This is a genomic window from Bradyrhizobium sp. Kon58, assembly GCF_055807455.1.
Genome location: NZ_JBVVOT010000006.1, coordinates 1 through 113,498 on the forward strand (window position 1 = coordinate 1; position 113,498 = coordinate 113,498).

Here is a 113,498-nt window from a genome sequence, read left to right on the forward strand (position 1 = left end):
AGACCCGCGACGTTGTTGACGTCGGCATTGGGCAGGCGCTTCTTCATGAAGTCGATATAGGCCGTCATCGCCGGATCGTCCTTCGGCGCCTCGACGAACGGCTTGAGCGAGCCGAGCGAGAGCACGCCCTTGCCGGCATCGAGGCCGGCCGGCACCATCACGGTGGCCTTGTTGGCGCAGCCCGAGGCGAGGAAGCGCGTCGCCTGCCAGCCGACCTCATGCGCCTTCCGGATCGCCTGGGCGCAGGCGCGCGGCGTCACCGAATAGATCATGAAGACGTCGGCCTTGGTGTTGGCGAGCGTCAGCACCTGGGAATCGACGGTGGGGTCGGCGACCTCGAAGCTCGACGCCATCGCGATCGCCTTGTCGGCGTCGGCGCCAAGTGCCTCCTTGACGCCGCGCAGATATTCCTTGCCGGCGTCGTCGTTCTGATAGAGCACCGCGAAGCGCGCATTCGGGTTCTTGGCGCGGGCATAGGCGACGTCGATGGCGGCCTCGCTGGTGTAGTTCGGTGCCCACGGCAGCGCCATCGACCAGGGCATGTTGGCCGGGTCGTTCCACTTCGAGGCCGAGCTGATCAGAAACAGCTGCGGCACCTTGTTGCTGTTGAGATATTTCGCGATCGCCGAGCTCGGCGCGGTGCCCATGGTCGCGAAGATGAAGGCGACGCCGTCGCCCTCGACCAGCCGCCGCGCCGCTTCCATGGTCTTCGGCGGCGAAAAGGCATCGTCGAGCGACAGGAGATTGAGCTTGCGGCCGTTGATCCCGCCCTTCTCGTTGACCTCGTCGAAATAGGCCGAGATCACCCTGCCGGTGATGCCGAGCGGCGAAGCGGGGCCGCTATAGGGCATGGTGTTGCCGATCTTGATCTCGGTGTCGCTGACGCCGGGACCATAGGATTTTTGCGCGGAGACAGGCGTGGACAGGCAGGCAGCCAGCGCTGCAGCCAGGACCAAAGCGGCTTTCATGGTTTCTCCCCGGTGATGATCGCCCCGCACGTCGGAAGGCGCGGCGTGCTGCTTTTTGCCAGCACGTCAGATCAGCGGAGTTCCACAAGGCGGTCTTGCGTCGAGTTGCTGATCAACTGGTGCACAGTGGCCGTCGCGGGCAGCACCATTGACGCCAATCAAGTTCGGATGCGGCGCCTCAGCCGCGCGTCCGCTCCATCTCGAGCTCGGCCTTGAGGTTGTCGAGATCCCTATAAATTGAAGCAATCGCAACGACGCGGCTGCCCTTGCGATACTTCAGCAGGCAGTCCTTGCCGGAAACGCTGCCGTCGATCGCGATGTCGTCAAAACTCTCGGCGTGGCCGACATAGTTGATCGGCACGTCATAGTGCTGCGACCAGAAGAACGGCACGGCCTCGAAACGCTCGCGCTTGCCGAGCATGTTGCGCGCCGCGGTCTGGCCCTGCCGCTCCGCCACCACCCAGTGCTCGACGCGGATGGTTTGCCGGGAATGCGGATCGGGCCAGCGCGCGATGTCACCGGCCGCGAAGATGCCGGCTATGCTGGTCTCCAGATATTCGCTCACGCTGACGCCCCGGTCGGCCGCAAGCCCCGCCTGCTCGGCGAGCGCAAGGCGCGGCTTGACGCCGATGCCGACCACGACCAATTCGGCCTCGATCACGCCGCCGCTCTTCAACGTGGCGCGCGTGCCGTCCAGCTTTTCCACCGTGTCCTCGAGATGGAAGTTGACGCCGTTCTCCTCATGCAGCGCGCGCACGAGGTCGCCCATCTCGGGACCGAGCACCTTCTGCATCGGCCGTTCGTCCGGCGCGACCACGTGGACCTTGATCTTGCGTGCCCGCAAGGAGGCCGCAACTTCGAGGCCGATGAAGCTGGCGCCGATCACCAGCGCACGCTTGGCGCTGCCGGCCGCCTTGATGATGGCGCGGCTGTCGGCGACGGAGCGCAGCGTGTGGACATGAGGCTGGTCGGCACCCGGAATCTGCAATCTGACCGGCTCGGCGCCGGTCGCGAGCAGCAGCCCGTCGAACGGCAGCCTGTCGCCGTTGCCCAGCGTCACGCTGCGCGTCTTCGCCTCGATCGCGGCGACATTCGTGTTGAGCCTGAGATCGATGCCGGCGTCCCGATAATAGTCCTCGCCCCGCAACGGCAGCCAATCCTCCGGCGCGTTGCCCGCGAGATAGTCCTTGGAGAGATTGGGCCGGTCCACCGGCATCGCGCTGTCATTGCTGAGCATGGTGATGGCGCCCGCAAAGCCCTCGCGACGGAGCGTCTGCGCCGCCGCGAAACCCGCCGCGCCACCGCCGATGATGACGAATTTCTCCGGCGTTGGCGCTGTCCGGTGAGGCGCCGGAGGCTTCGGCACCTCGCGCTTGCGCTGAACGACGATCTTGTCCTGATCACGCGAGACCTCCCACACCGCCAGCGCATTCAGCGCTGGCGGACGGGTCGCCTCGCCTGATCGCAAGGAGAAACAGGCGTGATGCCAGGGGCAGCGGATGGTGTCGCCCACCACCAGTCCTTCAGCGAGCGGACCGTGATAATGGCTGCAGGCCGGCTCGATCGCAAAGATCTCGCTGCCGGCCTGCATCAGCAGGACGTCTTCCTCGCCGACATGGCCGAGCAATTTGCCGTCCTTGAATTCGGCGAGCGTCACGCCTCGGCTCAAGTCGGGCCCGCTTGGCTTCTTGTCTTCGGTCATGGCGTTGCCTCCTTGAGCCGTCGCGGATCAATCGTCCGAATTGGCCAGCCCCAGCAGCTCCTGGCGTGTCAGCGCATTGTCGCGGAACACGCCGAGCATGCGGCTGGTGACGAGATCGGTCCCGGGCTTGTGCGCGCCGCGCGTGGTCATGCAGTGATGCGTTGCCTTGATGATGACCCCGACACCTTCGGGCCTCAGCACATCGTTGATCGTGTTGGCGATCTGCGCGGTCATCTTCTCCTGGATCTGAAGCCGCTTGGCGTAGATGTCGACGAGACGCGCGAGCTTGGAGATGCCGACGACGCGCCCTTGCGGGATATAAGCGACCCAGGCGCGGCCGACGATCGGTGCCATGTGGTGCTCGCAATGGCTTTCGAAGCGAACGCCGCGCAGGACGATCATCTCGTCATAGCCTTCGATCTCCTCAAAGGTCTTTTGCAGGATTTCGGTCGGATCCTGGGCATAGCCGGAGAAATACTCCTCGAAGGCGCGCGCGACCCGGTCCGGCGTGTCGCGCAGACCGTCGCGCGCGGGATCGTCGCCGGCCCAGCGGATCATGGTCCGGATCGCCTGCTCGACCTCCGCCCTCTCGGGCCGCTCGGTCGGCGCCTGCGCGACCGCGACACGTTCCAGCCTGCGCGTTTGCGTCTTCATCGAGAACCTCCCCTGCAACGAACCGCATACAGAAGGCGGCCCACAGCTTGGACGGCTGCGATTGGAAAAGGTTCCCGGGATCAGGAAAAATTGGAAGCTGCGAGAGCGGCAAGGCTGTGGGACGGGAAACCCGGCTCTATGAGGCCGCTTTCCGCACGTCGAGCACGGCTTGCGCCCATTCGGCCGGCCGCTCCTGCGGCAAATTGTGGCCGGCCCCTGCAAAGACGCGCCGCTCGAAAAAGCCCTCGAATTTGCGTGCATGGTGCGCGGTGCCGGAATTGACGCCGTCGCTGTCGCCGTCGATTGCGATGGTCGGCACCCGAACCGGCAGCTGCGCGGCGAGCTTCGCCTCGATCGCGGCATAGGCGGGATCGCCCGCGACCAGCGCGTAACGATGTCGGTAGGAGTGGATCACGACATCGACGAAATCAGGATTGTCGAACGAGATTGCGCTGGTCTCGAATGTCGCGCAGTCGAAGGCCCATCTCGGCGACCACATCGACCAGAGCTGGCGCGCAAAACCGCGCCGGTTGCGCTCCAGCGCGCGGCGGCCGCGCTCGTTGTGGAAGAGATATTGATACCAGAGCGCCGCCTCCTCCGGTGGCGAAGCCGGCTCCATCGAACGCGCGATGTTCTGGATGTTGTAGGAATTGCCCGAGACGAGGCCGATCACGCGTTCCGGATGCAGCACCGAGACCACGCAGGCCGCGCGCCCGCCCCAGTCGTAACCGCCGACGACCGCGCGCGATATTCCAAGCGCATCCATGAAGGCCAGCAGATCGGCGCCAAGCGCCGCCTGCTCGCCGGACCGCAACGTCGCAGCGGAGCGAAACCGCGTCGGCCCGTAGCCGCGCAGCCAGGGCACCAGCACGCGCGCGCCCGCTTGCGCAATGATCGGCGCGGTCTCGGCATAGGCGTTCACGTCGTAGGGAAAGCCGTGGCCCATGATGCAGGGCCAACCGTCCGGCGCGCCGTATTCGCGATAGGCGATGTCGAGGATATCGGTAGCGACCGTTTTTTGTTGCATTACGAGGAAAGCTATTTTTGCGGCCCGGACAACGTGATGTCACGCTCGGCGCGGAACACGTTGCTGTAGAGGTTGGCGATCCACTGCCGACCGATCTCGGTCTTGTTGAGGTAGCCGATCTCGGTCTGGATGTGCGGTGCGACGCTATTCCAATAGAACTGCGGATAGCGGTTCACGATGTCGGCCGGCGAATCGTAGCCGAGTTGGCGATTCATACCGACTTCCTCGAATTCGTAATAGAGCGCGTTGGCCTTGCGCAGATAGTTGGGGTCGCCGAGCTGGCCGATGAAATCGGCGGCGCGCAGGATCGAGGCGTCGTCGTCGTATTCCTGCCCTTCGCGGGCCGGGAAGCGGGTTCCCTCGATGGCGCGGGCGACGCGCTCACTGTCTACGCCCCGGATCTGCGGCAGCCGCCGCCGCACAAACAGCTTCGAGCGATCGACGTGATACATCATCAGACTGGCATCCGAAGCGCCACGCGGCAGCGCCACCTTGGTGCCGGAATCATCGATGATGAAGCCGTCTTCGTCATCCTCCGGAAACAGACCGCGGACATAGCCGATGTCATGCGCGAGGCAGGCGATCAGGACGTTGATGTAGTCCTCAGCCGCAAGATGCGTGTGGAGATTACGTCCCATCAGGATCGCCTGAGCGGCCAGCGTCACCAACATCGTATGCTCGATGTTGTGATAGAGTGCGTCGCTGTTGCCGATGCATTCCATCGCCGTGCGGGCCGAGCCTTCCAGCACTCTGGCGTAGGACTCGTCGAACCGACGACGCATGAACGAGCCCAGCAATTTCTCCAGGGTCTCCGCCGCCAGTTTCGGTAACGTGATCATGGATGCAGCCCCGCTTGTCGGTGGTGTTCCACGCCAACTCCCGACGTCTCATTCATGTCCTCGACGCAAAGGCCAGCTTAGCCCATCTTGGGCCGACTGGCCAAACCCGGGAACGAAAATACGGAAATATGTTGCGGTTTGTGCCCCGCGATATCGCGGTTGCGGTGCCGGCCCGACACACCCGGGCTGGGCGTCGCCGGGACGGCAAAACGGCAATCATTCCACCAGCAGCACGTCGACGGCGACGTCGAGCTTCTGCTTCGGCGAGCCGACGATGATGCCGTCGACCGGCGAAACGTCGGAAAAGTCGCGGCCGACCGCGAGCACGATATGGTCGCCAGCGACCATAAGATCGTTGGTCGGATCGAAATCGACCCAGCCAAGCTCCCCCCCGCACCACAGCGACACCCAGGCATGGGTGGCATCGGCGCCCTGCAGGCGCGGCTGGCCCGCCGGCGGAATGGTGCGCAAATATCCGCTGACATAGGCCGCGGGCAGTCCCAGCCCGCGCAAGCCCGCAATCATCACATGGGCAAAATCCTGACAGACGCCATGGCGCTTGACGAAGACCTCGTTGAGCGGCGTCGAGATCACCGTCGCCTTGGGGTCGTAGCGAAATTCGGTGCGGATGCGATGCATCAGATCGACCGCCCCGGCGAGGATCCCCGCGCCGGGCGCGAAGCTTTCCGCCGCATAGGCGCTGACCGGTCCCAGCACCGGCACCAGCGGACTCGCAAAGACATAGCCGACCGGCGAGGACGGCCCGAGGCTCGTCGCCTCGAAGGCGATGTCGCGAATGCTCTCCCAGCCCGGGCTGTCAGCGTCACGCGCCGGCGGCTGGCGCGACACCTTCACGCGAGAGCGGGAATCGATGCGCAGAGTGCGATGCGCGGCCTCGATCACGACACTCTCGGTCAAGGTGCCGAAGAAATCGCGCCGGACGCTACGCTCCGCGGGGCGCGGACGAATCTCGACCTTGTGCGAGATCAGCTCCTGGCCATGGCCGCTCCTCGGCTCCAGCCGCAGCGTGCAGCGGGCGAAGCTGACCGGGCTCTCGTATTCGTAGGTGGTGACGTGACGGATATCGTAGATCACGCCAGCCCCGTCAACTTTTCCGGCCGGCTGGCATTGGGGCCGTGCGGGAAGTAGTGCTGCCCGACCGCCTCGGCGAGGCTGAGCAGATCCTGCTCCAGGGCGAACAGCGTCTTGACCTCGATCCTCTCGGCCTCCGCGGTCGCGAGCATCGCCTGCAGCGCGACCGCAAGCCGCTGCGGCTTCTCGATGAGGCCGTGCTCCTTCAGGCTCGGCAGCGCGGCGATATGCTCGTTCAGCGCCGTCACCTGGAACGCCACCGAACGCGGATTGTAGCTGTCGAGCACGGCGAGGTCGCGCACCGGCGCCAGGATCGGCGCCAGCAGATAACGCGAGCGGTAGGTGATCTGGCAATCCACCAGCGTCAGCAGAATATCGAGATCCTCGTCGCCGGCCTCGTCATAGGCAAACTGCCGGGCAAAACGCGTGGTGTTGATGGCGCGCTCGGTGCGGCGGCCGATATCGAGGAAGCGCCAGCCGGCGGCGCGGTTCATGTTCTCATGCGCAAGGCCGGCAAAGCTCGCGAGCTCCTGCAAGGTCAGCTCGGCAGCGCTCAGCACGCTGTCGTCGTCCTCGACCTCGACGGCCAGCCGCTCGACCATTTCGGTGATGACTTGCCAGGCATCGGGCGACAGCCGCTCGCGCAAGGAGGTCGCCGTGCGCTGGGCCGCGCGAACCAGCGACAGTGCCGAGCCGAAACGCTCCGGGCTCTGCAGCGCCTCGGCAACGATGCGGCCGGGCGCCGCGCGCGAGGTCTGCGAGATCGCGCCCCAGGTCACCAGCAGGCGCTGGATACGCTCCGCCGATTGCAGCGAGGCCGCGGTGCCCTTGTTGGGCCCACTCGGCGAGCCCAGCGCCCGCACCAGCCGCAGCGTCGCCTCGGCGCGTTCGAGATAGCGGCCGAGCCAGAACAGATTGTCGGCGGCGCGGCTCGGCAGCACGCCGGCGATACGGCGGATGCGCACCTTGTCGACCGCAGGCAGCAGCGTCGCGGTCGAGACCTGCTTGTCCGAGACCACCCAGACGTCGGCGGAGCGCGCGCCGTCGCCCATCGACACCGCGCGCGCATCCGGCTGCTCGGCGATCCGGCAGAAGCCGCCGGGCATGATGGCCCAGCCGTCCGGCGTCGCGGCTGCGAACACGCGCAGCACGAAGGGACGCGGCGTGATCTGCCCCTGCTCCCACACCGGCATGGTCGAGAGCCGCACCACCTCCTGGCCGACATAGTCCATGCCGCGCGCAGCGATGGCGTCGCTCAAGCGCCGGCGGCCGGCGGCATCGAGCTCACTCGCGAGCACCGGACCGTTGCTGTCGAAACCGGGAACGCCGCGCCGATAGGCGCCTTCGATCGCGACCTCGTCGAGCCGCGACAACACCTCGTCGCGCGCCGAGCGCTGACCGCACCACCAGGTCGCGATGTGCGGCATCTTCAGCTCTTCGCCGAGCAGGCGGCGGCTGAGCGCCGGCAGGAAGCCGAGCATCGCGCGCGCCTCCAGCACACCCGAGCCCGGCATGTTGGCGACGACGACGCCGTCCTTGCGCAGAACGTCGATCAGGCCGGGGACGCCGAGCCGCGAGGAGGCTTCGAGCTCGAGCGGGTCGAGCGAATTGGAATCGACGCGGCGCAGCAGCACGTCGAGGCGCTTGAGGCCCGCAACCGTGCGGATGTGGATATGGTTGTCGCTGACCGCGAGATCGTCGCCCTCGACCAGCAGGAAGCCGAGATAGCGCGCCAGCGTCGCGTGCTCGAAATAGGTCTCGCTGAAGCTGCCCGGCGTGAGCACGCCGATCCGCGGCTCGTCGCGGTCGGCGCGCGCCCGAAGACTGTCGCGAAAGGCCTCGAAGAACGGCGCGACGCGCGGCACGTTCATCGACTTGTAGAGATCGGAGAAGGCGCGCGAGAGCACCAGGCGGTTCTCCAGCGCGTAGCCCGCGCCCGACGGCGCCTGCGTGCGGTCGCCGAGCACCCACCAGCGGCCGTCGGGCCCGCGGCCGACATCGGCGGCATAAAGCGAGAGATAGCGCCCGCCCGGCGGCGGCACGCCGCAGACGGGGCGGAGATATTCGGGGCTGCCCGCGATCGCGGCCGCCGGCAGCGCGCCTTCGGCGACGAGGCGGCCCTCGCCATAGATGTCGCGCAGCACGAGCTCGAGCAGCTCGGCGCGCTGGGTGATGCCGTCGGACAGCTGCTTCCAGTCGGCTTCGTCGACCAGCAGCGGCAGATGGCTGATCGACCAGGGCCGGTCGGCGCTCTCGCCGGGCGCGCGATAGGTGACGCCGGCCTCGCGGAGATGACGGTCGGCCATGCCGAACCGCCGCTCGACCTCATCGGGCGCAAGCGCGCCGAAGGCATCGAAGAAGCGGCTCCACACCGCGCGGGGCTTGCCGTCCGGGCCGAGAAACTCGTCGGGGATGCCGGGCAGGCGCCTGTAGTCGCGGACCCATTGCGCGAAACGGCGCTGGCCTTCGCGCTGACCTTGGCGTTGACCTTGCGCCTTACCCGCCTTGTCGTCCTCTTCGGCTGCGCCCTCGGCCATGCGCCTCTCCCTGCCCCCGCATCATACTCATTGCAGGAGCGGGGACCGCAAGTCGAGGGTCAGCGGAAACTCATTTGTGCGTTCCTCGGGCGGCGGCTGCATCGGGCCCGGCGTATGGCCGTGGTCCTGGAAGCGCGCCAGCCGCCGCGCCTCGGCCTCGTAGGTGTTGACCGGCTTGGTGTCGTAGCTGCGGCCGCCGGGATGGGCGACGTGATAGACGCAGCCGCCGAGCGAGCGGCCGTTCCAGGTGTCAATGAGATCGAATGTCAGGGGCGCGTGAACGGGAATGGTCGGGTGCAGGCCGGAGGCCGGCTGCCAGGCCTTGAAGCGGACCCCGGCCACGGCTTCGCCGGAGCGGCCGGTGGCGGTCATCGGCAGGCGGCGGCCGTTGCAGGTGATGATATGGCGGCCCTCGACGAAGCCTTCCGCCTTGACCTGGAGCCGCTCGACCGACGAGTCGACATAGCGCACGGTACCGCCGGCCGAGCCCTCCTCGCCGAGCACGTGCCAGGGCTCCAGCGCCTGCCGCAGCTCCAGCGTCACGCCGCCATGATGGATGCGGCCGAAAGCGGGGAAGCGGAATTCGAGCTGGGCCAGATACCATTCAGGCTCGAACGGATAGCCGGACTGCTTCAACTCGGTGAGCACTTCGAGGAAATCCTCCCAGATGAAGTGCGGCAGCATGAAGCGATCATGCAGCGCGGTGCCCCAGCGCACGAACTTGCCTTGTTGCGGCTCGCGCCAGAATTTTGCGATCAGCGCGCGGATCAGCAGCTGCTGCGCCAGCGACATGCGGGGATCCGGCGGCATTTCGAGCGCGCGGAATTCGACCAGGCCGAGGCGGCCGGTCGTGCCGTCCGGTGAATAGAGCTTGTCGATGCAGATCTCGGCGCGATGGGTGTTGCCGGTGATGTCGACGAGGAGATGCCGGAACAAGCGATCCACCAGCCACAGCGGCGCCTGAACGCCCGGCGGCGGCACGTGCGTGAGCGCGACCTCGAGCTCGTAAATGCTGTCGTGACGGGCTTCGTCGATGCGCGGTGCCTGGCTGGTCGGGCCGATGAACAGGCCGGAGAAGAAATAGGATAGCGCCGGATGCCGCTGCCAGTGCAGCACCAGGCTCTTCAACAGATCGGGCCGGCGCAGGAACGGCGAGTCCTCCGGGCTCGAGCCGCCGACCACGACGTGATTGCCGCCGCCGGTGCCGGTGTGGCGGCCGTCGACCAGGAAGCGGTTGGCGCCGAGGCGTGTCTTGCCGGCATCCTCATAGAGCCCGACGGTGATGTCGACCGCCTCGCGCCAGTTCTTTGCCGGCTGGACGTTGACTTCGATCACGCCGGGATCGGGCGTCACCTTGATGACGTCGACACGCGGATCGAACGGCGGCGGATAACCCTCGACATGGACCTGGAGCTGCATCTCCTCGGCCGTGGCTTCGAGCGCCGCGATCATCTCGAGATAATCCTCGATCTGCTCGACCGGAGGCATGAAGGCACAGAGCACGCCGTCGCGGACTTCGACCGACATCGCGGTGCGGACCGGCACGGAGGTGTTGAGCTCTTCGGGCTCGAGCCGCTCCGAGGATTCCGGACGCGCCGGAAGGCTGAACACCGGCAGCTTGCCGCGGGCCTCCATCGGATCCCGCTCGACGATGTAGGGATATTGATCGGGCGCGACATAGCCCAGCGAGTCCAGCGGCAGGCGCAAGCCGAGCGGCGAATCCCCCGGCATCAGGAACAGATGACTGCGCCGGAGCTGCCAGCGCTCGCTGCGCCAGCGCGGCGCCGCATTCCAGCGCTGCACCGGCAGCACGAAGCCGCGAGGGTTGTTGAGCCCCTGCTCGAACACCCGCGCCATCCGCGCGCGGGCCTCCGGATCGGACAATTTGGAATCGGACGGATCGACGTTGACGGGAAGCTCCGATTCCTTCTGCAGCCAGTACGCGGTGTCCTCATAGGCCGGCATGATGTAGCCAGGATCGAGCCCGAGCCGCAGCGCCGTGCCCTCCACGAACGCCTGGACGTCCTTGGCCTGCGCCGGCCGCGGATTTTCGATGCTGGCGATGAGGTCGGCATTCTTCCAGATCGGCACGCCGTCCTTGCGCCAGTACAGGCCAAAGGCCCAGCGCGGCAGGCTTTCGCCCGGATACCATTTGCCCTGACCGAAGTGCAGCAGGCCCCCGGGTCCGAAACGCGCGCGCAGGCGGCGGATCAGATCGTCGGCGAGCCCGCGCTTGGTCGGACCGACGGCGTCCGTGTTCCACTCGGCGCCTTCGAGATCATCGACGGAGACGAAGGTCGGCTCGCCGCCCATGGTCAGACGCACGTCCTGCGCCGCAAGATCGCCGTCGACCTGTTCGCCGAGATCGTTGAGCCGTATCCAGGATTCGTCGGAGAACGGCTTTGTGATGCGCGGCGCCTCGCGAATGCGCTTGACGCTCATGTCGAAGGCGAATTCGACCTCGGCAAAGCCGGCACCGCCGGAGATCGGCGCGGCCGAACGGTAGTGCGGCGTCGCCGCGACAGGGATGTGACCCTCGCCCGCCAGCATGCCCGAGGTCGCGTCGAAGCCGATCCAGCCCGCGCCCGGCAGATAGACCTCGGCCCATGCGTGGAGATCGGTGAAATCGTTCTCGACCTCCGGCGGCCCCTCGATCGGATCGATGTCGGGACGGACCTGGATCAGATAGCCGGAGACGAAACGGGCGGCGAGACCGAGGTGCCGGAAGGTCTGGATCAGGAGCCAGGCGGAGTCGCGGCACGAGCCGGCCGCGGAGGAGAGCGTCTCCTCCGGCGTCTGCACGCCCGCTTCCATGCGGATGACGTAGCCGATCCTTTTCTGCAGCTCCCTGTTGAGATCGACCAGGAAGTTGACGGTGTTCGGGGCTTCGTGCGGGATCGTGTCGAGATATTTCGCGAACAGCCGATCGGGCTTGACGGTCTCGAGATAAGGCGCGAGCTCCGTCTTGAGATCTTGCGTATATTCGAACGGAAAGCTGTCGGCATAGGGCTCGACGAAGAAGTCGAACGGATTGACCGTGGTCATCTGCGCCGTGAAATCGACCTCGATCTTGAGCTCGGTCGTCTTCTCCGGGAAGACGTAACGGGCGATCCAATTGCCCAGCGGATCCTGCTGCCAGTTCACGAAATGATTGGCCGGCGTGACCTTGAGCGAATAGCTCAGGATCGGCGTGCGGGTATGCGGCGCCGGCCGCAGACGGATGGTCTGCGGGCCGAGATCGATCGGGCGGTCGTATTTGTAGTGCGTGACGTGGTGTAATGCGACGTAGATCGACACGGGGTGCGGTACTCCAGCAGCTTTTTTGAGCAGAACACCGCTGGTGACCTCGATCAAGCACTAACAACGGGCAAAGGGTGCCTACGCAAGGTGCGGGCGGTCGCTTTCTTCCCTCTCCCCTTGCGGGAGAAGGTGGCGCGAAGCGCCGGACGAGGGGTATGTCTCCGCGAATTCCAGCGTGAGAGGTGCGCGCGGAGAGAGACCCCTCACCCGTCTCGCCGCAAACGCGGCGAGCCACCCTCTCCCACAAGGGGAGAGGGGAAGAATGCGCGTCCTCTCCGCGATGTCCTACGCCGCTGACGTCAGCCGTTGCAGGAATTGCGTCACCTCGCGCCGGAGCGTCTCGACCTCCCCATGGACGCGTTCGGAGGCGCTATTGACGCGGCTCGCCACACGGCCGGTGTCGGCGGCGGCTTCGCTGATGCCGGTGACGTTGGAGGACATTTGCGAGGTGCCGGCCGAGGCTTCCTGAACGTTGCGGGCGATCTCCCGGGTGGCGAGTCCCTGCTGCTCGATCGAGGTCGCGATCGAGGCGGTGATGGCGTTGATCTCGGTGATGGTCTGCGCGATCGCCTCGACGGCAGCGACCGAATTGGTGGTCGATTGCTGCATCTCGCCGACCTTGGCGCTGATCTCCTCGGTCGCCTTCGCGGTCTGGTTGGCGAGGCTCTTGACCTCGGATGCGACCACGGCGAAGCCGCGACCGGCCTCGCCTGCCCGCGCGGCCTCGATGGTGGCGTTGAGCGCCAAGAGATTGGTCTGCTCGGCAATCGCGCTGATCAGCTTGACCACGTCGCCGATCCGCATCGCCGCGTCCGCGAGCGTGCGGATCTCGCTGCCGGCACGATTGGCTTCGTTCACCGCCCGCCCCGTGCTCGTGCTCGAGCCCGCCACCTGGCGGCTGATCTCGGCGATCGATGATGCGAGCTGCTCCGCGGCGCTGGCGACGGTGGCGACGTTGCGCGAGGCCTGGTCGGACGCACTGAGCACGCCGGAGGTCTGCCGGCTGGTCTTCTCGGCCGCCGCCGCCATCTGGCCGGCGTCGGATTCGAGATCGGTCGCCGCGCCCATCAGAGTGCCGGCGACCTGGTCCAGATGCGTGCCGAACTGCTTTGCCAGGTCCGCGATCTCGACCACGCGACGGCCGAGGCTGTCGGTGCCGGAATTGATGACGGTGGCTGAACGGCGGAACGAGCCAGGTAATCCGCGCGCGAGAATCTTGCGGAAATATTTGCCGCGGCTCGCATAGTCCATCGACGCCGAGGCTTCCCGCAAATAGGCATCGGTGATGTCGAGCATGTCGTTGACCGACTTCTGAATGGCGCCGATCCGTCCGGCCTGGCGGATGCTGAGGATGCGCGCCTCGAGGTCGCCACGTGCGGCGTCGCGGCACACGTCTGCCACCTCGTCGACGGCCACCGCCGTGCGGTGCTGGCACCAGACGGCATATCCGAGCAGCACGACCGTGACGCCCAACAACGCCGTGCCGGAAATTCCGGTCGCCCCAGTCAGCGAGAGCACGAACGCAACGACGGCAAGAACGGATGCGAGCGCGGTCGCTCCCTGCGCCTTAGAGAGAGAGCACAAATTCATCGTAACCGACACCCCGTTGCTTGAGCAGCCCGACCATCGCCTCGAAGCTCGCATGCATGCCGTCCTTGGCATTGGCATGCCGCGCCTCTTCCGCGCACAGCGTCTTGTAGATCGGCTTGATACGCTCGAGCTGCGCGGGATCGGGCTTGCGACGGTTGGAGTGATAGCCGACGATATTGCCACGCTCGTCGAATGTCGGCGTGACGTGGGCGAACACCCAGTAATGACTGCCGTCCTTCGCGAGGTTGACGACGTAGGCGAAGATCTCCTGCCTGGATTGAAGCGTGTCCCACAACAGCTTGAAGACGGAGCGTGGCATCTCGGGGTGGCGGATCAGGCTGTGGGGCGCACCCATCAGCTCCTCCCAGGAGTACTTCGCCATGCGGATGAAGACATCGTTGGCGTAGGTGATGCGGCCCTTGAGATCGGTCTTCGACACGATCAGCTCCTCCTCACCGAGGAGATGTTCCACGCCGGTCGGCCGTATCGCACGCGTCATCGTCGACGAATCCTCACGAAGGGCGAATGCCCCACATGAGTGGAGCTCGCATCCTCCCAAGGGATTACGGCAGAAGATGTTAATCAGGTGTGACCGCGGGAACCCCCGTGATCACGTGACGGCTCCGTATCATTACTTAGGAGCGTCGCTTGCCGTGCAGGGTTACCGCCGACGCGCAACGAGGGGATTACATCGTCGCGCCCAGCACCCAGGGCGCGAACTCGGCGCCGCCGAAATCAAAACTCTCGCTCTTGGTCGGCTGTCCGGACGCGGTCTTGAGGATGAGATCGAAAATGCGCTGGCCGCACTGCTGGACGCTCTCCTCGCCTTCGAGAATGGTGCCGCAATTGACGTCCATGTCCTCTTCCATGCGCTTGTACATGGGCGTGTTGGTGGCGAGCTTGATCGAGGGCGCCGGCTTGCAGCCGAACACGCTGCCGCGGCCCGTGGTGAAGCAGACCAGATTGGCGCCGCCGGCGACCTGTCCGGTCGCGGCGACGGGATCGTAGCCAGGCGTGTCCATGAACACGAAACCCTTCTTGGTGATGGGTTCGGCGTAGCGCAGCACCTCGACGAGGTTGGTGGTGCCGGCCTTCGCCATCGCGCCGAGCGACTTCTCCAAAATGGTAGTGAGACCGCCGGCCTTGTTGCCCGGGCTCGGATTGGCGTTCATCTCGGCGCCTTCGCGCGTCGTGTATTCGTCCCACCAGCGCATGAGATCGACCAGCTTCTCGCCGACCTCGCGGCTGACGGCGCGGCGCGTGAGCAGATGCTCGGCGCCATAAGTCTCCGGCGTCTCCGACAGGATCACGGTGCCGCCGTGACGCACGATGAGATCGCTGGCCGCGCCCAGCGCCGGATTGGCGGAGACACCGGAATAGCCATCCGAACCGCCGCATTGCAGCGCCACGGTCAATTCGCTGACCGGTACGGACTCGCGCTTGACCTTGTTGGACTCCGCGAGTGCCTCGCGCACGAAGGCGATGCCGGCTTCCACCGTCTTGCGGGTGCCGCCGACCTCCTGGATGTCCATCGCGCGCAGGCGGCCGGCGAGCTTCTGCTCTTCCATCAGGCCGCCGATCTGGTTCACCTCGCAGCCGAGGCCGAGCACGATGACGTGGGAGAAGTTCACGTGCCGCGCATAGCCACCGAGCGTGCGGCGGAGCAGAGCCAGGGGCTCGTTCTGCGTCATGCCGCAGCCGGTCTTGTGGGTCAGCGCAACCACGCCATCGACATTGGGGAAGTCGGCCAGCGGATTGTCGCCGGTGAACGGATTCTTCTTGAAGACGTCGGCGACGAGGCTTGCGACATGCGCGCTACAATTCACCGAGGTGAGGATGCCGATATAGTTGCGCGTGGCGACGCGGCCGTCCGGGCGGCGGATGCCTTCGAAACTCGCCGGCAGATCGAAATTCGGCGTCGGCTTGACGTCGGCGCAATAGGCATAGTCCTTGGCGAAATCGCCCATGCCGCAATTCTGCACGTGCACGTGCTGGCCCGGCGCGATCGGCACCGTCGCAAAGCCGATGATCTGGCCGTAGCGGATCACCGGCTCGCCCAATGCGATCGGCTTGACCGCGACCTTGTGGCCGGAAGGAATGCGCTCGACCGTCGTCACGCCGTCGGCCACCAATGTTCCCGGCGGCAAGCTCGCGCGCGCGATCAGCACGCCATCATCGGGATGCAGGCGAATGACGGGGCTGATGGTCATGGGAGGTCTCCTTGGTCTTCTTTTCTTCACCTCTCCCCGTTCTTACGGGGAGAGGTCGGATCGCGCCCGGCGATGCATCGTCCGGGGCGATCCGGGTGAGGGGCAAGCGGCGCGCTCGATCGTTAGATTAGATCGTGTTGAGAGAGCCCCTCACCCTACCCTTCTCCCCGTAAGAACGGGGAGAAGGAAAAGGGAAGAGCTCAGGCCTTGCCGCCCGCATCCTTCCGGGTCGCGCTGACCTGCATCTTGGCGTAGGTCGTCATCAGACCGACCTCGTTCGAGAGCGTCACCAGCTTGAAGCCCATGTTGATGGCGCGCGCGGCACCTTCGGCGCCGCTGCAATGGATGCCGGGGTTGAGGCCGCGCTTGCCGCACTCCTTGATGATCTTCTCGTAGATCGCGAGGATTTCGGGCTCGGTGCGATCGAGCTTCGGCTCGAGGCCGTAAGAGAAGCCGAGGTCGGACGGGCCGATATAGACGCCGTCGATGCCTTCGACGTCGAAGATCGCTTCCATGTTCTCGACCGCGGTCTTGGTCTCCATCATCGGCAGCAGCACGATGTCGTCGTTGGCCGTCTTCTGGTAGGAGCCCGCGGTGCCGTACATGCCGGCGCGGATCGGGCCGTTGGAGCGCACGCCCTTCGGCGGGTACTTGGCATAGGAGACGAGGTTCCTGGCTTCCTGCGGCGTGTTGACCATCGGGCAGATCACGCCATAGGCGCCGCCATCGAGCACCTTGCCGATGATGCCGGGCTCGTTCCAGGGCACGCGGACCATCGGCGTGATCGGGTGCTTGTCCATTGCCTGGAAGCACTGCACCATCGACAGATAATCCTGCACCCCATGCTGCATGTCGACGGTGACGCTGTCGAAGCCGCATTGCGCGATCATCTCGGCCGAGAAGCCGGAGGGAATCGCGAGCCACGCGTTGACCACGGCCTTGCCCGACTTCCAGATTTCCTTGACCTTGTTCGCCACGTTGCCTTCCTTCTTGTTTTGGACCGTTATTGTTTAAGCCGTCGTTATTTGGACCTTCGTCACCATGACGAGCGTCGCGACAGCACAGCCCCGCTGTTACCGCGAACTGGCGCGCCGCGCTACGCTCGCAATGACGCAAGACCTATGCGGTCGCCCTCTGGATGCTCACTTCGCTGACGCCGACCTCGCGGGCCGTATTCACTATTGCCGCCCAGGTGTCATCCGGCAAGGGGACGCCGTTCTGGGTCCGCTCAGCCCTGGTTTTCCGCTCGGGATCGCCGGGAATCAGCACCTGATCGACCCCGGCCACCGGCTTGGTGGCACGGATGAAGTCCGCATAGCGCGACACCTCTGCGTCGAAGACATGGGAGGTATCGACCACTTTCGGATCGATGTAGAAGGCCAGCATGCCGTTGGCGAAGCGCCGACCGCCGGACGTGGCCCCGGTTCCGGTCAACGCCCCGCCGAGCAGCTCGCACATGAAGGCAAGGCCCGAGCCCTTGTGCTCGCCGAACGCTCGGATCGCGCCCGTTCCCTTGGTGTGGTCGCGCGGCCCGTCCGGCGTGTAGGGGCCGTAAAGCACGGCCGGCTCCTCGCTCAGTCTGCCGTCGGCATCGACCAGCGCGCCCTTCGGCAGCTTCTTGCCGCCGCGGCTCGCGACCAGCACCTTGCCCTCGGCCACGACCGAGGTTGCGAAGTCCAGCACGATCGGGTCTTGGCCCTCGCGCGGAATGCCGACGCAATAAGGCGCGGTGGAGAGCCGTTTCTCGACGCCGCCGAACGGCGCCACCAGCAGCGAGCCCGCGGCATTGACGAAATGCACCGAGATCAGCCCTTCTGCGGCGGCCATCTCGGCCCAATCGCCGACGCGGCCGATATGGCCCGCATTGCGTAGCGCGACTGCGGCAAGTCCCGCCTTCCTGCACTTCTCGATGCCGATCCGGACCGCTTGCGGCGTCACGGTCTGGCCGTAGCCGAACTTGCCGTCGATCACCGCGAGCGAAGGCGTGTCGAGTACCAATTCGGCGTTCTGGTTGGGCACGACCGCGCCGGACTTCTGCCAGCGAATATAGACGGGGACGCGGATCACGCCGTGGCTGTCATGGCCGGTCAGATTCGCCGTGGTTAGATAAGTGGCGATGCGCCGGGCTTCGTCGGGCGACGACTGCGCATGCGCGAAGACCTCGGTGACGAAGTCGATCAGCTTCTGAACCTGGATGGTGACCATGAGGGTCTGTTTGCCTCTACCTCGGCGCCGATTTTGCAGTGATCGGCTTGAGCGGCACTTGAGCGAAAAAGCGCGTCAATGTCCATTGCCGTCGCTACGCGCTTGCGCATATCTGCTTTCACTCCTCGGCACTTGCTTCCTCGCCCGCGCCAAGCCCTGCGAGACTTTGTTCGAGCTCGCCGAGCATCTCCTGCAACTCGACGAGCTTGCGTGCGCCAAAGCGTCGCGTGATCTCCGCATAGATCGCTTCGGAGGACGGCGCCACGGAGGCCATCAGCTTCACGCCCTTTTCCGAGATCGAGACCATGCTGCGGCGCTGGTCCGCCTTCGCGGTCTTGCGCTCGATCAAATTGCGCGCCTCCAGATCACGCAGGATGCGCGACAGGCTCGGTCCGAGCAGGAACGCGGTGCGCGCCAGTTCCGTGACCTCGACCGTGTCGATCGCCGCGAGCGCGCGCAGAATGCGCCATTGCTGCTCGGTCAGGCCATGCTCGCGCAACGAGGGACGGAATTGCCGCATCACCGCTTCGCGTGCCCGCAGCAACGACATCGGCAGCGAACGCGAGAAGTCGCGCATCGGCACCTGCCGCACGGCGGGCTCGCTTCCGTTCGCAGGATCAGCCGGTCTCTTCGTCATGACGCCCTTTCAAGCCGCGAAACGTTTGCAGTGCAGCAAGCCAATTTGCGATTGACGCATTCACTTAACATGTTAAGTATCTTCCCGCACCCCGATTTGTAAGATCACAAATGGCGCTTTCCAACGACGATATCCGAGCTTGCGCGAACCGTCTGCACCAGGCGGAAAAGACCCGTACGCAGATCCGGCAGCTCTCGCAGGACTTTCCCGACATCAGCATCGCTGACGCCTACGCGATTCAGAAGGCCTGGGTCGACGTCAAGCTCGCCGAGGGGCGCATCGTCAGGGGACACAAGATCGGCCTGACCTCGAAGGCGATGCAGAGCGCGCTCGGCATCAACGAGCCGGATTCCGGCGTGTTGCTCGACGACATGTTCTTTGCCGATGGTGGCCTCGTCCCGACCGAGCGCTTCATAGCGACGCGCGTGGAAGCCGAGCTCGCCTTCGTCATGAGCAAGCGCCTCGCGGGCCCCGACTGCACGCTGTTCGACGTGCTCAACGCCACCGACTTCGTGGTTCCGGCGCTGGAGATTCTGGACACGCGGATCGAGCGCGTCGATCCCCGGACCAAGGCGACGCGAAAGATCTTCGATACCATTGCCGATAACGCGGCCAATGCGGGCATCGTGCTCGGCGGACGGCCGATCCGCCCGCTGGATGCCGATCTGCGTTGGATCGGTGCGTTATGTTTCAAGAACGGCCAGCTCGAAGAGACCGGCCTTGCCGCCGGCGTGCTCAATCATCCCGCCACGGCCGTTGCCTGGCTCGCCAACAAGATCGCGCCGCTCGGCCTTGCGCTCGAGTCTGGGCAGATCGTGCTCGCCGGCTCCTTCATCCGTCCGATCGAGACCCGCAAGGGCGACACAATTCAAGCCGATTATGGCGCCTACGGCTCGGTGAGCTGCTACTTCGCCTAGACGAACAAGAAGACAGGGAGTGAAACCGCGATGCCGCATTTCACGATCGAATATTCAGCCAATCTCGACGACCGCCTCGACATCGGCGCGGCGTGCGAGGTCGTGCGCAAGGCGGCGGTCGAGACCGGCATCTTCCCGCTCGGCGGCATCCGCGTTCGCGCCGTCAGATGCGAGCATTATGCGATTGCGGACGCGCGGCAAGACTACGGCTTTCTCGACATGGTGCTGCGCATCGGCGAAGGCCGCGATCTGCCAACCCGCAAGCAGGCCGGCGAGCATGTCTTCCAGGCGCTCTCCCGGCATCTCGATCCCGTCTTCGCAAGCTCGAAATTCGCGCTCTCGTTCGACATGCAGATCAACGACAAGGACACGAGCTGGAAGCGCAACAACATCCACGACGCCCTGAAAGTGGAGGCCGCCCATGGATAAGCCCACGCCGAAAACCGATGTTTTCCAGGCCAATCGCGACCGCATCGTACCGCTGCTGAAGACGCTACGGGCCGACGGCATCGGCCACATGATCGACGGCAAGATCGTGCCGTCGATTTCAGGCGAGACCTTCGAGACCAAGTCGCCGGTCGACGGCGCGACACTCGCAAGCGTCGCCCGCGGCAATTCCGAGGATATCGATCGCGCCGCCACCGCTGCTTCGCTGGCCTTCAAATCCTGGCGCGACATGGGCCCAGCGATGCGGAAGAAGCTGCTGCATCGCGTCGCCGACGCCATCGAGGACAATGCCGAGGACATCGCGGTGCTCGAATGCATCGACACCGGCCAGGCCTATCGCTTCATGGCCAAGGCCGCGATTCGCGCCGCAGAGAATTTCCGCTTCTTTGCCGACAGATGCGGAGAGGCGCGCGACGGCCAGAACACGCCGAGCGACGAGCATTGGAACGTCTCGACCCGCGTGCCGATCGGCCCGGTCGGCGTGATCACGCCGTGGAATACGCCGTTCATGCTTTCGACCTGGAAGATCGCCCCTGCCCTCGCTGCCGGCTGCACCGTCGTGCACAAGCCGGCGGAATGGTCGCCGGTCACGGCGGCCATTCTTGCAAAGCTCGTCAAGGAAGCCGGCGTGCCTGACGGCGTGCTCAACACCGTCCACGGCTTTGGCGAAGAGGCCGGCAAGGCATTGACCGAGCATCCCGCCATCAAGGCGATCGGCTTTGTCGGCGAAAGCTCGACCGGCTCGGCGATCATGATTCAGGGCGCGCCCACGCTGAAGCGCGTGCATTTCGAGCTCGGCGGCAAGAACCCGGTGATCGTGTTCGACGACGCCGATCTCGACCGCGCACTCGATGCGGTCGTGTTCATGATCTACTCGCTCAACGGCGAGCGCTGCACGTCGTCGAGCCGCCTGCTGATCCAGGCCGGCATCGCCGAGAAATTCATCGAGAAACTCACGGCGCGCGTAAAAGCCCTGAAGGTCGGCCATCCCCTCGATCCCGCCACCGAGATCGGGCCGCTGATCCACGAGCGTCATCTGGCGAAGGTGTGCTCCTATTTCGACGTCGCCCGCCAGGACGGCGCGACGATCGCGGTCGGCGGCAAGGCCTATGATGGCCCCGGCGGCGGCCATTATGTCGAGCCGACCCTGGTGACCGGCGCTCATGGCAAGATGCGCGTGGCGCAGGAAGAGGTGTTCGGCCCTTTCCTCACGGTGCTGCCCTTCAAGGACGAAGCAGACGCGATCGAGATCGCCAACGACATTCGCTATGGCCTGACCGGCTATGTCTGGACCAACGACCTTGGCCGCGCATTGCGTGTCGCGGATGCGCTGGAGGCCGGCATGATCTGGCTGAACTCGGAAAACGTCCGCCATCTGCCGACGCCGTTCGGCGGCATGAAGGCATCAGGCATCGGCCGCGATGGCGGCGATTACTCGTTCGATTTCTACATGGAAACCAAGCACGTCTCGCTGGCGCGGGGCACGCACAAGATTCAGAAGCTGGGAATCTAACGCTCGCGGTTCCTCGGCGCGCGAAGCGCCAACGGGGAATGACCAGGTCTGGAGAGGGGAAACGCAATGCCCGTACCGCAACATATCTTCGAGCCGCCGTTCAACATCATCCGCTCCAGCCACGCCGTGCTGGACGTGACCGATCTGAAGCTCAGCCGTGAGTTCTATGAAAGCGTTGTCGGCCTGCATGTCGAGGACGCCGACGACAAGGTCGTCTATTTGCGCGCCGCAGAGGAGCATCAGCATCACTCGCTGGTGTTGCGCAAGGCGGCGGCGCCTGCCTGCAACCGCCTGGGCTTCAAGGTCGGCAACGAGAAGGATCTCGACAAGGCTGCCGCGTTCCTGTCCGAGAACGGCCTGGGCTACGCCTTCGTCGATCAGCCGTTCCAGGGCCGCACGCTGCAGTTCGCCGATCCCTTCGGCTTCCAGATCGAGCTGTATGCGTCGATGGACCGGCGGCCGCATCTGCTGCGCCGCTATGACCTCTACAGGGGCTGCCATCCGCAGCGGCTTGACCATTTCAACGTGTTCGCCGCCGAGGTGCAGGACACCGTCGAATTCTATGCCCGGCTCGGCTTTCGCCTCACCGAATACGCCGAGGAGGACGGACCGAACGGGCGCATCGCCGCTGCCTGGATGCATCGCAAGGGCAATGTCCACGATTTCGCCATCACCAACGGCAAGGGCCCGCGGCTGCACCACTTCGCCTACTGGACGCCGACGGCGATGAACATCATCCATCTCTGCGACGTGATGGCCTCGCAAGGCTTCGTCAAGAACATCGAGCGTGGTCCCGGCCGCCACGGCATCTCGAATGCGTTTTTCCTCTACGTCCGCGACCCCGACGGACACCGGCTCGAGCTCTACACCAGCGACTATTTCACCGGCGATCACGATCACGAGCCGCTGCGCTGGTCGTTGCGCGATCCGCGCCGCCAGACGTTGTGGGGCGCGCCTGCCCCGCGCTCCTGGTTCGAGCAGGGCTCGCCGTTCTCCGGGCAAGCCGTGCGTGAGCCGAAGTTCGTGGCCGACGTGCTGGTGGCGGATTAAGCAATGAACCTCCCTCGCCTCGCCACCTATTCCGTCAAGGGTGCCATCAGCTACGGCGCCGTCGTGGACGGCGGCATTGTCGACCTCTCCGCGCGCCACGCAAAAGACTATCCGACGCTGCGCGAGGTGATCGCGGCGGGAAAGCTCGCGAGCCTCGCCGAGGAGGCCGCCGGCCGCACGCCCGATCACGCGCTCGGTGAGATCATCTGGCTGCCGCCGGTGCCCGCGCCGGAAAAGATCATCTGCATCGGCGTCAACTATCCCGACCGCAATGCCGAGTACAAGGACGGTCAGGACGCGCCGAAATATCCGAGCATGTTCATGCGCTCACCGCGCTCCTTCGTCGGCCACGACACGCCGCTGGTGCGCCCGCGCGCCTCAGCGCAGCTCGACTATGAGGGCGAGATCGTGCTGGTGATCGGCAAGCAAGGCCGGCACATTCCGGAAAGTTCTGCGCTTGAGCACATCGCCGCGCTGACGCTCTGCAACGAAGGCTCGGTGCGCGACTGGCTGCGCCATGCCAAGTTCAATGTCACGCAGGGCAAGAACTTCGATTCCAGCGGCAGTCTCGGCCCGTGGCTGGTGCCCTACACCCAGGAATCGCAGATCGCCGACATCCGCCTCACCACACATGTCAACGGCGAGCTGCGGCAGGACGACCGCACCAGCCGATTGATGTTCCCGTTCCGCTATCTCATCAGCTATATCTCGACCTTCGCAACGCTCGTTCCCGGCGACGTCATCGTCACGGGCACACCAACCGGCGCCGGTGCGCGGTTCGATCCGCCGCGCTATCTGAAGCCCGGCGATGTTATCGAAGTCGCGGCCGAGGGCATCGGATCTTTACGCAACGGCGTCGTCGACGAAGCCTGAACACCGATTGAAATGGAATAATGCCATGACCACCCTCACCGGCGGCGAAGCGATCGTAAGCGGCCTTGTCGCCCACGGCGTCGACACCGTGTTCGGCCTGCCCGGCGCGCAGGTCTACGGCCTGTTCGATGCCTTCCACCAGGCTCAGCTCAAGGTGATCGGCGCGCGGCACGAGCAGGCCTGCGGCTACATGGCGTTCGGCTACGCGCGTTCCAGCGGCAGGCCCGGCGTGTTCAGCGTGGTACCCGGCCCCGGCGTGCTCAACGCCAGCGCAGCACTGCTCACCGCCTTCGGCTGCAACGAGCCGGTGCTGTGCGTCACCGGTCAGGTGCCGACGCAGTTTCTGGGCAAGGGCCGCGGCCATCTGCACGAGATGCCGGACCAGCTCGCGACCTTGCGCACCTATGTGAAATGGGCGGATCGGATCGAATATCCCGGCAACGCGCCGACCACCGTCGCGCGCGCCTTCCAGGAGATGACGTCGGGACGACGCGGCCCCGCCTCGGTCGAGATGCCCTGGGACGTCTTCACCCAGCGCGCGGATACGGCCGCCGCAAAGGTGCTGGAGCCCTTGCCCGCGCCGCAGCCCGACCCTGATATGATCAAGCAGGCGGCCGCGCTGATCAGGAACAGCAAGGCGCCGATGATCTTCGTCGGCAGCGGCGCAATCGAGGCGCGCGAGGAGATTCTCGAACTGGCCGAGATGATCGACGCGCCCGTCGTCGCCTTCCGCAGCGGCCGCGGCATCGTCTCCAATGCACATGAGCTCGGCCTGACCATGGCGGCAGCTTACAAGCTGTGGCCGACAACCGATTTGATGATCGCAATCGGCACGCGCGCCGAGCTGCCGGCGTCGGGCTTCCGCTGGCCGTATCAGCCGAAGGGGCTGAAATCCATTCGTGTCGATATCGATCCGGCCGAGATGCGCCGGCTCGCTTCCGATGTCGCTATCGTCGCCGACGCCAAAGCCGGCACGGCCGATCTCGTCGCAGCCGTGAAGAAGGCCGGCTATGCCAGGACCAGCGGCCGGCGGGGAGAGATCCGCGAGGCCACTGCGAGCGCGCAAGCCGAGATCCAGCGCATCCAGCCGCAGATGGCCTATCTCAACATCCTGCGCGAAGTGCTGCCGGCGAACGCGATCGTGACCGATGAATTGTCGCAGTTCGGCTTCGCCTCCTGGTACGGTTTTCCGATCTACGAGCCGCGCACCTTCATCACGTCAGGCTATCAGGGCACGCTCGGCTCGGGCTTCCCGACCGCGCTCGGCGCCAAGGTCGCCAACCCCGACAAGCCGGTGGTGGCGATCACCGGCGACGGCGGCTTCATGTTCGGCGTGCAGGAGCTTGCCACCGCCGTGCAGTTCAACATCGCCGTGGTGACGCTGGTGTTCAACAACAACGCCTACGGCAATGTCCGCCGCGACCAGCGCGAGCGTTTTGACGGCCGCGTGGTGGCGTCGGACCTGGTCAACCCGGATTTCGTCAAGCTCGCGGAGTCCTTTGGCGTCGCGGCTGCGCGCGTCACCGCGCCGGATCAGTTCAAGGCGGCGATGGAGAAGGCGCTGGCACATGGCGGGCCGTATCTGATCTCGGTGGAAGTGACGCGCGACTCAGAAGTCAGCCCGTGGGCGTTCATTCACCCGCCGAAGCCTTGACGTGAACGCCGCCCTGTAGCCGCGCTGCCGCGATAACCAGCAAGCCCGCGCCTGCGACCGCCCAGCAGGCGACCGGGGTCCAGTGCAATAGCGGCGCGTAGTCAGGCATTTTCTGCAAGCCGCCGCCGACCGCCGCCATTCGCGCGAAGGTCCCGAGTGCGAGCGCCGAGAAGACGAGGCCGGTCACCTTTCCTTCCGCGCCGGTCGAGCCGATGGCCAACGCAGCCGAGATCGCGCTCATCAGCATGCAGCCCCACGCCGCTCCGGCGAGAAACTGCGCGACGATCAGCGTGTTGAGGCTGCCGGCGAATTCGGCCGCAGCAATCGCGACGGCTCCAAGCAGTCCGGCCGCGCCCATCACGATCACGCCGCCACGATGCTTGACGACGAGGCTTGCCGGAAACATCGCAATGTTGAAACCGATCCAGAACACCGGCATCAGCCATTGCAGCTCATCCGGCTTGGCAAAGCGCAGATAGAACGGCGCGCTGTTCAGAGCGAAGTGCAGCTGATAGCCGAGCGCCAGCGCGACCATCGCGACGATGAAAATAATGGACGTCATGCCGAGCGGCTTTGCCGCCTCGGCCGGCAGGGGCGGCGACGTGTCCCGCACAACATCGTGTTCGATCCGAGACAGTCCCAACGCCGTGAGCAGCAGCACGACGCTGGAGATCACGAACGGCAGCCGCGCATCATGCTCGCGCATCACCACACCGAGATAGGGCGAGACTGCGCCGGCGACGCCATAGCCGAGCATCGCGAGCGCGGCGAGGAACGGCACCTGCGGCCGGGCGCGGTATTTGCCGAGCAGGGTCAGCGGCGGCGCGCGCAGTGCGGACGAGGCGATCGACCAGACCACGATCAGGGCAATGAACCACCCCTGCGCGGCCACGCCGCGTCCTGCGACGAAGGGCAGCGCGACGAACGCGCCGCAGGAGATCGCGGCCAGGAGCCCGACGAACAGGCCAAGCCTGCCGAGATGGGGCGCGATCTTGTCGGCGGCGATCCCCATCGCGGTGTCGGCAATGGTGAAGATCGCCTGGTCCAGCATCAGGATGAGGATGACGGCCGATGGCGCGATGCCGACTTCAGCCGCGAGCTTTGGCAGATAGATGACGTAGGTGGTCCAGCCAAGCGTGAACGCCAGTTGCAGCACGGCCAGATACAAGCCGGTACGGTTGGCCGCGCCAGTGCCGGCCGAGAGCTGTGTGGTCGCCATATCGCCGTCTCCCCCGCCGGAAGCTTAGACGAGCGGCGGCTGCGAGGAAACGCGTCAGCGGACCTTTCGGAACGTCAAATTAATCCGCTTCCGCCCCAGCAGCGCGTGCTCGCCGTCTGCGAGCGGCGCGACGCCGTGATAGGCGAGCCTGCTGGGCCCGCCCCAAACTACGACATCCCCATGCACCAAGCGGAAGCGGCGCGGCTTGTCGCTGCGTGCCAGGCCACCGAACAGGAAAGTCGCAGGCAGGCCGAGCGAGACCGAGACGATCGGGGCCGAATAATCCAGCTCGTCCTTGTCCTGATGCAGCGACAGTCGTGTGCCGGGCTCGTAGCGGTTGACGAGGCAGGCATCGGGCGCAAAGCCTGTAAAGCCGCCCTGCTCCGCGGCGCGCAACGCCAGATCGCGGAGCACCGGCGGCATCGCCGGCCACGGCGCCCCGGTTCGCGGGTCGATGGGATCATAGCGATAGCCGGTATGATCGGTGATCCAGCCGCGCTCGCCGCAATTGGTCATGGCGACCGACATCAGATGCCCGCCGGGCGTGGTCATGCGCCGGAACGGCGACTGCGCCACGATGGCGCGCACGGCTTCGATCAACTCGCTCTCGATCGGCTTGACGAAGCCGCGCAACAGCACAGCGCCGTCGGCGATCTGCTCGCGCGACGGCTGGGCTTCGGCAACGCTATCGAACAAATCCGCCATCAGCGGCAGCGTTTATTTCGCATCGTGGAAGATCACACCCAGCGTGTGGCGCTGGCCAGAGCGAATCCGGCTGACGCCATGGCGGAGATTAACGCGGTAGGTGCCGCGTGTCCCCTGGACCGGACGGTGATGCACAGCGAAGGCCACGGCGTCGCCCTGCGCGAGCGGAACCACCTCGGCACGCGACTGCATGCGCGGGCGCTGCTCGGTCAGCACGAACTCGCCACCGGTGAAATCGCGGCCGGGCTCGGACAAGAGGATCGCGACTTGGAGCGGGAACACGTGCTCGCCATAGAGATCCTGATGCAGGCAGTTGAAATCGCCCGCCTCGTATTGCAGCAGCAGCGGCGTCGGCCGCGCCTGCCCGGCCTGGTGGCAGCGCTGCAGAAACGCCGCGTGTTCGGCGGGATAGCGGATGTCGATCCCCATCGCCTCGTTCCAGCGATTGGCGATGCCCTGGAGATGCGCGTAGAGCGCCGGGCGCAATTGCGCGATCAGATCGGGCAGCGGGTAGGAGAAATATTTGTACTCGCCGCGGCCAAAGCCGTGGCGGCCCATGACGATGCGGCTGCGGAAGTTGGCGTCGCCGGGATAGAGCGCAGCGACGGCGCGGCATTGGTCCGGCGTGAGCAGGCCCTTCAGGAGCGCGCAGCCGTGGGTGTCGAGTTCGGCGGTGATCTGGGGCCAGTCCAGGGTATCGACATGGGCGGCGAGGTCGGCTGTCGGGGATTGAGGCGATTTGCGTGCTGTTGCTGTCATGGTTCTGACCTTCGCAGGACCGCCCCGTCCTCTACCACCCGATTTCCGTCTCTCTCTCCCCGTCATTGCGAGGAGCTCTTGCGACGAAGCAATCCAGACTGCCACCGCGGAACCAATCTGGATTGCTTCGCTTCGCTCGCGATGACGGTGCGGAGGCGTATCAGCCCCTCACCGGCAACGTCACCACGTCGTACCCATGCTTGATCGTGCGCTTCAGCACGGGGTCTTCCAGCTCGAAATCGAAACGGTCGGCGGGGCGGATACCGCCTTTCGCCGCAAACGTGCCGCCGAACATGGCGCAGCCGTCGGGAAATTTCCCTCCCTCGAAGCCACGCGCGATCAAGTCAGCGACCGGCAGCATCGCGTCGAGCGTGCCCTCCTGGTAGAGCACGCGCTCGCCCTTGATGGTGGCCCAGGAGCGCAGGATCATCCTGTCCCAATGGCCGATGACGTCCTCGAGCTCCCACAGCGTGGATGCGACCGGCTTGTCGCACATCTGCTTGGACACCGTGACGTTGTAGGCCTCGACCTTGCGGTCTGTGTGGTCGGAGCCGCAGCCGACGAAAATACGCCCCTGCCAGCCGATCAGCACGAATTCGACCTCGCCGCTGGAATCGCCGCCGGCGCACTCGATGCTGTCTTCCATCGTCAGGCGCCGTGCCGAGGCGCGGTAGTAGATCGGCGTCGACGCCGGCGGGGCGATACCCATCTCCTGCAGCTCGGCAATGTGCTTGTCGCGCGCGACCGGATCGCGGCCGGTCCAGCCGGCGATGACCATCTGGTCGATCGCCAGCGTCAGCGGCGTGGTGGTGTCCTGGGCGTCGACGGTGAAAGTCAGGTCAAACACGAATTACAGCCTCCATGCCGGCAGCAAGCTCGAAGATACGGCGGTCCGATCCGCCCGCGCCCGCCAGCATCAGGCCGACGGGAATCTCGCCCTCGCGATGCGCAGGCAGCGAGATGGCGCAACCGTCGATCATGTTGATCAGGGTGCAGTTGCGGAGCGCCCGCAGGTTTTCCCTGGTGAATGCCTTGTCGTCGGCAAGGTCCGAAATTTTCGGAGGCGTGTTGGCGGTGGTCGGCAGCACCAGCGCGTCATAGGGCGCGATGCGCGCATTGACGCGGGCGATCAGCGAGCGGCGCTCGTGGAGAAGATCGATGTAGTCCGCCGCGCTCTGCGCCTCGCCACGCATGATGCGCACGGAGACTCTGGGATCGTAGACGTCGCCCTTGGACGTGAGGAGATAGCGATGCCAGGCGTAGCTTTCGGAAGCCGCAAAGCCGCCCTTGGCGTTCATCGGTCCGATGTCGTGGAATTCGGCCATCTCGATGCGCTCGATGATCGCACCGTGATCGGCAAGGCTCTTGAGCGCCCGCTCGAATGTCCCGGCCACAGCCGCGTCGAGGTCGTCGAGCGCGATCGTGGTCGGCACCGCCAGCCGCATGCCCTTGACCGGGCGCGGCTTCAGCGGGGCGATCGGCTCGTTCGCGAGCACCGCATCGAGAATGGCACAGCAACTGACCGATCGTGCCAGTGGCCCGATGCTGTCGAGCGAGAACGACAGCGGCACAGCCCCGTCGAGCGGCACGCGCCGCTGTGTCGGCTTGTAGCCGACGATGCCGTTATAGGCCGCCGGAATCCGGCAGGAGCCGCCGGTATCGGTGCCGAGCGCGCCATGCGCCATGCCGTCGAGCACGGAGACCGCGGCGCCCGAGGACGAGCCGCCGGGCACGTGGCCCTCGGCCCGGTTCCAGGCGCCCTTCGGCGTGCCGTAATGCGGATTGATACCGATGCCGGAATAGGCGAACTCGGTCATGTTGGTGCGCCCGATCACGACGAAGCCGGCCTTGCGCAGCCGCGCAACCGTGGGGGCATCCTGTTCGGCCGGCGAGGAATCATCCAGCGCGCGGGAGCCGGCGCGCGTCACTTGCCCCTTGATGTCGAAGAGATCCTTGATCGAGACCGGGATACCGGCATAGCGCGACGGCGCCGCCTTCACCTTGCGCAAACCGTCCATCGCATCCGCCGCCACAAGCGCGGCGTCCTTGTCGACATGGATGAAGGCGCGCTGCCCCTCGCCGGCCGGATCGGCGATTTTGGCGATGCAAGCCTCGACCAGCTTGCGGGAGCTGGTGCGGCCGCTTTCGAGGTCTTCGGCGAGCTTCGTCAGTGTCGAAAAATCAGGCATGTCTGTCTCACGGAATATTTGCGCGCAATGTATAGCGCTGCCTCAGTTCGACACAAGCATTGTGCGCATGATGGCATGCATGCGCATTGCTGGACCGTTGACGCGCCATGGTCGATTGTCGCATCAAGATCGCAACAGCCGGGCTAAGCTTGGCCTTGGGAGGACCTGCCGAGATGGCCGAACCGCAGCGCGCGCGACCGAAACCGACGCCCGAGACCCAGCATTTCTGGGACGGCACCAAGGCGGGCGAGTTGCGCCTGCAGCGCTGCGACGCCTGCGCGCATGTCTATTTCCCGCCGCGCCCGTTCTGCCCGTCCTGCGCCTCGCGCAAGGTCAGCGTCTTCAAGGCGAGCGGCAAAGGCTTTCTCTACAGCTACGTGATCAACCACCGTCCCGCCGCGCCCGGCTTCACGCCGCCTTACGCCATCGCCGTAGTCGAGCTCGACGAGGGGCCGCGGATGATGAGCAACATCATCGACTGTCCGCAGACACCGGAGGCGCTCGAGCTCGACATGAAGCTCGAGGTCGCCTTCGAGGCGCTCGACGACAAGATCACCCTCCCCGTATTCCGTCCGGCGAAGGGGTAAGCCCATGCGCAGCAATCAGGTCGCCGTCGTCGGCGCGGCCGAGACCACCGAGCTCGGTGTCATCCCCAACGCCTCGCAGCTCCAGCTTCACGCGGATGCGGCACTCAATGCCATCGCCGATGCCGGACTGAAGCTGTCGGACATCGACGGCTTCGCCACCGCGGTCGAGACACCGCAGCAGGTCTGCCACTATCTCGGCATCAAACCGACTTGGGTGGACGGCACCTCGGTCGGCGGCTGCTCCTTCATGCTGCACGTCCGCCATGCCGCCGCGGCGATCGAGGCCGGCCTGTGCAAGACCGTGCTGATCACCCATGCCGAGAGCGGCAAGTCGATGATCGGCAAGGCGCCGCGCTCGATTCCCGCCGACAGCCTGCAAGGCCAGTTCGAGGCGCCGTTCGGCGTCTACGGCCCGCCCAGCATGTTCCCGATCCCCGTGCTGCGCTTCATGAAGACCTATGGCATCACGCACGAGCAGCTCGCCTCGGTCGCGGTGGTGCAGCGGGAATGGGCGGCGAAGAATCCGCGCGCGATGATGAAGGATCCCATCACGGTCGCAGACGTCCTCAACTCGCGCATGATCGCCTACCCGTTCCGCCTGCTGCAATGCTGCCTCGTCACCGACGGCGGGGGCGCGCTGATCCTGACCTCGGCGGACCGTGCCAAGGATTTTCCGCGCAAGCCGGTCTACATCATGGGCACCGGCGAGAGCGTGGAGACGCCGATGGTCAGCCAGATGGAGACGTTCAACTCCTCTCGCGCGTTCAAGACCGCGGGACCGCTGGCGTTCAGGGAGGCCGGTATCGCGCACAAGGACGTCGACCATCTCATGATCTACGACGCGTTTGCGCATCTGCCGCTGTTCGGCCTCGGCGATCTCGGCTTCATGCCGCACGAGGAGACCGGAAAGTTCATCGCCGACGGCAACACGCGGCCTGGGTCCAAGCTTCCGCTCAACACCAATGGCGGCGGATTGAGCTACATGCATTCGGGCATGTACGGCATGTATGCGCTTCAGGAGAGCGTGCGGCAGATGCGCGGCATTGCGCCGGCGCAGGTGGCGAATGCGAAGATTTCGGTGTGCCACGGCGTCGGCGGCATGTTCGCCGCGTCGGGCACGATCGTGTTTACGAACGAGAGGTAATGAGCTGCTCGCCTCTCCCTCTCCCAGTTCTTACGGGGAGAGGGTTGGGGTGAGGGGCTGCTTCCACACACTCGGACTCGCGGAGAGTCCCCCCTCACCCGGATCGCATCTTCGATGCGATCCGACCTCTCCCCGCAAGCGGGGCGAGGTAAGACAACAGGAGAATCCACATGACGAAATCACTGCAAGACAAGGTCATCATCGTCACCGGCGCAGGCCGCGGCATCGGGCGGGAGATCGCGCTGCTCTGCGCTGGCGAGGGTGCCAAGGTCGTCGTCAACGATCCCGGCGTCGCCGCTGACGGCGCCGGCACCAGCGCCGCGCCCGCCGAGGAAGTGGTCGAGGAGATCAAGAAGCGCGGGGGCACCGCCGTCGCCAATTTCGAGTCGGTGGCCGAAGCGATCCCGGCGAGCAAGATCGTGAAGACCGCGACCGATCATTTCGGCCGGCTCGACGGCGTGGTCAACAATGCCGGCATCCTTCGCGACATGATCTTCCACAAGATGAGCGTGGAAGCGTTCGAGGCCGTCATCAAGGTGCATTTGATGGGCTCGTTCTACGTCAGCCACGCCGCGGCGCGGATCTTCCGCGAGCAGGAGAGCGGCTCCTTCGTGCACTTCACGTCGACCTCCGGCCTGATCGGCAATTTTGGGCAAGCCAATTACGCCGCCGCCAAGCTCGGCATCGTCGGCCTGTCGAAGTCGATTGCGCTCGACATGGGCCGCTTCAACGTCCGTTCCAACTGCGTCTCGCCGTTCGCCTGGACCCGCATGATCGGCACCATCCCGACCGAGACCGAAGCCGAGAAGGCGCGCGTCGAGAAGATCAAGCAGATGGGCCCGGAGAAGATCGCGCCGGTCTGCGCCTATCTGCTCTCCGATGCCGCCAAGGACGTCTCCGGGCAGATCTTTGGCGCACGCATGAACGAGCTGTTCCTGTTCAGCCAGAACCGTCCGCTGCGCTCGGTCCATCGCAGCGAAGGCTGGACGCCGCAATCGATCGCGGAACACGGCATGCCGGCGCTGAAGGGCTCGTTCTACAAGCTCGACCGCTCCGCCGATATCTTCCCGTGGGATCCCGTGTAAGGATCTCGCCTGGCCGCATTTCCGGCATTTCTGCCCTGCGATCTCCGGTTATCTGAGTCCGGAGATCGCTCCGCTTTACGCCCGATTGCTGACGGATCATTTCCTCCCAACACAACTCTGGGAGGAAACCATGACAAGAATACTGACCAACTCCGACGACACGACTGCAAGCAGCGGCCTCGCCCGCCGTGCGCTGCTCAAGGGCGCCGCGACCGTCGCCGCATCCGCCCTGCTCGCCTCACGCGCGGACGCCCGCGACTTCGGCGCCAGCGCCGAGCCGCAGCGCTATCCCGACCCTGACATCATCGCCATCGATCCCCAGCGCTTCAAGGCCAAGGTCGGCAACACCGCAATCAAGCGGCTCTATACCGGCTGCCTGTGGGCGGAAGGGCCGGCGTGGAATGCGCAAGGGCAATATCTGGTCTGGAGCGACATCCCGGCCAACCGGCAGCTGCGCTACCTCGACGACGACGGCCACATCTCCGAGCAGTTCCACAAGCCGTCGAACGAGGCCAATGGCAATTCGTTCGACACCGAGGGGCGCCAGCTCAGCGCCGAGCGCACCCGGCTCGTCCGCTACGAGCACGACGGTTCGGTGACGACGCTGGCCGAGCAGGCCGGCGGCAAGCCACTCAACGGTCCCAACGACATGGTGGTGCATCCCAACGACAAGGCGATCTGGTTCACCGATCCCGGCTACGGCGCGATCAGTATCTACGAGGGCAAGCTTGCCAATACCGGCTCGCTGCAGCCGCATCAGAAGGAAGCGGTTTATCGCATTGATCCGCAGAGCGGCCAGGTCGCGAAGGTGGCCGACGAGCCGTTCAAGCCGAACGGAATCGCTTTCAGTCACGACTACAAGAAGCTCTATGTCTGCGACACCGGCATCACGCATTATCCTGAAGCCAAGAACGTGGTGTGGTCGTACGACATCGATGGGGCGAAGCTGTCGAACCCGAAGAAGCTGATCGACATGACGCTCGACGGCAAGTCAGGCTTCCCCGACGGGCTGCGCGTCGACACCGAGGGCAACATCTGGGTCGGCGCCGGCTGGGTCGGACCCGGCTATGACGGCGTGCAGGTGTTCGCGCCGAACGACGGCGCGCGCATCGGGCAGATCCTGTTGCCCGAGACCTGCGCCAATGTCTGCTTCGGCGGCAAGAAGCGCAACCGCCTGTTCATGACCGCGAGCCAGTCGCTCTATGCGGTGTATGTGGAAACGCAGGGCGCGCATTTCTGTTGAGGGGACACCGCCCTCTCCACTCGTCATGGCCGGGCTTGTCCCGGCCATCCACGACTTGACGCGCGGCACTGAGAACGTGGATGCCCGGGACAAGCCCGGGCATGACGACTGAGGATGTGGCCGCCGTGAACTACCCCGTGTTCCTCAGCCCCGCCGAGATCCCGTTGATCGTCAGCTGAATCCCGCGCAGCACCTGCTCATCCGGGTTCTGCGCGCGATGCTCTTTCAGCAGCTCGACCTGCACGTGGTTGAGCGGGTCGAGATAGGGGAAGCGGTGACGCACCGAGCGCTCCAGCAGCGGGTTGCCTTGCAGCAGCCGGTCCTGGCCCATGATGTCCAGCAGCGTCTCGATGCAGGAATGCCATTCGCGGCGGATGCGGCCGAAGATTTTTTCGCGGAGCGCCTCGTCGGGCACGAGCTCGGCATAGCGCGAGGCGATCGCGATCGAGCTTTTCGCCAGCACCATGTCCATGTTCGACAAGAGCATGCGGAAGAACGGCCATTCCTTGTAGAGCTCTTTGAGGAACGGCATGCCCTTGTCGGGATGCTCCGCGATCCATTGCTCGACGGCGCTGCCAAAGCCGTACCAGCCGGGCAGCATCAGGCGGCATTGCGCCCAGGAGAACACCCAGGGGATCGCCCGCAAATCCTCGATCGCGCGGGTCTTCTTGCGCGAGGCCGGACGGCTGCCGATGTTGAGCGTCGCGATCTCGTTGATGACGGTGGACGCCCAGAAATAATCGACGAAGCCGTCGGTCTCGTAGACGAGGCCGCGGTAGGCCTTGAAGGCGAGACTTGAAAGCTCGTCCATCGCGGTCAGATATTCGCGACGCGGCGCGCTCTGGCGCGGATGCAACAGGCTCGCCTCCAGAGTCGCGGCGGCAAGGATCTCCAGATTGTTGCGGCCAACTTCGGCGTTGGAATATTTCGACGAGATGATCTCGCCCTGCTCGGTGATGCGGATCTGGCCGTTCACCGCACCACCTGGCTGGGCGACGATGGCATCGTAGCTCGGGCCGCCGCCGCGGCCGACCGAACCGCCGCGGCCATGGAACAGACGCAGGCGCACGCCGTGGCGCTCGAACACATCGACGAGGCCGATCTCAGCCTTGTAGAGCTCCCAGCCCGAAGTGACGAAGCCGCCGTCCTTGTTCGAGTCGGAATAGCCCAGCATGACCTCCTGCACGCTGCCGCGGCTGTCGACCAGCCGGCGGTAATCGTGCAGCGAGAGCATGCGGTCCATGATGGTGGAAGACGCCTGCAAATCCTCGATGGTTTCGAACAGCGGCACGATGTTGATGGCGCTGCGCCCGGAGGGATGCACCAGCCCCACCTCCTTCAGCAGCACCGCGACCTCGAGCATGTCGGACATGCTCTTGCACATCGAGATGATGCATTGGGGGATGGCATCCGAGCCGAACTTCGCGTGCGCCTCCGCGGCCGCATGGAAGACATTGAGCTCGCCCATGGTCTCGTCGCTGTATTTGACGAATGGCGACACCAGCGAGCGCGTCGAGCGCAGCTCGTTGGTGAGCAGCGAGATGCGCGCGTCCTCGCCGAGCGCGAGATAGGACATGCCGGGGTTGGCGGCGTCCATCAGCTCGGCAATGGTGCGCTCGTGCACCGCCGAATTCTGCCGGATATCGAGCCGGGCCAGATGGAATCCGAAGCAGTCCACCGCACGGCGCAGCCGCCGCAGCCGGCCGCGGGCGATGACGCCGGCGTTGTTGGAGATCAGCGAGCGGTGCAGCACGTCGAGATCGGCCTTGAACTCCCCGACGCTGTCATACGGCGCGCCCTTGCCGACCGGCCGGCGCGTGATCTCGACCTGAAGCATTTCGGCCGTTGCGGTCAGGCGCGCATAGATGCCAGAGACCGCGAGGCGATACGGCTCGCCGCTCCGGTGCGGCGAGGTATCGGGCGAGCGCTCCGCCAGCGTGCGCAGCTCCTCGGAGACGTCGGCGAGATGCGCTGCGATCGACAGCTCGGAGCCGAGCACATGCAGCTCATTGAGATAGAATTGCATCACCCGGCTCGACTGCAGCCGCAGCGTGCCGCGCATCACGTCGGCGGTGACGAAGGGATTGCCGTCGCGGTCGCCGCCGATCCAGCTGCCCATGCGCAGGAACGAGGCGAGCTCGCCGGCCGCCTGCTCGCCGCCCTCCTCCAGCCGGTCCTCGAGCGTGTTGACCAGCCGCGGCACCTCGCGCAGAAACGTGTAATCGTAGAACGACAGGCCGTTGGCGACCTCGTCGAGCACGGTGAGCTTGGTCCGGCGCAGCAGGTTGGTCTGCCACAGCGTCAGCACCTCGCGGCGGAGCTGCTCGTCGCTGGCGGCGGCCTCCTCCGCCGTCAGCGCGACGCGCTCGCGACGATCGAGCAGGGCGGCGACCTCCATCTCGCGGTCCATCGTGCTCTTGCGGCGGACCTCGGTCGGATGCGCGGTCAGGACCGGGCTGACCAGCGCGCTCTTGAAGAAATTGCGCAGGGCATCGGCGCCGATGCCCGCCGCCCTGGCATGGGCAAGCGTCTCGGCCAGCACGCCGGAGCCGCCGCCTTTGTTGGCGCGCATCTGACGGATGTTGTTCTGATCCTCGGCGATGTTGGCGAGGTGGGAGAAATAGCTGAAGGCGCGGACGATCCGCACGGTCTCCGAAGTCGACATGCTGTCGAGGATCTGTTCGAGCTCGCGACGGGCGAGCCGGTCCTCATCGCGGTGGAATCGGATCGAGGTCTGCCGGATGCGCTCGACCAGATCGAACAATTCAGGCCCCTCCTGGTCGCGCACGGTGTCGCCGAGGATGCGCCCGAGCAGGCGGATATCGTCTCGCAGCCGCGCATCTGCCTCCAGCGCCAGGACGTCCTCGGGGCGGTTGGGGCGCTGATCGGCGCTGTCGGATGATATGGTCTGGAGGGACATTGGCTCGCTCCCCTTGTCGAGCTCACTTGATTGCCCGGCTCAGCCGAGTGTGCAAGTTTTTTGCCGCAGCGCAAGATGAAGTTGGGGGCGGCGCGGCAACATCACCGATCATGGGTGGGAATGCGCCTTGCTGACGGGCGCAGACATACATTCGCGGTCTCGCGGCGCGAGCGCCCGAGTTTTGCTGTCCGTTTCGCCCTCATCGCAAAGGAAGGGCGCAGGGAAGGCCGGGCGCCGGCTGGCACCCAGGGTCCGCACGCGAAAAACGCACGCGGGGGTGACCACAGGTGATGCCGGAACATCCGGCCTTCCCTGCGCAATGGTTTTACGGCTTATGGCGCGCTCTCCCCGGGGAGCGATGCACTATTGCCCCCGTCGCCTTGCGGATGAACGATGCGCGCACCCGGTCGGGCCGCACATCACCGCAAGCCTTGACGCACAGACCCCGGGCGTCAGGACCACACGCTTTTGCCGTCCGCGGACGTCCCTCCCCGGACCTCCGGAAGCTTGCGCGTGCTCGCTCCCGAAGCCGAAAAGAACCGCTGTGACCGCGCCGGGTCGTTCGCGCGGATCGCGATGGCTCACGGGGGTCGCCCGCCCTGCCACCTCGTCACGCGCCGGCGCTGCCGCGTCCATCGCGTCCCGGCTCACGTATCGTGACGATCGCGAAACGCCCTTTTTAGCGGGCCGGGATGCTTTGCGGTTTACCCGAAGAGATGAATTCGGTCAATCAGAATATTAGACGGTCTTGTGCTTGACGTGCATGTGGCGTGTTTTGCCCGTCAGGCAACGCGAGGGATGGTGGACGCGGTGCCTGAGCGTGTGTCGGCTCTGGTACTGTGAAGCTGCAATCTCCCACTCTGCCATTTCCAAGCGGCCCGTCCCCCACGGATTTGCTTGAATCGCGCATTTTGATAAGCACTCAGCATGGGAACGCTGACAGTCGAGAACCGAACTGTGAAATATCGATGGGCGAGCGATGTCGACTTTGACGGCATTCGTATGGAAATCCTTTCGGACGACGGGGGTGTGCTCTTTGATGTTAGCGTGCCCGATGACGGTCCAATCACCATCAACACGTTCGGCAAGGAAGTTGCAGCATCTCTGATCGATACAGCAATCCAAGTCGCGCGTCGTTCAAGGTAGAACGTTCTCGCATGCGCTCTACCCGTCCTACGAGCTGAGCAAGCGCCTCGTCCTTCGAGACGACCGCTTCGCGGTCTCCTCAGGATGAGGCTGAGCCACGTCGGGTTTCGTTGAAATTGCAGCGCGTAGGGTGGGTTGAGCCGTTACGAAACCCATCATGCCCCGTCATCGGCGGACGGATTGATGAGTTTCGCTCACGCTCTATCCTTCCTACGAACTGACAGTGTGCTTATCGCCTTCCCGTCAAATCATGCTCGCCATGCCGAGCGCGCGAAGGAGATCGTTCTGGATCGGGGCGACGGCCTCGTTCAGGCGCTCGACGCCGAAATCCATGCCTTCGGGCATCACGACCGTCCGCAGAGGCCGCCGTTCCGTGGCCTCGACCAGCTGCGCGATTGCATTCGCGACGCGCTGGGGCTGTGGCGGATTCTGCGGATCGTTTCCATCGTTGGAGTGCTGCTTGATCTGACCTGGGATCGCGGCAACACCGCCATAGGTTTTCAGCACGGCCTGGTCGGATGCTTCCGGGCTGGACGGAAGAAGGTTGCTCGGGAACGGGCCTGGCTGGACGATGACCGAATCGACGCCGAAGCTCGAAAGCTCGTAGCGATAGGCTTCCGCAAGCGCTTCGAGCGCGAACTTGCTGGCGGAATAGACACCGAAGAACGGGAAGACCACCCGACCCATGAGCGACGTGACATGGACGAGGACGCCGCTGCCGGCGGCCCGCATGTGCGGCAGAACGGCACGATCGGTGCGAACGGCGCCGAAGAAGTTCACGGCGAACTGCGCTTCGATATCCTTGACGGTATAGGCTTCCGTGACGCCGACGGGCATCATTCCGGCGTTGTTGACCAGGGCATCGACCCTGCCGTGCTGCCGGATGACATCCGCGGTCGCGGCGTTGACGGATTGTTCGTCGGCGACGTCCATCTCGAGGACCTGGAGCGCACGCCCTTCAGCCTTTGCCACTTCGACAAGCACGTCGCGAACACGGCTATTTCTTCCTGCGACATCGCGCATGGTAGCAACCACCGTGTGCCCCCGCCTTGCGAGTTCCAAGGCGGTGAGTTTTCCAAAACCACTGCTCGCACCCGTCACAACCACAACTTTTCCGCTCATCTCATGATCTTTCTCTGAAATCCAAGGGACGACGGGTGTATAGACAGACCTGTATGTCTTTGCAATCTCTAAGTTGACAGAATAGTCTGTCCAGTGACGCAAACGGCTGGGTTAAGGACGATCGATGGGCACGGTGCTTGATTTCGTGGACGTGGATATTCAACCGCTCGATGCGCTCGCCCCGCGCGAGCGCATTTTGAAGACGGCGTCCGACCTGTTTTACCGGTTCAGCATCAACTCTGTCGGAATCGACCGGATCATCGCCGAAAGCGGCGTGGCCAAGATGACGTTCTACAAGCACTTTCCCTCGAAGGCCGACCTCATCGCCACCTACCTGCGCTACAAGAGCGCCGTTTGGTTTCAGATGCTTTCGACCTCCACCGAGCGAGCCGGTCTCACGCCAGTGGAGCGCGTTCTCGCTGTTTTCGATGCACTCGAACAACCGCTCCTTGCGCCTTCGTTCCGCGGCTGTCCGTTCGCGAAAGGCATGGCCGAATTCGGCCCGGAGGCAAACTCGCCGGGCGTAGAGGCGACCATCGCAGCGTATTTTTTGAAGTTGCACGACTTCGTTGCGTTACTCATTGAGCCCTTGTCATTGAGCAAACCCGAAAGGGCCGTGATCCAGATCCTGTCGCTGTTCGAAGGCTCGCTCGTGATCGCACAGTCAACGCGTGATCCCGCCATCGTCGAGGCTAACCGCGAGGCAGCCAGAGTGTTGTTGGAACAAGGGATCGCATCGTCGTCTTAATCTGGAGCCCTTGCGAAACCCATCATGCTTCGACATCGGCAAACGGACTGATGGGTTTCGCTGACGCTCTACCCATCCTGCGAGCTTAGTTGGTGATCAAGCTCCCGGATGTGCTTCGCGGTCCGAATTAAACGTGATCACCAACTCCGATCTCGGGACAAAACTGACGCTTACCAGTGGTGATGGTGCCGCCAGCCATAATGATGGCCTCGGCCTCTGCCCCAGCCGTAATGATGACCACGGCCGCCGCGATGACCCCACCCGTGGCCACCGCCATGTCCGTGGCCGCCCTTGACCTCGATGGTGTCAGTCTGAGACGCGCCCAGTGCGCCCGGCTTGGCAACAGGCATCGCCGAAACAGAAGGTGAGGGTATCAAAGCAACGGCTCCCGCCACAACGCCGACCAAGCAAAGCCACTTCATGCAATCGCCTCCCGATAAGAATGAGATCAAGGGCCAGCCAGTCGCGGCACATTGCGGCCGCGTCCGCCCCCGTTCTTCAACAATGAGGTCGGGAAAAAGTTGCAATGAAATTTGACGCATTGCGGTTTCGCTGGCGCTCTACCCATCCCACGGCCCGAGCAAGCGCCTCGTCCTTCGAGACGACCGCTTCGCGGTCTCCTCAGGATGAGGCTGAACTGCGTCGGGATTAGTTGCAGGTGCAGCCACCCGTTCCGCCCTCATCCTGAGGGCCCGCCAGCGGCGGGCGTCTCGAAGGATGTGCCGCGGGGACGCTTACGAACTCCCCTAAGCCGGCACGATCACCTTGCCGATCGGCCAGAGCGCGATACCGGCGAGCTTGAGGTGGGCCCAGGCGAAGGGGATGCCGATGATGGTGATCGCGAGGGCCAGGGCGGTGAGCAGATGGCCGAGCGCCAGCCACCAGCCGGCCAGCACGAACCAGATGATGTTGCCGATCACCCCGAGCGGGCCGGTGCCGATATCGCTCATGCCGGTGACCTCATAGCGGCTGACCGCCCGCGAGCCGAACGGCATCAGCGTGTAGACCGCGATGTTGAACGCCGCCCGCGCCCAGGGCAGGCCGATGATCGTGACCGCCATGATGACCGCGGCGACCAGCCAGCCGAGCGCCATCCAGGCGCCGCCGATGAGGATCCAGAGCAGGTTGAGCAGGATGGAAACGGGAGCCATGGGATGATCCAGAGGTCGATGATCCCGTCTATATAGCACGATGAGCGAGGTTGCGGTCCATGAAGCCGCTCACGTATTCGCGGGCTCGTGTAGCCCGGATGAGCGAAGCGACATCCGGGTCTTATTATCCCAGGTATCGCTTCGCTCACCCGGGCTACGCACTACGCACCGTCAGATCTTCCGCCCCGCCTGCTCCCAATAGGGATCGCGCAGGCGGCGCTTGAAGATCTTGCCGGAATCTTCGCGCGGCAGCCCGGCGCGGATCTCGATGTGCTTTGGGACCTTGTAGTCGGCGAGCGAGGTCTTCAGCCGCGCGCGGATATCGCCGGCGTCGAGCGCGATGCCCGGCTGCGGCTCGACCACGGCCATCAGCGCCTCACCGAACTCGGCATCGGGGATGCCGAACACCGCGCAATCATGCACGCCGGGGACGGCATGCAGCACCGATTCGATCTCGGCCGGATAGATGTTGACGCCGCCCGAGATCACCATGTCGCGCTTGCGGTCGCAGATGAAGACGTAGCCCTCTTCGTCGATATAGCCGACGTCGCCCGAGGTGATGAAGCCGTCGCGATCGATCTCGGCGCGCTTCTCCGGCTTGTTGTGATAGGTGAAATCGGCCATCCCGACCATGCGCGAGTAGATCTCGCCGATCTCGCCCACGCCCAGCACGCGTCCGTCATCGCCGACGAAGCGCAGCTCGGCGCCGGGCGATATTTTGCCGACGGTGCCGGGCTTCCTCAGCGCGTCCTCGGAGGTCGCGAAGGTGACGGCGCTGGATTCGGTCGAGCCGTAGAATTCGTAGATCACCGGCCCCCACCATTCGATCATGGCGCGCTTGACGTCCGCCGGACAGGGTGCTGCGGCATGGATGATATGGCGCAGCGAGGAGACGTCATATCGCTTGCGCACGTTCTCCGGCAGCTTCATCAGGCGGATGAACATGGTCGGCACCATGAAGATGGTGTCGATCTTGTAGCGCTCGATCAGCTCGAGAAATTCCTCGGGCTCGAAGCGGGGCATCAGCACCAGTGCGCCGCCGAGTTTTCCGGCGCGGATGCCGAACGAGTTCGGCGCGGAGTGATAGAGCGGACCCGGCAGGATCGTGCGGGCGCCGGGCTTCAGCCCGTAGATCATCGCGCGCATGCGCTCGCCGGCAGCCGCCTGTTCCGGCGTCGGCGCATTGCGCCGTACGCCCTTGGGATGGCCTGTCGTGCCCGAGGTGTAGATCATGTTCATGGGCTGCGGCACGATCGGACCGTCATAGGGCTGGTGCTGCGCAAGCCAGGATTCGAAATCGATCGCGAAATCCGGCGTCTTCAGATGATCGGGATCGATCTTGTAGCTGGACAGGATCTCCGGCGGCGTCGGCACGCTGAGCACGGTGACGCCTTTCGGGATCGCATCGCGCAAGGCATGCAGCATGTCGGCATGCCCGATCAGCACGGATGTGCCGGTGTCGTTCAGGATGTAATTGATCTCCTCCGGCTTGAAGTGCCAGTTGATCGGCACGCCATAGGCGCCCAGCCGCATCGCGGCGTAAGCGGCTTCGATGAAGGCGATGTCGTTGCGCATCAGCATGCAGACGCAATCGCCCTGCCTGACGCCGATCTGGCTGAGACCGCTCGCGATGCGGTCGGCGCGATCAGCGACCTCGGCATGGGAGCGGCTGCGCTCGCCGGAGACGACGCCGAGGAAATTTGACGTTTCGCTCATTGTTGTTTTTCTTTGTTCTTCGAAGTTGCCCCTCATGGTGAGGCGGCGTGCAGCGCCATCTCGAACCATGAGAGCCCGTGGCCCATCCCTCGAGACGCCGCTTCGCGGCTCCTCGGGATGAGGTCTGAGTCAGTCCGCAAACCTCGGCGCGCGCTTCTCCAGATTGGCACGCACCGCCTCTGTCTGGTTCGCGCTGCCGATCAGCTTCTGCTGCTCGACGGACTCGGCGAGCAGCGCCGGGCCCGGATCGACCGAGAGATTGTTGAGCATGCGTTTCGCGGCGCGGATCGCATCGGGGCTTTTTCCCGCGATCTCGCGCGCGACTTCGAGGGCGCTCGCGTGCGGGTCGTCGCAGATGCGCGTGGCGAGACCGTAAGCCATCGCCTCCTGCGCCGAGAAGATGCGGCCGGTGTAGGTGAGATCGCGCAAGACGTCGTCGCGCACGAGCGAGGCCAGGATCGGCGTGCCCGCCATGTCGGGCACCAGACCCCATTTGATTTCCATCACCGACATCCGCGCATCGGGCGTGAGGAAGCGCATGTCGGCGCCGAGCGCGAGCTGGAAGCCGCCGCCGAAGGCGACGCCCTGGATCGCGGCGATCACCGGCACGGGAAGCTGTCGCCAGCCCCACACCGCTTGTTGCGCAAAATTTGCCTGGCCGTGCGTGCGTTTGGTGAGGTCGCGATTTTCGCCACCCGGAATTCCGTTGCCGCCCTTCTCCTTCATGGCGGCAAAACGCCCCATGTCGAGACCGGCGCAGAAGGCGCGGCCCTCGCCGGACAGCACCACGACGCGCACGCCTTTTTCCTTCGAAAGCCGATCCGTTGCGGCAACAAGCGCCTCGAACATGGCCTGATCCAGCGCATTCATCTTGTCCGCGCGCACCAGCCGAACATCGGCGACGCCTTCCGAGATCGAGATCGAGACGCGCTCTTCCATGGATGAATTCTCCCCTGGTTCCCTGCTGTTCTTGTTCGGTGCCGCTTTACAGGACGACGGCGTCCGGATTTAGTCAATTGATCAATTAACCGACAATCGCGACAGGGGAAACAGCCATGTTCAAGGAAAATCTTCTGGCGGGACGACGCATCCTCGTGACCGGCGGCGGCACCGGGCTCGGCAAGTCGATGGCGGCGCGCTTTCTGCAGCTCGGAGCGGAGGTGCACATCTGCGGCCGGCGCAAGATCGTCTGCGACGAAACCGCGACCGAGCTGATGGCCGAGTATGGCGGCCGCGTGACCAGCCACGGCGTCGATATCCGCAACGCGCTCGCGGTCGAGGAGATGATCGAGACCATCTTTCGCGACGGCCCCCTCACCGACCTCATCAACAACGCCGCCGGGAATTTCATCTCGCGCAGCGAGGAGCTGTCGCCGCGCGGCTTCGACGCGGTCGCCAACATCGTCATGCACGGTACGTTCTACGTGACGCAGGCGGTCGGCAAGCGCTGGATCGCGTTGAAGCAGCCCGGCAACGTCGTCTCGATCACCACGACCTGGGTGCGCAACGGCTCGCCTTACGTGGTGCCGTCGGCGATGAGCAAGTCGGCGATCCATGCCATGACGATGTCGCTCGCCACCGAGTGGGGCCGCTACGGCATCCGGCTGAACACGATCGCGCCGGGCGAGATCCCGACCGAGGGCATGAGCAAGCGCATCAAGCCCGGTGACGAAGCCGGCGCGCGCACCAAGGCGATGAACCCGATGGGCCGCGTCGGCACCATGGAGGAATTGCAGAACGTCGCGGTGTTCCTGATCTCCGGCGGCTGCGACTGGATCTCCGGCGAGACCATCGCCATGGACGGCGCGCAGGCGCTCGCCATGGGCGGCAATTTCTACCAGCTCCGCGACTGGAGCGACGACGACTGGAAAACCGCGCGCGAGAGCATCATGGCGCAGAACGAAAAGGATCGGGCGAAGCGGGGGTGAGGCTCTCTCCGTAGTCGTCCTGGCGAAAGCCAGGACCCATTACCACCGAATGTTTTTTGGCGAAGATTGGTCATGGCCAGTCTTCGCCAAATTGCGTTTTGTGGCTATGGGTCCTGGCTTTCGCCAGGACGACTGCGTTGAAGCCATGGCGTACCTTCCCCCGTCTTGTCATCGCCCGCGGATGACGCCACACTCCGCACCATAAAAACAAGACGTCACGGGAGAGACATGTCCACCACACAGCCATTGGCCAATCTCGCCGACATGGTGCGCGAGCGCGCGACGAGCCGCGGTGACGCCATCGCCTTCGAGTTCGAGGGGCGCGCCACCAGCTTTGCCGAATTCGACGTCAAGACGAATAAAGTGGCCAATGCGCTGATCGCAATGGGTGTGAACAAGGGCGAGCGCATCGCCTACCTCGGCAAGAACAGCGATGTCTATTTCGAGCTGCTGATGGGCGCCATGAAGGCCGGCGTGGTGATGGCGCCGGTGAACTGGCGGCTCGCGGGGCCCGAGGTCGCCTTCATCGTGAGCGACTGCAACGCGCCGGTGCTGTTCGTGGGACCTGAGTTCATCACCCAGGTCCGCCAGATCAAGGAGCAGTTGCCGGGCGTGCGCAGCGTCATCACCACCGAAGGCGGCGCGCCGGAATGGCCTGACTTTGCGGCGTGGCGCGATGCACAGAGTGGCGACGATCCCAAGGTGCCGATCGCGACTCGAGATATCGCGATCCAGCTCTACACGTCGGGTACGACGGGCAAGCCGAAGGGCGCGATGCTGTCGCATGCGAACTTCCTCAACCTCGTGCAGACCGGCAATGCCGAGGACAAGCCCGAGTGGAACCGGTGGTCGACCGACGATGTGTCGCTGGTCGCGATGCCGATCTTCCACATCGGCGGCTCCGGCTGGGGCGTGATGGGACTCTACCACGGCGCCCGCGGCGTGATCGCGCGCGAGTTCGATCCGACCAAGGTGCTGGATTTCTTCGAGCTATCAGGCATCACAAAGCTGTTCATGGTGCCCGCCGCGATGCAGTTCGTCGTGCGGCAGCCGCGAGCCAAGACGGTGGACTTCTCGCGATTGAAGTACATGCTGTACGGCGCCTCGCCGATCCCAGCGGCGCTGCTGAAGGAATGCATCGAGATCTTCAAATGCGGTTTTGTGCAGATGTACGGCATGACGGAGACGACAGGCACGATCGTCGCGTTGCCGCCGGAAGATCATGTCGAGGGGCTGGAGCGGATGCGCTCGGCCGGCAAGGCGCTGCCGGGCGTCGAGATCGCGATCCTCGATGTCGACGGCAAGCCGCTGCCGCCGCGCGAGGTCGGTGAGATCGCGACGCGCTCGGGCTCCAACATGGCCGGCTACTGGAACCTGCCGGAAGCGACCGCCGCGACGCTGCGCGGCGACGGCTGGCTGCGCACGGGTGATGCCGGCTACATGGACGAAGACGGCTATCTCTACATCCACGACCGCATCAAGGACATGATCATCTCTGGCGGCGAGAACATCTACCCGGCCGAGGTCGAGAGCGCGCTGTACGATCATCCCGACGTCGCGGAAGCTGCCGTGATCGGCATCCCCGACGACAAATGGGGCGAGGCGGTGAAGGCCGTCGTGGTGATGAAGCCCGGCAAGCAGGCGACCGCCACCGACATCATCAACTTCACCCGCGAGCGCATCGCGGGATTCAAAACGCCGAAGAGCGTGGAGTTCCTACCTGCGCTGCCGCGCAATCCGTCAGGCAAGATTTTGCGGCGGCAGTTGCGCGAGCCGTACTGGGCGGGGAAGGATAGAAGGGTGAATTAGGCCCGCTATATCCACATCGTCGTCCCGGCGAAGGCCGGGACCCATAACCACCGAACGCAGTTTGGCGAAGGCTCACGATTACCGGCTCACCCCAAACCCCTCCCTGGCTTATGGGTCCCGGCCTTCGCCGGGACGACTCCGGGGGAGAGACCTCGCGATAACTGCTAATGCTTCCCCGGCCCCATATAGCCGAACAAAAATCCCGCCACCTTGCGGATCTGGATCTCCTCGCTGCCCTCGGTGATGCGGTAGCGGCGGTGGTGGCGGTAGATGTGCTCGAACGGCTTGTGGCGTGAGTAGCCCATGCCGCCGTGGACCTGCATCGCGCGGTCGGCGGATTCGCAACACAGGCGGTTTGCCCAATAGTTGCACATCGAGACGCGGTCGGAGAGCGTGCGCTCGATCTGCTCCTCGGTGAGCTTGTCCATCTCCCAGGCGGTCTTGCGGATCAACAGGCGCAGCATCTCGGCCTGGGTCGCCAGCTCGACCAGCGGGAACTGGATCGCCTGGTTCTCGGCCAGCGCCTTGCCGAACGGTTTTCGCTCGCGCGCATACTTCACGCTCTCGTTGATGCAGTAGACCGCTGCCCCCAACGAACTCGCCGCCTGCCGAATGCGGTTCTGATGGACAAAACATTGCGCCAGCGACAGGCCGCGGCCGACCTCGCCGAACAGCGCGTCCTCGGGAACGAACACGTCGGTGAAGCTGACGCGGGGATGATCGGTCGGCATGTTGAAGGTCCACATATACTCTTCGATCTTGACGCCGTTGCTCTTGGCCGGGACCAGGAAGCAGGTGATGCCGCGCGCGTCGCCGTCATTGCCGCCAGTGCGCGCGAACAGCGCGCAATGCGTGGCGACGTGCATGCCGGTGGTCCACATCTTCTCGCCGTTGATGATCCAGCCCTTGACGTTGTCGCGGGTCGCCGGCACCGCGCGCGTTTCCATGTGGGTGGCGTCAGAACCGTGGTTTGGCTCGGTCAGGCCGAAGGTGATGCGGTACTTGCCCTTGATCGAGCCGTCGATCATCGCCTTCTGGTCGTCGCGGCCGTAGCGATCCAGCATGGTGGCGACGGGAAAGTTGCCGACGATGGAGTGCTCGTTCTGGAGATCGTTGTGCAGACCGAGCCCCTTGGCGGCAAAGTGCTCGCGGATCACCGCCATCCAGAGGTTGGAGCCATCCTTACCGCCATATTGCTTCGGCACCGCAAAGCGCAAATGACCGGCGGCATCGGCAAGATCCTTCGCCTTGCGCAGCAGCGCTTCCCATTCGTGCCGCGGCAGCCCGCCATTTTCGAAATCGGTGCGGGCCCATTCGCGACGATGATCGAAGAAGCGGATATTATCATCGGCCTCTTCCAGCGGCTTGACCTCGCGTTCGATGAAACGGTCGAGCTCCGCGAGATAGGCGACGAGATCGGCAGGCAATGAGAAATCCACGGCTCTCTCCCGGGTGTTTTTTCGTTTTGTGTTAAGGCGCTGGGCGCAGCTTTGCTTCGCACGATTAAGGTGAGAAGAGCGCGCGCAAGTCAAGCAATGGGAGGCGTGCCGAATGCGCAAGGCGCATTGCGCAATTCGATGGTGCCCTAGCGCGGAGGCGCGGTAGTATTCCGGCAATATTCCTTCACGAGAAACTGCGGGAGCGCGCGATGGAGCTGGAATTTTCCAAGGTGGAACGTAAGGGGCCGATCACGATCGTGACGCTGTCGCGGCCCGAGGTCTACAACGCGCTGCACACCGACGCGCATTTCGAGCTGCAAAAGGTATTTGACGATTTCTCCGCCGATCCCGAGCAGTGGATCGCGATCGTCACGGGTAGCGGCGACAAGGCGTTCTGCGCCGGCAACGATCTGAAATGGCAGGCGGCCGGCGGCAAGCGCGGCTGGGACAAGGGCGGCTTTGCCGGCCTCACCGCGCGCTTCGACTGCGACAAGCCGATCATCGCCGCGGTCAACGGCGTCGCCATGGGCGGCGGTTTCGAGATTGCGCTCGCCTGCGACCTCATCATTGCCTCGGAGAACGCGACCTTCGCGCTGCCCGAGCCGCGCGTGGGGCTGGCCGCACTCGCCGGCGGCCTGCACCGGCTGCCGCGGCAGATCGGGTTGAAGCGCGCCATGGGCATGATCCTGACCGCGCGCCATGTCAGCGCCAAGGAGGGCCTCGAACTCGGCTTCGTCAACGAGGTGGTGCCGCAGGGCGAGGCGCTCACGGCCGCGATGCGCTGGGCCGAGATGATCACCAAGAATTCGCCGATGTCGATCCGCGGCTCGAAGCAGGCGATCCAGAAGGGCCTCGGCGTGTCGCTGGAGCAGGCGATCGAGGAGCAGCGGGAGTATCCGGCGGTGAAGGCGATGGCGGCCTCGCAGGACTACATCGAGGGACCGAAGGCGTTTGCGGAGAAGCGGCCGCCGAAATGGGTGGGGAAGTAGGGCGGTCTCTCTCCTCGTCATTGCGAGCGCAGCGAAGCAATCCAGACTGTCTCCGCGGAACGACTCTGGATTGCTTCGCTGCGCTCGCAATGACGGAGGATGGGGCTGCGCCCTACCCGTCTCTTGAAAGCTCGCGCTTGTACGATGCATAATTCGGCTGGTCGACTGCAAGCTTGTCCATCGTCGTCTGCCACAGATGCTCGGCAAGGCCCGGCGTTGCCAGATCGACCTCGCCTTTGGCGATTCGCTCGGCGAGTGCGCGGTTCAGGTCGGTGACCGAACCGTCCATGCCGAGCAACCCTCGCAGCCGCTCCACCTCTTTCGCCTCGCCCCCCTCGTCCCGCGTCAACTGCCGTGTGACGAGATCGAGGATGTTGATGGCGACGCGCAGCTTGAAGGCCTGGTGGCCGGAGATCAGCGGCGTGATGTCGTTGCGGAGGAAATCGGCGACTGACTTGGTCAGCTCGATCGGGGTCGGCTCGTCCTGCATGGTCAACTCCCCCGCGGCGCCAGCAGCCGCAACAGATCGATCTCGGTCTCCGAAGCGCGACGGCCGATCATGGCGCGTTCCATCGAATGGTCCGGACTTTCGCGAAAGCGCTGCATCATGCCGCCGCACATGATGCCCCAGCGCAGCGTGCCCATCACTTCCCAGAATTTGACACGCGATGAATCGACCTTGCGCCCAGCCGCCTCATAGCCGGCGAACAGCTCCTCACGCGAGCCAAAGCCGCCGACTGGCTTGTCGATCTCGCCAAAGCGCCAGGAGTTCACGCAGACCCAGCCGAGATCCTCCATGGGATCGCCGAGATGGGCGAGCTCCCAGTCCAGCACCGCGCGCACGCCGTCGGCACCGATGATGAGATTGCCGTTGCGGAAATCGCCATGCACCAGCGTGGTCTCGGCCGACGGGCCCGGATCGTGGTCGCGCAGCCAGCGCAGCGCCAATTCGAACACCGGCTTGGGCCAGTCCAGACTGCGATAGTCGCGCTCGAACTCGGCGATCTCCGCCGTCGCGGACCGGCTGCGCAGCTCGGGCAATTTGTCCCGCGGCAGCCTGTGCAGCTTCGCGAGTACGCCGCCGATCTGCCTTGCGAGAAGCGGCCGCGCCGCCGCGAACTCGTCGTCGCGCAGGATCTTGCGCGCGATGGTTTCGCCCTCGACGCGCTGCATGATGAAGCCGGTACCGAGATCGTCGTCTGGCGTCAGCACATGCATCACGCGCGGCGACGGCACGCCGGCCTCGAATGCGAGCTGCATCAGCTGCGCTTCGGCGGCAAGACCCGCCGCGCGCGTCGGCGCCGCGCCATAGCCTTTCGGCGAGCGGCGCAAGATCGCACCGATCGGCCCGTCGGGATGCACGATGTCGAAGCGCCAGGTCTCCTGGCTGGCGCCGCCGGACAGCTTGGCCGCGCCGGTCACGCCGGTCGCCCCCTCGCACCAGCGCGCAACGCTGCGGGAAAGCTCAGCCTCGATCATTTGCCTTTGAACTGCGCAGGGCGCTTCTCCAGGAACGCGCCGACGCCTTCGCGGAAATCATCCGTGTCGCCGGCACGGAGCTGGCACTGGAATTCGAGATTGAGCTGATCCTCGAAGGAATTCTCCGGGCTGTCCCAGTACAGCTTGCGGATCAGCGACAGCGCGATCGTCGGGCCGCTGGCGAGGTCGCGCGCAAGCTTCATCGCCTCCTCCATCAGCACGCCGTCATCATAGACGCGGTTGACGAGGCCCCATTCCAGCGCCTTCTCGGCGGGAAGTCGCTCGCCCATCAGCGACAATTCGATCGAGCGCGCCTTGCCGATCAGCCGCGGCAAGAGCCAGGTCGAGCCGCAATCCGGCACGAGGCCGATACGGCGGAAGGCTTGCAGGAAATAGGACGAGCGCGCGCATAAAATCATGTCGCCGAGCAACGCGAAGCTCATGCCGGCGCCGGCCGCCGGACCGTTGACCGCAGTCACGATCGGGCAATGCAGATTGCGGATGCGGCGCAGGAAGGGATGAAAGCCGGTCTCGAGCGTCAGGCCGGCCTTGGTCTTCTTCGACTGGTTGTTGCGGCCCTGCAAATTGGCGCCGGTGCAGAACGCCCGCCCCGCGCCCGTCAGCACGACGCAGCGCACCTCGTCCTTCTTCTCCTCGACCGCGTCGAGCGCTTCCGCGAGACCGCCCAGCATGTCCACGGAGACCGCGTTCATCACCTCCTGATGGTCGAGCTTGAGGATCGCGACCGAACCATCGAGATCGAGCGTGACGTGTTTGAACTGCATGGTTTCCTCGTGAGTTGCGGCCTGTGTCAGTTTCGTAGACCGGAATTGCTTTTGCCGGGGCGCATATTTGATTTTTGGCGCGGTCTTGTCCATGGTGATCGGAGCATAGCAAGCAATCTTGCGCGCAGCGGCTGATGCGCGCCAAGCAAAAACAAGGAAACGCGCCATGAACCTTTTCGACCTTTCAGGCCGGGTCGCCGTGATCACCGGCGGCAATGGCGGCATCGGGCTCGGCATCGCACACGCGCTCGCCGGCCAGGGCTGCAATGTCTCGATCTGGGGTCGCAATCCTGACAAGAACAAGGCCGCTGCCGCGAGCCTGGCGGGGTTATCAGGCAAGGTCGACGCGCGGGTCTGCGACGTCACCGACCCGGCCTCGGTCAATGCCGCGATGAAGGCCACGCTCGACACATTCGGCCGGGTCGACGGCTGCTTCGCCAATGCCGGTATCGGCGGCGGCGGCCGTCGCTCCTTCATCGAGCGCACCGAGGACGAATGGCGCACGATGTTTGCGACCAATCTCGACGGCGTGTTCCACGCGTTCCAGGCGGCCGCAAAACACATGACCCAGCGCGCCGAGGCGGGCGATCCCTTCGGCCGGCTGGTGGCGACCTCGAGCCTCGCCTCGATCTTCGGCACCGCGCGCAACGAGCACTATGCCGCGACCAAGGCCGCAATCAACGCGCTGGTCCGCGCGCTCGGCGTCGAGCTGGCGCGCCACGGCGTCACCGCGAATGCGATCCTGCCCGGCTGGATCAAGAGCGACATGACCTCGGGCCTGATGGCCAACGAGAAGTTCGTGGCCAACGTGATGCCGCGCATTCCGGTGCGGCGTTTCGGAGAGGCCAGCGATTTCGGCGGCATCGCGGTATATCTGATGAGCAAGGCGTCGTCGTACCACACCGCGGATACGTTCGTGATCGACGGCGGCTATACGGCGTTTTGAGTCTCGTAGCCCGGATGGAGCGCAGCGCAATTCGGGATTTTCAAAAGTAAGCAAGACTCGGATTACGCTTCGCTCCATCCGGGCTACAAACTCTGAGGGGAATGGGCAATGTTCTCGCACATCATGATCGGCACCAACGACCTCGACAAGGCCAAGGCGTTCTACGACAATTTGCTGTCCACGCTCGAAGTGCGGCCGGCGCGCGTCGATGGCCACCGCATCTTCTACATCACCAAGACCGGCGTGTTCTCAGTGACGAAGCCGATCAACGGCGAAGCGGCGACGCCTGCGAATGGCGGCACCATCGGCTTTGCCGCCAACTCGCCGGAGCAGGTCAATGCATGGCATACGGCCGGCATCGCCGCTGGCGGCGTTCCTTGCGAAGATCCTCCCGGCATTCGCCAGGGCCCGGGCGTCAACCTCTATATTGCCTATTTGCGCGACCTCGACGGCAACAAGATCTGCGCGATGCATCGGATGGCGAACTGAGCCGACACGCACGGTCGTAGCCCGGATGGAGCGCAGCGTAATCCGGGGTTGCGCAACGCTCGCTCTGTCCCGGATTGCGCTGCGCTCCATCCGGGCTACGGCTCCTCAACAGCCCCATTCAAACAACATTTCAAACGCCCTCGCGATATTCCATCACGTGGCATGGCTCGCGTTGGAAAAATGCGCGCTCGCGCTTTGGCCGCGCTGCGACTATTCTCCGGCTCAACGCGATCTCAGCGCCCCCGGGAGGAACAATGACAAAACACACCTATATTCCCCGCACCACCAACTACACCCTCAATCCCGGCGACGAGCTCAACGACCTCAGGATGTCGGACCAGGTGCGGCCGCTCTACGATCACGTCAGGAAGTTCATCCGCGACACCGTCGAGCCGATGTCGATCGAGTTCGCCAAGGCCGGCGAAGGCAAAGAGGATCGCTGGAGCTTCACTCCGAAGCAGCTCGAGGTGCTGGAGAAGGCCAAGAACAAGGCCAAGCAGGAAGGCCTCTGGAACTTCTTCCTGCCCGACGACGAGACCGGCCAGGGCCTGAAGAATCTCGACTACGCCTATATCGCATCCGAGCTCGGCAAGAGTCCGCTCGCCTCGGAGAGCATGAACTGCTCGGCGCCTGATACCGGCAACATGGAGGTGCTGGAGCGCGTCGGCACCAAGGAGCAGAAGGAGAAGTGGCTGAAGCCGCTGATGAACGGCGAGATCCGCTCGGCCTATGTCATGACCGAGCCGAACGTCGCCTCCTCCGATGCCAAGAACATCTCGACCACCGCCAAACTCGTCGGCGACGAATGGGTCATCAACGGCGAGAAATACTACATCTCCGGTGTCGGCGATCCCCGCTGCAAGATCCTCATCGTGATGGTGAAGACCAATCCGGATGCGGCGCCGAGCAAGCAGCAGTCGCAGATCCTGGTGCCGCGCGACACGCCCGGCGTCGAGGTGCTCGGCCCCATGTACGTGTTCGGCCAGGACCACGCGCCGCGCGGCCACATGCACATGCGCTTCAACAATGTGCGCGTGCCCAAGGAGAACATCCTGCTCGGCGAAGGCCGCGGCTTCGAGATCTCGCAGCTTCGGCTAGGGCCGGGCCGCATCCATCACTGCATGCGCACCATCGGCAAGGCCGAGAAGGCGCTCGATTTGATGGTGCAGCGTGGCCTCACCCGTGAAGCCTTCGGCAAGAAGATCGCCCATCTCGGCGGCAACATGCAGATCATCGCGCAGGCGCGCTGCGAGATCGAGGCGATGCGGCTGATGGTGCTGAAGGCCGCCAAGGCCATGGACGTGCTCGGCAACAAGGAGGCTCGCGTCTGGGTCTCCATGGTCAAGGCCATGGTGCCGGAGCGCGCCTGCAAGATCATCGACCAGTCGATCCAGATGCACGGCGCCACCGGCATCTCGCACTGGACCCCGCTCGCCGAAATGTACCAGGACGTCCGCCATCTCCGCTTCGCGGATGGTCCGGACGAGGTGCACTGGATGGTGGTGGGACGCCATGAGCTGAGCATGGCGTGATCTTTCTTCCCCTTCTCCCCGCTTGCGGGGAGAAGGTTGGGATGAGGGGGAGTCTCCGCGAGGATGCTGTCAGTCGGACTCGCGGAGAGTCCCCCTCACCCGGAATTTGCTTGCGCAAATTCCGGCCTCTCCCCGCACGCGGGGAGAGGCGAAGGGACTACGACGCGGCAGCCTCGCCGATCTTGTCCTGCGTCCTGGTGTCGAAATCGCCGGCATCATGCCGCTCGTGGAGCTGGCTGGCGGGGTCGCCGGAAACGCGGTTGACCATGCGGCCGCGCTTGACGGCGGGGCGCTTGGCGATCTGGTCGGTCCAGCGCTGCACGTGCTTGTAGTCCTGCACCGAGAGGAATTCGCCGGCGCCATAGACCAGCCCCTTGGCGAGCGCGCCGTACCACGGCCATACCGCCATGTCGGCGATGGTGTATTCGCTGCCGGCGAGATATTCGTTGTCGGCGAGCCGGCGGTCGAGCACGTCGAGCTGGCGCTTGGTCTCCATTGCGAAACGGTCGATGGCGTATTCGATCTTGGTCGGCGCGTAGGCGTAGAAATGGCCGAAGCCACCGCCGAGATAGGGCGCGCTGCCCATCTGCCAGAACAGCCACGACATCGCTTCAGTGCGGCTCTTGATGTCCTTCGGCAGGAAGGCGCCGAACTTTTCCGCGAGGTAGAAGAGGATCGAGCCGGACTCGAAGACCCGGATCGGCTCCGGTCCGGAGCGGTCCATCAGCGCCGGGATCTTGGAATTCGGATTGATGTCGACAAAGCCGCTGCCGAACTGGTCGCCGTTGCCGATCTTGATGAGCCAGGCGTCATACTCCGCGCCCTTGTGGCCGAGCGCCAGAAGCTCCTCCAGCATGACCGTGACCTTCACCCCGTTCGGCGTCGCCAGCGAATAGAGCTGGAAGGGATGCTTGCCGACCGGCAGCTCCTTGTCATGGGTGGGACCGGCAATGGGACGGTTGATGCTGGCGAACTGTCCGCCGTTCTCCTTGTTCCAGGTCCAGACTTTCGGCGGCACGTAGGCGGGGGTGTCGGTCATGTGAGGGCTCCGGCGAAAAAGATGCGCTTGCATTAATTAGCCCACGGACGGCCGATGGCAAGCCCTGCCGGCCCTGCGTCCGGCGCGGGCCTCGCGACCGCGTCATGCATTCGACATCGCCGAGGACGACCTGCACCAGAGCCCGCATCTGTCGAGCCAGGCGTACGGCTTCGCGCAACACGGCGTGTGCACGCAAGATGCGACGCCAAATCCGGATTGGCATGGCGCGAGACGATGGTCTAGCGTCGATGAGCCTTCGCTCAAGATTGCAATGACAGCAACGCGAGGCCGCCGGGAGAGAACGATGAAATCGCCGATCTGCGACATGCTGGGCATCGATTTCCCGCTGCTCGCCTTCAGCCATTGCCGCGATGTCGTCGCCGCCGTCAGCCGCGCCGGCGGGTTTGGCGTGTTGGGTGCGACCGTGCACACGCCGGATACGCTGGAGCGCGAGCTGAAATGGATCGACGAGCACGTCGACGGCAAGCCTTACGGCATCGACGTTCTGATCCCCGAAAACATCTCGACTGCGGGCGAGAAGAACGTCACCTGGAAGAGCCTTGAAGCACGCGTGCCACAGGAGCACCGCAACTACACGCGCGATCTCCTGAAGAAATACGACATCGAACTCACGACCACCGAGGTCGCTGACAACCAGCCGCAGCCGTTCGATGGCAGGACCGCGCTGGAGCTGCTGGAGGTCTCGTTCAAGCACCCGATCCGCCTGATCGCCAATGCTCTCGGCGTGCCGCCGAAGGCCATGATCGAGATGGGCAGAAAGCACGGCGTGCCGGTCGCGGCGCTGATCGGCGCCAAGGAGCACGCGCTGCGCCAGGTCGCGGCCGGCGTCGATATCCTCGTGGTCCAGGGCACCGAGGCCGGCGGCCATTGCGGCGAGGTCTCGACCATGGTGCTGGTGCCCGAGGTGATCAAGGCGATCAAGAAGATCCGCGACGTGCCGGTGCTGGCGGCCGGCGGCATCATGACGGGACGGCAGATGGCGGCCTGCATGGCGATGGGTGCCGCGGGCGCCTGGACCGGCTCGGTGTGGCTTGCCACCGTCGAGTCGGAAACCACGGAGATCTTTCGCGAGAAGATGATCGCGGCATCGTCGCGCGATGCGGTGCGCTCGAAGGGCCGTACCGGAAAGCCGGCACGGCAGCTTCGTTCGGTGTGGACCGACGCCTGGGACCGCGCAGCCGAGAGCCCCGGCGCATTGCCGATGCCGCTGCAAAGCATCGTCAGCCGCGACGCCTTCCACGCGATCGATCGCGCGGCGGCGGGCGGCAACACGAAAGCGCGCGATCTCGTGAGTTACTTCGTCGGCCAGGGCGTCGGGCTGATCGACAGCGTGAAATCGGCCGGCGCGGTGGTGCAGGAGTTCAAGGAAGAGTTTGCCGAAGCCGTCGAGCACATGAATGCGCTGGTGGCGGAGTGATTGCCACACACCGTCATTGCGAGCGCAGCGAAGCAATCCAGACTATCACCGCCGGTAGATTTCTGGATTGCTTCGCTACGCTCGCAATGACGAAACAACTGGTATCGTGAATTGAGGCCATGACCGACAAGACCAATATCCCCGAAGATCGCATCCCCGTTATCGTCGGCATCGGCGAGATCGTCGACCGCCCAAAGGAGATCACCGAGGGCCTCGAGCCGCTCGACCTGCTCGAACAGGCGCTGCTGCGCGCGGAAGCTGATGCCGGCGCAAAGCTGCTCGGCGAGGTGCAGTCGCTCGACGTCGTAAACTTCCTGAGCTGGCGATATCGCGATCCCGAGCAGCTGCTGGCGCAACGGCTTGGCATCACGCCTGCGCATTGCTATTACGGCCCGGTCGGCGGCGAGAGCCCGATCCGCTACGTCCACGAGGCAGCAAAGCGCATTGCGCGAGGGGAATGTAGTGTTGCCGCGGTGTGCGGCGCGGAGGCACAGTCGACGGCGACCAAGGCGGAGCGCGCCGGCACGAAGCTGCCATGGACGCCGTTCGCCCATGACGTCGAGGAGCCGAAACGCGGCGCGGCGTTCCAGAAACCGCTGGCCGTGAAGCTCGGCGTGTTCCGGCCCGTGACCGTCTATCCGTTCTATGAAGCGGCATCGTCCGCCCATTGGGGCCAGACGCCGCGCGAGGCGATGGCGGAGTCAGGCGTGCTGTGGTCGCGCTATTCGGAAGCTGCCGCGCAAAATCCCAGTGCCTGGTTGAAGCGGCGCTATGCGCCGGACGAGATCACGACGCCGACCGCGGACAACCGCCTGATCGCGTGGCCCTACAACAAGCTCATGGTTGCCAACCCGAGCGTGAACATGGGGGGCGCACTGCTGCTCACCAGCCTCGCCAGGGCGCGCGCGGCCGGCATCGCCGAGGACAAGCTCGTCTACCCGCTCGGCGGCGCCTCGGCCGAGGAGCCGCGCGACTATCTCTTGCGCGACCAGTTTTACGAGAGCCATTCGCAGAATGCCGTCTTGAAGGCCGTGATGGATCTCGCCGGCGGCGACGGCAAGACGTTCGACGCGATCGAGCTCTATAGCTGCTTTCCGTGCGTGCCCAAGATGGCGCGGCGGACGCTGGGCCTGGGTGCGGACGTGCAGCCGACCGTGACCGGCGGCCTCACCTTCTTCGGCGCGCCGCTCAACACTTACATGACGCATGCAGCCTGCGCGATGGTGCGGCGGGTGCGCGACGGCGCAAAGCTCGGCCTGCTCTACGGCCAGGGCGGCTTCGTCACCAAGCATCATGCGCTGGTGGTGTCGAAGGTGCCGCCGCGCGAAGCATTGGCACAGGAAACGAGCGTGCAGGCTTCGGCGGACAGCAACAAGCGCGCGGTGCCGGAGTTCGTCACGGATGTCTCGGGCAAAGGCAAGGTCGAGAGCCTTACGGTGCTCTACGGCCGCGGCGGCGATGTCGAGCACGGCGTGGTGATGCTGCGGACGGAAGATGACAGGCGCACGCTGGCGCGGATACCGGCGAGCGACGCGGCGACACTGGCGCATGTGCTGAACATGGACCGCACGCCGGTGGGCTCGCTCGGCGAGATCGCGATGGCCGCGGATGGCGTGCCGGAGTGGCGGGTGGCGTAGGGGTCTCCCTCGCCCCGCTTGCGGGGAGAGGGTGGGGGTGAGGGGGAGTCTCCGCGAGGACGGTAAGAGTTGGACTCGCGGAGAGTCCCCCTCACCCGATCGCTTCGCGATCGACCTCTCCCCGCAAGCGGGGCGAGGTAAATGAGGCTACCCCTTCGGCGCCTGCTGCTCCGACGCGGTCGCCGGCTTGCCCTTGGCACCGGCGCCGGTGACGCGGACCTGGTCGCCGTCGGAAAGGCCGTCCGGTGGTGCGGTGATGACGCGATCATCCGCTGCAATTCCCGAGGCAAGCTCGATCTCGCGGCCGAGATCGCGCGCGATGGTCACCGGCTTGAACAGCACCTTGTCGTCCGGACCGACGGTTGCGACGCGCAGGCCGCTGCCGTTGAAGATCAGCGCGCTGGCGGGAATGCTGAGCGGCGCGGCGTCGCGCTGCAGGCTGAGCTTCACGCTGGCGTAGCCGCCGGGCATCAGCTCGCCCGAGGAATTGTCGAGACCGAGTTGCATGCGCGTCGTGCCGGAGGCGACATCAACCGCCTGCGAGGAGGCCTCCACCGTCGCCTGGAAGGTCCGGTTCGGATACTCCGGCAGCACGATGGCGGCCTTGGCGCCGATCTTGATCGCGGGCACGTAGTTCTGGGGCACGTTGATGTAGACGCGCAGCTTGGTGATGTCGGAGACCACGAACATCGCCGGGCCCGAGCCGCCGCCTGAATTGATCAGCGCACCGACGTCGGTGTCGCGTGCCGTGACCACACCGTCAAACGGAGCGGTGATCTTCTTGTAACCGGCCAGCGCTTCGAGGCGCTCGACATTGGCCTGGCCCGAACGAACCGCCGCGTTCTTGTTGGAGAGATCGGCGGTACGCTCGTCGATCTCCTGCGCGGAGACGAAGTTGGAGGCGACCAGCGTCTTGCGGCGGTTGAGGGTGGCTTCCGACAGCCTGGCGCTGGACTGCTGGCTGGCGAGGTCGGCGCGGGCCTGAAGCAGTTGCTGGTCGAGGTCGGGCGCCTCGATCTCGGCGATCACCTGACCGGCCTTCACCCGCGCACCGATGTCGGCGCTCCAGCTTTTGAGATAGCCGGGAACGCGGGCAAAGATCGGCGCGCGATAATAGGCTTCGAGACGGCCCGGCAAGTCGATGGTCGCATTGAGAGCCTTGGCATTGGGCAGCGTCACCGCGACGCTGGGAACGGCCTGGTCATCGGTCCAGGCCTTCAGCTTGGAGCCCTGCTCCTCGCGGGCACGGATGCCGGTGCCCACGACCAGGCCCGCCGCGATCAGCGCCACCACGCCGAAGATGCCCAGTTTCCGGTGCGACACCGGGGAGCGGGGTTCAGTGGGCGACATGCGGGGTCTCCAGGGAGGCGGCGGCTTTGGCGCCTTGCTTCTTGTGTACCATGCTGAACACCACGGGAACAAACATCAGCGTGGCGAAGGTTGCAAAGATCAGGCCGCCGATCACGGCGCGGCCGAGCGGCGCATTCTGCTCGCCGCCCTCGCCGAGTCCGAGGGCCATGGGCGCCATGCCGATGATCATGGCGAGCGCGGTCATCAACACCGGGCGGAACCGGACGAAGCCGGCTTCCAGCGCCGCGGCGATGGGATCACCGAGCTCTTCGTAGCGCTCGCGCGCGAACGAGATCACGAGCACGCTGTTGGCGGTGGCAACGCCCATGCACATGATGGCGCCGGTCAGTGCCGGCACCGACAGCGTCGTCTCGGTGGCGAACAGCATCCAGACGATGCCGGCGAGTGCTGCCGGCAGCGCCGTGATGATCACGAAGGGATCGGACCAGGACTGGAAGTTCACGACGATCAGGAAATAGATCAGGACGACCGCGCCGAGCAGGCCGAACAGCAGGCCCGTGAAGGCGCTGTTCATGGTCTGCACCTGGCCGAGCAGCACCACGGAAGAGCCTTTCGGCACCTCTTTGGCGGTGTCGGCGATCACCTGGCGGATGTCGGTCGCGACCGCGCCGAGATCGCGGCCCGAGGTCGTGGCGAAGATCTGCACCATCGACTGGATGTCGTATTGCGAGACCACCGCGCTCGAGGTCGAGCGCTTGATGTCCGCGATGCCGCCGAGGATCGGCGACTGCGAATTGCCGGCCGCCGTGATCGGCAGCGTCTGAAGCGCGCTGAGCGAATCCATCTGGTATTGCGGCGTCTGCATCACGATCGAATAGGACACGCCGTTATCCGGATTGAGGTAGTAGGTCGGCGCCACCTGCGAGGAGCCGGCAAGGTTGACCACGAGACTGTTGGTGACGTCGCGCTCGGTCAGTCCGACATATTGCGCGCGGGTGCGGTCCACATCGATGTTGAAGGTCGGATTGTTCGGCGATTGCTGGATGCGCGCATCCGCGACGCCGGGAATCCTGCGGACCTTGGCCAGCAGATTGTTGGCATAAGCGAAGTTGGCGCTGATATTGGCGCCGCGGATCTGCAGGTCGATCGGTGCCGGCGCGCCGAAGTTCAGGATCTGGCTGACGATGTCCGCCGGCAGGAAGGCGAAGCTGACGCCGGGGAACAGCCGCGGCAGTTGCTCTCGCAGCACGCGCACATGCTCCTCGGTCGGCTTGTGGCCTTCCTTCAGCTTGATCTGGATGTCGCCATCCTGCGGGCCGATCACGCCGGTGTTGTTGTAGGTCATGTTGATGCCGGAGATCGGCATGCCGATGTTGTCGGTCAGCGTTTCGATCTCGCCCGGGATCAGCTTGCGGATCGCCTTCTGCACGTCGGCGAGCTGGTTCGCGGTCTCCTCGACGCGGGTGCCGACCTGGGTGCGGACGTGCATCAGGATGTTGCCAGCATCGACCGCGGGGAAGAAGTTGCGCCCGAGGAACGGCACCAGCGCGAAGGACGCGCCGACCACGCAGAGGAAGCCGATCACGAACACCGGACGGTGCGCGAGCGCGAGTCCGAGGAAATTGTGGTAGCCGCCGCGAATACGCTCGAAGCGAGCCTCGAAACCGCGCTGGAACCACACCAGGGGATTGCGCGACTTCGGCGGACCGTCCTCGTGATGGACATGCGGTTGCAGCAGGTAATTGGCCATGGTCGGCACCAGCGTGCGCGACAGCAGGAACGACCAGATCATCGCGAACATCACCGCTTCCGCCATCGGCACGAACAGGAAGCGCGCCACGCCGGTGAGGAAGAACATCGGCACGAACACGATGCAGATGCAGAGCAGCGAGACGAAGGCCGGCGTCACGATCTGGTTGGCGCCGTCGAGGATCGACTGCTCGACCGGCTTGCCCTGCTCCAGATGGTAGTTGATGTTCTCGATCGTGACGGTGGCGTCGTCGACGAGGATGCCGACCGCGAGCGCGAGACCGCCGAGCGTCATGATGTTCAGCGTCTCGCCGATCGCCGACAGCATGATGATGGCGCCGAGCACGGAGAGCGGGATCGAGACCGCGATGATCACGGTCGAGCGCCAGCTGCCGAGGAACAGCAGGATCATGACGCTGGTGAGCAGCGCCGCGATCACGCCTTCGATGGCGACGCCTTCGATGGCGCCGCGGACGAACACCGACTGATCGCCGATGAAGCCGATCTTGAGCGCGTCCGGCAGCTGGTCCTTGACGTCGATCACCTTCTGCTTGATGCCCGCGATAATGTCGAGCGTCGAGGTCGCGCCGGCCTTCAGCACCATCATCAGCACCGAGCGGTTGCCGTCGACATGGACGATGTTGGTCTGCGGCGGGTTGCCGTCGCGCACGGTCGCGACGTCGCGCACATAGACCATCGCGCCGTTGACCGTCTTGATCGGCAGATTGCCGAGCTCCTCGATCTTGAGCGGCGAGTTGTTGAGCTGGATGTTGTATTCGAACTGCCCGATCTTCTGGGTGCCGACCGGCGTGATCAGGTTCTGGGCCGCGAGCGCGTTGGCGACGTCCTGGCCGGACAGGCCCCTCGCCTGGAGCGCGGTCGGGTCGAGATCGATCTGGACCTGGCGCTGCTTGCCGCCGAATGGATACGGGATCGCAGCACCCGGCACGGTGACCAGCGGCGTACGCAGCTGGTTGATGCCGATATCGGCGAGGTTCTGCTCGGTCAGGCCGTCACCCGACAGCGCCACCTGGACGATCGGCACGGTGGAGGCGGAGTAGTTCAGGATCAGAGGCGGCGTCGCGCCCGGCGGCATCTGCTTGATCAGCGTCTGCGAGATCGCGGTGACCTGCGCATTGGCGGTGCGGATGTCGACGTTCGGCTGGAAGAAGATCTTGATGATGCCAAAGCCGTTATAGGAATTGGCGGTGATGTGCTCGATGTCGTTGACCGTCGTGGTCAGCGCGCGCTGGAACGGCGTGGTGATGCGGCCCGACATCTGGTCGGGCGGCAGGCCGGTGTATTGCCAGACCACCCCGATCACGGGGATGCGGATGTCCGGGAAGATGTCGGTCGGCGTCCGCAGCGCCGCCAGCGGTCCGATGATCAGAAGCAGGAGCGCGAGCACGACAAACGTGTAGGGCCGGCTCAGGGCAATACGGACCAGAGCAATCATTCGTTGGGCAATTCCAGATCAGGGACCGGAAACACCGCCCCCGCGGGTTCCTCGGCTGATTTACCTGAAGACCGCACAAATGGCCAACGACGCTGCGGCACCTGCGGTAACTTCCCTGCTATCGCACTGCGAAATCGCATTCCAGATATGCAGCTCAGGCCCGAAAGATGACAGAAGCCGCTGTTCCCCGCGTAAAAAAAGCGGCGCCCGCGGACGCCGCTTTCAGGAATTCCGTGCCTGCCAGCCTAGGCCGCGCGGACGTTGGTCAGGAACTTGCTGACTTCGGTCTTGAGCCGGTTCGAGTCGTTCGACAGCATCTGCGCCGCCGACAGCACCTGCGAGGAGGCCGTGCCGGTCTCGGTCGCGCCGCGCTGCACGTCGGTGATGTTGGAGGAGACCTGCTGGGTGCCCTGCGCCGCCTGCTGTACGTTGCGGGCGATCTCCTGGGTCGCCGCGCCCTGCTCTTCCACGGCCGCCGCGATCGCCGATGAGATCTCCGACAGACGCTCGATGGTCGACGAGATCTCCTTGATGGCGCCGACCGAGTCGTTGGTCGCCGCCTGGATGCCGGAAATCTGCTGGCCGATCTCACCGGTCGCCTTCGCGGTCTGCTCGGCGAGCGCCTTCACCTCGGAGGCGACGACCGCAAAGCCGCGGCCGGCTTCGCCGGCGCGTGCGGCTTCGATGGTCGCGTTCAGCGCCAGAAGGTTGGTCTGGCCGGCGATGGTGTTGATGAGCTCGACGACGTCGCCGATGCGCGAGGCTGCCTTGGAGAGTTCGCTGACGCGTTCGGTGGTGGTGCGCGCCTGGCCGACGGCGTCGCCCGCCATCCGCGCAGATTCCTGCACCTGACGGCTGATCTCGCCGACCGATGAGGCCATCTCCTCGGTGGCCGAGGCCACCGACTGCACGTTGGTCGAGGCCTCCTCCGACGCTCCGGCAACCGTGGTCGCCAGCCGCTGGGAGCGGTCGGCGGTCGAGGTCAGCGTCGAGGCGGAGGCCTCCAACTGGGTCGAGGCCGACGACACGGTCTGGACGATCTCGCCGATCATCGTTTCGAATTCGCGGGTGATGTTGTCGACGCGGCGGCCGCGCTCGATCTTGGCTTCGGCATCGGCGGCGGCAGCCTCGTCGGCGGCCTTCTTGGCGATCAGCGCGTCCTTGAAGATCTGGAGCACGTCGGCCATGGCGCCGATCTCGGTCTTCTCACCACGGTGCGGAACCTCGGCGGAAAGGTCGCCCTTGCCGAGTGCCTGCATCGGCTGGGTAATCGAGTTGATGCCGTTCGAGACGTCCTGCACCAGGTAGAAGCCAACGCCGGAGCCGACAAGGACGGCGGCGCCGAGAATGATCGCGACCAGCATGAAGGCATAATAGTAGCTGTTGGCGGCATCCTGCGCGGCCTGGTCGCCACCCTTGGTGTTGAGCTCGATGTCCTTGCGCAGAACCTCGTCGGCCTGAAGCCCGATCTTGTTGACCGTCTTGGTGTTCAGCTCATGCGCCTCGTGCGGGACCTTGCCGGCCTCCTTGCGCGACAGCGCCATGACCTCCTGGGTGCCCTTCTTGTAATCGTCCCAGAACCTGGACCATTCACCGTAGAGTGCCCGTTCTTCAGGCGAGGTAATCATGTCCTCGTAAGTTTTGCGGAATTTGGTGTTGGCCTCGATCACGGTCGCAAGCGTCTTCTCTGCCGCGAGCTTCTCGTCCAGCGTTTCCGACAGCATGTGCTCTCGGATGACGTTGCGGTAAGTGATGACGCCGGCACGCAGGTCGCCGAGCACGCGCACGCTGGGCATCCAGCTCGTGGTGATGTCGACGGTGTTGGCATTCATCGACCGCATCTTCATGACGGCGAGCAGGCCCATGCCGGCCATCGCGACCAGCAGGAACGCCACGACACTGATGATCTTGGCGCGGATGGAAATGGTGGCGAGCATATGGAGTCTCTTTGTGCTGGCGCGGCGGCGCGTCCGGAAATCTACGAATCAACCTAAGGGAGCAGCACCGACATCCAACACCAGAGCACCTGAGCAGACGTTAACGACGACTCCGTACGAGTACGGAAGCCTGAAACAAGTGAACACGACACTAAAAATGCCCTGCGCTCAGCGCATGAGCCTAAGCGCATCGGAGAAAAACTCGGGCCCGCCGAAATTTCCGGACTTCAAGGCAAGCAACATGTCGCTTTTCTCAGCACCGACCGCGCGCAGCACCGGGACGCCCGCCGCAATCTCTACTCCGACGAGAAATCCGGGGATCTTCAGGCGGTCGACCACGGCACCGGATGTCTCCCCGCCGGCAACGACCAGGCGCTTGACGCCGGCCTGCACCAGACCCTCGGCGATGTCGGCCATCGCCTGCTCGATGGCGTGACCGGCCGCGTCGCGACCGTGGCGCGCCTGGAGCGCTGCGACCTGATCCGGCGTCGAGCTCGATGCGATCAGGACCGGACCGTCCGCCAGTCGCGGCTTCGCCCAGGCCAGCGCGCGCTGCGCCTCGTCCTCGCCCGTAGTTATACGGTCCGGATCGAGATGCAGCACCGGCATGACACGCTCGGCATTGGCGATCTGCTGGAGCGTCGCCTGCGAGCAGCTTCCGGCAAGGCACGCCGCCGGTCCGCCGACCGCTGCCCCCGCCTCGCTGCTCGCCGCGCTCGATGCGATCTTGCCCGTCGACACCAGCGCCCGCGCCAGCCCAAGACCCATGCCGGAAGCGCCGACCGACAGCCGATGCTGGACAGCGACGAGGCCGATGGTCTCGAGGTCGCGATCGAAGACGGCGTCGATGATCGCCGCGCCAATGCCCTTGCCGGCGAGTTCGGCCAGCCGCGTCCGCACGGCATCCGCGCCGCGCGTGACGGTAGCGAGATCGACCAGGCCGATTTGCGTCTTGCTCTGGCGCGCCAGGACGCGGACCAGGTTGGAATCGTGCATCGGGTTGAGCGGATGGTCCTTCAGCGGGCTCTCGTTCAACGGCACGGCGCCGACGAACAGATTGCCCTGATAGACGGTGCGGCCGGTCTCCGGAAACGCCGGCGTCACCAGCACGGCCGCCTCGCCGCAATCGGCGCGCAGCGCGTCCATCACCGGGCCGATATTGCCGGCATCGGTGGAATCGAAGGTGGAGCAGATCTTGAACAGCACGTGGCTTGCGCCGCGGCCGCGTAGCCATGTCTCGGCCGCGCGCGAGCGCGACACGGCGATGCCGGCCTCGATCGAGCGGCTCTTTAAGGACACCACGACGGCGTCGACCTCGGGCAGCGCGAGATCGTCCGCGGGTACGCCGATGGTCTGCACCGTGCGCAGGCCCGCGCGCGTCAGCGTGTTGGCGAGGTCGGAGGCGCCGGTGTAGTCGTCGGCGATGCAGCCAAGAGATATTTTCGCTGCAACTGTCACGGCTTCACTCCCGCATAAGGCTTGAACCAGGCGAGGCCGTCGGTGGTCTTGCCGCGCGGATTATATTCGCAGCCGACGAAGCCGGCATAACCGAGCCGGTCGAGCTCGGCGAACAGGAACGGATAGTTCAGCTCTTCGCCGTCGGGCTCGTTGCGCGAGGGAATGCTGGCGATCTGGATGTGGCCGATCAGCGGCATCATCTCGCGCAGCCGCATCGTGACGTCGCCATGGATGATCTGGCAGTGATAGATGTCGAACTGGAGCTTCAGGTTCGGAAGCCTCAGCTCCTGGATCAGGTCGCGCGCGAAGCCGAAATCGTTGAGGAAATAGCCGGGCACATTGCGCGCATTGATCGGCTCGAGCACGATGTCGATGCCGTGCGGCGCGAAGAACTCGGCGGCCCACGCCACGGATTTGTAGAACGCCTCGATGGCAACCCGCTCGCCGCGGTTGGCGATGCCCGCCATCAAATGCAGCCGCTTGACGCCGGTCGCCTTGGCGTAGGGCAGCGCGGTCTCCAGGCTCGCCTTCAGCTCGGCGAAGCGCGACGGGAGCGCCGCAAAGCCCTTCTCGCCGGCATTCCAGTCGCCCGGCGGCAGATTGAATAACGCCTGGGTCAAGGCGTTGCGCTTGAGCCGCTCGCCGACCGCTTCGGCCGGATGCTCATAGGGAAAGAGAAACTCGACGGCAGTGAAGCCAGCTGCCGCAGCGGCATCGAAGCGATCGAGGAACGGCACCTCGGTGAACATCATCGAGAGATTGGCGGCGAAATGGGGCATGGGAATCCTCTTGTCTACTTGTCGCCGGGAAGCTTGACGCCGGTGACCTGCGCATACATCCGCGCCACCGAGGCATCGTCGTCGCGGCCCATGCCGGCTGCTGATGTCATCAAGAACATCTGGAGCGCCGCGGCGGACACCGGAACCGGGAATCTGGCACTGCGTGCCATGTCCTGGATGATGCCGAGGTCCTTGACGAAGATCTCGACCGCACTCCTCGGCGTGTAATCGCCGTCGAGCACGTGCGGCATGCGGTTCTCGAACATCCAGGAGTTTCCGGCGGAGGCCGTGATCACCTCGTAGACCTTGCGGATATCGAGACCCTGCTTGGCCGCGAACGCGATCGCTTCGCTGGCAGCGGCGATATGCACGCCGGCGAGCAACTGGTTGATCATCTTGAAGGCGGCGCCCTGGCCTGCGGCATCGCCAAGCTCGTAGAGCTTTGCGGCCATGGCATCGAGCGCGGGCCGTGCTTTCTCGAACGCAACCGGACTGCCGGAGGCGAGGATCGTCAGTTCGCCCTGCGCTGCGCGCTGCGCCCCGCCGGAGATCGGCGCATCCAGATAGTGCCGGCCGGTCGCCTCCAACTGCTTGGCGAGACGCCGCGCCACGTCGGGATCCATGGTCGCCGACGACAGGAAGACGCTGTCCTTGGCCATGGTTTCCGCGACGCCATCCTTGCCGAACAGGATGGTCTCGGTCTGCGCGGCATTGACGACGACGCTGACGACGATGTCGGCGCCCTTGGCGGCTTCAGCCGGCGTCTTGGCGCCGGCGCCGCCCTCCGTCACGAAACGCGCGACCGCATCAGCCGAGACGTCGCAGCCGGTAACGACATGACCGGCGCGCTTCAGCGAGGTCGCCATGCCAAACCCCATCGAGCCGAGCCCGATGACGGCGATGCGCTGATTCTGTGACGTGGAGGCGGACATACATCTGATCCTTGCGACGTTTCCCTGACGGCCGCCCTTTGCGGCAGCTTGGCAACCGAATAACACGGCTTGGCCGCGCTGCCAAAGCGTGAGACAAACGGACATGACGGCCATGAGCAACGAGACGCGGCTGCGCGAAGACATTTGCCGCTTCGGACGGTCCCTGTTCGAGCGTGGGCTGACGCCCGGCTCCTCCGGCAATATCAGCGTCAGGCTGGACGGCGGCGGCTGGCTGGTGACGCCGACCAATGCCTCGCTCGGCTTCCTCGATCCCGCAAAACTGTCGCGGCTGGACGATCAGGGCCAACTGGTTTCGGGCGATGCGCCGACCAAGGAAGTTCCGCTGCACAATGCACTCTACGCCACGCGCGGGAGCGCAAGGGCGATTGTGCATCTGCACTCCACCCATTCGGTTGCGCTGTCGATGCTGCCGGAGATCGACCCGCGCGCCGCGCTGCCGCCGATGACGGCCTATTATCTGATGAAATGCGGCGCCACCGCGCTCGTGCCCTATTACCGCCCCGGCGATCCCGCGGTCGCCGATGCGATCAAGGGGCTGGCGGGAAAATACTCATCCGTGCTGCTCGCCAATCACGGTCCGGTCGTCGCCGGGGACACGCTGGAAGCAGCGGTGTTCGCGACCGAGGAGCTGGAGGAGACGGCGAAGCTGTATCTCCTGCTGCGCGGGATGAACCCGCGCTATCTCTCGCCGGAGCAGGTGAATGATCTAGCGAAGGTGTTTGGGGTATCGCTGCCGGGGCATGGGCACGAGGAATGAGCGATCCAGCACGGCCTACACCGCTTGAGATAGTGGCGGCGGCCCGCGTTCTCCACGAAATTGGCTTACACCATCACTGGTGGTCTCCCTATACGAAGACATACGATGAACTGACCGCAACTGATCCGATCGGAAAGGAAGAGTTCGACGCAATCGTCGAAGCGGTGTTGCTGGCGGCGGCTAAAGCAAGGCATGGTCAGCGATCGTAGCCCGCATGAGCGAAGCGACATGCGGGACCACTTGCCCCGGATATCGCTTCGCTCATCCGGGCTACGGCAGTGTGCTTGTAGCTACAGCCCCAGATAGGCCTTGCGCACGTCCGGATTGCCCTTGATCTCGCTTGCCGCACCCTGCATCAGCACGCGGCCGGTTTGCAGGATGTAGGCGCGGTCGGCGATCTCGAGACATTCCGCCATGCGCTGCTCGACGATCAAGACGGTCATGCCGGCGTCACGGATGCGCTTGACGGCCTGGAAGATCTCGTCGACGAGCTTCGGCATGATGCCCTGCGAGGGCTCGTCCAGCATCAATAGCCGCGGGCGCGTCATCAGCGCGCGGCCGATCGCGAGCATCTGTTGCTCGCCGCCGCTTAGCGTCTCGGCGCGCTGCTCCAGGCGCTCGGCGAGACGCGGGAACAGCTGGAACACGAGATCGAGCGGGCTCTCACGATCGGGCTCGCCGCGGTAGAGATAGCTGCCGAGCCGCAGATTGTCGCGCACGGAGAGGCGCGGAAACAGGCGGCGGTTCTCCGGCACATAGGCGATGCCGGTGGCTGTGATGTGGTGCTGCGCCATGCCGTCGAGGCGCTTGCCGTCGAACGTCACCGTGCCCGAACGCGGGCGCTCGGCGCCGGCGATGGATTTCAGCAGCGTCGACTTGCCCGCGCCGTTGGCGCCGGCGACGCAGACGATCTCGCCCTTGGCGACTTCAATGCTGACCGCGGAGATCGCGACCAGGCCCTGATAGGCGGTCGTGACTTCACGCACCGACAGCATGACGATCTCCCAGATATGCGCTGATCACCTTGGGATCGCGGACGATTTCAGTGGGCTTGCCCTCGACCAGCACCTTGCCGAGGTCGAGCACGATGGCACGATCGACCAGCGGCATCACGATCTCCATTACGTGCTCTACCATCAGCACGGTAATGCCGGCGTCACGCACCTTGCGCACCAGCGCGACGCCGGTCTGCGCCTCGGTCGGCGTAAGACCAGTGAGGACTTCGTCGAGCAGCAGCAGCTTTGGTTCGGTCGCAAGCGCGCGCGCGACTTCGAGGCGGCGCTTTTCGGCGGGGACGAGGTCGCTCGCGAGCACGTTGGCGCGCGCGGCAAGGCCGGTGAACTCCAACACCTCATGCGCCTTGCGGCGTGCCTCGCGCATCACGGTGTTGCGCACGAGAGCCCCGACGATGACGTTGTCGATAACGGTCATGGTCTCGAAGCTCTTGACGACCTGGAAGGTGCGCCCGACGCCGCGCTGGCAGCGCTCGGCGGCCGGCATGCTGGTGACATCCTCGCCATCGAACCAGATCGAGCCTTGCGTCGGCGGCAGCACCCCGGCGATGAGATTGAACAGCGTCGACTTGCCGGCCCCGTTCGGCCCGATCAGGCCGACGATCTCGCCGCGGCCGACCGAGATCGAGACGTCGCTGTTGGCGACGAGGCCGCCGAAGCGCTGCCAGACGCCGCGGGTTTCAAGCAGCGGGGTCATCGCGTGGCTCCCTTCCGCTTCGCACGAGAGAACAGGCTCACCAGACCCTGTGGCAGGGCGAGCGAAATCAGCACGATCAGCGTGCCGTAGACGATGAGGTCGACGCCGCGGCCGGAGCCGCCGATATAGGAGCGCGTCAGCTCCGTCATCGGGATCAGGATGGCCGCCCCTAACACGGGGCCCCAGAGGGTGCCGATGCCGCCAAGCACGGCCGGCAACGCCATCAGCAGCGAGAACTGGAAGCCCATGACGCTTTCAGGATCGATATAGGCCAGAAACTGCGCATAGAAGGCGCCGCCAATGGCAACGAGGAAAGCGGAGACGGCGGCCGCGCCCATCTTGGAGTTGAACACGACGACGCCGAGGCTCTCGGCCGCTTCCGGATTGTCCTTCACCGCGCGCCACCAGAAGCCCCATTTGGAATCCTCCAGCCACCAGGTGACGAACCAGGCGAGGCTACACAGCACCAGTGCGAAATAGAAGTACGGCAGCTTGCTGCGCATGAACTGGAATTTCAGCCAGCTGTCGCCGCGCACCGGAATGGTGATTCCCATCGCGGCCCCCGCCCATTCCCAGTTCTGGAACAGCAGCAGGCCGATCTCGGCGATGACGATGGTCGCGATCACGAAATAATGGCCGCGCAACCGAAAGAAGGGATAGCCGAGTCCCATCGCGATCGCGGCCGCGACTGCGCCGCCGGCGAGCATGCCGAACCATGGCAGCACGCCGAACTTGGTGAACAGCAGCTCGGTGGTGTAGGCGCCGATGCCGAAATAGAGCGCATGTCCCAGCGAGATCTGCCCGCAATAGCCGGAGAGAATATTCCAGCTTTGCGAAAGCGCCGCATACATCAAGGTCAGGATCAGGATATTCTGGACGTAGACGTCCTTGATGAACAGCGGCGCGAGCGCCGCCAGGGCGGTCAGCACCGCGGCGATGATGAGGTCGCGGCGGCGCCGCGCGGCAAAATCCTTGTCCATCACATCGATCCGAACAGGCCGCGCGGCCGGATGAAGACGACCAGCAGGTAGACGGCGTAAATGCCGACCGATTTCAGCGACGGCGGCAGCACCAGCGCGGTGGTGGCCTCGACGAGGCCGACGATGATCCCGCCGGCGAAAGCGCCGAACACGCTACCGAAGCCGCCGAGCGCGACCGTGACATAGGCGATCAACGCAAAGGACGCGCCGACGTCGGGATAGATATAGAAGAAGCTCGCCATGATCGCTCCGGCGAGGCCGACCAGCGCGGCACCAAGCCCCCAGCCGAGCGCGAACACGCGGTTCTTGTCGATGCCGACGAGGGCCACCGCGCCGGGATCTTCACGGGTGGCCTCCAGCGCGCGACCGAAATCGGTGCGATGGATGAAGAAGTAGAGGCCGGCAAAGGCCAGGATCGAAACCAGCGCACCCATGAGCTGCGGCTCCGGCAGGAAGACGCCGGCGATCGAGATCGTCTTGCCGCCGAGCCAGGACTGCGGAACGCTGCGATAATCCGGCGTGAAGAAGAATTGCGCGAGGCCGCGCATCACGATGGCGAGGCCAAAGGTGGAGAAGATCTGCACCATGCCGGCATTGGCCTTGGCCCGCATGGCGAAACGCACGATCAACAAATAGACGACCGCTCCGAACACGAACAGCGCGGCGGCCACCAGCGGCGCCGACAGCAAGGGGTCGATGGCGAAGAACGTGAACAGGAAGAAGCTCACATACATCGCGATCATCAGGAACTCGCCATGGGCGAAGTTCACGACGTCCATCAGGCCGAAGATCAGCGCGAGGCCGACGGCGATCAGTCCGTAGAGCAGGCCCATGAGAAGGCCGCTCGCGAGACTTTGGATAATGGTTTGGGCTGTCACCGGTGGTCCCCCGCTCGAAATATCATCGTTTGCTCCGTCATTGCGAGCGAAGCGAAGCAATCCAGAATCTCGTCGCGGAGACAGTCTGGATTGCTTCGTCGCTTCGCTCCTCGCAATGACGAGGCACTTGCGACGATCTCGATTTGCTTCCCTGCTCCCGCAGCGCTTACTTCATCGGCCAGATCGCCTCGGCGATCGCGGCCTGCGGCGGGAAGATGGTGACGAACTTGCCGCCGACATATTGCAGCAGCACCGGGTCGGCATCGTTGTTCTGGCCCATCTCGTCGAACTTGACGCGCTTCCAGGGCATGATGGTCTGCTCGCCCGGGATGTCGGTGGCGGCGAGCGCGTCGCGGATCTTCTCGCCGTCGGTCGACTTGGCGCGGCTAATGGCGTCGGCGAGGATGATCAGGCCCATGAACTGACGCGAGGTGAGATCGTTGAAATCCTTGCCCGACCGCGTCTTGAACATCTCGTTGATCTTGCCGACCATCGGGCGCTTCTGCGCGAGGTCGAGCGAGAAGGTGCCGCGCGAGATCACGCCTTCGAGCTTGTCGCCGACGGCGTCGTAGAGCGCCTTCTCGGAGAAGCCGGCGTCCTGCGCCACGATCGCGTTCGGCTTGTAGCCGAGCTCCCCCATGGTCTTCACCAGCAGGATGCCGTCGGTGGTGTAGCTCGAGGGCATCAGCACGTCGGCGTTCGCGCTCTTGAGCTGCTGCACCTCGGCCGAGAGCGAGGGCGAGTTGGCGCGATACTTGATGTCCGCGACGATCTTGTAGCCGCGCTCGCCGGCGATCTTGGCCTGGGCATTGGCGGAATCGGTGCCGAAGATGGTGTCTTCGTGGAACAGCGACAGCGTCTCGATTTTGGTGCCCTTCTTCTTCAAGGCATCGAAGAAGTCGAACATCGCGGCCGAGTACATCTCGTCGTGCGGGGAGGCGCGGAAGTAATATTTGAGGCCGCGGCGATGCAGGCTCGGCGAGGAGTTGTCGGCGGAGACGAACGGGATCTGGTAGCGCTCGCAGATCTGGCTGACGGTGACGGCGACCGCGCTCTGATAGGTGCCGATGATGGCGCAGACCTTCTCCTGCGTGATCAGGCGCTCGGCTTCAGCACGGCCCTTCTGTGGATCGGCCTGATGGTCGGCGAACACGAGGCGAACTTTTGCGCCGCCGAGGCCCGGCAGGCCCTCGCCCTTCGCCAGCGGCAGATCGAAATCCGTGGCCTTGTTGATGACCTCGAGCGCGGTCTCATAGGCCTTCTGCGCGTCGACGCCCTGCTGCGCGCTGCCGCCGGAGAACGGATAGATCACGCCGATAACGACTTCCGAAGTCTGTGCGCGCGCTGCCAGCGGCACCAGCGCGGCCGTAGCGGTGGCTCCCAACAATACGTCGCGGCGAGTGATCGTCATGGCAAAGTCCCCTGTTACTGAATTTCGGCTGATCGAATGAAGCGATTGATGGATGCGGTAAAGCTCGAAGAAGCAGCAAACGCTGCCCGCTAAATCACGGCCATGGTCCTGTTCTTGAGATCCGTCACCAGCATCAGGCCCGGCGAATGCGTGATCGCGAACGGCAGCTTTGCAGCATTGATGACCGATTGCGGCGTCACGCCGCAGGCCCAGAACACCGGGATCTCGTCGTCGGCGACCGGCACGGGATCGCCGTAATCGGGCTTGGCGATGTCCTTGATGCCGATCAGATGCGGATGGCCGAGATGCACGGGCGCGCCGTGCACGGCCGGATAGCGCGAGGTGATCTGCACCGCGCGGATCGCATCCGCCGGCTTGAACGGACGCATCGACACCACCATGGGGCCGGCGAAAGGACCGGACTCGCCGCAGGCGATGTTGGTGCGATACATCGGCACGCGCACATTGTGCTCGATGTGGCGGATCGGCATGCCCTCGTCTAGCAGCGCCTCTTCGAACGAGAACGAGCAGCCGAGCACGAAGGTCACGAGATCGTCGCGCCAATGCTTTGTCACATCGGTCGGCTCGTCCACGACCTCGCCGTCGCGCCAGACGCGGTAGCGCGGCACGTCGGTGCGGATGTCGAGATCGGCGCCCAGCGCCGGGATGTGCGGACTGCCGACATCGGACATGCCGATAATCGGGCACGGCTTGGGATTGAGCTGGCAGAAGCGGTGAAAGGCGCCCGCATGTTCCGCCGGCAGGATCGCCAGATTGCCCTGGACGAAGCCGGGGGCGACGCCGGCGGTGGAGGCGACCAACCCCTCGCGGTAGGCAAGCCGCGCCTTGCGGCTCGGGAGCGTGTCGGGTGTTTCAGTTTGCTGCACTGCCACCAAAACAGTCATGGGATCGACCTGCCTATAAACTCGACAAAGACAAGCCAACACCACGCGTGCTATAAAGTCTAATCTTCCTTTCTAATCAATATCGATAAATTTTGTTTATCGGGCGGGAAAATCCTTCCAATGCTGGACTTCAGATCGATCGAGACGTTCCTTTGGGTTGTGAAGCTCGGCAGCTTTCGCGGCGCCGCAGCACGCCTCAACACGACCCAGCCGGCGATCTCACAGCGCATCGCCCAGCTCGAGCGCGAGATGGGGGTGAAGCTCCTGAACCGCGACCACCGCGTGGCCTCGCCGACGCCGAGCGGCCGGCAGATGATGGTCTACGCGGAGAAGCTGATCGGCCTGCGCGCCGCGATGATCGCCGAGATCGGCGATCGCTCCGCGATGCGCGGCGTGATGCGGCTCGGCGTCGCCGAAACCATCGTGCACACCTGGCTGCCGCGGCTGGTGAAGAGCATGAACCAAGTCTACCCGAACCTGTCGCTGGAGATCGAGGTCGACATCACGCCGAACCTGACCGCGCGCCTGCTCGCGCAGGAGATCGAGCTTGCTTTCGTCGTCGGTCCGCTCTCGGCTTCCGGGGTGCACAACCGCGTCCTCGCCGACTATCCGATCGGCTTTCTCGCCAGCCCCTCGCTCGGCCTCGGCCATGGACCGGTCACGCGGGCCGAGCTCGCGCGGTTTCCGATCATTACATTTCCGCGGAAGACGCGGCCCTACGAGGTCGTGCGCGAAGTGTTCGACCGGCCGGAGCTGCCACCGATCCGGCTGCATGCCTCCGCCTCGCTTGCGACCGTGATCCACATGGCGGTCGAGGGCCTCGGCATCGCCGTGATCCCCGACGCGATCGTCGAGAACGAGCTTGCAGACGGGCGGCTGCAACTGCTCGACACCGATCTCAAAATCGCGCCGCTGACATTCACCGCCAGCTGGCTCGCCTCGCCCGACGTCGTGGCGGTGGAGCGGGTCGCAGAGCTTGCATGTCAGATTGCGCAGGGCAGCCTTACAGTTGACGCGCCCGCGCCGGCGCGTCATTGAAACAGGCGCCGGACAATTGAGAGACTGACCGCATGAGCCGAGCCGCCACCAATTTGCAAATCGATTCCGCCCGCCTCTGGGGCTCCATCCACGAGACCGCGCAGTTCGGCGCGACGGCCAAGGGCGGCGTGCGGCGGCTGACGCTGAGCGCGGAGGACAAGCAGGTGCGCGACTGGTTCCGCAAGGCCTGCGAGGACGCCGGCTTAGAGGTGCACACCGATGCGCTCGGTTCGCAGTTCGGCCTGCGCAAGGGTCGCGACATGTCGAAGCCGCCTGTCGGCATCGGCTCGCATCTCGACACGCAACCTACCGGCGGCAAGTATGACGGCATTCTGGGAACGCTCGGTGCGCTCGAAGTGATCCGCACGCTGAACGACGCCGGGATCGAGACCGAGGCACCGATCTGCGTCGTCAACTGGACCAACGAAGAGGGCTCGCGCTTCGCTCCCGCGATGATGGCCTCCGCCGCTTACGTCGGCGACTTCACCACCGACGACATTCTGTCGCGCAAGGACGCCGACGGCACCACCGTCGGCCAGGCGCTCGACGGCATCGGCTATCGCGGCGACAAGCCGGTCGGTTTCCAGAAGCTCGGCTGTTTCGTCGAGCTGCACATCGAGCAGGGTCCGATCCTGGAGGCCGAAGGCAAGACCATCGGCGTCGTCGATTCCGGCCAGGGCGTACTCTGGTACGACGGCAAGATTTCCGGCTTCGAGAGCCATGCCGGGTCGACGCCGATGCCGCTGCGGCGCGATGCGCTGGCGACGCTGTCCGAGATCGTGCTGGCGATGGAGGCCATTGCGAGCAAGCACGGGCCGAAGGCAGTCGGCACCATCGGCGAGGCCGTGATCGCAAACCCGTCGCGCAACGTCATTCCCGGCGAGATCGCTTTCACGATGGATTGCCGCAGTGCGGATGGCGCGATCATGGATGCGCTCGATCGCGATCTGCGCGGCGCGATTGCCGAGATCGCCGCACGCCGCAAGGTCGAGGTGAAGATCGACCTGGTCTGGCGCAAGCCGCCGACGCATTTCGATCCCAAGTTGATTGCTGCCGTCGAGAACGCGGCGAAGACGCTCGGCTACTCCTCTCGCCGCATCACCTCCGGCGCCGGCCACGACGCCTGCAATCTCAACACAGTCATGCCGGCCGCAATGGTGTTCGTGCCCTGCAAGGACGGCATCAGCCACAATGAGCTGGAAGACGCCACGCAGCCCGATTGCGCCGCGGGCACCAATGTCCTCATGCACACGGTGCTGGCGATCGCCGGCGTCGCATCCTGACCGGAGAGAGAGTCATGCGCGGAGTTTTCGTCGACGCCAACGAAGCCCTGGCCGTGATCATGGAGCGGCTGGAGCTATCAGGCGATCCCAAGGTGCGGATCCACAGGGATCCCGACATCAAGCCCGAGCAATATCCTGAAATCCTCGACGGCGCCGAGATCGCGATCGTCGACCACACCGCGCTGCCGACCGATGTCGCAAAGAAGTGCGCAGGGTTGAAGCATGTCGTGTTCCTCGGCACCGGCGCGCGCAGCTACATGAACCCGGAGGAGCTCGCCGAGCTCGGCATCTCCGTGCACCTGATCAAGGGCTATGGCGACACGGCGGTCGCGGAATGCGCGATCGCGCTGATGTGGGCTTCGGCCCGCGTCATCGCGATGATGGACCGGGAGATGCGCGGCGGAAACTGGCTGCGCGAAGACGGCATGCAGCTCACCGGCAAGACGCTCGGCCTGATCGGCTTCGGCGGTATTGCCGCGGAGGTCGCGCGCATTGCCTCGGGCAGCGGCATGAAGGTCATCGCCTGGAACCGCTCGCCGAAGAGCTATCCGGGCGTTGAATTCGTCGATCTCGATTCGGTGTTGGTGAGAGCAGACGTCGTATCGCTGCATCTGCTGCTCAACGACGAGACGCGCGGCATGATCACCCGCGAGATGATCGCGAAGATGAAGCCGGGCGTCATCCTCATCAACACCGCTCGCGCGGCCGTGGTCGATGAGGCCGCCATGATCGATGCGCTGAAGTCAGGCCACATCCGCCACGCCGGCCTCGACGTCTTCAACATCGAGCCCCTACCCGGCGATCATCCGCTGACAAAACTGCCGAACGTGACGTTGTCGGCGCATTCGGCGTTCCGGACCCCGGAGGCGAGTGAGAACCTCATTCATGCGGCGTGGGAGCACTGCCGCAGAATCGTAAAGGGATAAGAGCACCAGCAATGGCCGACTATCGCACCATCAAGGCACAGCCGCTCATCGAAGCCATCAGAGCCATCGTCAAGGCCGGCGGCTCCACGGACCGCGAGGCCGAGCTCGTGTCCACCAATCTGGTCGAGGCCAACCTCAAGGGACACGACTCCCACGGCGTCGGCATGATCCCGCGCTATGTCCAGAGCGTCACCACGGGCGGCCTCGCCGTGAACCAGCACGTCAAGATCGTGCTCGACACCGGTCCGCTTCTCACCCTCGACGGCCTCACCGGCTACGGCCAGGTGATCGGCCATGAAGCGATGGAGCTGGCGGCCGAGCGCGCCAAGCGCAACGGCGTGTGCCTCGTCGGCCTCTCAAACTCGCACCATATCGGGCGCATCGGCCACTGGGCCGAGCAGTGCATCGACCACGGACTGGTCTCGATCCACTTCGTCAACGTGATCTCGCGCCCGATTGTTGCGCCCTGGGGCGGCAGCGATGGGCGCCACGGCACCAACCCGTTCTGCGTCGGCATCCCGCGGGCAGGCAAGGACCCCATCGTGCTCGACTTCGCCACCAGCAGGATCGCACAGGGCAAGACCCGCGTCGCCCACAACAAGGGCGTCGAGCTCGAGCCCGGCACCATCATCGACAACGAGGGCAAGCCGACCACCAACCCGCGCTACACCGTGATCCCGCCGCACGGCGCCATCCTGCCGTTCGGCGAGCACAAGGGGTCGGGGCTCGCGCTGGTGTGCGAAATCCTCGGCGGCGCGCTCTCCGGCGGGCAGGTGGTCAAGGGCCCGTCCGATGGCAAGTACAACGTCCTCAACGGCATGCTCTCGATCATCATCGACCCCGGCAAGCTCGGCACCGGTGACAATCTCGCGCGCGAAGTCGAGAGCTTCGTCGCCTGGCACACCGGCTCACCGCCCGCCGTCGGCGTCGACAAGGTGAAGATCGCCGGCGAGCCCGAGCGCGAGACGAAGCAGAAGCGGCTCGCGGAAGGCATCCCGGTCGATCCGACTACGTGGCGGGAGATCTTGGAGGCCGGGAAGAAGTTCGGGCTGGATCAGGCGGCGATCGAGAAGATCGCGGGATAGCTGGAGGCGAACGACGCTGCTCTTCCCTTCTCCCCTTGTGGGAGAAGGTGGCGCGAAGCGCCGGATGAGGGGTCTCTGTCCACGAAGAGAAATGCACAATTGAGAGGTCTGTCTCCGCGGAGACAACCCCTCACCCGTCTTCGATGCTTCGCATCGAAGCCACCCTCCCCCACAAGGGGGGAGGGAAAGCAGTCCTCTAATCCACCATATCCGCAACCGCCTTGCCGCAAGCCGTGGTGTCGGCGTTGCCGCCGAGATCCTTGGTGCGCAGCGTGCGCTCCGCCAGCGTACGCTCGATCGCATCGACGATCGACTTGCCGGCTTCCTTCTCGCCGAGATGTTCGAGCATCATCGCGCCGGACCAGATTGCGCCGATCGGATTGGCGATGCCCTGCCCCGCGATGTCGGGCGCCGAGCCGTGCACCGGCTCGAACACCGACGGGAAATTGCCCTGGGGGTTGATGTTGCCCGACGGCGCGATGCCGATGGTGCCGGTGCAGGCCGGGCCGAGGTCGGACAGGATGTCGCCGAACAAGTTGGAGCCGACCACGACGTCGAACCAATCCGGGTGCAGCACGAAGTTCGCGGTCAGGATGTCGATGTGGTACTTGTCCCACTTCACATTTGGATACTTCTTCGCCATCGCCTCCACGCGCTCGTCCCAATAGGGCATGGTGATGGAGATGCCGTTCGACTTGGTCGCCGAGGTCAGGTGCTTCTTCGGCCGCGACTGCGCGAGTTCGAACGCGAACTTCAGGATGCGATCGACGCCGATGCGGGTCATCACCGTCTGCTGCGTCACGAACTCACGGTCGGTCTCCGGGAACATGCGGCCGCCGACGGAGGAATATTCGCCTTCGGTGTTCTCGCGCACCACCCAGAAATCGATGTCGCCGGGCTTGCGGTTGGCCAGCGGCGACGGCACGCCCGGCATCAGCCGCACCGGGCGCAGATTCACATACTGATCGAACTCGCGGCGGAACTTGATCAGCGAACCCCAAAGCGAGACGTGATCCGGAATCTTGGCCGGCCAGCCGACCGCGCCGAAATAGATGGCATCGTGCTTGCCGATCTTATCCTTCCAATCGTCCGGCATCATCTGGCCGTGCTTCTCGTAATAGTCCCAGGACGAGAAGTCGAAATGATCGAAATGAAGCGACACCCCGTGCTTCTTCGCCGCGGTCTCCAGAACGCGCAGACCCTCGGGCATCACTTCCTTGCCGATGCCGTCGCCGGGAATGACCGCGATCCGGTATTGTTTCTTGCTCATCGAGAACGTCCTTGATTGCTCCGGCAGCCGCCGCCTTTTTGACCGCACTGCAATGGACCAAACGCGGCGGCAGTGCAACGCTGCACTGCAATGTTGACCATGGCGCGGCCGACCGCCTACTGATTTATTCCCGTTCCTCTCCTGCGAGTAACTCCCATGGATCTGCATCTGCGTGGCAAGCGCGTCCTGATCACGGGCGCGTCCAAGGGCATCGGCGCAGCTGCCGCCGAGGCCTTTGCCGAGGAAGGCTGCCATCTCCTCCTCGCCGCCCGCAACGGCGATCAGCTCAAGGCTCTGGCCGAGCACTTGCGCTCGGCGCACCAGATCGATGCCGCCACGAGCATCGTCGATTTGCGCAAGAACGAGGATTTGACGCGGCTCGCCAAGGAAGCCGTCGACATCGACGTCCTCGTCAATAATGCCGGCGACATTCCCGGCGGCTCCATCGACAAGATCGACGAGGCGACCTGGCGCCACGCCTGGGAATTGAAAGTGTTCGGCTACATCAACCTCACGCGCATGATCTATGGGCAGATGAAGGCGAAGGGCGGCGGCGTGATCGTCAACGATATCGGCGCGGCCGGCGAGAAATTCGACGCCAACTACATTTGCGGCAGCGCCGGCAATGCCGCGCTGATGGCCTTCACCCGCGCGCTCGGGGGCAAGAGCCTCGGCGACAACATCCGCGTGGTCGGCATCAATCCCGGCCCTGTGGGCACCGACCGTCACGTCACCTTGCTGAAGACCCGGGCAAAGCACCAGTTCGGCGACGAAAGCCGCTACAGGGAGTTCCAGAAGAGCTTGCCTTTAGGCAGGCCTGCGCATGCGCGCGAGATCGGCGACCTCATGGCGTTCCTGGCGTCGGATCGCGCCGGCTATACGTCAGGGGTGATCTATACGGTGGATGGCGGAATCAGCGCAGGATGGGGTTAACTCTATCCTCGCCATTGCGAGCGAAGCGATGCAATCCAGAACTGTATCTGCGGCAACAGTCTGGATTGCTTCGTCGCTTCGCTCCTCGCAATGACGGAGCCTAGAACAAGCACAGGAGTAAAATAGTTGTCTCAAGACCTGATCCGCGAAACCGCTTGCGCCGTCGTCGACAAGCTGCGGTCCGGCGACGTCTCGCCGCTGGAGCTCTTGGATGTGCTGGAGAAGCGCATCGGTGAAGTCGATGGCAAGGTCAACGCGCTGCCGACGCTGTGCTTCGATCGCGCGCGGGATAACGCAAAGGCGCTGATGCGGAAGCCGGCCGGTGCGCGCGGGCTGCTCGCAGGCCTGCCGGTGCCGATCAAGGACCTGACCGATGTTGCTGGCGTGCTGAACACCCAGGGCTCGCCGATCTTCAAGGACAACATCCCGGCGACGTCCGACATCCTGGTCGAAAATCTCGAGGCCAACGGCGCGGTCGTCTACGCCAAATCCAACACGCCCGAATTCGGTGCGGGCGCCAACACCTTCAACGAGGTGTTCGGCGCAACGCTCAATCCCTGGGATACGTCCAAGTCGGCAGCCGGCTCGTCAGGCGGCGCGGCCGTTGCGCTCGCCACCGGTATGGCCTGGCTCGCGCAAGGCTCCGACATGGGCGGCAGTCTGCGCAGTCCGGCAGCTTTCTGCGGCGTCGTGGGCATGCGCCCGAGCATCGGCCGGGTCGCGCATACTCCAAAATCAGCCGTCGATCGTAACCTCGGCGTCGTCGGTCCGATGGCACGCAACGTCGAGGATCTCGCGCTGCTACTCGATGCCATGAGTGGCGACTATGCAGCCGATCCATTGTCGCTTCCCGCGCCTGCGACCTCATTCCTGTCAACGGCACAATCAGGCAAGAAACCGAAGCGCATCGCCTACTCGCCCGATCTCGGCATCACGCCGGTCGATCCCGAAGTCAAAGCGATCACACGCAAGGCGGCTGAACGCTTCGCCGAAGCCGGCGCCATCGTCGAGGAGGCGCACCCGGACTGGCGCGAGGCGCACGAATGCTTCCACGCATTGCGCGCCTTCGATTTCGCGATCAGCAAGGCCAATCTGTTGCGCACCAAGCGCGACCAGCTCAAGCCCGAGGTGATCTGGAACATCGAGGAAGGCCTCAAGCTCACGATCGAGCAACTCGAACGCGCCGAGGCGCAGCGCGTCGGCATGACCGCGCGTGCGGTCGAGTTCTTCAAGAGCTACGATCTGCTGCTGGTACCGACCACGATCGTGCCGCCCTTTCCGATCGAGCACCGCTATGTCGCCGAATGCGCCGGGAAGAAGTTCGACAACTACGTCGAGTGGCTCGGCATTGTCTACGCCATCACGCTCGCCTGCTGTCCCGCGCTGTCGCTGCCGTGCGGCTTCACCGCATCGGGACTTCCGGTCGGCCTGCAGGTCGTCGGGGCTCCGCGCGCCGATGCGCATGTGATCGCCGGCGCTAAGGTGCTGGAGGATATTTTGGGCGTGCGCGGCACGACGCCGATTGATCCGCGGGTGAAGAACTAGCCTCTCGTGTCCCGGACGCGGCGCAGCGCTTCTTCAGCGGTGTGCTGCAGCGCCGGGATAAGAGAGATAATCACCTTCCGCTCGTCGCCTCCAGGCTGCGGCTATACCGCGACATCGCGAAGCAGAAGACAAAATAGATCGCGGCAACGAAGATGTAGACTTCGACGGAGAATTGCTGCCACGCCGGATCGATGATCGCGGTCTTGGCCGTCGTCAGCAAGTCGAAGATACCGATGATCAGGACGAGGCTGGTGTCCTTGAAGAAGGCGATGAAGGTGTTGACCAGCGGCGGGATGACGTGGCGGATCGCCTGCGGCAGGACGATCAGCCGGTTCTTGCGCCAGTAGGACAGGCCGAGCGCGTCGGCGGCCTCGTATTGCCCGCGGGGCACGGCCTGGAGGCCGCCGCGAATGACTTCGGCAAGATAGGCACCCGCGAACAGGATGATCGCGACCTGCGCGCGCAGGAGCTTGTCGATGTTGAATCCGTTCGGCATGAACAGCGGAAACATTACGCTCGCCATGAACAGCAGACTGACCAGCGGCACGCCGCGGATCAGCTCAACATAAAGCACGCTGAGCGAGCGGATCGCCGGCAGTTTTGAGCGCCGGCCAAGCGCGACCAGGATGCCGAGCGGGAAGCCGAAAGCCAGACCAAAGGTCGCCAGGATCAGCGTCACGGGCAAACCGCCCCAGCGGTCTTGCGAGACGAACGACAGGCCGAGTATGCCGCCCCACATCAGCACGCTGATCAGCGCGAGCGCTCCGATCCAGAGATAAGCCAGTTCGCGCCGCCATAAGGCGCGGCGGCTGGAGAGATAGAACAGGGCGATGAACAGCAGCACCGCCAGCGCCGGCCGCCACTGCTCGTCGAACGGATAGGTGCCGAACAGGATGAAGCGGTATTTTTCCGGGATGATCGCCCAGCATGCACCGACGCCGCGTACCGCGCGGCATGCGCTGGAATCGTTCGCCGGGGTGAGCCAGACCGCATTGGCGATGCCCCATTGCACGAAGCTGAAAAGGCCCTTTGCGAGCACTGCCAGCAACACGACCGAAAGGATGCCGTTCGGGATCGACGAGAACAAATTGGTGCGCAGCCAGCGTAGCACCGGATTGCCGATCTGCGGGCGGCGGGCGGCGCGCGGTACTTCCGGAATGTCGGCGATCGCCGTCATGGTCAGCGCTCCACCAGCGCGATGCGCGAATTGTACCAGTTCATGAAAAAGCTGATGCCGAGGCTGATGGTCAGAAACACCGCCATGATCAAGGCAATGGCCTCGATCGCCTGACCGGTTTGGTTCAGCGTCGTGTTGGCGATCGAGACCACGTCCTGATAACCGATCGCGACCGCGAGCGAAGAGTTCTTGGTCAGGTTGAGGTACTGGCTCGTCATCGGTGGCACGATCACGCGTAGCGCCTGTGGCAGGATGATCTGCCGCAGCATGAAGCTGCGGCGCAGTCCGAGCGCATTGGCGGCATCCCACTGGCCGCGCGGCACCGACTGGATGCCGCTGCGCACGATCTCGGCGATGAAGGCCGAGGTGTAGGTGACGAGCGCGATCAGCAGCGCGAAATATTCCGGCGCGAGCGTCAGCCCGCCGACGAAGTTGAAGCCGCGCAACTCCGGCCATTCGATCGTCCAGGATACGCCGAGCAGCACGGACACCGCCGCAGGCAGCCCAACGAGCAACCCGAGTCCAAACGGCCAGGCCGGCCGCGGCTTGCCGTCGCGCATTTGCTGCGCGATGAGCCGCCGCTGGATGACATAGAACACGACAAGCCCGAGCACTGCCGTGCCGAGCACCCAAAGCTGCGGCATCCCGATCGGAATCGCCGGCAGGATCAATCCGCGATTGGACAGGAACACGCCCTCGATCGGCCGCCATGCCGCGCGCGCGGCCGGCAGCGCCTGCATCAGCACGTACCAGAACAGGAGCTGGAGCAGCAGCGGGATGTCGCGGAGCATTTCGACATACACCGCGGCGAGCCGCGACAGCAGCCAGTTGGCCGACAGCCGCGAGATGCCGATCACCGTGCCCAGGATGGTTGCAAGCACGATTCCGATCACGGCGACGCGCAGCGTGTTGGCGATGCCGACGACGAAGGCCCAGAGATATGAGTCTCTCGGATTGTAGGTGAGCAGGCTGTCGGCGATGGGCATGCCGGCCTCACGGCCGAGGAAGGCAAAACCGGTCGTGATGCGGCGCGCGGAGAGATTGGTGACCGTGTTGGACCAGAGGAAGACGATGATCGCGACTGCGATCCCGACCACCAGGGCCTGCCAGAACAGGCCCTTCAGCTCGCGTCGTCCGAAAGCGCCGAAGAAGCGGCGGCGCGGCGGCGGTCTCGGAGCGTCTGACGTCACAGCACAAAAATCCTTCTCAAGACGGCGATTTCCGGCGGCGTACGTCAACTGTTGCACTAAACTCTACTTCGTGCAACAAATGTTTCATGGCCGAGCCCGCCAAATCCTCGCCGCTGAGCGAACTGCGCATTGCATTGCCATCGCTTCCGATGCGATTGCAGGAGGTCGGGCGTTTCGTCGCGGCCAACGATTACGACGCCACCACGCGTTCGATGCGCGATCTCGCAGCCGTTGCCGGCGCCGATCCCGCCGCCTTCACGCGGCTTGCCAAGGCGATCGGCTATTCGGGCTGGGACGAATTGCGCGCGGCACTGACGGAGGCGCGGCGGCCCTCGCAGATAGCGCCCTTCTCCGGCCGCGCCAGGAGCCGCCGTCACGGCCCGAACGCCGATGTCGCCCTCGTCACCGAAAAGCTCGAGGCCGAGGCCGCCGGACTTCCGCGCATCCCGGCGCAACCGATTGCGGAGGCGGCGCGCGCGCTCCACGACGCCAAACGGATCTGGATCACCGGTTACCGAAGCTGCCGCAGCGTCGCGGAGCTGCTCAACTACGAGCTCCGGCTGTTTCGTCCTGAACAGGTGCAACTCGTCGGTACGTCCGGCCCCGACGATCTCGACCTCGGCGCGTTCCGGCCCGGCGAAGCCGTCATCGTCATCGGTTTCATGCCGTACACTCATGCGAGCGTCCGCGTCGCGCAGGCCGCGTATCGTGCCGGCGCGGCCCTGATCGCGATCGCCGATAGCCCTTCGGCGCCGATGGCCGAGGGCGCGGACCACGTACTGCTGTTCGAGGCGGCCTCCTCTCCCGGCTTTTTCCCCAGTCTCACCGGCGCCATTGCGATCGCGCAATCGCTCGCCGCCGTGACGTTTTCGCTCGGCGGCACGGCCGCCAAGAAGCGCCTGGAAAATACCGAGGCGCGGATGGCTGCGGCCTCAACTTACGTTTCAGAGAAAGGTTGACCTATGGCCGCTCGCACCAGCCGCGTGCTGCATCGCTCGCTGCGCGAAACGCCGCCCAAGGCGATCGGCGGCGAAGGCGTCTATCTCTTCGCTGAGGACGGGCGCCGCATCATCGACGCCTCCGGCGGAGCTGCGGTCTCCTGTCTCGGCCACCAGCATCCGCGCGTGATCGCGGCGATCACCAAGCAGGCTTCGACCCTCGCTTATGCCCACACATCCTTCTTCTCGTCCGAGCCGGCGGAGGCGCTGGCGGAGAGGCTGGTCGGCCACGAGCCCGGCGGCCTCGCCTACGCCTATTTCGTCAGCGGCGGGTCGGAGGCGATTGAAGCCAGCATCAAGCTCGCGCGGCAATATTTCATCGAGCGCGGCGAACCGCAGCGGCAGCACTTCATCGCGCGGCGGCAGAGCTATCACGGCAATACGCTCGGCGCGCTCGCGGCGGGCGGCAATGCCTGGCGCCGGGCGCCCTACGCGCCGCTGCTCTCCGACGCCTTCAGCCACGTGACGCCGGCCTTCGCCTATCACGAGAAGCACGATGGCGAATCCGATGCGCAATTCGTTGTCCGGCTCGCGGCCGAGCTCGAAGCCGAGTTTCAGCGCCTCGGTCCCAATACGGTCGCGGCGTTTCTCGCAGAGCCCGTCGTCGGCGCCACCGCAGGTGCCGTGACGGCGCCGGACGGCTACTTCAAGGCCGTGCGAGAGATCTGCGACCGCCATGGCGCGCTGCTCATTCTCGACGAGGTCATGAGCGGCATGGGCCGCACCGGCACCACGCACGCCTGGGAGCAGGAAGGCGTGGCGCCCGACATCCAGGCGATCGCCAAGGGTCTCGGCGGCGGCTACCAGCCGATCGGCGCGATGCTGGCAAGCGGCAGGATCATCGACACAATCCGCTCAGGTTCGGGCGCCTTCCTGCACGGCCACACCTATCTGGCGCACCCTCTCGCTTGCGCCGCCGCGCTCGCGGTGCAGGACGTGATCCGCGAGGACGGCCTGCTCGACCGGGTCAAGGAGCGCGGCAAGCAGCTCGAGCAGCGGCTCATCGAGCGCTTCGGCAATCACCGCCATGTCGGCGACATCAGGGGCCGCGGCCTGTTCTGGGCGATCGAGCTTGTCGCCGATCGCGCCGGCCGGACCTCGTTCGATCCCGCGCTGAAGCTGAACCAGAAGATCAAGGCGGAGGCCTTCGCCAACGGTCTCGGCTGCTATCCCGGCGGCGGCACCGTGGACGGCGTCCGTGGCGACCACGTGCTGCTGGCGCCACCCTATATCACCTCCGAGGAGGAGATCGATCTGATCGTCGACAAGCTCGGCACGGCTGTCGACAACGTATTGCGTCGTGTCAATCGGTGAGGGGAGAATAGCATGATGAGGAAAGTGGTTATCGTAGCCGGCTTGCTCGCGGCATCGACGGTGGTCGCGTCGGCGGCAACGCTCGACACGGTGAAGAGCCGCGGCACGCTGATATGCGGCGTCAGCGCCGGTTTTGCCGGCTTCTCCGCGCCGGATTCGCAAGGCAATTACAAGGGTCTTGACGTCGATTATTGCCGCGCGCTCGCCGCCGGCGTGCTCGGCGACGCCAGCAAGGTGCGTTACGTCTCGCTGACCGCGCAGAACCGCTTCACCGCGCTCCAGTCCGGCGAGATCGACGTGCTCTACCGCAACTCGACGCAGACCTATCTGCGCGGCGTGACACTCGGCCTGCGGCAGGGACCGGTCAACTTCTACGACGGCCAGGGCTTTGTCGTGAAGAAGGACCTCGGCGTGAAGGAGATCAAGGATCTCAAGGGCGCCACCGTCTGTGTCGCGCAGGGCACCACGCATGAGGTCACGCTCGGCGATTACGGCCGCGCCAATGGCATCGACTGGAAGCCGCTGGTGTTCGACCGCGTCGACACCATGTACCAGACCTTCTTCGGCGGCCGTTGCGATGCCATGACCCAGGACGCTTCCGCGCTTGCCGGCGCCGTGACGACCGCGGCGCCGAACGCGGCCGACTACGTCGTGCTGCCGCAGACCATCAGCAAGGAGCCGCTCGGCCCCTTCACCCGCAATGGCGACGAGGTCTGGAGCGACATCATCACCTGGCTGCATTACGGCTTGATCGAGGCCGAAGAGCTCGGCGTCACACAAGGTAATGTCGACGAGATGGCGAAGTCGCAGACGCCCGCGATCCAGCGCCTGCTCGGCGCCTCCGGCGATCTCGGCTCGCGGCTCGGGCTCGACAACAAATGGCTGGTCACGGCCATCAAGGCCACCGGCAATTACGGCGAGATCTACGAGCGCAATGTCGGCAAGGCGAGCCCGCTCAAGCTCGAGCGCGGCCTCAACGGCCTCTGGAGCAAGGGCGGTTTGATGTACGCGGTGCCATTCAAGTAAACGTCTCTCGTGTCCCGGACGCGCGGCAGCGTGCAACGCTGCTGCGCAGAGCCGGGACCCAGCGGCCACAATGGGCCCCGGCTCTGCGGCGCAATACTGCGCATTGCGCCGCGTCCGGGGCACGAGACCTACCAGGTAGCAACGTTCAATGCCGACGTCTCCTCGCATCGCCCTCATCCACGCCCTCAAGCATTCCATCGCTCCGATCGAAGCTGCGTTCGCGAAGGCGTGGCCGGAAGCGCGGCTGATGAACCTGCTCGATGACAGCCTGTCGTCGGATCTGGCGCGTGACGGCAAGCTCAATGATGCCATGACCGAACGCTTTCTTGCGCTCGGTCGCTACGCCGCGGCGACGGACGCGGATGCGATCCTGTTCACCTGCTCGGCGTTCGGTCCCTGCATCGAAGCGGTCGCGCGCGCGCATGCGCCGATGCCGGTGCTGAAGCCGAACGAAGCCATGATCGAACGGGCGGTGACGATGGGCCGGCGCATCGGCCTGCTCTCGACCTTCGCGCCGACGCTGGCCTCGATGCCGCCGGAGTTTCCTTCCTCCGTCCAGGTCGTGCCGAAACTAGCCGAAGGCGCGCTTGCCGCGCTGGACCGCGGCGACCGCGCTACGCATGACCGGCTGATCGTGGAAGCCTCACGCGATTTGCGCGATTGCGACGTCATCGCGCTCGCGCAGTTCAGCATCGCGGCAACGGCGCCCGTCGTGGGAGAAGCTACCGGCCGCCCCGTCGTGACCACGCCTGACAGCGCCGTCGAGAAGCTGAGGAAGCTGTTGGCGGCAAAGGCTTAAGCGCCGGCCCTTTTCCGGTGCCGCGCGCCCTTGATCGCCGCCGCAAGCGCCGCCTTGGTTTCGCTGACAAAGTCCTCGACCAGGTCTTCGCGCGTGGCATGGGCCGCCTCGCCGGTGAACAGTCCCTGCTCAGCCAGCATCACCACGCCGTGCACCGCCGCCCAGATCTTGAGCGCCTGCCGCTCGCGCAAGTAATCAACTGCCGGAGCTTCCAGCGCCTCGATCACGAGCGCAAAGGTTTCGCGGGTCGCTTCATGCAGCTCGCTGCCTTTCGCCGCACACGACACCGTGCGCGAGGCGAACATCAAGCGATAGACACCGTTGCGACGTAAGCCGAAATCCAGCGTTGCCTGCGCCAGCAGCGACAGCTTCGACCGCTTCGACGGCCTTGCCATCGCCGCCCGCAAGATCCCGCTGAGCTGCCGAAACGCCTCCGCCGTCACCGCCGCAAGCAGCGCCTCGCGATCGGCAAAATGCCGGTAGGGCGCCGGCTGCGAGACGCCGAGCTGCTTTGCCAGCGCCTTGATGCTGATCGCCTCCGTCCCGCCTTGCTCGGCTTCGCGCAGCGCGGCCTTGATCAAGGCGTCGCGGAGATCGCCATGGTGGTAGGTATTCTCGGGCTTGCGGGAAAGTTGTGAACGCATGTTGCGCGGAGCCTATAAGTTTGCGCTTGACAGGGGAAGCCCGCCGCGAATGTAATATCCTATAACTTGAATAAGAACTCAGATGGGAGCGCGCGCCGCCTTCAGGCCGGAGCGCATACGACCGAGGAAGCCGCCATGACAGAGCGACTGAGGGTTCGCGTCGATCCGGACAAATGCCAAGGGCACGCGCGCTGCAAGGCGCTTGCGCCGGAGCTGTTCGAGCTGGACGAATACGGCAACGCCCACGAAGCCGGCGACGGCACCGTCCCATCCGGCCTCGAAGACAAGGCCTGGCTTGCCAAATCCAATTGTCCGGAAATCGCGATCGACGTGATCGAGGAGTAGCGCGCCCCGCTTCTGCCCGCGTGCCTTCCGCGACCACGAGCCCCCAAGGAATTTCGAGATGTCCGACGTCAGCCAGCCCACTGCCCATCCGCCCGTGACCGACTGGGTCCATGATTTCGACCACACCGATCCGCGATGGACGGAAGATCCCTTCCCGATCTGGGACGAGCTGCGCGCCGCAAGCCCGGTCGTGCATACCGAGCGCTTCCTCGGCTGCTACCTGCCGACGACCTATGAAGCGGTGCGCGAGATCGCCAACGACAGCGAGCATTTCTCCTCGCGTCGCATCATCGTCCGTGACGTTCGGCCGGAGATCACCAGCAGAAACTCCGCCCCGCCGATCACGTCCGATCCGCCGGTGCACAAGCCAGCCAAGCAATTGCTGCTGCCGCCGTTCACGCCGGACGCGATGAAGAAGCTGGAGCCGCGGGTACGCGCGATCTGCAACGAGTTGATCGACGGTTTTATCACTGAAGGCCGACTGGACGCGGCAGAGCGCTACACCAAGCACATTCCGGTTCGCGCGATCGCCCACATGCTCGGCATCCCCGAGACAGACAGCGATCTCTTCATCCGCTGGATCCACATGATCCTGGAACTTGGCATCAAGGACGAAAACACGCTGCTCCAGGCGGTGCAGGAGATGACCGTCTATTTCAGCGGCCATATCGAGGCGCGCAAGAGCAAGCCGACCGACGACCTCATTTCCTATCTGATGAATGCAAGGGACAAGGACGGCAATCCACTCGAGGATTCGCACGTGCTGGGCTCGCTGCGCCTGCTCCTGATTGCCGGCATCGACACCACCTGGAGCGCGATCGGCTCCTCGCTCTGGCACCTCGCCCGGACGCCCGCCGACCGCGAGCGCCTGATTGCCGAGCCTGGGCTGATCCCGACCGCGGTGGAAGAGCTGCTGCGCGCCTATTCGCCGGTGACGATGGCGCGCGAAGTGGTCAAGGAGACCACGATTTCGGGCTGCCCGGTCAAGGCAGGCAACATGGTTCTGCTGTCCTTCCCGGCCGCCAACCGTGACCCGAAAATGTTTCCGGATGCTGACAAGGTCGTGATTGACCGCCGCGAGAACCGCCATGCCGCCTTCGGCCTCGGCATCCACCGCTGCGTCGGCTCGAACCTTGCGCGCATGGAGATGCAGGTTGCGCTGGAGGAATGGCTGAAGCGGATTCCGGACTTCGCCCTCGATCCGGCAGGCACGGTGACCTGGTCCCAGGGAACCGTCAGAGGCCCCCGCCAGTTGCCATTTTTGCTCGGAAAGGCGATGTAGACCTCTCCAAACAGCGATACGGAGAGGCCGGACGTGACTGAGCAACTAACCCAACCGGCCTCCGACCACATTGACGTCGCCGACGCCAAGCGCCGGATCAAGGCGATCTTCATCGGCTCGATCGGCAATCTCGTCGAGTGGTACGACTTCTACGCCTACACCGCGTTTGCGCTCTATTTCGCTCCCGCCTTCTTTCCCGGCAACGATCCCGTCGTGCAGCAATTGAATGTCGCCGTCGTATTCGCGGCGACCTTCCTGATGCGCCCCCTGGGCGGCTGGCTGTTCGGCTATATCGCCGATCATTACGGGCGGCGCATCTCGCTGACGCTGTCGGTCGTCTTCATGTGCTTCGGCTCGCTGATCATCGCGTTGACGCCGACCTACGCCACGATCGGCTTCGCCGCGCCGGTGATCCTGGCACTCGCCCGCGTCATCGAAGGCTTGAGTCTCGGCGGCGAATACGGCGCCAGCGCCACCTATCTCAGCGAGGTCGCCGACCCCAAGCACCGCGGCTTCTATTCGAGCTTCCAATACGTCACCCTGATCGGCGGCCAGCTCACCGCGATCATCGTCCTTCTGCTTCTGCAAAAGATCTTCCTCACGCCGGAGGAACTGAGAGCCTGGGGCTGGCGCATCCCGTTTGCGATCGGTGCGGCGCTCGCGATCTTTGCTGCGGTGATGCGGCGCGGCTTGCACGAGACCGAGGCCTTCGAAGAAGCCAGAAAGGTGGTGAAGCCGACCGGCTCGCTCACCAATTTGCTGCGCTATCCCCGCGAGTTGCTCCTGGTGGTCGGCCTGACCGCGGGCGGCACTGCGGCGTTCTACACCTTCACCACCTATATGCAGACCTTCGTCAAGCTTTCGGTGGGGTTGACCGAGGACCAGACCACGTTCGTGATCTTCGGCACGCTGATCTTCGCGACCATCCTGCAGCCGATCTATGGCGCCATCTCCGACAAGATCGGCCGCAAGCCGCTGCTGATCTTCTTCGGCGTCGCCGGCACGCTCGCAACCGTGCCCCTGCTGATGACGCTGAAGGAGACCAAGTCGCCCTTCATCGCGTTCATCCTGATCTGCTGCGCCTGGCTGTTCGTCGCCGGATACACCTCGATCAACGCCGTGGTGAAGGCCGAGCTGTTCCCGACCAATGTCCGCGCCCTCGGCGTCGGCCTGCCCTATGCGATCACCGTCTCGCTGTTCGGCGGCACGGCGCCGGCGATCGCGCTCTATTTCAAGAGCATCGGGCATGAGGAGTGGTTCTACTACTATCTCGCCGGCATCATCTGCCTGTCACTGATCATCTATTCCACCATGCGCGACACCAAGCACGCCTCCGCGATGCACCGACACGAGTAGCCGATGGCCGAAGACAACGAGCGCCCCGACAGCAAGCTGACGCGCACCAAGGAGAAATGGGCGCGCGAAGGCCGCTTTTTGACCGGCAAGATCACGCGCCCGGAAGATCAGCGCCTGCCGCCCGGCCAGCATCTGACAAAAGACTGGCCGGTGCTCGATCTCGGCGTCGTGCCGCCGGTTTCGCGCGAGCGCTGGCGGCTCGACGTCTACGGTGCAATCGAAACCCCCGTGTTCTGGACCTTTGCCGAGTTCGCCGCCCAGAAACAGGCGCGGTTCACCTCCGACATCCACTGCGTCACCACCTGGTCGCGCTACGACAATGAGTGGGAGGGGCTCGCTACACGCGAGCTGCTCGCGGCCTGCCAGCCGCGCGAGGACGCGCGCTTCGTCGTGCTGCATTCCCATGACGGCTACACCACCAACCTCGCGCTGGACGACTTTGCCGCCGAGGATGCATTGCTCGCCCATAGCTGGTCCGGTGAGCCATTGTCGGACGAACATGGCGGCCCGGTGCGGCTGGTGGTGCCACATCTGTATTTCTGGAAGAGCGCCAAATGGCTCCAGGCCATCGAGTTCCTGACCGAGGACGCGCCGGGCTTCTGGGAAGTCCGCGGCTACCATAACCGCGGCGATCCCTGGGCCGAGCAGCGCTATTCGGGCGATTAGGTTTAAGCAAGGACGGGGGGATGCCCATGCCGACGGAACGCTTTCAATTCACCGGCGAAGGCGGCCATCAGCTTTCGGCCGCGCTCGAACTGCCGGACGGCGAGCCTGCCGCCTTCGCGCTGTTCGCGCATTGCTTCACCTGCGGCAAGGACACTCTGGCCGCCAAACGCATCTCGGTCGCGCTCGCCGCCAAGGGCATCGCGGTGCTGCGCTTCGACTTCACCGGGCTCGGCTCCAGTGAAGGAGATTTCGCCAATTCGACGTTTTCCTCCAACGTGGCCGATCTCGTGCGCGCCGCCGATCATCTGCGTAGCGTCCGCAAGGCGCCGTCCATCCTGATCGGTCACAGCCTCGGCGGCGCCGCGATCCTCGCGGCGGCCGGACGCATCCCGGAGGCCAAGGCGGTTGTGACCATTGCGGCACCATCCGATCCCGCCCACGTCACCGGCCTGTTCAAAGAGCATCTCGACGACATTCGCACCCAAGGTGAGGTCGAAGTCTCGCTTGCCGGACGCCCGTTCCGGATCAAGCGCGAATTCCTCGACGATATCGCCGAGCACGAGCTGATGAAGGACGTCACCGGCCTGCACAAGGCGCTGTTGGTAATGCATTCTCCAGTTGACGATACCGTCGGCATCGACAATGCGACCAAGCTCTTCGTCTCCGCTAGGCATCCCAAGAGCTTCGTCTCGCTCGATCATGCCGATCATCTGCTGACCAAGCCGGCCGATGCGCTCTACGCAGCCGACATGATCGCGGCCTGGGCAAGCCGGTACATCGACACAGCCAAACCCGCGAAGGCAATGGATCTCCCGGAGGCGCCGCGCCGGGTCGTGGTGCAGGAGACCCGCAAGAGCAAGTTCAACCAGGTCATCTCTGTCGGTCCGCATCGCCTGATCGCGGATGAACCGGTCGCCGCCGGCGGCGAGGATGCCGGCCCTGGTCCTTATGATCTTCTGCTCGCCGGCCTCGGGGCCTGCACCTCGATGACCATGCGCCTCTATGCCGACCGCAAGTCGCTGCCGCTCGATCGTGTCACCGTCTCGCTGAAGCATTCCAAGATCTATGCAAAAGACTGCGCGGAATGCGAGACGCGCGACGGCATGCTCGACCAAATCGAGCGCGACATCGCGATGGACGGCGCGCTCGATCCCGAGCAGCGCAAGAAATTGATGGAGATCGCCGACAAATGCCCGGTGCACCGGACGTTGACCTCGGAAATCCGGATCGTGACCAGGGCCGTGGATTAGCGCGCTTGCGCTAGAAGCAGGACGCCATCGTCCGCAACGCCGCGGTGATCTCGCTCTCGCGCCAGGCCGCGAAGCCGAGCAGCAGGCCGTGATCGCGCGGCCTGCCCAGTGCCAAGCCGGACAGGGCGCGCGTTTCAACGCCCGCTTCGACCAGCCGCTTGACGGCCGCCCGATCGGCGCGACCGCGCTTGAGACGCGCGACGAGCTGAAGGCCGCCCGGGGGCACTTCGGCAGAGAGTACCTCGTCGAGATGACGCTCGAGTCCGTCGACGAGGTGATCGCGACGAGCGTGATAGATCCGGCGCATCCGGCGCAGATGCGCCAGGAAATGCCCGTCGGCAATGAACTCGGCCAGCGCGCCCCTGGACGTGGCTCGGGGCGATCAGCCCGATGTGCCGCTGTACGATCTCGAGAGTGTTGACCAGTGCCGGCGGAACGACGAGATAGCCGAGCCGGATGTCTGAGGTCATGGCCTTGGAAAACGTGCCGACATAGAACACGCGGCCATGGGCATCGAGTCCCTGCAAGGCCGGCACCGGCCGGCTGTCATAGTGGAATTCGCCGTCGTAATCGTCCTCTACGATCCAGGTCTTGCCGGGCCTGCTCAGGCCAAGAAACTCCGTGCGGCGCGAGAGCGACATCAGGCGGCCGGTCGGGTGCTGGTGCGATGGCGTCATGAAGATCAAGGTCGGGGCCGCCAGTCCCGGAATCCGCTGCATGCCCTGCTCGTCCAGTCTCATCCCGATCACGTTCGCACCGGACGCGCGGAAGGCGGCCGCGGCACCGGGATAGCCGGGATCCTCGACCCAGACGTCGTCACCGGGCGTGATGACGGCGGCCGCAATCAAGGTCAGCGCAGCCTGCGCGCTCGGCAGAATCAGGATCTGATCCGCCGTCGCGCGCACGCCCCTGCTGGTCGCGAGATAATGCGCCAGCGCCTCGCGCAGGCGCGTCCGGTTGACCGGTCCAAGCTCGCGCTTGGCCGCGCGCACGGCGCTGCGGCGCAGGCAGCGCGCCCAGACCTCGTTCGGAAACTCCCGGAAATCGCCGTGCCCGGGACGCAAGGGTCTTAGTCGCGCCTGATAAGACATCGGCCAGTCGGTCTGCGTGAGGCTCGAAGCCCAAGGCGAAAGCCGCGGCTTGCCAGGGCGTACGCGAGATGCGACGGCGCCCGCCTCTGCGATGCGCTCGCCGCCCTCGACCGTGACCATCGGACGGCGGCCGTGCGAGGCCTCGAGATATCCCTCGGCGGCGAGTTGCTCGAACGTATAGGTGACGGTGTTGCGCGAGACGCCGAGATCGCTCGCAAGCCGGCGGCTCGACGGCAGCGTGCGGCCTTTGCCGAGACGGCCGGTCGCGATCAGGCTTCGGAGCTGGCTCGTCAGTTGAGCCACCAGCCCCTCGTCGTCGGCCCGGTTCAGGTCGATCAGGGCGGAGATCATGCTTTCCGGAACTGGCACCTTGATCCTTTCCGATCTGGCACTTTTTCAGGTGCCAGTCGGAATGCTATCCGCCGGATAGAACTGCTTCAAGGATTTTGCGATGAACTCCCTCTCGCCCCGCGCGGCCGTCGGCCTATTCCTCATCGTCGTGCTGGCCTGGGGCGTGAACTGGTCGGTGACGAAGCAACTCGTGCAATTCCTTCCGCCGCTCTGGACCTCGGCGATCCGCAGCTGGATCGCTTTGGCAGCATTGTTCGTGATCCTGGGGCTCAGCAACAATCTGGTGATCCCCAAGCGGCGCGACATTCCGGTGGTCCTGAGTGTTGCGCTGCTGCACATGACAATATTCTCTGTCCTGGTGGCGGCCGGTGTGCGCTTCCTGCCCGCGAGCAAGGCCATTGTGCTCGGCTACACCACGCCGCTCTGGGTCGCGATCGCAGCGCCCCTGCTGGGGCAGGATACGCTGACTGCGCCAAAACTTGCCGGCGCCCTGCTCGGGCTGATTGGTCTTGCCGTTATCCTGAACCCCACGTCGATCGACTGGACCAACACCAACGTCGTGCTCGGCGCAGGCATGATCATCCTGGCCGCGATTTCATGGGCCGCGAACATCATCTATATCCGCGCGCATCGCTGGATCGCGTCCCCGCTCCAGCTCTTGATCTGGCAGGTGCTCGTGGCGACGGTCGTGCTGACGGGATCGGCGGCCGTCACGCACGGCCTGCCGCACGCGGAATGGTCGTGGAGGCTCGTGCTGCTGTTCCTGTATTCCGGCTTGATCGGGACGGCGCTGGCCTATTGGGCGATGTCGATGGTCAACAAGAGCATCTCAGCGCTGACGACGTCACTCGGCACCACCGGGACGCCACTCGTCGGTATCGCCACCGCCGCGATCCTGCTGGGTGAACCCATCGACATGAGCCTTGTCATCGCAGCCGCGCTGATCGTCATGGGCATCGGCCTCGCGACGCTGGGCGACCGGTTGCTCCGCCGTCAGGCTACGGCCAGCGGCTGAACACGCAGGCTTCCGCGCAGGCCAGCCGTCGTGCCGAGCAGGATGCCGGCGACGGCGACGAAGGAGCCCAGCGCGAGCGTCGACACGCCTGTGAGCCCTTGCCCGATCGAACAGCCGAACGCCATCACGCCGCCGATGCCCATCAGCGCGGCGCCACCCGCCGATCGCAGCATGTGGCGTGGCGAGGAATAGCCTTCGAGGTGGAAACGGCCCGTAGCAAGCGCGGTGGCCATACTGCCAGCGAAGACGCCGGCAACTGTCGCAATGCCGAAATTCGGCGTCAGACCAGTCGAGAGCATGGCATATTGCAGGCTGTCCGCGATTGGCGCGACGAAGGTGAGCGAAGTCACTGGGACGGGGTTGAAATCGTCCGCGCCGAGATAGCCAGTGACGAGCCAGCCGCCGGCGACGAGGAGACCGACGATGACACCGGCCGCAATCTGGCCGGGGGAACGCCGGAACGCCGGGTGCGCGAAAGCAAACAGGATCAGCGCAACGACGACGACAGCAGCAGCCATCACGCGCGAAACCGCTTCAGCCGGACCGAACGTCGCCAACAGCGACGGCAGCGAATTCACGTTGACTGTGGTTTGCGAGGCCTGGACAAGCGCGATGCGCGCTGGCGCGATCAGGCCCTTGAGCGTCATCTGCGCGGCGATGGCGAGCACGACCACCACGACGAAGGAGCGGAGATTGCCGCGACCGAGCAGCACCAGGGCGCGCGAACCGCAGCCGTTCGACAGAACCATGCCGTATCCAAACAGAAGTCCGCCGAGAAACAGCACTGGCACCGAAAAGGACTGTTGCAGGTAGATCGACTTGCCGAGATCGACCATGCCGTTGCCGGCGAGGAATTGGCTCGCTGCGACCGCAACCGCGATCGCCAACGCGTAGGTGCGCACCAGCCGCCCATCCCCCTTCGCCAGCCAGCCGCGCATGCTGCTCATCAGGCAGAAGCCGCTGAGCAGGCCGACGGCGCCGTAAACCAGGCCGATGACGAGACCCGCGAGGATGACAAGCTGGGTGGACGATTCCATGATCAAGGCTTCAGGATCACGCGATCCCGCGACGAGCCTGCAACGGCGACATAGGCCTCCTTCGCGCGTTCGAGCGGATAGACGGCGTTCGCCTTGATCGCGAACGGTTTCAGGTGCCCGCTCGCGAAGCCCGGGCCGAGGTCACGCAGCACAGCGCCTGTCGCGATCGACGAGAGGCCGAGCGTGTCGATGCCGACATAGGTGTGTTGCCCGCGGTAGAATTCGAGGATGTTGAACTGCACGATGCGGTCGATCGCGGCGATCAGGATCTGGCGGCCGCGAAGCGCGAGCGACTTGTGCGCCGCCTGGAAATAGGGATCGCCGACCGTGTTGAAGACGATGTCGGCACCTTTACTCCCGGTCAACTCGCGCACGCGTGTGGCGACGTCGGTCGCGGAAGCGTCGATCACCTCGATGGCCGCGTTGGTATGGCCCTCATAAGCTTCCGCCTTCCGCACCACGCCGATGACACGCGCGCCCTGCCAGGTCGCGATCTGCACCGCCGCCTGACCGACCTTGCCGTTGACGCCGAATACCAGCACCGATTCCCCGGGCTTTGGAATGCCGGCGCGGCGAAAGCCCTCCATGGCGGTGACGAAGGGCACGCCGATGCCGGCGGCCTCCTCCCAGGATACGGTTTTCGGCTTGTCGACAACCGCGTCAGATTCAACGACGAGATGGCTGGCGTGGGTGCCGTCGCGACGGATGCCGAGATCGCCGGAGGAGCCGAACACTTCGCGGCCGATCATACCGGCCGGCCCGTCAATCACTACACCCGCGTAATCGCGACCCGGCGTGCGCGGGAAGACGGCATAGGGCATCAGCCCGGTCGCGGCCTTGACATCGGACGGATTGACGGCGGCGGCCTTCACCTCGATCAGCAGATCGTTAGGGCCGCGAACAAGCGCGTGAGGCTCAACCACCGGCGCAACCGCAGCCGCGTTCTCGGCCTTCGCGGTGAGGCGCACACAGCGCGCATCGACGGCTTTGGGATCGGCTATTGACATGGAAAGACCCGCGATTTCTCGCCGGCCTTGTCGCCCTTGGAGAGACCCAAGTCAACCTGCCTCCCCTCATCCCGAGGAGCCGCGCCAGCAGCGTCTCAAAGGATGAAGGCCCGCGTTGCAGCATCCTGGCCTGCATGGTTCGAGACGGCGCTACGCGCCCCCTCACCATGAGGGGACCTAATCCTTGGGCCGCTTGTCGTAGAGGCGCTTGGCCTTGCCGAGCGAGCGTTCCAGCGTGGCCGGCGCAACCACGCTCACCCTGGAGCTGATGCCGATGGTGTTCTTGATGTGCGTCGAGATCCGGCTCGCATGATCGAGAAGGCCCCGGCCGTCCCAGCTCTCCGGCCGCGCCTCGGCAATGATGGTCAACTCGTCCATGCGGCCTTCGCGGGTCAGTTCCAGAATGAAATGCCCTCCGCACCAGTCGGTGGCGAGCAGAACCTCCTCGATCTGGGTCGGGAACAGGTTGACGCCGCGCAGGATGATCATGTCGTCCGAGCGCCCCGTCACTTTCTCCATCCGTCGCATGCCGGGCCGCGCCGTGCCCGGCAGAAGCCGCGTCAGGTCGCGGGTGCGATAGCGGATCACCGGAAAGGCTTCCTTGGTGAGCGAGGTAAACACCAGTTCGCCCTTCTCCCCGTCAGGCAGCACCGCACCGGTGTCGGGGTCGATCACTTCAGGATAGAAATGGTCTTCCCAGATGTGCAGGCCGTCCTTGCTCTCGATACATTCCTGCGCAACGCCGGGCCCGATCACCTCGGAAAGACCGTAGATGTCGGTCGCATCCATGTCGAAGGCGTCCTCGATCTCGCCGCGCATCGCATTGGTCCAGGGCTCCGCGCCGAAGATGCCGACCTTGAGCGAGCATTGACGCGGATCGAGCTTCTGGCGCTTGAACTCGTCGAGGATCGCCAGCATGTAGCTCGGCGTCACCGTGATGATGTCGGGCCGGAAGTCGTTGATGAGCTGCACCTGCCGCTCGGTCATGCCCCCGGAGATCGGCACCACGGTGCAGCCGAGTTTTTCGGCGCCATAGTGCACCCCTAACCCGCCGGTGAAGAGACCGTAGCCATAGGCATTGTGGATGATCATGCCAGTTCGACCGCCGGCGGCGCGGATCGAGCGCGCCATCACGTCCGACCATGTGTCGATGTCGCGTTGTGTATAGCCGACCACGATCGGCTTGCCCGTCGTGCCGGAGGACGCGTGCACGCGCACCAACTTTTCACGGGGCACGGCAAACATGTTGAAGGGATAATTGTCGCGCAGGTCCGTCTTCACGGTGAACGGAAATTTCGCAAGGTCCGAGAGCTCTCGAAAGTCGGACGGGTGCACGCCGGCCGCGTCGAAGGCGTTGCGATAGTGCGCGACGTTGTCGTAGGCGTGCTTCAACGACCAGGCCAGCCGCTCCGTCTGGAGCGCCTTGATCTCGTCGCGCGATGCGCGCTCATGCGCATCCATTTCGGCGCGATAGGTGTTACCACCTTCCTTGAGCCTCGTCAGAGCCATCCTCGTTTCCCCGCATCATTGCTTTTCTTTATTGATCCTGCGCCGGCAGCCAATTGCCGGGAATGACCCGCGAATGCCCGCGAAATTCGGCGATGACTGTATCGCCGGCGGTGACGCGCACGTCATAGATGCCGGAGCGGCCGCCGCGCGTGATCTCGCGCGCTCTTGCGACGAGGCGATCGCCGAGCTTGCCCGGCTTGATGAAGGTGATCTGGCCCTGCGCCGCCACGACGCGGTCGTTGTGCGAGTTGCACGCGAAAGCGAAGGCGGAATCTGCCAACGTGAAGATGAAACCGCCATGGGCGATGCGCTGACCGTTGACCATGTCCGGCCGCACGTTCATCGCCAGCGTCGCATAGCCCGGTCCGATCTCGACAATCTCCATGCCGAGTCCCTTGGAGGCATCGTCCTCCGCCCACATCGCATCGGCGCAGGCGCGGGCAACATCCTCGGGCGACAAGGCGGCTTTGACGTTCACGCGCTTCTCCTGTCCGATTGTTTGGACACGATGTTCTGCTGCCTGGCTAAAACTGTCAAACGTGATCGTAATCGACCACAACCCGCTCCGTCGATGGCTTGGCCTGACAGGTCAGGACAAAGCCAGCCTTCAACTCCCAGGGTTCCAGCGAGTAGTTGATGTCCATCGGCGCCTCACCCTCCACCAGTTTTGCACGGCAGGTCGAGCACATGCCACCCTTGCAGGCGAAGGGCAGATCGACACCGGCGCGTAGTGCAGCATCGAGGATCGCCTCGTCCTCGGCCACCGGCACGTCGCGGCGCTTGCCGTCGATGATCAGCGACGCGATCGCTTTCGGCGGCGCGTCCGGCGCAACCATCTTCTTCGGCCGCGGCTTGCCACCGAACTCGGAGACGAAGCGCTCGACATGGATACGCTCTTCCGCGATGCCGAGCCCTCGGCAAGTCGCCTCGATGTCCTCGCTCATGCCGGACGGACCGCAGATGAAGACGTGATCGACGCTTTCCGCCGGTACCAGCGAGCGCAGCAGCACCCTCACCTTGTCGCCGTCGAGCCGGCCGTGCAGGATCGGAATGTCCTGCTCCTCGCCGGAGATGACGTGGAAGATCGAGAGCCGGTCGATGAAGCGATCCTTGAGCTCTTCGAGCGCCTCGAGGAACATGATGTTGTCGGTCGTGCGATTGCCGTAGAACAGGAAGAACTGGCTGTCCGGCTCGCGCGCAAGCGTGCTCTTGACGATCGACAGGATCGGCGTGATGCCGGAGCCGGCGGCAAAGCCGACATGGATGCGGCCGGCGCCGGCCGGCGGGATCACGCCGAAGCGTCCCGTGGGCGTCATCACGTCCAGCGCGTCGCCACACTTCAGATCCTCCGCTGCCCAGCTCGAAAACGCGCCACCATCGATCTTCTTTACTGCGATGCGTATCTCGCCGTCGTCGGGGCCAGAGCAGATCGAATAGGAGCGGCGCACTTCCTCGCCATCCAGCGTGGTGCGGAGCGTGAGGTATTGGCCGGGGGTGAAGGCGTAGTCGGTCGCAAGCTCCGCCGGGATGGCGAATGTCAGCGATACGGCGTCCGACGCTTCGCGGCGGAGGTCGTTGACGGCCAGGCGATGAAAGCGCGGTGCGGCTGCTGACATGGTCAATGACACTTGAAATAATCGAAGGGTTCGCGGCAGGCCCTGCAGCGCCAGAGCGCCTTGCAGGAGGTGGAGCCGAATTCGGACAGCAACTCGGTATTCGCCGAGCCGCATTGCGGGCACATAACGGCTTGCTCGCCGAACAGCGCGCGGCGTGAATTCGAATCCTGCGGCGGCGCGATCCCGTAGGCGTGAAGCTTCCGGCGGCCCTCTTCGCTCATCCAGTCGGTGGTCCAGGCCGGCGAGAGCACAGTGCGGACCTTTGGACTGCGGAAACCGGCGCGCTCCAGCGCGACCTCGATTTCCAGCGCGATCATGTTCATGGCCGGGCAGCCCGAATAGGTCGGGGTGATCGCGACCTCGACATGATCACCATCGAGGATGACATCACGGAGCACGCCAAGATCGGCGATGGTCAAAACCGGGATTTCGGGATCGACCACGCTCGCCGCGGCATCCCAGGCCCGTTGGCGCAGTTCGCTATCGGGCTCCAGCACCGTTACCATGTCTGCCCCGGGAAAGTGCGCTGCATCGATTGCAGCTCTGCGAGAAGATGGCCGAGGTGCTCGCTGTGCCGGCCCATGCGGCCGCCCTGCTGCATCCAGTCGTTCTGCGGCAGCTTGAGCGTGGCTTCGCCGATCACATCCGAGAGTGTCGTCAGCCAGCGACCCCGCAAGGTCCCTGGGTCTACGGCGATACCGGCATGGATCAAGGCGCGCTCGCCATCGTCGACGGCAAACATCTCGCCGGTGAACGCCCAGAGATGATTGATCGCGGCCTGCGCGCGGGCATGGCTTTCGTCGGTGCCGTCGCCGAGCCGGATGATCCACTCCGAGGAATGCCGCAAATGATAGGCACTCTCCTTCTCCGACTTCGCGGCAATCGCAGCGAGCGTCGTATCGCGCGAGGTCATCATGGCGTGCCAGTAGAGATCAGCGAAGGCGGAATAGAAGAACTGCCGCACCAGCGTCTGGGCGAAATCTCCATTGGGCTGCTCGACCAGCAGCAAATTACGGTACTGCCTGACGTCGCGCAGATAGGCGAGCTTGTCCTCGTCGTTGTCCTTGCCTTCGGCCTTGGCTGCGTAGGTGTAGAGTTCGCGGGCCTGGCCGATGAGGTCGAGCGCGATGTTGGAGAGCGCCATGTCCTCTTCCAGCATCGGCGCATGTCCGCACCATTCCGACAGCCTGTGGCCGAGGATCAGCGCATCGTCGGCGCGGCGCAATGCGTAGAGCACCAGCGGCGTTTCGGAGACCTGGGTGTTGGCGCTCGCCATCACATGTGCCCCACTTCTTCAGGCACCTCGTAAAACGTCGGGTGCCGGTAGATCTTCGATTCCGCCGGCTCGAACATCATGCCCTTCTCCGCGGGATCACTTGCGGTGATCGCCGTCGACGGCACGACCCAGATCGAAAGACCCTCGCCGCGACGGGTGTAGATATCGCGGGCGGCCTGCAGGGCCATCGTGGCGTCGCTCGCATGCAGCGATCCGACATGCTTGTGCGCGAGCCCGTTGCGGCTGCGAATGAAGACTTCCCACAGCGGCGTGTTCGGCGTGGCCATCGTGATCTCCCTACTCTGCCGCTTGTGCAGTTCGACGCTGCGCGCGCTTGGCGGCATAGCTAGCTGCCGCCTCGCGTACCCAGGCGCCCTCGTCGTGCGCCTTGCGGCGCGCGGCCATCCGGTCACGGTTGCACGGGCCGTTGCCGGCGAGCACCTGCTTGAACTCGGTCCAGTCGATCTCGCTGTAACGCCAGTGCCCGTCCGCATCCTGAATCATGCCGGCATCGGGAATGGCGAGGCCGAGATATTGCGCCTGCGGCACGGTGGCATCGACGAACTTCTGGCGCAGCTCGTCATTGGAGAAGCGCTTGATCTTCCATTTCGTCGAGGTGTCGCTGTGCTGGCTGGTGGCATCGGGCGGGCCGAACATCATCAGCACCGGCCACCACCACCTATTCAGGGCATCCTGCGCCATCGCCTTCTGCTCGTCCGAGCCGCGGCACAGCGTCAGCATGATCTCATAGCCCTGGCGCTGGTGGAACGATTCCTCCTTGCAGACGCGGATCATCGCGCGCGCGTAAGGACCGTAGGAGCAGCGGCACAGCGGGATCTGGTTCATGATCGCGGCGCCGTCGACCAGCCAGCCGATGGTGCCGATGTCGGCCCAGGTCAACGTCGGGTAGTTGAAGATCGAGGAATATTTGGCTTTGCCCGCGAGCATGGCATCGACCAGCTCTTCGCGCGAAGTGCCGAGCGTCTCGGCGGCGGCATAGAGGTAGAGCCCGTGGCCGCACTCGTCCTGCACCTTGGCGAGCAGCGCGGCCTTGCGGCGCAACGACGGTGCGCGCGTGATCCAGTTGCCTTCGGGCAGCATGCCGACGATTTCGGAATGAGCGTGCTGGGAGATCTGGCGCGTCAGCGTCTTGCGATAGGCCGCCGGCATCCAGTCGTTCGGCTCGATGCGCTCCTCGGCATCGATGCGGGCCTGAAACTGCGCCGCCTTAGCTGTGTCCTCGAGGCTGCGGTCATCCGCCTCGGTCGTGTTCAGCGCCTGGGTATACATGCGCATCCTCCCATTTTATTGAGAGGCAATATATAACAAGAATTATCTCATGCAAGATATTTCTGTAACATAACGATCAGGCCTCGAATCTCCGTTCCAGGAGTTTTCGCGCCGGCGGCAATGGGCCCTTTTCATTGGTTCCATGGCCATCAAGCCATTGTTCCGATGGGGCAAGCAGCGCGCGATAGATGTCGCCGCACAGCGCGCGGGCGGCCTTGCCCGGCCAGTTCGCCGGAAGCAGGCTTTCGGGCAGCAGCGGATCGCGCAGCACGACGCGACGGTAATGGTGGATCAGGAGGATGCGCGCCGTGAAGGCGTCTGCTTCGGATAAGCCCGTGCCGCGCGCGATCGCGGTGCGCAGCGGCTCGAACGTCTTCATGAACTTGAGATAGGCGTCCGCGGTACGATCCAGCGGCCAGCTCGCACTGAGCAGCCGGCGACCGCTGTCATCCTCGGCCGAGACTTCCAGACGGATGGCGCCCGCGGCCTCGTCCGGCACTGGCACGCCTGACGGCGCGACCCACACGCCCGGCAGCGGGCTGCCGAAGCCGGCATTGCGGAGCGCCTCGCGCGAGACGTCGCGATCCTCGCCATTGCCGATCAGAAGCAGTTCGAAGCGGCCGGTCCAGTCGGATGGCGGCGGATCGTAGATATGGCGTGTCGCGGCCTCGAAGATCTGGCGGCCCTTGTCGGCCAGGCGATAAAAGCTGTTGCGGCCGACCTTTTCGCGCGTCAGCCAGCCATCGGCGGCAAGCCGGGACATCGCGGTACGCACCACGCCGCTGTCGATGTCCAGGCTCTCGAAGAATTCCAGCAGCGTGCCGAGCCATACCGAGCCGCCACGCGGCACGATCGCATCGCCGAACACCGTGATGACGATGGAGCCGGTGCGCGACGGCTCGCGTTTGAGCTGCTCGATGATGCGGGACAACGGATGCGCCATGCGCGAGGCATAGCGCGTTTGGTGCGGGCGCGACAATGGACGGGTGCGACGGTCTTGCTTCTCCCTCTCCCCGTCCTTACGGGGAGAGGGTTGGGGTGAGGGGCTGCTTCCTCAGAAACGGTGGGAGTTGGACTCGCGGAGAGTCCCCCTCACCCGGATCGCATCTCCGATGCGATCCGACCTCTCCCCGCAAGCGGGGCGAGGTGAAGAAGAGCCCTACCGATGCGGATCGGGATAGACCACGCTGCGCCAGCCGCTGCGGTCGAAGGGCCGCCAGCTGCCTTCCTTCTGCGCAAGGCGATCAGCCACCGCGAACACAGCGGCGGGATGATGGCCCATGCCGCAATGGCTGCTCTCGATCTCGATGCTCTCGGTCTGCGTGCCCGTCTTCTCCATACAGCCCTGCCAGGCGCAGACGCCGTCGGTGCGGCTGAAGATCGCCGTGGTCGGCACCGGCGGCGGAACGGCGAGATCGCCGCCGAACTGGGGATCGACCTCGTCGGACTTCCGCCCGCTTGCCCATTCATAGACGCGCCAGGCATTGGTCGAATGCGGATCGCCGGCAAACGGGCTGCCGAGCGTGATCACCTGGCGTACGCGGTCGGGCATCATCTTGGCGAGCTGGCGCGCATAGAGACCGCCGAGGCTCCAGCCGACCAGGCTGATCTTGCGGCTGTGCCTGTCGCTGAGCTCCTGAACCAGATCCACCATCGCGTGCTGCACGCCCTCGCGCAGGCCGTAATTGCGGCCCTGGCGCCAGCCGCTCACCGCATAGCCCTTGCCTGACAGAAACGTGCGCAACGCGCGCGTGGACCCGTCGGAGGCCACGAGGCCCGGCAGCACCAGCACTGGATGCCCATCACCGCGCGGCGCGAGGCTGAGCAGCGGCAGCGCGCCAAGGAATGCGCCGAACTCGTGGATCGCGCGCCCTTCCAGCAACATCAGAGTACGGGACGGCGGGCTCAGCGTCTGGGCAGTAGCGGTCATCAATGGATCCCTCGGAAGAAATGCTGAAAAGATCACCGGCTGCGAGGCCGGCAAATAGGTATGAATTCCAACACGCCAGCTTTTCGAACGTTCCGCAGCGCACCATGAATCAGCTAGGACGCCGGTTCCCGACATTCAAGCGGGTGAAACCCGAGGCCACAATAGGCCCCCGCGTTAATGCGGACGTCCGTGACGCAAAAGTCACAACAATCGAAGCAGGAATTCTACGGAGTAAAGCGCAAGGCCCGCGAGCCCGCCGATCAGCGAGCCGTTGAAACGGATGTATTGCAGGTCGCGGCCAATGTTGATTTCGATCAGCGAAATCAGCTGCGCCATGTCCCACGATTTGACCTGGTCGGAAATGAAGGTCGAAACGCCGCTCTTCTGGTCCGCGACGAAACTGCGCAGCACCGCGACCAGACCCTTGTTGATCTCGCCGCGCAGCTCGGCATCGCCGGCAAGCGCTTCGCCCGCCGCGACACACATTCCGGCGAGATGATGCTGCAGCACCTGCGTCTCGCCGCTTGCACTACGTTCGATGAAGGACCGTGTGTTGTCCCAGACGGTACGGGCGAGATCGGCGAGTTCGGGACGCGCGAGCAGATCGCGCTTCAAACCGTCGATGCGGTCGATATAGGCCTGGTCGGTGCCGAGCCGGTCGACGAAGCTCAGCACCATGCGGTCGAACTCACCGCGGAACGGATGCTTGGGATCGCTGCGCACCTCATTGAAGAAAGCGGTGGCGGAGGCCACGATCTTGTTGACCAGAAATTTGTCGGCCCGGTAGAGCCTGAGCAGGGTCGGCAACTCCGCACGCACCTTCTCGCGGATCATCGCCATCGTCTCGGTCTGGTTCAGCGTCTCGTGCATCACGCGCAGGAGATCGTCGAACAGGATCTGGTGACGCCCCTCGGAAACGAAGCCGCGCAATGTGCCAGCCGCGAGCGGCGCGAGGTCGATCGCCTGGAGCTGCGAGGACATGCGGCGAAGGATGAAGGTCATCAGGCCCGAGCTTTCCGTCGCGGAGACGGCCTCCGGCAGCAGGCGCAACGCAAAGCGCGCAAGGTCGTCACTACGCTTGCGGTCGCGCAGCCAGTCGGCGACGAAGGAGCCGAAATCGATCTCGTTCAGCTTGGCCTCGACCGGACCAGCCTCGAGGAAATGGACCTGAATGAACTCGCCAAGTTTGTCGGCGATGCGGGCCTGATTGCTCTGGATGATCGCGGTGTGCGGGATTGGGAGGCCGAGCGGACGCTTGAACAGCGCGACCACCGCATACCAGTCAGCGAGCCCGCCGATGGTCGCGGCTTCGGCGAAGGCCGCGATGAAACCGAACACCGGATGCACGGGCAGCAGCCATTTCGCGACGACGAACAGGACGAGCGTCGAGGCCAGCACCAGCGTCGCCAGCGCTTTCACGCGGCGCAATTCGGCCGCGCGTTCTGCGTCGCCAGGAGTGTCGAAAGAGAAGGCGCCTGATGGAGTCATCACAGCATCACCCTATCCGTCATTGCGAGCGAAGCGAAGCAATCCAGAGTCTTTCCAAGGAGGCAGACTGGATTGCTTCGCGGAGCCTGTCATCGGGCCGCGCTTCGCGCGGACCCGTTGGCTCGCAAGGACAGCTACGGCGGAAAAACAAAAGGCCCGCCGAAGCGGGCCTCAAATTCAGTTTGTACCCAGGACGCCGTATCAGGCGGTCTTGTTGTAGACCTTGGCAAAATTGTCCTGAGCGGACTTCGCACCGTTGGCGGCGAGCTTGCCGAAATAGTCGGTGGTCGCCTTGGCGCGCGAGACGAACGCTTCGCCGCGGGCGCGGAGCAGGCCGGACTGGATCTCGACAGCTTCGCTGAACGACTTGGCGGACGCGAGCTTGTCGATACCCGCGAAGAATGCCTCGGCGTCCTCGTAGATCGCCTGCTGGATGTTGCGGCTGATCTTGCCGGCTTCTGTGACGGACTCGGTCACCGCGTTCTCGACGGCGGCGGTCACGCGCTCGGAGCCAGCGAACACTTCGGCAGCACGGTCCTTGGCGGTATTGGCGGACTTCTTGACGAACTCGCGGGCGGCCTCGGGAACTTCCAGGTTCTGGATGTTCTTGAACGCGTCCTTGAAGCCTTCGAAAGCGGTGTTGGTTTCGGTGGTCATTGGGGTCTCTCCATCCTCATTGGGTTGAGCTATGGGCTCACCCCGTCCGGTTTTGGCCCGGGGCAGGGCTTATATGGCATAGTTAATTGTGCGATGCAACATCCATATTGCAGTGCGATATCACGAAATCGTGAACAGCCTTAATGAGAGGCAATCTGGCGCCTCCCTGACCACCCGGTTCCCAGACACCCGCTCAGAGGTTCTCAGGGCTGGACGGCGCCGGGCAGCCCGTAGGCCTCCATCTGCGCCTGGACCTGCGCGATGTTGTGCCCGAGCACGACGATATCGTGGGTCTTGCCGTCGACGTCGCGGACATGATCGCGCAGCAGTGCCTCGGCCTTGAAGCCGAGGCTCTCGAACAACGTGATCGCCGCCTGCTGATCGACCGTCATCTGAACCGAGAGCTTCTCGAGGCCGGCGCCGAGCGCGAGTGCGAAGGTCTCCTGCGACAGCGTCCGACCCACCCCCTTTCCGCGCACATCGAGCGAAACCACCATCCGGATCTCGCCGACATGGGGCGACCAGGAGTGCGGGTCACGCACCAGCGTGCCGCAGCCGACCACCGTGCCGTCCCTGACCGCGAGCAGGCTCGTGATCGCGCCGCGCTCGATCTCCTTGACCCAGGCGGAGAGCACCTTCGGCTCACTGATGTTGCGCGGCAGGAACAACAGGTCGTGGGTCGGCAGCCCCTTGCCGAAGGCGAGCACCGCGGCTTCGTCCGCAGGCGACATCAGGCGGATCTCGATATCGCCCGCGTCCGTCTTCACATGACGCGGATAGGAACGCTGCTCACTCATGTCGATCTCTTCCCCAGCCAGGAATCCAGTTTCGGCCATAGCCGCTTCACCGCATTGGCGCCGGCGACCAGCGAGACGTGACCGCCCTTCAGCATCACCTCCTCCTTGTCCTCCGATCCGATCTTGGCGATCAGGTGCTTTGCCGCCTCATAAGGCACGATGTGATCATGCTCCGCCACCGCATGCAGGAACGGCACCTTGATGTCCTCGAGCTTCGCAGCACGGCCGCCGACCGACATGGTATCGTTGAACAGCTTGTTGTCCCACATCAGGTCCTTGGTGATGGTGCGGAAATATTCGCCGGCCAGCGGCAGCGTGTCGGTCGCCCAGCGGTCGAACATCCGGTAGGATTTGACGAACTCGTCGTTCCAGATGTTTTCCCAGAGTTGGATCTGGCTGACGGTGCGCGAGGCCGGGCGCAGCATCTCGAACGACGACAGGATCATCTCGGGCGGCACGTTGCCGACGCTGTCGACGAGGCGATCGACGTCGAAGTAGCGACGGTCGGAGAAGTTCGAGAACAATTTCATCTCGCGAAAGTCGATCGGCGTGGTGAAGCAGATCAAATTCTTCATCGGCCCGTCCCTGTGGATCGAGCCGTAGAGCAGCGACAGCACGCCGCCGAAGCAATAGCCGATGACGGAGACGTCCTGTTCGCCGGAATCCTGCTGCACGCGGCGGATGCAATCCGGGATGAAGTCGAGGACATAGTCCTCCATGCGGAGGCTCTTCTCCTCCGGCCGCGGCGCGCTCCAGTCGAGCATGTAGACGTCGTAACCGCGCTTCAACAGGAACTCGATGAAACTCTGGCCGGGCACGAGGTCGAGAATGTAACCGCGGTTGGTGGTCGCCATCACGATCAAGATCGGAATTCGGTAGATCTCGTCGGACATCGGACGATAGTGGTAGAGGCTCATCGTGCCGCGCGAATGCAGCACGTCCTTCGGGGTCGAGCCGAGCGTGGGACCCGACGTCGAGAAATATTCGACGCCTTTGATGCTGCGCTGGATGGCGCGCTGCACCTCGGACTGGATGCGCTCCGGGATCCCTGCGAAATCTAATCCGGCGGGTGCATTCATGTCTGCTCTCCGCCTTCAGACGGCGGGCGCTTGGTGCGCGGCGGGCGCAATGCAGTGTCGGAGCCCTGAGAAATGCCGGAACTCGCCGCCATCTGGCTCAGCATCGACTTGATCTCACCGATCTGTCCTTCGATGGACTGCAGCCGTTCCGCAAGGCCGGTGACCTGGTCCCGGCTCGGCAGATTCATGGAGACCAGATATTTTTCCATGAGGTCGCCGAGCTGCTTCTGAGCACCTGCAGCAACACCGCCGGCCCGGTTCACGGCTTGTGAAAACTCGGGCGACGACATGGCCTGATTGGCGAAGGAATTGAACCCCTTCTCCATCTCGCCAACCATCTTCTGCCACATGGCAATGGGGTCGTTGCTCTTGTCGGTCATCGGCGTCCTCCTGAACTCGAGAGCTTCGATGCCCTTCCTTTTTTGCCATACCACACCGTTGCGCGGTGCCGGTCAACCGGCAAGCAGCGGGTCCGGTGTCGCGGACGCGGCTTCATTGCGAGGCGAAACCGTGCGATACAGCATTGATCAAAAGCCGAAGGGAACGCAGCCGTGAGCGCCTATCATCCGCCGCAAACCGTCCACGCCAACGGCATCGACATCTGTTACGAGACTTTCGGCAACGACAATGCCGAGCCGCTGCTGCTGATCATGGGGTTAGGCGCCCAGATGATCCACTGGGACGATGCGTTCTGCGAGCAGCTCGCCGCGCACGGCTTTCGCGTCGTTCGGTTCGACAATCGCGACATCGGCAAGTCGAGCCATCTCACCGGCGGCAAGCGTCTGACGCCGCTCGAGTTGTTGAAGCTTCGGTTTCTCAGGATTCCCGTGGCCGCGACCTACAAGCTGATCGACATGGCGAAAGACACGGTCGGGCTGATGGACGCACTCGGCATCAAGTCGGCGCATCTGGTCGGGGCGTCCATGGGCGGCATGATTGCGCAGGAAGTGACGTTGTCGTTTCCCGAGCGCGTGCGCTCACTCACCTCGATCATGTCGACGACCGGCAATCCGCGCGTGCCGCCCCCGACACGTGAGGCCGCCGCGATGCTGATGGCTCCGCCGCCGCGCAGCAAGGAGGAGTTCATCGTCCGCTACGGCCAGACCTGGAACGTGTTGCGGGCCGGGTCCTTTCCGGAGGAAGAGGCGCTCGATCCCGGTCGTGCCGAGCGCGTGTTCGCGCGCGGGCTCAATCCGGCCGGCGTCGGCCGGCAGCTCAGGGCGGTGCTCGCCTCCGGCAGCCGCAAGGAGCGACTGTACGGCGTCAAGACACCGACGCTGGTCATCCATGGCACCGTCGATCCGCTGGTCCGCCCCGAGGGCGGCAGGGACACGGCACAGTCAATTCCCGGCGCAAAGCTGCTGATGATCGAAGGCATGGGCCACGCGCTGCCGATGCGGTTCTGGCCGGAGATCATCGGCGCCATCGCCCAGCACGCACATGGCGCGGCGGCGCGTGCGGCGTAAACCGACCCAGAAGGTCTCCTCACGGTGACCATGTGAGCTGCCGGTTACTCTCTTAACGCAAGCCGGCACGGAAGCTATACAGCCTTTCCTCGATTGCCAAGAACCTCAATCCGCAAGAAAGAGGCTGCGGCCTCTCGGAGTTCACATGCATCTCATCGTCCGGTCGGCCGCAATCGTCGCTGCTTCAGTCCTCACGCTGTCCCTCGCCAGCGGCGCCGCGATGGCGGGTAGCGCGCAAGAAGAAGCCAATCGCAAGACTGTCCTTGCGTTCTACGAGAAGGGGCTCAACCAAAAGGACGCCGATGCAGCCCTCGCCCATGTCGGCGACCGCTACGTCCAGCACAATCCTAACGCGGCCGATGGTCCGGACGGCTTCCGAAAGTTCATCGGCTTCCTCCGCGATAAGTTCCCGAACTCGCACAGCGAGATCAAGCGCAGCTTCGTGGATGGCGACTACGTCATCCTGCACGTTCACGCGGTTCGCGAGCCCGGCAGCAGGGGCAACGCGATCGTCGACATCTTCAAGCTGGAGAACGGCAAGGTGGTCGAACACTGGGACGTGGTGCAACCAATCCCGGAAAATCCGGCGAACAACAACACGATGTTCTAGCTCGGAGCCGTAGCCCGGATGGAACGCAGCGCAATCGGGGTTCTTGCGCGGATCGCCCGTCCCGGATTTCGCTGCGCTCATCCGGGCTACAAATAGCCGCCTAGCTCTTCCTGGCCAGCCAGATCACGTGGCGCGCGCCACCGCCTCTTCCGGTGGCGCGAATGTTGACTTCGTTGACGTCGAAGCCAGCAGTCCCGAGCCGCTTGGTGAAGGCCGGGTTGGGTCCCGAGGACCAGACCGCGAGCACGCCTCCCGGCCGCAGCGCCGTCTTCGCCGCCTTCAACCCGCTCGCATTGTAGAGCGCATCATTGCCCTTCCGGGTCAGCCCTTCGGGCCCGTTGTCGACGTCGAGGAGAATGGCATCGAAGGCCGACGGCTGCGCCCGGATGGTTTCGCCGACGTCGGTTTC

Annotated in this window: 103 protein-coding genes and 1 pseudogene (1 of these 104 running past the window's edge); 40 read left to right on the forward strand and 64 right to left on the reverse strand. The window is 64.7% G+C overall.

Annotation, left to right across the window (positions count from 1 at the left end):
* The 14 genes from AC0L20_RS12965 to hpaR all read right to left on the reverse strand — a co-directional run.
* The coding region (locus AC0L20_RS12965) for an ABC transporter substrate-binding protein (protein WP_473288835.1) at window positions 1–968 on the reverse strand (968 nt) is incomplete at its 3' end.
* A gap of 178 nt (window positions 969–1,146) precedes the next feature.
* Entirely contained in the window at window positions 1,147–2,670 is a 1,524-nt protein-coding gene (locus AC0L20_RS12970) for an FAD-dependent oxidoreductase (protein WP_473288836.1), read from the reverse strand.
* A gap of 27 nt (window positions 2,671–2,697) precedes the next feature.
* A complete protein-coding gene (gene folE, locus AC0L20_RS12975) occupies window positions 2,698–3,324 on the reverse strand; it encodes a GTP cyclohydrolase I FolE (protein ID WP_007608055.1) in 627 nt (208 codons plus the stop codon).
* A gap of 136 nt (window positions 3,325–3,460) precedes the next feature.
* Complete coding sequence (locus AC0L20_RS12980; protein ID WP_473288837.1) at window positions 3,461–4,351, reverse strand: alpha/beta fold hydrolase; 891 nt, start codon at window positions 4,349–4,351, stop codon at window positions 3,461–3,463.
* An 11-nt stretch (window positions 4,352–4,362) separates the two neighbouring features.
* Window positions 4,363–5,190, reverse strand: a complete 828-nt coding sequence (locus tag AC0L20_RS12985) for a metal-dependent phosphohydrolase (RefSeq protein WP_473288838.1) — start codon at window positions 5,188–5,190, stop codon at window positions 4,363–4,365.
* Between the two features lie 216 nt (window positions 5,191–5,406).
* Complete coding sequence (locus AC0L20_RS12990; RefSeq protein WP_473288839.1) at window positions 5,407–6,285, reverse strand: transglutaminase family protein; 879 nt, start codon at window positions 6,283–6,285, stop codon at window positions 5,407–5,409.
* Entirely contained in the window at window positions 6,282–8,819 is a 2,538-nt protein-coding gene (locus AC0L20_RS12995; RefSeq protein WP_473288840.1) for a circularly permuted type 2 ATP-grasp protein, read from the reverse strand. The genes AC0L20_RS12990 and AC0L20_RS12995 overlap by 4 nt, the downstream gene beginning before the upstream one ends.
* Before the next feature lie 27 nt (window positions 8,820–8,846).
* Window positions 8,847–12,116, reverse strand: coding sequence for a transglutaminase family protein (locus tag AC0L20_RS13000; protein WP_473288841.1), 3,270 nt, complete (start codon window positions 12,114–12,116; stop codon window positions 8,847–8,849).
* Window positions 12,117–12,404: 288 nt separating this feature from the next.
* Window positions 12,405–13,709 (reverse strand): methyl-accepting chemotaxis protein, encoded by a 1,305-nt coding sequence (locus AC0L20_RS13005; RefSeq protein WP_473288842.1) that lies wholly within the window; start codon window positions 13,707–13,709, stop codon window positions 12,405–12,407.
* Window positions 13,687–14,208 carry a PAS domain-containing protein gene (locus AC0L20_RS13010; RefSeq protein ID WP_473288843.1) on the reverse strand — a complete coding sequence of 174 codons (522 nt, stop codon included), beginning with the start codon at window positions 14,206–14,208 and terminating at the stop codon, window positions 13,687–13,689. The genes AC0L20_RS13005 and AC0L20_RS13010 overlap by 23 nt, the downstream gene beginning before the upstream one ends.
* Before the next feature lie 187 nt (window positions 14,209–14,395).
* Complete coding sequence (locus AC0L20_RS13015; RefSeq protein WP_473288844.1) at window positions 14,396–15,919, reverse strand: UxaA family hydrolase; 1,524 nt, start codon at window positions 15,917–15,919, stop codon at window positions 14,396–14,398.
* A gap of 200 nt (window positions 15,920–16,119) precedes the next feature.
* Complete coding sequence (locus AC0L20_RS13020; protein ID WP_473288845.1) at window positions 16,120–16,896, reverse strand: HpcH/HpaI aldolase family protein; 777 nt, start codon at window positions 16,894–16,896, stop codon at window positions 16,120–16,122.
* Window positions 16,897–17,038: 142 nt separating this feature from the next.
* Window positions 17,039–18,124: a malate/lactate/ureidoglycolate dehydrogenase gene (locus AC0L20_RS13025; protein ID WP_247359937.1), complete on the reverse strand. Its 1,086-nt coding sequence runs from the start codon at window positions 18,122–18,124 to the stop codon at window positions 17,039–17,041.
* A 118-nt stretch (window positions 18,125–18,242) separates the two neighbouring features.
* Complete coding sequence (gene hpaR / locus AC0L20_RS13030; protein WP_473288846.1) at window positions 18,243–18,761, reverse strand: homoprotocatechuate degradation operon regulator HpaR; 519 nt, start codon at window positions 18,759–18,761, stop codon at window positions 18,243–18,245.
* A 110-nt stretch (window positions 18,762–18,871) separates the two neighbouring features.
* On the opposite strand from hpaR, the gene hpaH reads away from it, so the two are divergent.
* The 6 genes from hpaH to AC0L20_RS13060 all read left to right on the forward strand — a co-directional run bounded on the left by hpaH (window position 18,872) and on the right by AC0L20_RS13060 (window position 25,215).
* Window positions 18,872–19,678, forward strand: a complete 807-nt coding sequence (gene hpaH / locus AC0L20_RS13035) for a 2-oxo-hept-4-ene-1,7-dioate hydratase (protein ID WP_473288847.1) — start codon at window positions 18,872–18,874, stop codon at window positions 19,676–19,678.
* Window positions 19,679–19,708: 30 nt separating this feature from the next.
* Window positions 19,709–20,107 carry a 5-carboxymethyl-2-hydroxymuconate isomerase gene (locus AC0L20_RS13040; RefSeq protein ID WP_473288848.1) on the forward strand — a complete coding sequence of 133 codons (399 nt, stop codon included), beginning with the start codon at window positions 19,709–19,711 and terminating at the stop codon, window positions 20,105–20,107.
* Window positions 20,100–21,638, forward strand: coding sequence for a 5-carboxymethyl-2-hydroxymuconate semialdehyde dehydrogenase (gene hpaE, locus AC0L20_RS13045; protein ID WP_473288849.1), 1,539 nt, complete (start codon window positions 20,100–20,102; stop codon window positions 21,636–21,638). The genes AC0L20_RS13040 and hpaE overlap by 8 nt, the downstream gene beginning before the upstream one ends.
* A 66-nt stretch (window positions 21,639–21,704) precedes the next feature.
* Window positions 21,705–22,688 (forward strand): 3,4-dihydroxyphenylacetate 2,3-dioxygenase, encoded by a 984-nt coding sequence (hpaD, locus tag AC0L20_RS13050; RefSeq protein WP_473288850.1) that lies wholly within the window; start codon window positions 21,705–21,707, stop codon window positions 22,686–22,688.
* A 3-nt stretch (window positions 22,689–22,691) separates the two neighbouring features.
* Window positions 22,692–23,561 (forward strand): fumarylacetoacetate hydrolase family protein, encoded by an 870-nt coding sequence (locus tag AC0L20_RS13055; protein WP_473288851.1) that lies wholly within the window; start codon window positions 22,692–22,694, stop codon window positions 23,559–23,561.
* Between the two features lie 25 nt (window positions 23,562–23,586).
* Window positions 23,587–25,215, forward strand: a complete 1,629-nt coding sequence (locus tag AC0L20_RS13060) for a thiamine pyrophosphate-dependent enzyme (protein WP_473288852.1) — start codon at window positions 23,587–23,589, stop codon at window positions 25,213–25,215.
* Here the strand turns inward: AC0L20_RS13060 and AC0L20_RS13065 are convergent.
* The 5 genes from AC0L20_RS13065 to AC0L20_RS13085 all read right to left on the reverse strand — a co-directional run bounded on the left by AC0L20_RS13065 (window position 25,193) and on the right by AC0L20_RS13085 (window position 30,087).
* Window positions 25,193–26,434 (reverse strand): MFS transporter, encoded by a 1,242-nt coding sequence (locus tag AC0L20_RS13065; protein ID WP_473288853.1) that lies wholly within the window; start codon window positions 26,432–26,434, stop codon window positions 25,193–25,195. The two genes, AC0L20_RS13060 and AC0L20_RS13065, sit on opposite strands and share 23 nt — an antisense overlap.
* 54 nt (window positions 26,435–26,488) lie before the next feature.
* The gene (alkB, locus tag AC0L20_RS13070) at window positions 26,489–27,142 is read right to left on the reverse strand and encodes a DNA oxidative demethylase AlkB (RefSeq protein ID WP_473289052.1); all 654 of its coding nucleotides are present in this window, start codon (window positions 27,140–27,142) and stop codon (window positions 26,489–26,491) included.
* Between the two features lie 9 nt (window positions 27,143–27,151).
* Complete coding sequence (locus AC0L20_RS13075) at window positions 27,152–27,898, reverse strand: 2OG-Fe(II) oxygenase (protein ID WP_456765248.1); 747 nt, start codon at window positions 27,896–27,898, stop codon at window positions 27,152–27,154.
* Between the two features lie 160 nt (window positions 27,899–28,058).
* Window positions 28,059–28,745 carry a DUF2848 domain-containing protein gene (locus tag AC0L20_RS13080; protein WP_473288854.1) on the reverse strand — a complete coding sequence of 229 codons (687 nt, stop codon included), beginning with the start codon at window positions 28,743–28,745 and terminating at the stop codon, window positions 28,059–28,061.
* Window positions 28,738–30,087, reverse strand: a complete 1,350-nt coding sequence (locus AC0L20_RS13085; protein ID WP_473288855.1) for an amidase — start codon at window positions 30,085–30,087, stop codon at window positions 28,738–28,740. The genes AC0L20_RS13080 and AC0L20_RS13085 overlap by 8 nt, the downstream gene beginning before the upstream one ends.
* A gap of 173 nt (window positions 30,088–30,260) precedes the next feature.
* Between AC0L20_RS13085 and AC0L20_RS13090 the strand changes: the two genes are divergently transcribed.
* The 4 genes from AC0L20_RS13090 to AC0L20_RS13105 all read left to right on the forward strand — a co-directional run bounded on the left by AC0L20_RS13090 (window position 30,261) and on the right by AC0L20_RS13105 (window position 34,146).
* Window positions 30,261–30,674, forward strand: coding sequence for a Zn-ribbon domain-containing OB-fold protein (locus AC0L20_RS13090; protein WP_200495202.1), 414 nt, complete (start codon window positions 30,261–30,263; stop codon window positions 30,672–30,674).
* Window positions 30,675–30,678: 4 nt separating this feature from the next.
* On the forward strand, window positions 30,679–31,818 hold the full coding sequence (locus AC0L20_RS13095) for a thiolase C-terminal domain-containing protein (RefSeq protein ID WP_473288856.1): 1,140 nt from the start codon (window positions 30,679–30,681) through the stop codon (window positions 31,816–31,818).
* Between the two features lie 170 nt (window positions 31,819–31,988).
* Complete coding sequence (locus AC0L20_RS13100; protein WP_007593675.1) at window positions 31,989–32,903, forward strand: SDR family oxidoreductase; 915 nt, start codon at window positions 31,989–31,991, stop codon at window positions 32,901–32,903.
* A gap of 130 nt (window positions 32,904–33,033) precedes the next feature.
* Window positions 33,034–34,146 carry an SMP-30/gluconolactonase/LRE family protein gene (locus AC0L20_RS13105; RefSeq protein ID WP_473288857.1) on the forward strand — a complete coding sequence of 371 codons (1,113 nt, stop codon included), beginning with the start codon at window positions 33,034–33,036 and terminating at the stop codon, window positions 34,144–34,146.
* Window positions 34,147–34,276: 130 nt separating this feature from the next.
* Here the strand turns inward: AC0L20_RS13105 and ppc are convergent, their stop codons facing one another.
* Complete coding sequence (gene ppc / locus AC0L20_RS13110) at window positions 34,277–37,066, reverse strand: phosphoenolpyruvate carboxylase (protein WP_473288858.1); 2,790 nt, start codon at window positions 37,064–37,066, stop codon at window positions 34,277–34,279.
* A gap of 927 nt (window positions 37,067–37,993) precedes the next feature.
* On the opposite strand from ppc, the gene AC0L20_RS13115 reads away from it, so the two are divergent.
* On the forward strand, window positions 37,994–38,212 hold the full coding sequence (locus AC0L20_RS13115; protein WP_027516815.1) for a hypothetical protein: 219 nt from the start codon (window positions 37,994–37,996) through the stop codon (window positions 38,210–38,212).
* Between the two features lie 243 nt (window positions 38,213–38,455).
* On the opposite strand, the gene AC0L20_RS13120 is transcribed toward AC0L20_RS13115, so the two are convergent.
* The gene (locus AC0L20_RS13120; RefSeq protein WP_473288859.1) at window positions 38,456–39,334 is read right to left on the reverse strand and encodes an SDR family oxidoreductase; all 879 of its coding nucleotides are present in this window, start codon (window positions 39,332–39,334) and stop codon (window positions 38,456–38,458) included.
* A gap of 124 nt (window positions 39,335–39,458) precedes the next feature.
* Between AC0L20_RS13120 and AC0L20_RS13125 the strand changes: the two genes are divergently transcribed.
* The gene (locus AC0L20_RS13125; protein ID WP_473288860.1) at window positions 39,459–40,082 is read left to right on the forward strand and encodes a TetR/AcrR family transcriptional regulator; all 624 of its coding nucleotides are present in this window, start codon (window positions 39,459–39,461) and stop codon (window positions 40,080–40,082) included.
* A gap of 127 nt (window positions 40,083–40,209) precedes the next feature.
* Here AC0L20_RS13125 and AC0L20_RS13130 read toward each other — a convergent pair whose 3' ends face one another.
* The 4 genes from AC0L20_RS13130 to AC0L20_RS13145 all read right to left on the reverse strand — a co-directional run bounded on the left by AC0L20_RS13130 (window position 40,210) and on the right by AC0L20_RS13145 (window position 43,888).
* Window positions 40,210–40,359 (reverse strand): hypothetical protein, encoded by a 150-nt coding sequence (locus tag AC0L20_RS13130; protein ID WP_473288861.1) that lies wholly within the window; start codon window positions 40,357–40,359, stop codon window positions 40,210–40,212.
* Between the two features lie 469 nt (window positions 40,360–40,828).
* Window positions 40,829–41,233, reverse strand: a complete 405-nt coding sequence (locus tag AC0L20_RS13135; protein WP_473288862.1) for a YccF domain-containing protein — start codon at window positions 41,231–41,233, stop codon at window positions 40,829–40,831.
* Window positions 41,234–41,404: 171 nt separating this feature from the next.
* Window positions 41,405–42,949, reverse strand: a complete 1,545-nt coding sequence (locus tag AC0L20_RS13140) for an acyl-CoA synthetase (protein WP_473288863.1) — start codon at window positions 42,947–42,949, stop codon at window positions 41,405–41,407.
* Window positions 42,950–43,078: 129 nt separating this feature from the next.
* Complete coding sequence (locus tag AC0L20_RS13145; protein WP_473288864.1) at window positions 43,079–43,888, reverse strand: crotonase/enoyl-CoA hydratase family protein; 810 nt, start codon at window positions 43,886–43,888, stop codon at window positions 43,079–43,081.
* Between the two features lie 116 nt (window positions 43,889–44,004).
* On the opposite strand from AC0L20_RS13145, the gene AC0L20_RS13150 reads away from it, so the two are divergent.
* Both AC0L20_RS13150 and AC0L20_RS13155 read left to right on the forward strand, forming a co-directional pair.
* Window positions 44,005–44,877, forward strand: coding sequence for an SDR family oxidoreductase (locus AC0L20_RS13150; protein ID WP_456765262.1), 873 nt, complete (start codon window positions 44,005–44,007; stop codon window positions 44,875–44,877).
* A gap of 228 nt (window positions 44,878–45,105) precedes the next feature.
* Window positions 45,106–46,686, forward strand: a complete 1,581-nt coding sequence (locus tag AC0L20_RS13155) for a fatty acid--CoA ligase (RefSeq protein WP_473288865.1) — start codon at window positions 45,106–45,108, stop codon at window positions 46,684–46,686.
* Window positions 46,687–46,850: 164 nt separating this feature from the next.
* On the opposite strand, the gene AC0L20_RS13160 is transcribed toward AC0L20_RS13155, so the two are convergent.
* Complete coding sequence (locus AC0L20_RS13160; RefSeq protein ID WP_473288866.1) at window positions 46,851–48,125, reverse strand: acyl-CoA dehydrogenase family protein; 1,275 nt, start codon at window positions 48,123–48,125, stop codon at window positions 46,851–46,853.
* Between the two features lie 209 nt (window positions 48,126–48,334).
* Here AC0L20_RS13160 and AC0L20_RS13165 point away from each other — a divergent pair, with 209 nt between their 5' ends.
* Window positions 48,335–49,114, forward strand: coding sequence for an enoyl-CoA hydratase-related protein (locus tag AC0L20_RS13165; RefSeq protein WP_473288867.1), 780 nt, complete (start codon window positions 48,335–48,337; stop codon window positions 49,112–49,114).
* Window positions 49,115–49,226: 112 nt separating this feature from the next.
* On the opposite strand, the gene AC0L20_RS13170 is transcribed toward AC0L20_RS13165, so the two are convergent.
* Genes AC0L20_RS13170 through AC0L20_RS13180 form a run of 3 tightly spaced genes read right to left on the reverse strand, consistent with a single transcriptional unit; the run spans window position 49,227 to window position 51,378 of the window.
* Window positions 49,227–49,604, reverse strand: a complete 378-nt coding sequence (locus AC0L20_RS13170; protein ID WP_473288868.1) for a DUF6285 domain-containing protein — start codon at window positions 49,602–49,604, stop codon at window positions 49,227–49,229.
* 2 nt (window positions 49,605–49,606) lie between these two features.
* Window positions 49,607–50,593 (reverse strand): phosphotransferase family protein, encoded by a 987-nt coding sequence (locus tag AC0L20_RS13175; RefSeq protein WP_473288869.1) that lies wholly within the window; start codon window positions 50,591–50,593, stop codon window positions 49,607–49,609.
* Window positions 50,590–51,378, reverse strand: coding sequence for an enoyl-CoA hydratase/isomerase (locus AC0L20_RS13180; RefSeq protein ID WP_473288870.1), 789 nt, complete (start codon window positions 51,376–51,378; stop codon window positions 50,590–50,592). The genes AC0L20_RS13175 and AC0L20_RS13180 overlap by 4 nt, the downstream gene beginning before the upstream one ends.
* Before the next feature lie 166 nt (window positions 51,379–51,544).
* Here AC0L20_RS13180 and AC0L20_RS13185 point away from each other — a divergent pair, with 166 nt between their 5' ends.
* The 3 genes from AC0L20_RS13185 (at window position 51,545) to AC0L20_RS13195 (ending at window position 54,345) form a co-directional block, all read left to right on the forward strand.
* On the forward strand, window positions 51,545–52,324 hold the full coding sequence (locus tag AC0L20_RS13185) for an SDR family NAD(P)-dependent oxidoreductase (protein WP_456765269.1): 780 nt from the start codon (window positions 51,545–51,547) through the stop codon (window positions 52,322–52,324).
* Between the two features lie 108 nt (window positions 52,325–52,432).
* Entirely contained in the window at window positions 52,433–52,813 is a 381-nt protein-coding gene (locus AC0L20_RS13190; protein ID WP_456765270.1) for a VOC family protein, read from the forward strand.
* Window positions 52,814–53,067: 254 nt separating this feature from the next.
* A complete protein-coding gene (locus tag AC0L20_RS13195; RefSeq protein WP_275170548.1) occupies window positions 53,068–54,345 on the forward strand; it encodes an acyl-CoA dehydrogenase family protein in 1,278 nt (425 codons plus the stop codon).
* Window positions 54,346–54,502: 157 nt separating this feature from the next.
* Here the strand turns inward: AC0L20_RS13195 and yghU are convergent, their stop codons facing one another.
* The gene (yghU, locus tag AC0L20_RS13200) at window positions 54,503–55,384 is read right to left on the reverse strand and encodes a glutathione-dependent disulfide-bond oxidoreductase (RefSeq protein WP_473288871.1); all 882 of its coding nucleotides are present in this window, start codon (window positions 55,382–55,384) and stop codon (window positions 54,503–54,505) included.
* 304 nt (window positions 55,385–55,688) lie between these two features.
* Here yghU and AC0L20_RS13205 point away from each other — a divergent pair, with 304 nt between their 5' ends.
* Together AC0L20_RS13205 and AC0L20_RS13210 are read left to right on the forward strand one after the other, a co-directional pair.
* Window positions 55,689–56,822 (forward strand): nitronate monooxygenase, encoded by a 1,134-nt coding sequence (locus AC0L20_RS13205; RefSeq protein WP_473288872.1) that lies wholly within the window; start codon window positions 55,689–55,691, stop codon window positions 56,820–56,822.
* A gap of 119 nt (window positions 56,823–56,941) precedes the next feature.
* Window positions 56,942–58,459, forward strand: a complete 1,518-nt coding sequence (locus AC0L20_RS13210; RefSeq protein ID WP_473288873.1) for an acetyl-CoA acetyltransferase — start codon at window positions 56,942–56,944, stop codon at window positions 58,457–58,459.
* 147 nt (window positions 58,460–58,606) lie between these two features.
* Here AC0L20_RS13210 and AC0L20_RS13215 read toward each other — a convergent pair whose 3' ends face one another.
* The 6 genes from AC0L20_RS13215 to ltnD form a co-directional block, all read right to left on the reverse strand.
* Window positions 58,607–59,809, reverse strand: coding sequence for an efflux RND transporter periplasmic adaptor subunit (locus AC0L20_RS13215; RefSeq protein ID WP_473288874.1), 1,203 nt, complete (start codon window positions 59,807–59,809; stop codon window positions 58,607–58,609).
* Window positions 59,796–62,975, reverse strand: a complete 3,180-nt coding sequence (locus AC0L20_RS13220) for an efflux RND transporter permease subunit (RefSeq protein WP_473288875.1) — start codon at window positions 62,973–62,975, stop codon at window positions 59,796–59,798. Before AC0L20_RS13220 ends, AC0L20_RS13215 begins: the two co-directional genes overlap by 14 nt.
* A gap of 245 nt (window positions 62,976–63,220) precedes the next feature.
* On the reverse strand, window positions 63,221–64,912 hold the full coding sequence (locus AC0L20_RS13225; RefSeq protein ID WP_473288876.1) for a methyl-accepting chemotaxis protein: 1,692 nt from the start codon (window positions 64,910–64,912) through the stop codon (window positions 63,221–63,223).
* 168 nt (window positions 64,913–65,080) lie between these two features.
* Window positions 65,081–66,370, reverse strand: coding sequence for a 3-oxo-tetronate kinase (gene otnK / locus AC0L20_RS13230; protein ID WP_473288877.1), 1,290 nt, complete (start codon window positions 66,368–66,370; stop codon window positions 65,081–65,083).
* Window positions 66,367–67,149: a 2-oxo-tetronate isomerase gene (otnI, locus tag AC0L20_RS13235; protein ID WP_473288878.1), complete on the reverse strand. Its 783-nt coding sequence runs from the start codon at window positions 67,147–67,149 to the stop codon at window positions 66,367–66,369. The genes otnK and otnI overlap by 4 nt, the downstream gene beginning before the upstream one ends.
* A 14-nt stretch (window positions 67,150–67,163) precedes the next feature.
* Entirely contained in the window at window positions 67,164–68,147 is a 984-nt protein-coding gene (gene ltnD / locus AC0L20_RS13240; protein WP_473288879.1) for an L-threonate dehydrogenase, read from the reverse strand.
* Window positions 68,148–68,184: 37 nt separating this feature from the next.
* On the opposite strand from ltnD, the gene otnC reads away from it, so the two are divergent.
* Window positions 68,185–68,859 carry a 3-oxo-tetronate 4-phosphate decarboxylase gene (gene otnC, locus AC0L20_RS13245; RefSeq protein ID WP_473288880.1) on the forward strand — a complete coding sequence of 225 codons (675 nt, stop codon included), beginning with the start codon at window positions 68,185–68,187 and terminating at the stop codon, window positions 68,857–68,859.
* Window positions 68,856–69,068, forward strand: a complete 213-nt coding sequence (locus AC0L20_RS13250) for a hypothetical protein (protein WP_473288881.1) — start codon at window positions 68,856–68,858, stop codon at window positions 69,066–69,068. Before otnC ends, AC0L20_RS13250 begins: the two co-directional genes overlap by 4 nt.
* 81 nt (window positions 69,069–69,149) lie before the next feature.
* On the opposite strand, the gene AC0L20_RS13255 is transcribed toward AC0L20_RS13250, so the two are convergent.
* From AC0L20_RS13255 to AC0L20_RS13280, 6 genes are all read right to left on the reverse strand, one after another.
* Entirely contained in the window at window positions 69,150–69,854 is a 705-nt protein-coding gene (locus AC0L20_RS13255; protein WP_473288882.1) for an ABC transporter ATP-binding protein, read from the reverse strand.
* Window positions 69,838–70,569: an ABC transporter ATP-binding protein gene (locus AC0L20_RS13260; protein ID WP_007593737.1), complete on the reverse strand. Its 732-nt coding sequence runs from the start codon at window positions 70,567–70,569 to the stop codon at window positions 69,838–69,840. Before AC0L20_RS13260 ends, AC0L20_RS13255 begins: the two co-directional genes overlap by 17 nt.
* Entirely contained in the window at window positions 70,566–71,549 is a 984-nt protein-coding gene (locus AC0L20_RS13265; RefSeq protein WP_007593738.1) for a branched-chain amino acid ABC transporter permease, read from the reverse strand. The genes AC0L20_RS13260 and AC0L20_RS13265 overlap by 4 nt, the downstream gene beginning before the upstream one ends.
* Window positions 71,549–72,427, reverse strand: coding sequence for a branched-chain amino acid ABC transporter permease (locus AC0L20_RS13270; RefSeq protein ID WP_026233279.1), 879 nt, complete (start codon window positions 72,425–72,427; stop codon window positions 71,549–71,551). The genes AC0L20_RS13265 and AC0L20_RS13270 overlap by 1 nt, the downstream gene beginning before the upstream one ends.
* Before the next feature lie 166 nt (window positions 72,428–72,593).
* Entirely contained in the window at window positions 72,594–73,838 is a 1,245-nt protein-coding gene (locus tag AC0L20_RS13275) for an ABC transporter substrate-binding protein (RefSeq protein WP_456765283.1), read from the reverse strand.
* An 89-nt stretch (window positions 73,839–73,927) separates the two neighbouring features.
* Window positions 73,928–74,743 carry a putative hydro-lyase gene (locus AC0L20_RS13280; protein ID WP_027516781.1) on the reverse strand — a complete coding sequence of 272 codons (816 nt, stop codon included), beginning with the start codon at window positions 74,741–74,743 and terminating at the stop codon, window positions 73,928–73,930.
* A gap of 120 nt (window positions 74,744–74,863) precedes the next feature.
* Here AC0L20_RS13280 and AC0L20_RS13285 point away from each other — a divergent pair, with 120 nt between their 5' ends.
* From AC0L20_RS13285 to AC0L20_RS13300, 4 genes are read left to right on the forward strand one after another with little or no spacing between them, the layout of a single operon-like run.
* On the forward strand, window positions 74,864–75,781 hold the full coding sequence (locus AC0L20_RS13285; RefSeq protein ID WP_473288883.1) for a LysR family transcriptional regulator: 918 nt from the start codon (window positions 74,864–74,866) through the stop codon (window positions 75,779–75,781).
* Window positions 75,782–75,813: 32 nt separating this feature from the next.
* Window positions 75,814–77,064, forward strand: coding sequence for an allantoate amidohydrolase (locus AC0L20_RS13290; RefSeq protein WP_473288884.1), 1,251 nt, complete (start codon window positions 75,814–75,816; stop codon window positions 77,062–77,064).
* A 14-nt stretch (window positions 77,065–77,078) separates the two neighbouring features.
* Window positions 77,079–77,990: an NAD(P)-dependent oxidoreductase gene (locus tag AC0L20_RS13295; protein ID WP_473288885.1), complete on the forward strand. Its 912-nt coding sequence runs from the start codon at window positions 77,079–77,081 to the stop codon at window positions 77,988–77,990.
* Window positions 77,991–78,001: 11 nt separating this feature from the next.
* Window positions 78,002–79,075 carry a malate/lactate/ureidoglycolate dehydrogenase gene (locus AC0L20_RS13300; protein ID WP_473288886.1) on the forward strand — a complete coding sequence of 358 codons (1,074 nt, stop codon included), beginning with the start codon at window positions 78,002–78,004 and terminating at the stop codon, window positions 79,073–79,075.
* Window positions 79,076–79,271: 196 nt separating this feature from the next.
* Here the strand turns inward: AC0L20_RS13300 and AC0L20_RS13305 are convergent, their stop codons facing one another.
* Window positions 79,272–80,345 (reverse strand): tartrate dehydrogenase, encoded by a 1,074-nt coding sequence (locus AC0L20_RS13305; RefSeq protein ID WP_473288887.1) that lies wholly within the window; start codon window positions 80,343–80,345, stop codon window positions 79,272–79,274.
* A gap of 156 nt (window positions 80,346–80,501) precedes the next feature.
* Here AC0L20_RS13305 and AC0L20_RS13310 point away from each other — a divergent pair, with 156 nt between their 5' ends.
* Together AC0L20_RS13310 and AC0L20_RS13315 are read left to right on the forward strand one after the other, a co-directional pair.
* Window positions 80,502–81,278, forward strand: coding sequence for an SDR family oxidoreductase (locus tag AC0L20_RS13310; RefSeq protein ID WP_473288888.1), 777 nt, complete (start codon window positions 80,502–80,504; stop codon window positions 81,276–81,278).
* Between the two features lie 126 nt (window positions 81,279–81,404).
* Window positions 81,405–82,823: an amidase gene (locus AC0L20_RS13315; RefSeq protein WP_473288889.1), complete on the forward strand. Its 1,419-nt coding sequence runs from the start codon at window positions 81,405–81,407 to the stop codon at window positions 82,821–82,823.
* A 70-nt stretch (window positions 82,824–82,893) separates the two neighbouring features.
* Here the strand turns inward: AC0L20_RS13315 and AC0L20_RS13320 are convergent, their stop codons facing one another.
* Together AC0L20_RS13320 and AC0L20_RS13325 are read right to left on the reverse strand one after the other, a co-directional pair.
* Window positions 82,894–84,000 carry an amino acid ABC transporter permease gene (locus AC0L20_RS13320; protein ID WP_473288890.1) on the reverse strand — a complete coding sequence of 369 codons (1,107 nt, stop codon included), beginning with the start codon at window positions 83,998–84,000 and terminating at the stop codon, window positions 82,894–82,896.
* Between the two features lie 2 nt (window positions 84,001–84,002).
* Entirely contained in the window at window positions 84,003–85,190 is a 1,188-nt protein-coding gene (locus AC0L20_RS13325; RefSeq protein WP_473288891.1) for an amino acid ABC transporter permease, read from the reverse strand.
* Between the two features lie 86 nt (window positions 85,191–85,276).
* Between AC0L20_RS13325 and AC0L20_RS13330 the strand changes: the two genes are divergently transcribed.
* From AC0L20_RS13330 to AC0L20_RS13345, 4 genes are all read left to right on the forward strand, one after another.
* Entirely contained in the window at window positions 85,277–86,149 is an 873-nt protein-coding gene (locus tag AC0L20_RS13330; RefSeq protein WP_473288892.1) for a MurR/RpiR family transcriptional regulator, read from the forward strand.
* A 3-nt stretch (window positions 86,150–86,152) separates the two neighbouring features.
* On the forward strand, window positions 86,153–87,502 hold the full coding sequence (locus tag AC0L20_RS13335) for an aspartate aminotransferase family protein (RefSeq protein ID WP_473288893.1): 1,350 nt from the start codon (window positions 86,153–86,155) through the stop codon (window positions 87,500–87,502).
* A gap of 12 nt (window positions 87,503–87,514) precedes the next feature.
* Entirely contained in the window at window positions 87,515–88,528 is a 1,014-nt protein-coding gene (locus AC0L20_RS13340; RefSeq protein WP_473288894.1) for an amino acid ABC transporter substrate-binding protein, read from the forward strand.
* A gap of 148 nt (window positions 88,529–88,676) precedes the next feature.
* The gene (locus tag AC0L20_RS13345; RefSeq protein ID WP_473288895.1) at window positions 88,677–89,327 is read left to right on the forward strand and encodes an aspartate/glutamate racemase family protein; all 651 of its coding nucleotides are present in this window, start codon (window positions 88,677–88,679) and stop codon (window positions 89,325–89,327) included.
* Here AC0L20_RS13345 and AC0L20_RS13350 read toward each other — a convergent pair.
* Window positions 89,324–89,971, reverse strand: a complete 648-nt coding sequence (locus tag AC0L20_RS13350) for a TetR/AcrR family transcriptional regulator (protein ID WP_473288896.1) — start codon at window positions 89,969–89,971, stop codon at window positions 89,324–89,326. The genes AC0L20_RS13345 and AC0L20_RS13350 overlap by 4 nt on opposite strands.
* A gap of 135 nt (window positions 89,972–90,106) precedes the next feature.
* On the opposite strand from AC0L20_RS13350, the gene AC0L20_RS13355 reads away from it, so the two are divergent.
* Genes AC0L20_RS13355 through AC0L20_RS13375 form a run of 5 tightly spaced genes read left to right on the forward strand, consistent with a single transcriptional unit; the run spans window position 90,107 to window position 94,870 of the window.
* Window positions 90,107–90,316: a ferredoxin gene (locus AC0L20_RS13355; RefSeq protein WP_027516766.1), complete on the forward strand. Its 210-nt coding sequence runs from the start codon at window positions 90,107–90,109 to the stop codon at window positions 90,314–90,316.
* A 58-nt stretch (window positions 90,317–90,374) separates the two neighbouring features.
* On the forward strand, window positions 90,375–91,598 hold the full coding sequence (locus tag AC0L20_RS13360) for a cytochrome P450 (protein WP_473288897.1): 1,224 nt from the start codon (window positions 90,375–90,377) through the stop codon (window positions 91,596–91,598).
* Between the two features lie 33 nt (window positions 91,599–91,631).
* Window positions 91,632–92,954, forward strand: a complete 1,323-nt coding sequence (locus AC0L20_RS13365; RefSeq protein ID WP_473288898.1) for an MFS transporter — start codon at window positions 91,632–91,634, stop codon at window positions 92,952–92,954.
* Between the two features lie 3 nt (window positions 92,955–92,957).
* On the forward strand, window positions 92,958–93,620 hold the full coding sequence (locus AC0L20_RS13370) for a sulfite oxidase-like oxidoreductase (protein WP_473288899.1): 663 nt from the start codon (window positions 92,958–92,960) through the stop codon (window positions 93,618–93,620).
* A 26-nt stretch (window positions 93,621–93,646) separates the two neighbouring features.
* Window positions 93,647–94,870 carry a bifunctional alpha/beta hydrolase/OsmC family protein gene (locus AC0L20_RS13375; protein WP_473288900.1) on the forward strand — a complete coding sequence of 408 codons (1,224 nt, stop codon included), beginning with the start codon at window positions 93,647–93,649 and terminating at the stop codon, window positions 94,868–94,870.
* Between the two features lie 10 nt (window positions 94,871–94,880).
* Here AC0L20_RS13375 and pdxR read toward each other — a convergent pair.
* Window positions 94,881–96,312: pseudogene (pdxR, locus tag AC0L20_RS13380) on the reverse strand (MocR-like pyridoxine biosynthesis transcription factor PdxR).
* A 100-nt stretch (window positions 96,313–96,412) separates the two neighbouring features.
* Between pdxR and AC0L20_RS13385 the strand changes: the two are divergent.
* Window positions 96,413–97,327 (forward strand): DMT family transporter, encoded by a 915-nt coding sequence (locus AC0L20_RS13385; RefSeq protein ID WP_473288901.1) that lies wholly within the window; start codon window positions 96,413–96,415, stop codon window positions 97,325–97,327.
* Here the strand turns inward: AC0L20_RS13385 and AC0L20_RS13390 are convergent.
* The 16 genes from AC0L20_RS13390 to AC0L20_RS13465 all read right to left on the reverse strand — a co-directional run bounded on the left by AC0L20_RS13390 (window position 97,306) and on the right by AC0L20_RS13465 (window position 111,393).
* The gene (locus AC0L20_RS13390) at window positions 97,306–98,364 is read right to left on the reverse strand and encodes a YeeE/YedE family protein (RefSeq protein WP_473288902.1); all 1,059 of its coding nucleotides are present in this window, start codon (window positions 98,362–98,364) and stop codon (window positions 97,306–97,308) included. The two genes, AC0L20_RS13385 and AC0L20_RS13390, sit on opposite strands and share 22 nt — an antisense overlap.
* A gap of 2 nt (window positions 98,365–98,366) precedes the next feature.
* Window positions 98,367–99,371, reverse strand: a complete 1,005-nt coding sequence (locus AC0L20_RS13395) for a quinone oxidoreductase family protein (RefSeq protein WP_473288903.1) — start codon at window positions 99,369–99,371, stop codon at window positions 98,367–98,369.
* Window positions 99,372–99,548: 177 nt separating this feature from the next.
* Window positions 99,549–100,880 (reverse strand): phenylacetate--CoA ligase PaaK, encoded by a 1,332-nt coding sequence (gene paaK / locus AC0L20_RS13400; RefSeq protein ID WP_456765303.1) that lies wholly within the window; start codon window positions 100,878–100,880, stop codon window positions 99,549–99,551.
* Window positions 100,881–100,908: 28 nt separating this feature from the next.
* Window positions 100,909–101,358: a hydroxyphenylacetyl-CoA thioesterase PaaI gene (paaI, locus tag AC0L20_RS13405; protein ID WP_456765304.1), complete on the reverse strand. Its 450-nt coding sequence runs from the start codon at window positions 101,356–101,358 to the stop codon at window positions 100,909–100,911.
* Between the two features lie 55 nt (window positions 101,359–101,413).
* Window positions 101,414–102,496, reverse strand: coding sequence for a 1,2-phenylacetyl-CoA epoxidase subunit PaaE (gene paaE / locus AC0L20_RS13410; protein WP_473288904.1), 1,083 nt, complete (start codon window positions 102,494–102,496; stop codon window positions 101,414–101,416).
* A 2-nt stretch (window positions 102,497–102,498) separates the two neighbouring features.
* Window positions 102,499–103,002: a 1,2-phenylacetyl-CoA epoxidase subunit PaaD gene (gene paaD / locus AC0L20_RS13415; RefSeq protein ID WP_473288905.1), complete on the reverse strand. Its 504-nt coding sequence runs from the start codon at window positions 103,000–103,002 to the stop codon at window positions 102,499–102,501.
* A complete protein-coding gene (gene paaC / locus AC0L20_RS13420) occupies window positions 102,996–103,772 on the reverse strand; it encodes a 1,2-phenylacetyl-CoA epoxidase subunit PaaC (RefSeq protein WP_473288906.1) in 777 nt (258 codons plus the stop codon). The genes paaD and paaC overlap by 7 nt, the downstream gene beginning before the upstream one ends.
* On the reverse strand, window positions 103,772–104,059 hold the full coding sequence (paaB, locus tag AC0L20_RS13425; protein ID WP_008136594.1) for a 1,2-phenylacetyl-CoA epoxidase subunit PaaB: 288 nt from the start codon (window positions 104,057–104,059) through the stop codon (window positions 103,772–103,774). The genes paaC and paaB overlap by 1 nt, the downstream gene beginning before the upstream one ends.
* Before the next feature lie 10 nt (window positions 104,060–104,069).
* Entirely contained in the window at window positions 104,070–105,062 is a 993-nt protein-coding gene (paaA, locus tag AC0L20_RS13430; protein WP_473288907.1) for a 1,2-phenylacetyl-CoA epoxidase subunit PaaA, read from the reverse strand.
* Window positions 105,063–105,138: 76 nt separating this feature from the next.
* Window positions 105,139–106,005, reverse strand: a complete 867-nt coding sequence (gene paaX / locus AC0L20_RS13435; RefSeq protein ID WP_473288908.1) for a phenylacetic acid degradation operon negative regulatory protein PaaX — start codon at window positions 106,003–106,005, stop codon at window positions 105,139–105,141.
* A gap of 216 nt (window positions 106,006–106,221) precedes the next feature.
* Complete coding sequence (locus AC0L20_RS13440; protein ID WP_473288909.1) at window positions 106,222–106,992, reverse strand: esterase/lipase family protein; 771 nt, start codon at window positions 106,990–106,992, stop codon at window positions 106,222–106,224.
* Between the two features lie 201 nt (window positions 106,993–107,193).
* Complete coding sequence (locus AC0L20_RS13445; protein ID WP_473288910.1) at window positions 107,194–108,480, reverse strand: DUF445 domain-containing protein; 1,287 nt, start codon at window positions 108,478–108,480, stop codon at window positions 107,194–107,196.
* Window positions 108,481–108,681: 201 nt separating this feature from the next.
* Window positions 108,682–109,137, reverse strand: a complete 456-nt coding sequence (locus AC0L20_RS13450; RefSeq protein ID WP_027568907.1) for a phasin — start codon at window positions 109,135–109,137, stop codon at window positions 108,682–108,684.
* 203 nt (window positions 109,138–109,340) lie between these two features.
* Window positions 109,341–109,934, reverse strand: a complete 594-nt coding sequence (locus tag AC0L20_RS13455; protein WP_473288911.1) for a GNAT family N-acetyltransferase — start codon at window positions 109,932–109,934, stop codon at window positions 109,341–109,343.
* On the reverse strand, window positions 109,931–111,013 hold the full coding sequence (locus AC0L20_RS13460; protein ID WP_007593822.1) for a PHA/PHB synthase family protein: 1,083 nt from the start codon (window positions 111,011–111,013) through the stop codon (window positions 109,931–109,933). Before AC0L20_RS13460 ends, AC0L20_RS13455 begins: the two co-directional genes overlap by 4 nt.
* Complete coding sequence (locus AC0L20_RS13465) at window positions 111,010–111,393, reverse strand: hypothetical protein (RefSeq protein WP_247425902.1); 384 nt, start codon at window positions 111,391–111,393, stop codon at window positions 111,010–111,012. The genes AC0L20_RS13460 and AC0L20_RS13465 overlap by 4 nt, the downstream gene beginning before the upstream one ends.
* Before the next feature lie 171 nt (window positions 111,394–111,564).
* Here AC0L20_RS13465 and AC0L20_RS13470 point away from each other — a divergent pair, with 171 nt between their 5' ends.
* Window positions 111,565–112,479 (forward strand): alpha/beta fold hydrolase, encoded by a 915-nt coding sequence (locus AC0L20_RS13470; protein WP_473288912.1) that lies wholly within the window; start codon window positions 111,565–111,567, stop codon window positions 112,477–112,479.
* A 145-nt stretch (window positions 112,480–112,624) separates the two neighbouring features.
* The gene (locus AC0L20_RS13475; RefSeq protein WP_473288913.1) at window positions 112,625–113,089 is read left to right on the forward strand and encodes a nuclear transport factor 2 family protein; all 465 of its coding nucleotides are present in this window, start codon (window positions 112,625–112,627) and stop codon (window positions 113,087–113,089) included.
* Window positions 113,090–113,189: 100 nt separating this feature from the next.
* Here the strand turns inward: AC0L20_RS13475 and AC0L20_RS13480 are convergent, their stop codons facing one another.
* A protein-coding gene (locus tag AC0L20_RS13480) for a spermidine synthase (RefSeq protein WP_473288914.1) crosses the window boundary here: on the reverse strand, window positions 113,190–113,498 show its final stretch. 366 nt of this gene lie beyond the right edge of the window; the window shows 309 of its 675 coding nt (coding positions 367–675); the start codon falls outside the window, past its right edge — the gene reads right to left on this strand; it ends in the stop codon at window positions 113,190–113,192.

Excerpts from the sequence above, each read along its gene's own strand:
- AC0L20_RS13280 (WP_027516781.1), bottom strand. The coding sequence starts at position 74,743 with ATGACTGTTTTGGTGGCAGTGCAGCAAACTGAAACACCCGACACGCTC.
- paaE (WP_473288904.1), bottom strand. The coding sequence starts at position 102,496 with ATGTCAGCAGCCGCACCGCGCTTTCATCGCCTGGCCGTCAACGACCTC.
- AC0L20_RS13350 (WP_473288896.1), bottom strand. The coding sequence starts at position 89,971 with ATGCGTTCACAACTTTCCCGCAAGCCCGAGAATACCTACCACCATGGC.
- AC0L20_RS13010 (WP_473288843.1), bottom strand. The coding sequence starts at position 14,208 with ATGACGCGTGCGATACGGCCGACCGGCGTGGAACATCTCCTCGGTGAG.
- AC0L20_RS13180 (WP_473288870.1), bottom strand. The coding sequence starts at position 51,378 with ATGCAGTTCAAACACGTCACGCTCGATCTCGATGGTTCGGTCGCGATC.
- hpaE (WP_473288849.1), top strand. The coding sequence starts at position 20,100 with ATGGATAAGCCCACGCCGAAAACCGATGTTTTCCAGGCCAATCGCGAC.
- AC0L20_RS13175 (WP_473288869.1), bottom strand. The coding sequence starts at position 50,593 with ATGATCGAGGCTGAGCTTTCCCGCAGCGTTGCGCGCTGGTGCGAGGGG.
- AC0L20_RS13170 (WP_473288868.1), bottom strand. The coding sequence starts at position 49,604 with ATGCAGGACGAGCCGACCCCGATCGAGCTGACCAAGTCAGTCGCCGAT.
- AC0L20_RS12995 (WP_473288840.1), bottom strand. The coding sequence starts at position 8,819 with ATGGCCGAGGGCGCAGCCGAAGAGGACGACAAGGCGGGTAAGGCGCAA.
- AC0L20_RS13250 (WP_473288881.1), top strand. The coding sequence starts at position 68,856 with ATGAGCGATCCAGCACGGCCTACACCGCTTGAGATAGTGGCGGCGGCC.
- AC0L20_RS13460 (WP_007593822.1), bottom strand. The coding sequence starts at position 111,013 with ATGAATGCACCCGCCGGATTAGATTTCGCAGGGATCCCGGAGCGCATC.
- AC0L20_RS13370 (WP_473288899.1), top strand. The coding sequence starts at position 92,958 with ATGGCCGAAGACAACGAGCGCCCCGACAGCAAGCTGACGCGCACCAAG.
- AC0L20_RS12970 (WP_473288836.1), bottom strand. The coding sequence starts at position 2,670 with ATGACCGAAGACAAGAAGCCAAGCGGGCCCGACTTGAGCCGAGGCGTG.
- folE (WP_007608055.1), bottom strand. The coding sequence starts at position 3,324 with ATGAAGACGCAAACGCGCAGGCTGGAACGTGTCGCGGTCGCGCAGGCG.
- AC0L20_RS13390 (WP_473288902.1), bottom strand. The coding sequence starts at position 98,364 with ATGGAATCGTCCACCCAGCTTGTCATCCTCGCGGGTCTCGTCATCGGC.
- AC0L20_RS13065 (WP_473288853.1), bottom strand. The coding sequence starts at position 26,434 with ATGGCGACCACACAGCTCTCGGCCGGCACTGGCGCGGCCAACCGTACC.
- AC0L20_RS13320 (WP_473288890.1), bottom strand. The coding sequence starts at position 84,000 with ATGACGGCGATCGCCGACATTCCGGAAGTACCGCGCGCCGCCCGCCGC.
- AC0L20_RS13375 (WP_473288900.1), top strand. The coding sequence starts at position 93,647 with ATGCCGACGGAACGCTTTCAATTCACCGGCGAAGGCGGCCATCAGCTT.
- AC0L20_RS13455 (WP_473288911.1), bottom strand. The coding sequence starts at position 109,934 with ATGAGTGAGCAGCGTTCCTATCCGCGTCATGTGAAGACGGACGCGGGC.
- AC0L20_RS13225 (WP_473288876.1), bottom strand. The coding sequence starts at position 64,912 with ATGCTCGCCACCATTTCCATCCGCGCCAAGATCATCAGTGTCGTGGCG.
- hpaR (WP_473288846.1), bottom strand. The coding sequence starts at position 18,761 with ATGACGAAGAGACCGGCTGATCCTGCGAACGGAAGCGAGCCCGCCGTG.
- AC0L20_RS12980 (WP_473288837.1), bottom strand. The coding sequence starts at position 4,351 with ATGCAACAAAAAACGGTCGCTACCGATATCCTCGACATCGCCTATCGC.
- AC0L20_RS13195 (WP_275170548.1), top strand. The coding sequence starts at position 53,068 with ATGACAAAACACACCTATATTCCCCGCACCACCAACTACACCCTCAAT.
- AC0L20_RS13445 (WP_473288910.1), bottom strand. The coding sequence starts at position 108,480 with ATGACTCCATCAGGCGCCTTCTCTTTCGACACTCCTGGCGACGCAGAA.
- hpaH (WP_473288847.1), top strand. The coding sequence starts at position 18,872 with ATGGCGCTTTCCAACGACGATATCCGAGCTTGCGCGAACCGTCTGCAC.
- AC0L20_RS13355 (WP_027516766.1), top strand. The coding sequence starts at position 90,107 with ATGACAGAGCGACTGAGGGTTCGCGTCGATCCGGACAAATGCCAAGGG.
- AC0L20_RS12985 (WP_473288838.1), bottom strand. The coding sequence starts at position 5,190 with ATGATCACGTTACCGAAACTGGCGGCGGAGACCCTGGAGAAATTGCTG.
- AC0L20_RS13055 (WP_473288851.1), top strand. The coding sequence starts at position 22,692 with ATGAACCTCCCTCGCCTCGCCACCTATTCCGTCAAGGGTGCCATCAGC.
- AC0L20_RS13220 (WP_473288875.1), bottom strand. The coding sequence starts at position 62,975 with ATGATTGCTCTGGTCCGTATTGCCCTGAGCCGGCCCTACACGTTTGTC.
- otnI (WP_473288878.1), bottom strand. The coding sequence starts at position 67,149 with ATGCCCCATTTCGCCGCCAATCTCTCGATGATGTTCACCGAGGTGCCG.
- AC0L20_RS13060 (WP_473288852.1), top strand. The coding sequence starts at position 23,587 with ATGACCACCCTCACCGGCGGCGAAGCGATCGTAAGCGGCCTTGTCGCC.
- AC0L20_RS13275 (WP_456765283.1), bottom strand. The coding sequence starts at position 73,838 with ATGACGATCACTCGCCGCGACGTATTGTTGGGAGCCACCGCTACGGCC.
- AC0L20_RS13305 (WP_473288887.1), bottom strand. The coding sequence starts at position 80,345 with ATGAGCAAGAAACAATACCGGATCGCGGTCATTCCCGGCGACGGCATC.
- AC0L20_RS13290 (WP_473288884.1), top strand. The coding sequence starts at position 75,814 with ATGAGCCGAGCCGCCACCAATTTGCAAATCGATTCCGCCCGCCTCTGG.
- AC0L20_RS13255 (WP_473288882.1), bottom strand. The coding sequence starts at position 69,854 with ATGCTGTCGGTGCGTGAAGTCACGACCGCCTATCAGGGCCTGGTCGCG.
- AC0L20_RS13190 (WP_456765270.1), top strand. The coding sequence starts at position 52,433 with ATGTTCTCGCACATCATGATCGGCACCAACGACCTCGACAAGGCCAAG.
- AC0L20_RS13120 (WP_473288859.1), bottom strand. The coding sequence starts at position 39,334 with ATGAGCGGAAAAGTTGTGGTTGTGACGGGTGCGAGCAGTGGTTTTGGA.
- AC0L20_RS13335 (WP_473288893.1), top strand. The coding sequence starts at position 86,153 with ATGGCCGCTCGCACCAGCCGCGTGCTGCATCGCTCGCTGCGCGAAACG.
- AC0L20_RS13215 (WP_473288874.1), bottom strand. The coding sequence starts at position 59,809 with ATGTCGCCCACTGAACCCCGCTCCCCGGTGTCGCACCGGAAACTGGGC.
- AC0L20_RS13340 (WP_473288894.1), top strand. The coding sequence starts at position 87,515 with ATGATGAGGAAAGTGGTTATCGTAGCCGGCTTGCTCGCGGCATCGACG.
- AC0L20_RS13115 (WP_027516815.1), top strand. The coding sequence starts at position 37,994 with ATGGGAACGCTGACAGTCGAGAACCGAACTGTGAAATATCGATGGGCG.
- AC0L20_RS13150 (WP_456765262.1), top strand. The coding sequence starts at position 44,005 with ATGTTCAAGGAAAATCTTCTGGCGGGACGACGCATCCTCGTGACCGGC.
- ppc (WP_473288858.1), bottom strand. The coding sequence starts at position 37,066 with ATGTCCCTCCAGACCATATCATCCGACAGCGCCGATCAGCGCCCCAAC.
- AC0L20_RS13155 (WP_473288865.1), top strand. The coding sequence starts at position 45,106 with ATGTCCACCACACAGCCATTGGCCAATCTCGCCGACATGGTGCGCGAG.
- AC0L20_RS13360 (WP_473288897.1), top strand. The coding sequence starts at position 90,375 with ATGTCCGACGTCAGCCAGCCCACTGCCCATCCGCCCGTGACCGACTGG.
- AC0L20_RS13345 (WP_473288895.1), top strand. The coding sequence starts at position 88,677 with ATGCCGACGTCTCCTCGCATCGCCCTCATCCACGCCCTCAAGCATTCC.
- AC0L20_RS13095 (WP_473288856.1), top strand. The coding sequence starts at position 30,679 with ATGCGCAGCAATCAGGTCGCCGTCGTCGGCGCGGCCGAGACCACCGAG.
- AC0L20_RS13015 (WP_473288844.1), bottom strand. The coding sequence starts at position 15,919 with ATGACCATCAGCCCCGTCATTCGCCTGCATCCCGATGATGGCGTGCTG.
- AC0L20_RS13265 (WP_007593738.1), bottom strand. The coding sequence starts at position 71,549 with ATGGACAAGGATTTTGCCGCGCGGCGCCGCCGCGACCTCATCATCGCC.
- AC0L20_RS13330 (WP_473288892.1), top strand. The coding sequence starts at position 85,277 with ATGGCCGAGCCCGCCAAATCCTCGCCGCTGAGCGAACTGCGCATTGCA.
- AC0L20_RS13025 (WP_247359937.1), bottom strand. The coding sequence starts at position 18,124 with ATGGTCACCATCCAGGTTCAGAAGCTGATCGACTTCGTCACCGAGGTC.
- paaB (WP_008136594.1), bottom strand. The coding sequence starts at position 104,059 with ATGGCCACGCCGAACACGCCGCTGTGGGAAGTCTTCATTCGCAGCCGC.
- AC0L20_RS13395 (WP_473288903.1), bottom strand. The coding sequence starts at position 99,371 with ATGTCAATAGCCGATCCCAAAGCCGTCGATGCGCGCTGTGTGCGCCTC.
- otnC (WP_473288880.1), top strand. The coding sequence starts at position 68,185 with ATGACGGCCATGAGCAACGAGACGCGGCTGCGCGAAGACATTTGCCGC.
- AC0L20_RS13075 (WP_456765248.1), bottom strand. The coding sequence starts at position 27,898 with ATGACAGCAACAGCACGCAAATCGCCTCAATCCCCGACAGCCGACCTC.
- AC0L20_RS13475 (WP_473288913.1), top strand. The coding sequence starts at position 112,625 with ATGCATCTCATCGTCCGGTCGGCCGCAATCGTCGCTGCTTCAGTCCTC.
- AC0L20_RS13465 (WP_247425902.1), bottom strand. The coding sequence starts at position 111,393 with ATGACCGACAAGAGCAACGACCCCATTGCCATGTGGCAGAAGATGGTT.
- AC0L20_RS13100 (WP_007593675.1), top strand. The coding sequence starts at position 31,989 with ATGACGAAATCACTGCAAGACAAGGTCATCATCGTCACCGGCGCAGGC.
- AC0L20_RS13300 (WP_473288886.1), top strand. The coding sequence starts at position 78,002 with ATGGCCGACTATCGCACCATCAAGGCACAGCCGCTCATCGAAGCCATC.
- AC0L20_RS13090 (WP_200495202.1), top strand. The coding sequence starts at position 30,261 with ATGGCCGAACCGCAGCGCGCGCGACCGAAACCGACGCCCGAGACCCAG.
- AC0L20_RS13105 (WP_473288857.1), top strand. The coding sequence starts at position 33,034 with ATGACAAGAATACTGACCAACTCCGACGACACGACTGCAAGCAGCGGC.
- paaC (WP_473288906.1), bottom strand. The coding sequence starts at position 103,772 with ATGGCGAGCGCCAACACCCAGGTCTCCGAAACGCCGCTGGTGCTCTAC.
- AC0L20_RS13385 (WP_473288901.1), top strand. The coding sequence starts at position 96,413 with ATGAACTCCCTCTCGCCCCGCGCGGCCGTCGGCCTATTCCTCATCGTC.
- AC0L20_RS13450 (WP_027568907.1), bottom strand. The coding sequence starts at position 109,137 with ATGACCACCGAAACCAACACCGCTTTCGAAGGCTTCAAGGACGCGTTC.
- yghU (WP_473288871.1), bottom strand. The coding sequence starts at position 55,384 with ATGACCGACACCCCCGCCTACGTGCCGCCGAAAGTCTGGACCTGGAAC.
- paaK (WP_456765303.1), bottom strand. The coding sequence starts at position 100,880 with ATGGCTCTGACGAGGCTCAAGGAAGGTGGTAACACCTATCGCGCCGAA.
- AC0L20_RS13185 (WP_456765269.1), top strand. The coding sequence starts at position 51,545 with ATGAACCTTTTCGACCTTTCAGGCCGGGTCGCCGTGATCACCGGCGGC.
- AC0L20_RS13165 (WP_473288867.1), top strand. The coding sequence starts at position 48,335 with ATGGAGCTGGAATTTTCCAAGGTGGAACGTAAGGGGCCGATCACGATC.
- paaD (WP_473288905.1), bottom strand. The coding sequence starts at position 103,002 with ATGGTAACGGTGCTGGAGCCCGATAGCGAACTGCGCCAACGGGCCTGG.
- AC0L20_RS13040 (WP_473288848.1), top strand. The coding sequence starts at position 19,709 with ATGCCGCATTTCACGATCGAATATTCAGCCAATCTCGACGACCGCCTC.
- AC0L20_RS13145 (WP_473288864.1), bottom strand. The coding sequence starts at position 43,888 with ATGGAAGAGCGCGTCTCGATCTCGATCTCGGAAGGCGTCGCCGATGTT.
- AC0L20_RS13260 (WP_007593737.1), bottom strand. The coding sequence starts at position 70,569 with ATGACCCCGCTGCTTGAAACCCGCGGCGTCTGGCAGCGCTTCGGCGGC.
- AC0L20_RS13135 (WP_473288862.1), bottom strand. The coding sequence starts at position 41,233 with ATGGCTCCCGTTTCCATCCTGCTCAACCTGCTCTGGATCCTCATCGGC.
- AC0L20_RS13440 (WP_473288909.1), bottom strand. The coding sequence starts at position 106,992 with ATGACCGCTACTGCCCAGACGCTGAGCCCGCCGTCCCGTACTCTGATG.
- paaX (WP_473288908.1), bottom strand. The coding sequence starts at position 106,005 with ATGGCGCATCCGTTGTCCCGCATCATCGAGCAGCTCAAACGCGAGCCG.
- AC0L20_RS13210 (WP_473288873.1), top strand. The coding sequence starts at position 56,942 with ATGACCGACAAGACCAATATCCCCGAAGATCGCATCCCCGTTATCGTC.
- AC0L20_RS13085 (WP_473288855.1), bottom strand. The coding sequence starts at position 30,087 with ATGCCTGATTTTTCGACACTGACGAAGCTCGCCGAAGACCTCGAAAGC.
- AC0L20_RS13310 (WP_473288888.1), top strand. The coding sequence starts at position 80,502 with ATGGATCTGCATCTGCGTGGCAAGCGCGTCCTGATCACGGGCGCGTCC.
- paaA (WP_473288907.1), bottom strand. The coding sequence starts at position 105,062 with ATGTATACCCAGGCGCTGAACACGACCGAGGCGGATGACCGCAGCCTC.
- AC0L20_RS13285 (WP_473288883.1), top strand. The coding sequence starts at position 74,864 with ATGCTGGACTTCAGATCGATCGAGACGTTCCTTTGGGTTGTGAAGCTC.
- AC0L20_RS13140 (WP_473288863.1), bottom strand. The coding sequence starts at position 42,949 with ATGAGCGAAACGTCAAATTTCCTCGGCGTCGTCTCCGGCGAGCGCAGC.
- AC0L20_RS13295 (WP_473288885.1), top strand. The coding sequence starts at position 77,079 with ATGCGCGGAGTTTTCGTCGACGCCAACGAAGCCCTGGCCGTGATCATG.
- AC0L20_RS13205 (WP_473288872.1), top strand. The coding sequence starts at position 55,689 with ATGAAATCGCCGATCTGCGACATGCTGGGCATCGATTTCCCGCTGCTC.
- AC0L20_RS13125 (WP_473288860.1), top strand. The coding sequence starts at position 39,459 with ATGGGCACGGTGCTTGATTTCGTGGACGTGGATATTCAACCGCTCGAT.
- hpaD (WP_473288850.1), top strand. The coding sequence starts at position 21,705 with ATGCCCGTACCGCAACATATCTTCGAGCCGCCGTTCAACATCATCCGC.
- AC0L20_RS13005 (WP_473288842.1), bottom strand. The coding sequence starts at position 13,709 with ATGAATTTGTGCTCTCTCTCTAAGGCGCAGGGAGCGACCGCGCTCGCA.
- AC0L20_RS13130 (WP_473288861.1), bottom strand. The coding sequence starts at position 40,359 with ATGGCGGTGGCCACGGGTGGGGTCATCGCGGCGGCCGTGGTCATCATT.